The 100998-nt window shown below is 70.9% G+C and carries 89 protein-coding genes, 1 tRNA gene and 1 riboswitch; of the genes, 43 read left to right on the top strand and 47 right to left on the bottom strand.

Annotated elements, in window-relative coordinates:
* Positions 1-146 precede the first annotated feature (146 nt).
* The 4 genes from ACFVHO_RS21800 to ACFVHO_RS21815 form a co-directional block, all read right to left on the bottom strand.
* The gene (locus ACFVHO_RS21800; RefSeq protein ID WP_385716969.1) at positions 147-671 is read right to left on the bottom strand and encodes a hypothetical protein; all 525 of its coding nucleotides are present in this window, start codon (positions 669-671) and stop codon (positions 147-149) included.
* A 132-nt stretch (positions 672-803) separates the two neighbouring features.
* Entirely contained in the window at positions 804-2060 is a 1257-nt protein-coding gene (locus tag ACFVHO_RS21805) for an MFS transporter (RefSeq protein WP_385716972.1), read from the bottom strand.
* A 115-nt stretch (positions 2061-2175) separates the two neighbouring features.
* Complete coding sequence (locus tag ACFVHO_RS21810) at positions 2176-3258, bottom strand: inositol-3-phosphate synthase (protein ID WP_289948498.1); 1083 nt, start codon at positions 3256-3258, stop codon at positions 2176-2178.
* Positions 3259-3317: 59 nt separating this feature from the next.
* Complete coding sequence (locus ACFVHO_RS21815) at positions 3318-3998, bottom strand: PadR family transcriptional regulator (RefSeq protein ID WP_289948499.1); 681 nt, start codon at positions 3996-3998, stop codon at positions 3318-3320.
* Between the two features lie 375 nt (positions 3999-4373).
* Here ACFVHO_RS21815 and ACFVHO_RS21820 point away from each other — a divergent pair, with 375 nt between their 5' ends.
* Both ACFVHO_RS21820 and ACFVHO_RS21825 read left to right on the top strand, forming a co-directional pair.
* Entirely contained in the window at positions 4374-7112 is a 2739-nt protein-coding gene (locus ACFVHO_RS21820; RefSeq protein ID WP_385716975.1) for a transglycosylase domain-containing protein, read from the top strand.
* A 245-nt stretch (positions 7113-7357) separates the two neighbouring features.
* The gene (locus ACFVHO_RS21825; protein ID WP_385716978.1) at positions 7358-8911 is read left to right on the top strand and encodes a glycosyltransferase family 87 protein; all 1554 of its coding nucleotides are present in this window, start codon (positions 7358-7360) and stop codon (positions 8909-8911) included.
* A gap of 113 nt (positions 8912-9024) precedes the next feature.
* Here the strand turns inward: ACFVHO_RS21825 and ACFVHO_RS21830 are convergent, their stop codons facing one another.
* From ACFVHO_RS21830 to ACFVHO_RS21840, 3 genes are all read right to left on the bottom strand, one after another.
* Positions 9025-10056 (bottom strand): alanine racemase, encoded by a 1032-nt coding sequence (locus ACFVHO_RS21830; RefSeq protein WP_289948502.1) that lies wholly within the window; start codon positions 10054-10056, stop codon positions 9025-9027.
* A 77-nt stretch (positions 10057-10133) separates the two neighbouring features.
* Entirely contained in the window at positions 10134-11255 is a 1122-nt protein-coding gene (locus ACFVHO_RS21835) for a peptidoglycan bridge formation glycyltransferase FemA/FemB family protein (protein ID WP_030357784.1), read from the bottom strand.
* A gap of 187 nt (positions 11256-11442) precedes the next feature.
* Positions 11443-11754: a hypothetical protein gene (locus ACFVHO_RS21840; RefSeq protein WP_030357785.1), complete on the bottom strand. Its 312-nt coding sequence runs from the start codon at positions 11752-11754 to the stop codon at positions 11443-11445.
* 265 nt (positions 11755-12019) lie between these two features.
* Between ACFVHO_RS21840 and rpsF the strand changes: the two genes are divergently transcribed.
* The 4 genes from rpsF to rplI all read left to right on the top strand — a co-directional run bounded on the left by rpsF (position 12020) and on the right by rplI (position 13788).
* On the top strand, positions 12020-12310 hold the full coding sequence (rpsF, locus tag ACFVHO_RS21845; protein ID WP_016644628.1) for a 30S ribosomal protein S6: 291 nt from the start codon (positions 12020-12022) through the stop codon (positions 12308-12310).
* 104 nt (positions 12311-12414) lie between these two features.
* The gene (locus tag ACFVHO_RS21850) at positions 12415-13014 is read left to right on the top strand and encodes a single-stranded DNA-binding protein (RefSeq protein WP_385716982.1); all 600 of its coding nucleotides are present in this window, start codon (positions 12415-12417) and stop codon (positions 13012-13014) included.
* Positions 13015-13086: 72 nt separating this feature from the next.
* Complete coding sequence (rpsR, locus tag ACFVHO_RS21855; RefSeq protein ID WP_006381652.1) at positions 13087-13323, top strand: 30S ribosomal protein S18; 237 nt, start codon at positions 13087-13089, stop codon at positions 13321-13323.
* An 18-nt stretch (positions 13324-13341) separates the two neighbouring features.
* Positions 13342-13788: a 50S ribosomal protein L9 gene (gene rplI / locus ACFVHO_RS21860; protein ID WP_385716985.1), complete on the top strand. Its 447-nt coding sequence runs from the start codon at positions 13342-13344 to the stop codon at positions 13786-13788.
* A 116-nt stretch (positions 13789-13904) separates the two neighbouring features.
* On the opposite strand, the gene ACFVHO_RS21865 is transcribed toward rplI, so the two are convergent.
* Positions 13905-15242: an MATE family efflux transporter gene (locus tag ACFVHO_RS21865; protein ID WP_385716988.1), complete on the bottom strand. Its 1338-nt coding sequence runs from the start codon at positions 15240-15242 to the stop codon at positions 13905-13907.
* Positions 15243-15702: 460 nt separating this feature from the next.
* Between ACFVHO_RS21865 and dnaB the strand changes: the two genes are divergently transcribed.
* Positions 15703-17175: a replicative DNA helicase gene (gene dnaB, locus ACFVHO_RS21870; RefSeq protein ID WP_289948515.1), complete on the top strand. Its 1473-nt coding sequence runs from the start codon at positions 15703-15705 to the stop codon at positions 17173-17175.
* 54 nt (positions 17176-17229) lie between these two features.
* On the opposite strand, the gene ACFVHO_RS21875 is transcribed toward dnaB, so the two are convergent.
* The gene (locus ACFVHO_RS21875) at positions 17230-18552 is read right to left on the bottom strand and encodes a DUF5933 domain-containing protein (RefSeq protein WP_385716991.1); all 1323 of its coding nucleotides are present in this window, start codon (positions 18550-18552) and stop codon (positions 17230-17232) included.
* Positions 18553-19003: 451 nt separating this feature from the next.
* Here ACFVHO_RS21875 and ACFVHO_RS21880 point away from each other — a divergent pair, with 451 nt between their 5' ends.
* Both ACFVHO_RS21880 and ACFVHO_RS21885 read left to right on the top strand, forming a co-directional pair.
* Complete coding sequence (locus ACFVHO_RS21880) at positions 19004-19774, top strand: alpha/beta fold hydrolase (RefSeq protein ID WP_385716993.1); 771 nt, start codon at positions 19004-19006, stop codon at positions 19772-19774.
* A gap of 153 nt (positions 19775-19927) precedes the next feature.
* Positions 19928-21301, top strand: coding sequence for a serine hydrolase domain-containing protein (locus tag ACFVHO_RS21885; protein WP_385716996.1), 1374 nt, complete (start codon positions 19928-19930; stop codon positions 21299-21301).
* Positions 21302-21536: 235 nt separating this feature from the next.
* Here the strand turns inward: ACFVHO_RS21885 and ACFVHO_RS21890 are convergent, their stop codons facing one another.
* Positions 21537-21989: a GNAT family N-acetyltransferase gene (locus ACFVHO_RS21890; RefSeq protein WP_385716999.1), complete on the bottom strand. Its 453-nt coding sequence runs from the start codon at positions 21987-21989 to the stop codon at positions 21537-21539.
* A 164-nt stretch (positions 21990-22153) separates the two neighbouring features.
* On the bottom strand, positions 22154-22612 hold the full coding sequence (locus ACFVHO_RS21895) for a MarR family winged helix-turn-helix transcriptional regulator (protein WP_385717001.1): 459 nt from the start codon (positions 22610-22612) through the stop codon (positions 22154-22156).
* Between the two features lie 225 nt (positions 22613-22837).
* Here ACFVHO_RS21895 and ACFVHO_RS21900 point away from each other — a divergent pair, with 225 nt between their 5' ends.
* Positions 22838-24049, top strand: a complete 1212-nt coding sequence (locus tag ACFVHO_RS21900) for an MFS transporter (protein ID WP_385717004.1) — start codon at positions 22838-22840, stop codon at positions 24047-24049.
* A 118-nt stretch (positions 24050-24167) separates the two neighbouring features.
* On the top strand, positions 24168-24596 hold the full coding sequence (locus ACFVHO_RS21905) for a heme-binding protein (RefSeq protein WP_385717007.1): 429 nt from the start codon (positions 24168-24170) through the stop codon (positions 24594-24596).
* Positions 24597-24686: 90 nt separating this feature from the next.
* On the opposite strand, the gene ACFVHO_RS21910 is transcribed toward ACFVHO_RS21905, so the two are convergent.
* Together ACFVHO_RS21910 and ACFVHO_RS21915 are read right to left on the bottom strand one after the other, a co-directional pair.
* Positions 24687-25565 carry a GNAT family N-acetyltransferase gene (locus ACFVHO_RS21910; RefSeq protein ID WP_385717010.1) on the bottom strand — a complete coding sequence of 293 codons (879 nt, stop codon included), beginning with the start codon at positions 25563-25565 and terminating at the stop codon, positions 24687-24689.
* A gap of 5 nt (positions 25566-25570) precedes the next feature.
* Complete coding sequence (locus ACFVHO_RS21915) at positions 25571-26152, bottom strand: DUF2269 domain-containing protein (RefSeq protein WP_385717013.1); 582 nt, start codon at positions 26150-26152, stop codon at positions 25571-25573.
* Positions 26153-26228: 76 nt separating this feature from the next.
* Between ACFVHO_RS21915 and ACFVHO_RS21920 the strand changes: the two genes are divergently transcribed.
* Both ACFVHO_RS21920 and ACFVHO_RS21925 read left to right on the top strand, forming a co-directional pair.
* Positions 26229-26900 carry an HAD family hydrolase gene (locus tag ACFVHO_RS21920; RefSeq protein WP_385717016.1) on the top strand — a complete coding sequence of 224 codons (672 nt, stop codon included), beginning with the start codon at positions 26229-26231 and terminating at the stop codon, positions 26898-26900.
* Positions 26901-27276: 376 nt separating this feature from the next.
* Positions 27277-28854, top strand: coding sequence for a globin domain-containing protein (locus ACFVHO_RS21925; RefSeq protein ID WP_385717018.1), 1578 nt, complete (start codon positions 27277-27279; stop codon positions 28852-28854).
* 95 nt (positions 28855-28949) lie between these two features.
* Here ACFVHO_RS21925 and ACFVHO_RS21930 read toward each other — a convergent pair whose 3' ends face one another.
* From ACFVHO_RS21930 to ACFVHO_RS21950, 5 genes are all read right to left on the bottom strand, one after another.
* Positions 28950-29432, bottom strand: a complete 483-nt coding sequence (locus tag ACFVHO_RS21930) for an NUDIX domain-containing protein (RefSeq protein ID WP_385717021.1) — start codon at positions 29430-29432, stop codon at positions 28950-28952.
* A gap of 58 nt (positions 29433-29490) precedes the next feature.
* The gene (locus ACFVHO_RS21935; protein WP_385717024.1) at positions 29491-30396 is read right to left on the bottom strand and encodes a LysR family transcriptional regulator; all 906 of its coding nucleotides are present in this window, start codon (positions 30394-30396) and stop codon (positions 29491-29493) included.
* 302 nt (positions 30397-30698) lie between these two features.
* Positions 30699-31946: a cystathionine gamma-lyase gene (locus ACFVHO_RS21940; RefSeq protein ID WP_385717027.1), complete on the bottom strand. Its 1248-nt coding sequence runs from the start codon at positions 31944-31946 to the stop codon at positions 30699-30701.
* Positions 31943-32479: a low molecular weight protein-tyrosine-phosphatase gene (locus tag ACFVHO_RS21945; protein WP_385717029.1), complete on the bottom strand. Its 537-nt coding sequence runs from the start codon at positions 32477-32479 to the stop codon at positions 31943-31945. Before ACFVHO_RS21945 ends, ACFVHO_RS21940 begins: the two co-directional genes overlap by 4 nt.
* Positions 32480-32488: 9 nt before the next feature.
* On the bottom strand, positions 32489-32869 hold the full coding sequence (locus ACFVHO_RS21950; protein ID WP_385717032.1) for a phage holin family protein: 381 nt from the start codon (positions 32867-32869) through the stop codon (positions 32489-32491).
* A gap of 71 nt (positions 32870-32940) precedes the next feature.
* Here ACFVHO_RS21950 and ACFVHO_RS21955 point away from each other — a divergent pair, with 71 nt between their 5' ends.
* The 4 genes from ACFVHO_RS21955 to ACFVHO_RS21970 all read left to right on the top strand — a co-directional run bounded on the left by ACFVHO_RS21955 (position 32941) and on the right by ACFVHO_RS21970 (position 35367).
* Entirely contained in the window at positions 32941-33258 is a 318-nt protein-coding gene (locus tag ACFVHO_RS21955) for a cupin domain-containing protein (protein ID WP_030357805.1), read from the top strand.
* 255 nt (positions 33259-33513) lie between these two features.
* On the top strand, positions 33514-33729 hold the full coding sequence (locus tag ACFVHO_RS21960; protein ID WP_289948543.1) for a DUF5326 family protein: 216 nt from the start codon (positions 33514-33516) through the stop codon (positions 33727-33729).
* A 384-nt stretch (positions 33730-34113) separates the two neighbouring features.
* A complete protein-coding gene (locus ACFVHO_RS21965; RefSeq protein WP_385717264.1) occupies positions 34114-34827 on the top strand; it encodes an IclR family transcriptional regulator in 714 nt (237 codons plus the stop codon).
* Positions 34828-34929: 102 nt separating this feature from the next.
* Entirely contained in the window at positions 34930-35367 is a 438-nt protein-coding gene (locus ACFVHO_RS21970; protein WP_385717034.1) for an SsgA family sporulation/cell division regulator, read from the top strand.
* 73 nt (positions 35368-35440) lie between these two features.
* Here ACFVHO_RS21970 and ACFVHO_RS21975 read toward each other — a convergent pair whose 3' ends face one another.
* Positions 35441-36847 (bottom strand): YibE/F family protein, encoded by a 1407-nt coding sequence (locus ACFVHO_RS21975; RefSeq protein ID WP_385717037.1) that lies wholly within the window; start codon positions 36845-36847, stop codon positions 35441-35443.
* Positions 36848-36918: 71 nt separating this feature from the next.
* A riboswitch (TPP riboswitch) is annotated at positions 36919-37073 on the top strand.
* Here ACFVHO_RS21975 and thiC point away from each other — a divergent pair.
* Positions 37066-38847: a phosphomethylpyrimidine synthase ThiC gene (gene thiC, locus ACFVHO_RS21980; RefSeq protein WP_385717040.1), complete on the top strand. Its 1782-nt coding sequence runs from the start codon at positions 37066-37068 to the stop codon at positions 38845-38847. It overlaps the preceding riboswitch by 8 nt.
* Before the next feature lie 91 nt (positions 38848-38938).
* A complete protein-coding gene (locus ACFVHO_RS21985) occupies positions 38939-40387 on the top strand; it encodes a VWA domain-containing protein (protein ID WP_385717043.1) in 1449 nt (482 codons plus the stop codon).
* A gap of 233 nt (positions 40388-40620) precedes the next feature.
* Here ACFVHO_RS21985 and ACFVHO_RS21990 read toward each other — a convergent pair whose 3' ends face one another.
* The 3 genes from ACFVHO_RS21990 to ACFVHO_RS22000 form a co-directional block, all read right to left on the bottom strand.
* Positions 40621-41508 (bottom strand): hypothetical protein, encoded by an 888-nt coding sequence (locus tag ACFVHO_RS21990; RefSeq protein WP_385717046.1) that lies wholly within the window; start codon positions 41506-41508, stop codon positions 40621-40623.
* A gap of 181 nt (positions 41509-41689) precedes the next feature.
* Positions 41690-42697: a metallophosphoesterase gene (locus tag ACFVHO_RS21995; protein ID WP_385717267.1), complete on the bottom strand. Its 1008-nt coding sequence runs from the start codon at positions 42695-42697 to the stop codon at positions 41690-41692.
* Positions 42698-43469: 772 nt separating this feature from the next.
* Entirely contained in the window at positions 43470-44591 is a 1122-nt protein-coding gene (locus tag ACFVHO_RS22000) for a LacI family DNA-binding transcriptional regulator (protein ID WP_030357814.1), read from the bottom strand.
* Between the two features lie 485 nt (positions 44592-45076).
* Between ACFVHO_RS22000 and ACFVHO_RS22005 the strand changes: the two genes are divergently transcribed.
* The 6 genes from ACFVHO_RS22005 (at position 45077) to ACFVHO_RS22030 (ending at position 56168) form a co-directional block, all read left to right on the top strand.
* Entirely contained in the window at positions 45077-46165 is a 1089-nt protein-coding gene (locus ACFVHO_RS22005) for a pyridoxal phosphate-dependent aminotransferase (protein WP_385717048.1), read from the top strand.
* Between the two features lie 324 nt (positions 46166-46489).
* Positions 46490-48034 (top strand): cytochrome ubiquinol oxidase subunit I, encoded by a 1545-nt coding sequence (locus ACFVHO_RS22010; protein ID WP_385717051.1) that lies wholly within the window; start codon positions 46490-46492, stop codon positions 48032-48034.
* Between the two features lie 14 nt (positions 48035-48048).
* Complete coding sequence (cydB, locus tag ACFVHO_RS22015) at positions 48049-49068, top strand: cytochrome d ubiquinol oxidase subunit II (RefSeq protein WP_385717053.1); 1020 nt, start codon at positions 48049-48051, stop codon at positions 49066-49068.
* A gap of 90 nt (positions 49069-49158) precedes the next feature.
* Positions 49159-53004, top strand: coding sequence for a thiol reductant ABC exporter subunit CydD (gene cydD, locus ACFVHO_RS22020; protein ID WP_385717055.1), 3846 nt, complete (start codon positions 49159-49161; stop codon positions 53002-53004).
* A 121-nt stretch (positions 53005-53125) separates the two neighbouring features.
* The gene (locus tag ACFVHO_RS22025; protein ID WP_385717058.1) at positions 53126-54862 is read left to right on the top strand and encodes a GAF domain-containing sensor histidine kinase; all 1737 of its coding nucleotides are present in this window, start codon (positions 53126-53128) and stop codon (positions 54860-54862) included.
* A 160-nt stretch (positions 54863-55022) separates the two neighbouring features.
* Positions 55023-56168 carry a M23 family metallopeptidase gene (locus ACFVHO_RS22030; protein ID WP_385717061.1) on the top strand — a complete coding sequence of 382 codons (1146 nt, stop codon included), beginning with the start codon at positions 55023-55025 and terminating at the stop codon, positions 56166-56168.
* A gap of 52 nt (positions 56169-56220) precedes the next feature.
* Here ACFVHO_RS22030 and ACFVHO_RS22035 read toward each other — a convergent pair whose 3' ends face one another.
* The 7 genes from ACFVHO_RS22035 to ACFVHO_RS22065 all read right to left on the bottom strand — a co-directional run bounded on the left by ACFVHO_RS22035 (position 56221) and on the right by ACFVHO_RS22065 (position 63756).
* Positions 56221-57087, bottom strand: coding sequence for a Cof-type HAD-IIB family hydrolase (locus tag ACFVHO_RS22035; protein WP_385717064.1), 867 nt, complete (start codon positions 57085-57087; stop codon positions 56221-56223).
* Between the two features lie 140 nt (positions 57088-57227).
* Positions 57228-58130 carry an LLM class flavin-dependent oxidoreductase gene (locus ACFVHO_RS22040; RefSeq protein ID WP_385717067.1) on the bottom strand — a complete coding sequence of 301 codons (903 nt, stop codon included), beginning with the start codon at positions 58128-58130 and terminating at the stop codon, positions 57228-57230.
* 127 nt (positions 58131-58257) lie between these two features.
* Positions 58258-58704: a hypothetical protein gene (locus tag ACFVHO_RS22045; RefSeq protein ID WP_385717070.1), complete on the bottom strand. Its 447-nt coding sequence runs from the start codon at positions 58702-58704 to the stop codon at positions 58258-58260.
* 255 nt (positions 58705-58959) lie between these two features.
* Positions 58960-59922 carry a MerR family transcriptional regulator gene (locus tag ACFVHO_RS22050; RefSeq protein ID WP_385717270.1) on the bottom strand — a complete coding sequence of 321 codons (963 nt, stop codon included), beginning with the start codon at positions 59920-59922 and terminating at the stop codon, positions 58960-58962.
* 185 nt (positions 59923-60107) lie between these two features.
* A complete protein-coding gene (locus ACFVHO_RS22055) occupies positions 60108-61100 on the bottom strand; it encodes a metal-dependent hydrolase (protein WP_385717273.1) in 993 nt (330 codons plus the stop codon).
* Between the two features lie 26 nt (positions 61101-61126).
* Positions 61127-62908: an SDR family oxidoreductase gene (locus ACFVHO_RS22060; protein WP_385717073.1), complete on the bottom strand. Its 1782-nt coding sequence runs from the start codon at positions 62906-62908 to the stop codon at positions 61127-61129.
* Entirely contained in the window at positions 62905-63756 is an 852-nt protein-coding gene (locus ACFVHO_RS22065; protein ID WP_385717076.1) for a M24 family metallopeptidase, read from the bottom strand. Before ACFVHO_RS22065 ends, ACFVHO_RS22060 begins: the two co-directional genes overlap by 4 nt.
* 335 nt (positions 63757-64091) lie before the next feature.
* On the opposite strand from ACFVHO_RS22065, the gene ACFVHO_RS22070 reads away from it, so the two are divergent.
* The 5 genes from ACFVHO_RS22070 (at position 64092) to ACFVHO_RS22090 (ending at position 68060) form a co-directional block, all read left to right on the top strand.
* The gene (locus ACFVHO_RS22070) at positions 64092-65159 is read left to right on the top strand and encodes an ABC transporter ATP-binding protein (protein WP_385717276.1); all 1068 of its coding nucleotides are present in this window, start codon (positions 64092-64094) and stop codon (positions 65157-65159) included.
* Entirely contained in the window at positions 65149-66030 is an 882-nt protein-coding gene (locus ACFVHO_RS22075) for an ABC transporter permease (protein ID WP_385717079.1), read from the top strand. Before ACFVHO_RS22070 ends, ACFVHO_RS22075 begins: the two co-directional genes overlap by 11 nt.
* Positions 66031-66032: 2 nt before the next feature.
* On the top strand, positions 66033-66944 hold the full coding sequence (locus ACFVHO_RS22080; protein WP_385717081.1) for an ABC transporter ATP-binding protein: 912 nt from the start codon (positions 66033-66035) through the stop codon (positions 66942-66944).
* An 11-nt stretch (positions 66945-66955) separates the two neighbouring features.
* Positions 66956-67678, top strand: coding sequence for an ABC transporter permease subunit (locus ACFVHO_RS22085; RefSeq protein WP_385717084.1), 723 nt, complete (start codon positions 66956-66958; stop codon positions 67676-67678).
* Between the two features lie 115 nt (positions 67679-67793).
* A complete protein-coding gene (locus ACFVHO_RS22090; RefSeq protein ID WP_385717087.1) occupies positions 67794-68060 on the top strand; it encodes a hypothetical protein in 267 nt (88 codons plus the stop codon).
* Positions 68061-68536: 476 nt separating this feature from the next.
* On the opposite strand, the gene ACFVHO_RS22095 is transcribed toward ACFVHO_RS22090, so the two are convergent.
* The 9 genes from ACFVHO_RS22095 to ACFVHO_RS22135 all read right to left on the bottom strand — a co-directional run bounded on the left by ACFVHO_RS22095 (position 68537) and on the right by ACFVHO_RS22135 (position 78934).
* Positions 68537-69367, bottom strand: a complete 831-nt coding sequence (locus ACFVHO_RS22095) for an HAD family hydrolase (protein ID WP_385717090.1) — start codon at positions 69365-69367, stop codon at positions 68537-68539.
* The gene (serS, locus tag ACFVHO_RS22100) at positions 69364-70653 is read right to left on the bottom strand and encodes a serine--tRNA ligase (protein ID WP_385717093.1); all 1290 of its coding nucleotides are present in this window, start codon (positions 70651-70653) and stop codon (positions 69364-69366) included. Before serS ends, ACFVHO_RS22095 begins: the two co-directional genes overlap by 4 nt.
* A 680-nt stretch (positions 70654-71333) precedes the next feature.
* The gene (gene pheA / locus ACFVHO_RS22105) at positions 71334-72269 is read right to left on the bottom strand and encodes a prephenate dehydratase (protein WP_385717096.1); all 936 of its coding nucleotides are present in this window, start codon (positions 72267-72269) and stop codon (positions 71334-71336) included.
* Positions 72270-72368: 99 nt separating this feature from the next.
* Positions 72369-73637 carry an iron uptake transporter deferrochelatase/peroxidase subunit gene (efeB, locus tag ACFVHO_RS22110; protein ID WP_385717099.1) on the bottom strand — a complete coding sequence of 423 codons (1269 nt, stop codon included), beginning with the start codon at positions 73635-73637 and terminating at the stop codon, positions 72369-72371.
* Between the two features lie 6 nt (positions 73638-73643).
* Positions 73644-75761, bottom strand: coding sequence for a copper resistance CopC/CopD family protein (locus tag ACFVHO_RS22115; protein WP_385717102.1), 2118 nt, complete (start codon positions 75759-75761; stop codon positions 73644-73646).
* A 16-nt stretch (positions 75762-75777) separates the two neighbouring features.
* On the bottom strand, positions 75778-76350 hold the full coding sequence (locus tag ACFVHO_RS22120) for a copper chaperone PCu(A)C (RefSeq protein WP_385717105.1): 573 nt from the start codon (positions 76348-76350) through the stop codon (positions 75778-75780).
* A complete protein-coding gene (locus ACFVHO_RS22125) occupies positions 76347-77042 on the bottom strand; it encodes an SCO family protein (protein ID WP_385717107.1) in 696 nt (231 codons plus the stop codon). Before ACFVHO_RS22125 ends, ACFVHO_RS22120 begins: the two co-directional genes overlap by 4 nt.
* Before the next feature lie 72 nt (positions 77043-77114).
* Positions 77115-77861 carry a YcnI family protein gene (locus ACFVHO_RS22130; protein ID WP_385717111.1) on the bottom strand — a complete coding sequence of 249 codons (747 nt, stop codon included), beginning with the start codon at positions 77859-77861 and terminating at the stop codon, positions 77115-77117.
* Positions 77862-78046: 185 nt separating this feature from the next.
* On the bottom strand, positions 78047-78934 hold the full coding sequence (locus ACFVHO_RS22135) for a hypothetical protein (protein WP_385717114.1): 888 nt from the start codon (positions 78932-78934) through the stop codon (positions 78047-78049).
* A 204-nt stretch (positions 78935-79138) separates the two neighbouring features.
* On the opposite strand from ACFVHO_RS22135, the gene ACFVHO_RS22140 reads away from it, so the two are divergent.
* Positions 79139-79645, top strand: coding sequence for an ATP-binding protein (locus tag ACFVHO_RS22140; protein ID WP_385717116.1), 507 nt, complete (start codon positions 79139-79141; stop codon positions 79643-79645).
* 43 nt (positions 79646-79688) lie between these two features.
* Here the strand turns inward: ACFVHO_RS22140 and ACFVHO_RS22145 are convergent, their stop codons facing one another.
* The gene (locus tag ACFVHO_RS22145) at positions 79689-80573 is read right to left on the bottom strand and encodes a helix-turn-helix transcriptional regulator (RefSeq protein WP_385717119.1); all 885 of its coding nucleotides are present in this window, start codon (positions 80571-80573) and stop codon (positions 79689-79691) included.
* Between the two features lie 207 nt (positions 80574-80780).
* Between ACFVHO_RS22145 and ACFVHO_RS22150 the strand changes: the two genes are divergently transcribed.
* The 6 genes from ACFVHO_RS22150 (at position 80781) to ACFVHO_RS22175 (ending at position 85897) form a co-directional block, all read left to right on the top strand.
* A complete protein-coding gene (locus ACFVHO_RS22150) occupies positions 80781-81248 on the top strand; it encodes a methylglyoxal synthase (protein ID WP_385717122.1) in 468 nt (155 codons plus the stop codon).
* 26 nt (positions 81249-81274) lie between these two features.
* A complete protein-coding gene (galE, locus tag ACFVHO_RS22155; RefSeq protein ID WP_385717125.1) occupies positions 81275-82261 on the top strand; it encodes a UDP-glucose 4-epimerase GalE in 987 nt (328 codons plus the stop codon).
* A 72-nt stretch (positions 82262-82333) separates the two neighbouring features.
* Positions 82334-83431, top strand: coding sequence for an NADH:flavin oxidoreductase/NADH oxidase (locus tag ACFVHO_RS22160; protein WP_385717127.1), 1098 nt, complete (start codon positions 82334-82336; stop codon positions 83429-83431).
* Between the two features lie 150 nt (positions 83432-83581).
* Entirely contained in the window at positions 83582-84289 is a 708-nt protein-coding gene (gene fabG, locus ACFVHO_RS22165; RefSeq protein WP_385717129.1) for a 3-oxoacyl-ACP reductase FabG, read from the top strand.
* A gap of 1 nt (position 84290) precedes the next feature.
* Complete coding sequence (locus tag ACFVHO_RS22170) at positions 84291-84731, top strand: hypothetical protein (RefSeq protein WP_385717132.1); 441 nt, start codon at positions 84291-84293, stop codon at positions 84729-84731.
* 5 nt (positions 84732-84736) lie between these two features.
* A complete protein-coding gene (locus ACFVHO_RS22175) occupies positions 84737-85897 on the top strand; it encodes a competence/damage-inducible protein A (RefSeq protein ID WP_385717135.1) in 1161 nt (386 codons plus the stop codon).
* 46 nt (positions 85898-85943) lie between these two features.
* Here the strand turns inward: ACFVHO_RS22175 and ACFVHO_RS22180 are convergent, their stop codons facing one another.
* Positions 85944-86750: an NAD(P)H-binding protein gene (locus tag ACFVHO_RS22180; RefSeq protein ID WP_385717138.1), complete on the bottom strand. Its 807-nt coding sequence runs from the start codon at positions 86748-86750 to the stop codon at positions 85944-85946.
* Positions 86751-86855: 105 nt separating this feature from the next.
* On the opposite strand from ACFVHO_RS22180, the gene ACFVHO_RS22185 reads away from it, so the two are divergent.
* On the top strand, positions 86856-87290 hold the full coding sequence (locus ACFVHO_RS22185) for a winged helix-turn-helix transcriptional regulator (RefSeq protein ID WP_385717140.1): 435 nt from the start codon (positions 86856-86858) through the stop codon (positions 87288-87290).
* Between the two features lie 57 nt (positions 87291-87347).
* Here ACFVHO_RS22185 and ACFVHO_RS22190 read toward each other — a convergent pair whose 3' ends face one another.
* The gene (locus ACFVHO_RS22190; protein WP_385717143.1) at positions 87348-88826 is read right to left on the bottom strand and encodes a PLP-dependent aminotransferase family protein; all 1479 of its coding nucleotides are present in this window, start codon (positions 88824-88826) and stop codon (positions 87348-87350) included.
* Positions 88827-88867: 41 nt separating this feature from the next.
* Between ACFVHO_RS22190 and ACFVHO_RS22195 the strand changes: the two genes are divergently transcribed.
* A complete protein-coding gene (locus tag ACFVHO_RS22195) occupies positions 88868-89368 on the top strand; it encodes a carboxymuconolactone decarboxylase family protein (protein ID WP_385717146.1) in 501 nt (166 codons plus the stop codon).
* A gap of 4 nt (positions 89369-89372) precedes the next feature.
* Here ACFVHO_RS22195 and ACFVHO_RS22200 read toward each other — a convergent pair whose 3' ends face one another.
* The 3 genes from ACFVHO_RS22200 to ACFVHO_RS22210 all read right to left on the bottom strand — a co-directional run bounded on the left by ACFVHO_RS22200 (position 89373) and on the right by ACFVHO_RS22210 (position 93829).
* The gene (locus ACFVHO_RS22200; RefSeq protein WP_385717149.1) at positions 89373-90602 is read right to left on the bottom strand and encodes an MFS transporter; all 1230 of its coding nucleotides are present in this window, start codon (positions 90600-90602) and stop codon (positions 89373-89375) included.
* A 173-nt stretch (positions 90603-90775) separates the two neighbouring features.
* The gene (locus ACFVHO_RS22205) at positions 90776-92296 is read right to left on the bottom strand and encodes an aminopeptidase P family protein (RefSeq protein WP_385717152.1); all 1521 of its coding nucleotides are present in this window, start codon (positions 92294-92296) and stop codon (positions 90776-90778) included.
* A 75-nt stretch (positions 92297-92371) separates the two neighbouring features.
* Entirely contained in the window at positions 92372-93829 is a 1458-nt protein-coding gene (locus ACFVHO_RS22210; protein WP_385717157.1) for a PP2C family protein-serine/threonine phosphatase, read from the bottom strand.
* A 613-nt stretch (positions 93830-94442) separates the two neighbouring features.
* On the opposite strand from ACFVHO_RS22210, the gene ACFVHO_RS22215 reads away from it, so the two are divergent.
* Both ACFVHO_RS22215 and ACFVHO_RS22220 read left to right on the top strand, forming a co-directional pair.
* Entirely contained in the window at positions 94443-95261 is an 819-nt protein-coding gene (locus tag ACFVHO_RS22215; protein WP_385717160.1) for a bifunctional DNA primase/polymerase, read from the top strand.
* A gap of 54 nt (positions 95262-95315) precedes the next feature.
* Positions 95316-95924 carry a hypothetical protein gene (locus ACFVHO_RS22220; RefSeq protein WP_385717163.1) on the top strand — a complete coding sequence of 203 codons (609 nt, stop codon included), beginning with the start codon at positions 95316-95318 and terminating at the stop codon, positions 95922-95924.
* Between the two features lie 283 nt (positions 95925-96207).
* Here the strand turns inward: ACFVHO_RS22220 and ACFVHO_RS22225 are convergent, their stop codons facing one another.
* The 3 genes from ACFVHO_RS22225 to ACFVHO_RS22235 all read right to left on the bottom strand — a co-directional run bounded on the left by ACFVHO_RS22225 (position 96208) and on the right by ACFVHO_RS22235 (position 98859).
* On the bottom strand, positions 96208-97194 hold the full coding sequence (locus ACFVHO_RS22225; RefSeq protein ID WP_385717166.1) for a DUF5926 family protein: 987 nt from the start codon (positions 97192-97194) through the stop codon (positions 96208-96210).
* Between the two features lie 142 nt (positions 97195-97336).
* A complete protein-coding gene (locus tag ACFVHO_RS22230) occupies positions 97337-97963 on the bottom strand; it encodes an ATP-binding protein (RefSeq protein ID WP_385717169.1) in 627 nt (208 codons plus the stop codon).
* A gap of 53 nt (positions 97964-98016) precedes the next feature.
* A complete protein-coding gene (locus ACFVHO_RS22235) occupies positions 98017-98859 on the bottom strand; it encodes a glycerophosphodiester phosphodiesterase (RefSeq protein ID WP_385717172.1) in 843 nt (280 codons plus the stop codon).
* 198 nt (positions 98860-99057) lie between these two features.
* Between ACFVHO_RS22235 and ACFVHO_RS22240 the strand changes: the two genes are divergently transcribed.
* A complete protein-coding gene (locus ACFVHO_RS22240; RefSeq protein WP_385717175.1) occupies positions 99058-100731 on the top strand; it encodes a S1C family serine protease in 1674 nt (557 codons plus the stop codon).
* 51 nt (positions 100732-100782) lie between these two features.
* Positions 100783-100869, top strand: a tRNA-Ser gene (locus ACFVHO_RS22245).
* Positions 100870-100998 lie beyond the last annotated feature (129 nt).

Raw genomic sequence — 100998 nt, forward strand, 5'->3', positions numbered from 1 at the left:
CTTCGGGTGGGGGGGGCCCCGCCGGTCCTTCGGGCGGGGCCAGGCGTGGGGGGGGTTTTTTACCCTAAAAAAACCCCCCCATCTCGATGTACGCGGAGGGGCGATGTTTCACGTGAAACATCGCCCCTCCGCGCGTGCAGGCTTCCTTACTTCTTCAGCTTCGACAGGCAGAGGGTGAAGTCGTCGCCGCGGCCGCTCTCCCGGTAGGTGGCGTACTTCGTGATGTCGCAGGTGCCGCTGTCCTTCTTCTCCGCGACCTTGTACGCGGCGTCACTGTCGCCGCAGTCCACGATCTTCAGGTCAGGGTCGGTGGAGCTGGTCGGGTTGCCGACGCTCATGCAGTCACCGACCTCGGCTGCGGCCGCCTCGTCCTTGCCCGCCAGGACCGCGCCACCCGCGATCAGGGCGACGATGGCGACACCCACGATGGAGAATATGAGCTTCTTCTTGCTCTTGCGCGGGGCCTGCGGGTCCGGACCGCCCTGGTAGAACGGCACGCCGGGCTGCTGCGGAGCGCCCGGCTGGGGCGGGTACGGCTGGCCGGGGGCCTGGCTGTACGGGTCGCCCCCACCCTGGGGCTGGCCGTACGGCGCACCGCCCTGAGGCTGCTGGCCGTAGGGCTGCTGGCCCTGGGCGAACGGATTCTGGCCCTGGGGCGGCGGAGTGGACACGGGGATCCCCCTAGAAAAGTGCACAAGGCGTGTGGCTGGGATGCGCGATGGCGCGAAAACGACTCCCGTAAGTTACCGAGATCCCGGGCGCGGATTGAAGCCCAGCGAGCCTCTGTGGCACTGATGTGACACTTACTGGTCGTCAAACCTGGCCATAGCCACAGCAATCGCCGCGTAAATAGCGGCCACCGTGACAACCAAGAGGGCCGATTTTCCGTCCGGGGGCAGCATCAGGGCGGCCACGCCTGCCGCGCCGACGAAGGAGATGTTGAAGAGGACGTCATAGAGGGAGAAGATCCGACCTCGGAAGCCGTCGTCGACGGAGGCCTGGACGACCGTGTCCGTGGCGATCTTCGCGCCTTGAGTGGTCAGCCCCAGGACGAAGGCGGCGACGAACATCGGCACCGGGGCGAAGGCCAGGCCGAGCGCGGGCTCCAGGACGGCCGCCGCGGCGGCGCAGAGCACGAGCCAGCCGCGCGGCCCGAACCGGCCCGCGGCCCAAGGCGTCACCACGGCCGCCGCGAAGAACCCGGCACCGGAGATCCCCACGGCGACCCCGAGCAGCGCGAGTCCGTCCTCCTCCGTCGACCCCCACGCGTACCGGCACAGCATCAGCACCATGACCGTCAGCGCGCCGAAGCAGAACCGCATCAGTGTCATCGACACCAGGGCGTGCGCGGCCGGGCGGCGCTTGGCGAGATGGCGCACGCCCGCAAGGAGACCGCGTGCGGTCCCGGCGAGCGCCGTGCGCAGGTGCGGCTGCACCAATTCCGGATCGGGGCCGAGGAGTTCACGGGAGATGCGCAGGGAGGCGAGCGCGGCGCACAGGTAGAGCGCTGCGCCCAGGAGGACCACGGCCGCGTCCGAGTCCGATGCCACGATGCGTACCGCGAAGGCGAGACCGCCGCCCGCGGTGGCGGCGAGCGTGCCGGCGGTCGGGGAGAGCGAGTTGGCCAGGACCAGACGGTCGGCGTCGACGACGCGCGGCAGCGCAGCCGAGAGCCCGGCGAGGACGAAGCGGTTGACGGCCGTGACGCACAGCGCGGAGGCGTAGAAGAGCCAGTCCGGGGTGTCGCTGAGGATCAGCACGGCGGTCACGCAGGCGAGGGCGGCCCGCAGCAGATTGCCGTACAGCAGCACCTGGCGCCGTCGCCAGCGGTCGAGCAGGACGCCCGCGAACGGGCCGACGAGGGAGTACGGCAGGAGGAGCACCGCCATCGCGGAGGCGATCGCCGCGGCGGACGTCTCCTTCTCCGGCGAGAAGACCACGTATGCGGCGAGCGCGACCTGGAAGACGCCGTCCGCGCCCTGGGAGACGAGCCGCACGGCCAGCAGGCGCCGGAAATCCCGCAGCCGCAGGAGAACGCGCAGGTCACCGACGACAGCCATGGGGCACAGCCTCACATACGAGTGGGGTCCCCGGGCACATACGACCCGGGGACCCCAACTGCCTACCGAAGCAGCCGACTCAGCAGCCGGCCGAGCGGTTGACCTGGCGCTCGACTCAGCGCTCGACCTCGCCCTTGATGAACTTCTCGACGTTCTCGAAGGCCTCGTCGTCGAAGTACTGCACCGGCGGGGACTTCATGAAGTACGAGGACGCCGACAGGATCGGGCCACCGATGCCGCGGTCCTTGGCGATCTTCGCGGCGCGCAGGGCGTCGATGATGACACCGGCCGAGTTCGGGGAGTCCCAGACCTCGAGCTTGTACTCCAGGTTCAGCGGGACGTCGCCGAAGGCGCGGCCCTCGAGGCGGACGTACGCCCACTTGCGGTCGTCGAGCCACGCGACGTAGTCGGACGGGCCGATGTGGACGTTCTTCTCGCCCAGCTCGCGGTCCGGGATCTGCGAGGTGACGGCCTGCGTCTTCGAGATCTTCTTGGACTCGAGGCGGTCGCGCTCCAGCATGTTCTTGAAGTCCATGTTGCCGCCGACGTTGAGCTGCATGGTGCGCTCAAGACGGACACCGCGGTCCTCGAACAGCTTCGCCATCACGCGGTGCGTGATGGTGGCGCCGACCTGCGACTTGATGTCGTCGCCGACGATCGGGACGCCCGCCTCGGTGAACTTGTCCGCCCACTCCTTGGTGCCGGCGATGAAGACCGGGAGGGCGTTGACGAAGGCGACCTTGGCGTCGATGGCGCACTGGGCGTAGAACTTCGCCGCGTCCTCGGAGCCGACCGGCAGGTAGCAGACCAGGACGTCGACCTTGCGGTCCTTGAGGATCTGGACCACGTCGACCGGGGCCTCGGCGGACTCCTCGATGGTCTGGCGGTAGTACTTGCCCAGGCCGTCGTAGGTGTGGCCGCGCTGGACCTGCACGCCGGAGTTCGGCACGTCGCAGATCTTGATGGTGTTGTTCTCGCTGGCACCGATCGCGTCCGCGAGGTCGAGGCCGACCTTCTTCGCGTCGACGTCGAAGGCGGCGACGAACTCGACGTCACCGACGTGGTAGTCGCCGAACTGGACGTGCATCAGGCCCGGGACCTTGGTGTCCGGGTCTGCGTCCTTGTAGTACTCGACGCCCTGGACCAGCGAGGCGGCGCAGTTGCCCACGCCGACGATGGCTACGCGAACCGAACCCATTCCGGTTGCTCCCTGTGTGATCTCGGTATTCCGGATGAGACTCCGCGGAATGCGGAGGCTCACTTGGTGGTGTCGTCGGACGCATCCGGCGGCGGGGTGCTGCCCCGCCGCCGGGGCAGGACGCCCGACTCCCCAGATGTGCTGTTCTGCTGAGCGGAGCCGTCGGAGGCGGACCGTTGCTGGTCGCGTCCCGCGCGCTCGCTCTCGATGAGCTCGTTCAGCCAGCGCACTTCGCGCTCCACGGACTCCATCCCGTGCCGCTGCAGCTCAAGCGTGTAGTCGTCGAGGCGCTCCCGGGTGCGGGCCAAGGAGGCGCGCATCTTCTCCAGGCGCTCCTCCAGGCGGCTGCGGCGGCCCTCGAGCACCCGCATCCGCACGTCCCGCGAGGTCTGGCCGAAGAAGGCGAAGCGGGCAGCGAAGTGCTCGTCCTCGTACGCATCGGGGCCGGTCTGCGAGAGCAGTTCCTCGAAGTGTTCCTTACCTTCGGCCGTCAACCGATAGACGATCTTGGCGCGGCGCCCCGCGAGGGGGGCCAGGGCCTCTCCGGCAGCACCCGATTCCTCGATCAACCAGCCGTTCGTGACCAGAGTCTTGAGGCATGGGTAGAGCGACCCGTAGCTGAAGGCGCGGAACACACCCAGTGAGGTGTTGAGCCGCTTGCGCAGCTCATAGCCGTGCATCGGGGACTCGCGGAGCAGGCCGAGCACGGCGAACTCGAGGATGCCAGAGCGTCTGCTCATCGTCGCCTCCCGTCTGTCCCGGTCTGCCTCACACGGCCCTTTATGCCGAGCTGATGTATCGGCTCGATACATCACGACGATAGAACGAGGTGCCGTCTGCGACAAGAGGGGGCACGGTGAACGGGATCACATCACCGATTCGTAGGAAGTAACTTGCCTGTTTTGGGGTGAACTTCGGTCCTAAGAGGGTTTTGACGGTGCGTAGTCTGTGCGCCATGCATACCGCCGGGAACCAAGTGACGCGAGGTGGCGTCGCTGTCCCCGGTGCAGTGCGGATGAGCGCCGGAACGGGCGCATCCGTACATCGGGGGGACCGGAAACCAGCCGCCGTTTCCAGGCGCGGAGACCCGCGCCTGCCCGAGGAGTAGTCGTTCGATGAGCGAGCACCGTCGCAAACCGCCGCAGCCGCAGGGCGGCGGACGCGCCGCGGCCAGGCGTGGCGCATCCGGCGCATCCGGCGCGTCCGGAGCGCCGTCGGGCCGTCGTGCAGCACCGCGTGGCGCCACTGGATCGCCGTCATCGCCGTCATCCCCGTCGGCGTACGGGCCGGGGGCCCCCGAGGGCGAGGAGCGGCCTTACGGCGGTCGCGCCGAGGCCCGGCGCGCGGCCCGCAATGGCTCCGTCGGGGGTGGTGGCGGCCGTCGGAGGGCCGCCGAGAACGTCGGCCGGGGGCGGGGCAGAGGGCGTGGCCAGGAGCCCGCCAAGAAGCGCTTCATCGACTATCCGCGCGCGGGCAAGTCCGGGGCGGGGCGCTGGCTGCCGTCGTGGCGGCTCGTCACCGGCCTGTTCATCGGGTTCCTCGGCAGCATGCTCGCGGTCATCGGCATCGCGTACGCCCTCGTCGAGGTCCCGGAGGTCGCCAAGGCGGCCAAGGCCCAGAACAACGTCTACTACTGGGCCGACGGCTCGCAGATGGTCGCGACCGGTGGTGAGACCAACCGCCAGATCATCAAGTACGCGGACATCCCGAGGGCGATGCGCAACGCCGTCATCTCGGCGGAGAACAAGACCTTCAACAAGGACAAGGGCGTCGACCCGATGGGCATCGCCCGGGCCGTCGTCAACATGGCCAAGGGCGGTCAGACCCAGGGCGGCTCGACCATCACGCAGCAGTACGTGAAGAACGCCCGCCTCGACGACCAGTCGCAGACGTTCACGCGCAAGTTCAAGGAACTGTTCATCTCCATAAAGGTCGGCCGGGAGGTGAGCAAGGAAGACATCATGGCGGGCTATCTGAACACCGCCTACTACGGCCGCAACGCCTACGGCATCCAGGCCGCCGCCCGCGCCTACTTTGGCGAGGACGCGGAGGATCTGAACCCGAGCCAGTGCGCCCTCCTCGCGACCGTGCTCAAGGGCGCCACGTACTACGACCCGGCCGGTTACCCCGAGATCGACCCCGCGGCCAATCCCAAGGCCAACCGGGAGCGGGCCGAGAAGCGCTGGAAGTGGATCCTCGACGAGGAGGTCAAGGACGGCAGCCTCAGCGCCGAGGTCCGCAACAAGTACACGAAGTTCCCGAAGCTGGAGAGCCCGCGCTCGAACGTCAAGCTGAGCGGCCAGATCGGCTACCTGGTCTCGCTCGCCAAGGCGTACGTCATCAACAACAGCGACGGCAAGATCACCGCTGGTCAGCTCGAACAGGGCGGCTACGAGATCCACACGACCTTCGACAAGAAGAAGGTCAATCAGCTCGAGGACGCGGTGCAGAAGGTCCGCAAGGCCAAGATCAAGCCGAAGCTGCGCCCGGACAAGGACACGCACGTCCAGTTCGGCGGCGCGTCGGTCAACCCCAAGACCGGGGCGATCGAGGCCATCTACGGCGGTGAGGACGCGACGAAGCACTTCACCAACAACGCGGACACGACCGGTGCTCAGGTCGGCTCGACGTACAAGCCCTTCGTGCTGGCGGCGGCCTTCAAGAACGGCGTCCGCTCCAAGAGCGGTGGAGAGATCCAGGGCGACGGCACGCGCACCATCGTCGACCCGAAGAGCAAGTACAGCGGCAAGAACAAGCTCAAGATCAAGAACTACGACGGCACGGTCTGGCAGGACAAGGACGGCAAGGAGTGGCTGCAGACCAATGACGGTCAGCAGTCGTACAACCCGCCGAGCTACAGGATCGACCTCCGCGAGGCCATGCGGGAGTCGGTCAACTCCGCCTATGTCCAGCTCGGCATGGATGTCGGGCTCGACAAGGTGAAGGCCGCGGCCATGGATGCCGGCCTCAAGGACGACAAGTCCATGGCGGGCGCCACCTACCCGTCCTTCTCCCTCGGTACCTCGTCACCGAGCGCGATCCGCATGGCCGGGGCGTACGCCACGTTCGCCGACCAGGGCAAGCAGCGGGATCCGTTCTCGGTGAGGGAGGTCAAGAAGGAAGGCGAGACGGTCTACCAGCACGACACCCAGGTCAAGAGCCCCTTCAGTCCTGAGGTCGCGAACAACGTCACCGACGTGCTGCGGACCGTTGTCGAGAAGGGCACCGGCACCTCGGCCAAGCTGCCCGGCCGTCAGGTGGCGGGCAAGACCGGTACGACCGACGGCAACAAGTCCGCCTGGTTCGTCGGCTACACCCCGCAGCTGTCGACGGCGATCAGCATGTACCGCCTCGACGACGACGAGAACAACAGCAAGCGCGAGTTCCTGGAGATGTTCGGCACGGGCGGCGAGAAGAAGATCCACGGCGCCTCCTTCCCCGCGCAGATCTGGCAGGACTACATGGAGGAGGCCCTCAAGGGGAAGCGCTCTATCCCGTTCCCGGCGCCGGGCCCGATCGGTGAGATCGTCGGAGACATCCCGCCGCCCTCCCCGACGCCGACCGAGGAGCCCGAGCCGAGCGACTCCCCGTCGCCGACCCCGACCGAGACCAAGTCGTCCGAGCCCCCCGAGCCGACCGAGTCCCCCGACCCGACCGAGTCCTGCAAGCCCTGGGACCCCAGGTGCGAGGACGACGGTGGAGTGACGGACGGCGGTTCCGATAACGGCGGCGCCGATGGCGGTTCCGGCGGTGAGTCACCACCGCCGACCGGCCAGCCGAACGGCGGCAATGGCAACGGCGGGAGCAACGGCAATGAGAACGAAGGAGGGCTCTTCGCCGGTCCGACCGGCTGAGCCGAGCCTCGCGTACGTTTCACGTGAAACGGCGTGATCCACGGAAACGGCATGTTTCACGTGAAACAAGGCCGCCGCATCCGACGAGGGTGCGGCGGCCTTGTCGTGTGCCTGTGTGCCCGCGCGGGTTGTGGCGTCGTGAGGTCGTGGTGTCCTGCTGCGAGTCCGCGGGCCTTCAGCCGTCTGTCGGCGGTACGGCGGGTTCTCGGGCACGTACGCCGGAGTTCTCAGAGCCGTACGGCAGGATGTGCGCCATGCCCAGCGCAGAGAAGACGCCCCCCACACGCGCGCATCAGTCCGTACCCGAGCAGGCTCCGCAGCCTGTGCTCCCCACGAAGCAGGACGAGGTCGCCGCGGCCGGCAGTGAGCTGATCGGCGGACCGATCGGCCGCAGAGCCCTGCTGGCGACGGCCCGGCTGACCCCGGTACGCGTCATCGCACTGGTCGCGATCGGCATGTTCGCACTCGGCATGGTGCAGAAGATGCCCTGCTACAACGGCGGCTGGTTCGTCGGTGCGAGCTCGCAGTACACGCATGCCTGCTACTCGGACATCCCCCACCTCTACCAGGGCCGTGGCTTCGCCGACGGGCTGGTGCCGTACTTCGACAAGCTGCCTGCCGACGTCGGCATGGACTACCTCGAGTACCCGGTGCTGACCGGTCTGTTCATGCAGGTGGCCGCCTGGCTGACGCCGGGCAGCGGATCCATCCAGCACCAGGAGAAGGTCTACTGGATGGTCAACGCCGGGATGCTGATGGTCTGCACGGCCATCATCGCCGTCTGCGTGACCCGCATCCACCGGCGCCGCCCCTGGGACGCCCTGCTCGTCGCCCTGGCCCCCGCCTTCGCCCTGACGGCCACCATCAACTGGGACCTGTTCGCGGTCGCTCTGACGGCCCTGGCGATGCTGATGTGGTCGCGTGGCAGGGCCGTGTCCGCGGGGCTCCTCATCGGCCTCGCGGCGGCCGCCAAGCTCTATCCGGCGCTGCTGCTCGGGCCGCTGCTCGTGCTGTGCTGGCGGGCCTGGCGCTGGCGGTCCTTCTGGCTGACCGCGGGGAGCGCGGTGGGCGCCTGGCTCGCGGTGAACCTGCCGGTGATGATCAGCCATGATTCGGACGGCTTCCACATCCGCGAGGGCTGGGCGAAGTTCTACACCTTCAGCCAGGAGCGCGGGGTCGACTTCGGATCGTTCTGGCTGATCCTCTCCCAGCGCATGGACGACCCGCTGACCACGGACACGGTGAACAAGCTCGCGGCCGCCCTGATGATCCTCTGCTGTCTGGGAGTGGCCGCCCTCGCCCTGACCGCGCCGCGCCGCCCACGCCTGGCACAGCTGGTCTTCCTGGTGGTCGCCGCCTTCATCCTCACCAACAAGGTCTACTCACCGCAGTACGTCCTGTGGCTGATTCCGCTCGCCGCGCTGGCCCGCCCCCGCTGGCGTGACTTCCTCATCTGGCAGGCGTGCGAGGTCGCGTACTTCCTGGGGATCTGGGGATATCTCGCGTTCACGACGAGCGGGGACGCGCACAAGGGGCTGCCCACCGAGGGCTACCAACTGGCCATCGCGATCCACCTGTTGGGGACGCTGTACCTGTGCGGGGTGGTCGTGCGCGACATCCTCATGCCGGAGCGGGACGTGGTGCGGAGGACCGGGGAGGACGACCCCTCCGGAGGGGTTCTCGACGGCGCTCCGGACGTCTTCGTGCTCGGTCCGGCGGCACATCCGCCGCGGCAGGCCGCGCCGGACGGAGCGGCCTCGTGCGTGCGGTGGGGGACGGAGAGCGACCGTTCGCTCTGAGCGAACAGGGTCAGGGGGTGGGGTGCGGGCCGGGCACGGGCCTGACTCGCTGAGCAAGCCGAAGGGCCGGTACGCATCCCGCGTACCGGCCCTTCGGCTGTGCCTCGGACGGCTCAGCGGTCGACGATCCGGTCGAACTGCGTGGTCGTGTGCCGCAGATGGGCCACCAGTTCCTCGCCCACCTTCGGCTCCGGCGCGTCCGACGGCACGAAGAGCAGCGACACCTGCATGTGCGGCGGCTCGGCGAACCAGCGCTGCTTGTCGCCCCAGACGAACGGCGACAGGTTGCGGTTGACGGTCGCGAGGCCCGCGCGGGCCACGCCCTTCGCCCTCGGCATCATGCCGTGCAGTGCCTTGGGGGCCTCCAGGCCGACGCCGTGCGACGTACCGCCCGCGACGACGACCAGCCAGCCGTCGGAGGCGACCTTCTGCTGGCGGTAGCCGAAACGGTCCCCCTTCACGACGCGCGTGACGTCGAGGATGGCGCCCCGGTACTCGGTCGCGTGGTGGTCGCCCAGCCACAGCTGCGTACCGATGCGCGCGCGGAAGCGGGTCTGCGGGAACTGCTGCTGGAGGCGGGCCAGTTCACCGGCCTTCAGGTGGCTGACGAACATCGTGTGCAGGGGCAGGCGGGCGGCGCGCAGCCGGTCCATCCAGGCGATGACCTCCTCGACGGCGTCCGAGCCGTCGGTGCGGTCGAGCGGCAGATGGATCGCGAAGCCCTCGAGGCGCACGTCCTCGATGGCCGCGTGCAGCAGCGGCAGGTCCTGCTCGCTGACGCCGTGCCGCTTCATCGAGGACATGACCTCGATGACGACGCGGGCGCCCACGAGGCCGTGCACGCCGTCGATCGACGACACGGAGCGGATGACGCGGTCGGGCAGCGGCACAGGCTCTTCGCCCCGGCGGAACGGCGTCAGGACCAGCAGGTCACCGCCGAACCAGTCCTTGATCCGGGCGGCCTCGTAGGTCGTGCCGACGGCGAGCACGTCCGAGCCGAATCGCGTGGCCTCCTCCGCGAGCCGCTCGTGACCGAAGCCGTAGCCGTTGCCCTTGCAGACCGGGACGATGCCCGGGAACTGCTCCAGCATGTGCTTCTGGTGTGCCCGCCAGCGCGCGGTGTCGACATAGAGCGTGAGCGCCATGGCTGGTCCCGGAACCTTTCTGATGTCTGCGGTGTAACAGAGGTATGGAAGGAAATGCGGAAGGAAGCGGTGCGGGATCAGCGACGCGACATGTAGATGTCGAGAGCCTTGTGCAGCAGCTTGTTCAGCGGGAAGTCCCACTCACCGACGTACTCCACGGCCTCGCCGCCGGTGCCGACCTTGAACTGGATCAGGCCGAAGAGGTGGTCCGTCTCGTCCAGCGAGTCGGAGATGCCGCGCAGGTCGTAGACGGAGGCGCCGAGCGCGTAGGCGTCGCGCAGCATCCGCCACTGCATCGCGTTCGAGGGCCTGACCTCACGCCCGATGTTGTCGGACGCGCCGTAGGAGTACCAGACGTGGCCGCCCACGACGAGCATCGTCGCCGCCGAAAGGTTCACGCCGTTGTGCCGCGCGAAGTACAGCCGCATGCGGTTGGGATCCTCGGTGTTGAGGGTCTGCCACATCTGCTGGAAGTAACCCAGCGGCCTCGGACGGAACTTGTCGCGGATCGCGGTGATCTCGTAAAGACGCTGCCATTCGGCGAGGTCCTGGTAGCCACCCTGGACGACCTCGACACCGGCCTTCTCGGCCTTCTTGATGTTGCGGCGCCACAGCTGGTTGAAGTTCTTGAGGACGTCCTCGAGCGCGCGGTTGGCCAGCGGCACCTGGAACACATAGCGGGGCTGCACGTCACCGAAGCCGGCGCCGCCGTCCTCGCCCTGCTGCCAGCCCATGCGGCGGAGCTTGTCCGAGACCTCGAAGGCGCGCGGCTCGATGGTCGTCGGCTCGACGTCGCGCAGCCGCTTCACGTCCGGGTTCTGGATGCCGGACTTGATGGCGGGGGCGTCCCAGCGGCGGATGACGACCGGCGGGCCCATCTTCACGGAGAAGGCGCCCTGCTTCTTCAGGTGCGCCAGCATCGGCTGGAGCCACTCGTCCAGATTCGGGGCGTACCAGTTGATGACCGGCCCCTCGGGCAGATACGCGAGATAGCGCTTGACCTTGGGCAACTGGCGGTAGAGCACAAGACCCACACCGACCAGCTGGCCGGTCCTGTCGTCGAACCAGCCCAGGTTCTCCGAGCGCCATTCGCTCTTCACGTCTGCCCATGCGGGGACCTGGCAATGACTTGCCGACGGCAGGCTCTGGATGTACGCCAGATGCTGCTCTCGGCTGATGGTCCTCAGGGTCAGGCTCATTCGCGGCGCTCCTCGGGCTGGTGTGTCCCCATGGGTACAGGGGCTCCGGCTCTCGCGCCGAAGCCTACTGCGCCCTGCGAGCGCCCCGTCTGGGCGTATGGAACCTTCGTCCCCGGCCGTGCTCCGACCAGGGGCGGTAAGGGTCCCTCAGCGGCAGGTCCGCTGTCTGTTCAACGGAGTTCGCCGGCTACCAGAGTCCGCCGAAGAGTCCGCCGTGCGCCATGCCCAGGAAGAAGCCGACCGCCGAGGCGCCGAGCCCGACGATCAGGAAGAACCGCTCGCGGGTCGTCACCGAGATGAACTGCCCGTAGGCCCCCGTGAAGATCCCGACCAGACCGGTCCAGGAGCTGAGCAGGTGCAGGTTGTGGAACATCGCGGTCACGAAGGCGATGGCCCCGAGCACCAGCGTCACGCCGAGCAGCGTGTCCTGGAGCGGATGGGGCTTGCCGTCGGTGGCGAAGAGGGAGCCTGCGGTGTCACGTCGCATTGCCTGTGCCATGGAGGCACCTCCTGCGGAAGGCGGCGCACTGTAGCGCCATACACACCCGATGTGTACAGATTCTGCCCGTCCACCGCCGGATTTCAACCGGAAGGCAAGGTGCAGGTAGTCTGTACCGTCTGCACCGGTGTCTGCCCAGGCCACAGCACGAGCCCCCGTCCGCGGGGGCCGATTGTCAGTGGCGGCCGATACCGTTGCGTACGCATCACGACCCTCCTGCCACGGAACGACCGTGGCCGCTGAGTCCAAAGGAGGTGGGTTCCACATGCGTCACTACGAGGTGATGGTCATCCTCGACCCCGATCTCGAGGAGCGCGCTGTCTCCCCGCTGATCGAGAACTTCCTCTCCGTCGTCCGTGAGGGCAACGGAAAGGTCGAGAAGGTCGACACCTGGGGCCGTCGTCGTCTCTCGTACGAGATCAAGAAGAAGCCCGAGGGCATCTACTCGGTCATCGACCTGCAGGCCGAGCCTGCGGTCGTCAAGGAGCTCGACCGCCAGATGAACCTGAACGAGTCGGTCCTCCGGACCAAGGTCCTCCGTCCCGAGATGCACTGAGCCCTCTGGCTCAGGCCCGTTGAGCCCCTGGGCTCGGCGGCACTCGGGATCCGAGTAGCAGCAGTAAAAGCAGCCAGCAGCAAACCCGCCGAGAGGTTCCCCCAATGGCAGGCGAGACCGTCATCACGGTTGTCGGCAATCTTGTCGACGACCCCGAGCTGCGCTTCACCCCGTCCGGTGCGGCGGTCGCGAAGTTCCGTGTCGCGTCCACCCCCCGCACCTTCGACCGGCAGACCAATGAGTGGAAGGACGGCGAGAGCCTGTTCCTGACCTGCTCGGTCTGGCGTCAGGCGGCGGAGAACGTCGCCGAGTCGCTCCAGCGAGGCATGCGCGTCATCGTGCAGGGCCGGCTGAAGCAGCGGTCCTACGAGGACCGTGAGGGCATCAAGCGCACGGTCTACGAGCTGGACGTCGAGGAAGTCGGCGCCAGCCTGAAGAACGCCACGGCCAAGGTCACCAAGACCACCGGTCGCGGCGGCCAGGGTGGATACGGCGGCGGCGGTGGCGGCGGCCAGCAGGGCGGCGGCTGGGGCGGTGGCTCCGGCGGCGGTCAGCAGCAGGGTGGCGGCGGTGCTCCCGCCGACGACCCCTGGGCGACCGGTGCGCCGGCCGGTGGCGGCCAGCAGCAGGGCGGCGGCGGTGGCGGCTGGGGTGGAAACTCCGGCGGCTCCGGTGGCGGCTACTCGGACGAGCCCCCCTTCTAAGCCTCGGGCCGTAGGCCTCAGGGCGAGAAGGCGGGTCGTACCCACACTTCTTGATCACACAGGAGAAACACCATGGCGAAGCCGCCTGTGCGCAAGCCTAAGAAGAAGGTCTGCGCTTTCTGCAAGGACAAGGTCCAGTACGTGGACTACAAGGACACGAACATGCTGCGGAAGTTCATTTCCGACCGCGGCAAGATCCGTGCCCGCCGCGTGACCGGCAACTGCACGCAGCACCAGCGTGACGTCGCCACGGCCGTGAAGAACAGCCGTGAGATGGCGCTGCTGCCCTACACGTCCACCGCGCGATAAGGGAAGGGTGACCGAAACATGAAGATCATCCTCACCCACGAGGTCTCCGGCCTCGGTGCCGCCGGCGAGGTCGTAGACGTCAAGGACGGCTACGCCCGCAACTACCTGATCCCGCGGAACTTCGCGATCCGCTGGACCAAGGGTGGCGAGAAGGACGTCGAGCAGATCCGTCGTGCTCGCAAGATCCACGAGATCGCGACCATCGAGCAGGCCAACGAGATCAAGGCCCAGCTCGAGGCCGTCAAGGTCCGCCTGGCCGTCCGCTCCGGCGACGCCGGTCGTCTCTTCGGCTCCGTCACCCCGGCCGACGTCGCTTCGGCGATCGAGGCTGCCGGTGGCCCGAAGATCGACAAGCGTCGTGTCGAGCTCGGCGCGCCGATCAAGACCCTGGGCGCCCACGCGACGTCCGTGCGTCTGCACCCCGAGGTGGCCGCGAAGGTCAGCGTCGAGGTCGTCTCTGCCTGAGTCGCAGCAATGCGCTCGCAGGACTGAGTGAAGGGGCCGCACCTACGGGTGCGGCCCCTTTGCTGTGTTTCACGTGAAACGCGCGAAGTTTCACGTGAAACACGGCATCCGGAACATCAGCGTGTGGCGCCCGTGACGACCCAGCGCCCGGAGCGCGACCGCAGCCAGAGGGTCAGCGCTCGCACGGCCATCATGAGCGTCATCGCGGCCCACAGGGCGGTCAGGCCGCCGCCGAGGGTGGGCACGAGGAGCGCCACGGGGGCGAAGACCGCGAGGGTGGCGAGCATGGCCCAGGCGAGGTACGGCCCGTCCCCGGCGCCCATCAGGACGCCGTCGAGGACGTAGACGATGCCGCAGATGGGCTGGGCGAGGGCTATCACCATCAGTGCGGGCAGGGCCGTGTCCTGGACGGCTGCGTCGCCGGAGAACAGCGGGACGAACACGGGGCGGGCCGCGACGACCAGCAGGCCCAGGACGGCGCCTGAGGCGACGCCCCACTGGACCATGCGGCGGCAGACGTCGCGGGCGCCCTGGGGATCGTTGGCGCCCAGGTACCGGGCGATGATGGCCTGCCCGGCTATCGCGATGGCGTCGAGGGCGAAGGAGAGCAGGCTCCACAGGGACAGGACGATCTGGTGGGCCGCCACCTCGGCGTCGCCGAGACGTGCGGCCACGGCTGTCGCGATGAGCGCGATGGCGCGCAGCGCGAGCGTACGGGCCAGGAGCGGGACTCCGGCCTGGGCACAGGCCCTTATGCCGGCCGCGTCGGGGCGCAGGGAGGCACCGTGCCGCTTGGCCCCGCGGACGACGACGTAGAGGTAGATGGCCGCCATGCCGCACTGGGCCAGGACGGTGCCCCAGGCGGAACCGGCGATGCCGAAGCCGAAGCCGTAGACGAGGAGGACGTTCAGGGCGCCGTTGGCGACGAAGCCGCCGATGGCGACGTACAGCGGCGTCTTGGTGTCCTGGAGGCCGCGGAGCACGCCGGTGGCGGCGAGGACGACGAGCATCGCCGGTATGCCGAGGATGGAGATGCGCAGGTACGTGACCGCGTACGGGGTCGCTGACTCGGAGGCGCCGAAGAGGTCGACGAGCGCGGGCGCGGTCGGCAGGGCGACGGCGATGACAGCGGCGCCGAGGAGCAGGGCGAGCCAGATGCCGTCCATGCCCTGGCGGATCGCGGCCTGGAGGTCTCCGGCGCCGACGCGGCGGGCGACGGCGGCCGTGGTGGCGTAGGCGAGGAAGACGAAGACGCTGACGGCCGTTCCCAGGAGGGCCGAGGCGATGCCGAGGCCGGCGAGCTGCGCGGTGCCGAGATGGCCGACGATGGCGCTGTCGGCCATGAGGAAGAGGGGCTCGGCCACGAGTGCGCCGAAGGCGGGGACGGCGAGGGCGACGATCTCTCGGTCGTGCCGTCGCCGGGCGGCCTTGGGCGCCGCGGGAGCCTGTGTCATGAGCATCAATCTAATCTTCCACAGGTAAGAGATGCAACTGCCTTAGGACCCTTACTTGGTTCGGGTGTGCGCATTGGGCGGGGCCTGGTTCGTCAAGATCTTGGGCCGACTGGGGAAGTTTTTCTTCTGCACAGCCGGTGGACGGTAAATGTGCAGGTCAGAGCAGGTGTGGAAAAGGTCCTGAGGGCTTGTTCACAGGGCTGTCCACCGGACCGTGCACAGGTTTTGCGGGGTTCTCCACAGCATCACGCCCGTCATCCACACCGCCTGTGGATAACCAGATTGGCTGACGGTGCCCGCGGGCCTACCGTGGTCCGGCGCCCGCCTCGTCCTGCCATCGCGGAAACCCCGCAAATCCGACGCGTCAGAACCGGAGTTGGGCCCCCTTATTTGTCAGTGTCGTGCCGTAGGAAAGAGAGGCACGGCGAGGTCCGCGTGGCGGACGGGAGGAGGTGGCCCGGTGAGTATTTCCGAGCCCTTGGACGACCCGTGGGCCGACAGCGGTCCGGGGGACCGTCTGCCCGTCTCCCGCCCGCGCCGCGACGGCGGACGCGGCCAGGAGCAGCACGAGCGGGGCAGGGAGGGCGGCTGGGACGGCGGCGGCACGTCCTTCGAGCGCGTCCCGCCGCAGGACCTCGACGCGGAGCAGTCCGTGCTCGGCGGCATGCTGCTGTCGAAGGACGCCATCGCGGACGTCGTAGAGGTGCTCAAGGGCCACGACTTCTACCGCCCGGCGCACGAGACGATCTTCATCGCGATCCTCGACCTGTACGCCAAGGGCGAGCCCGCCGACCCCATCACCGTCGCCGCCGAGCTCACCAAGCGCGGTGAGATCACCAAGGTCGGCGGCGCCTCGTACCTCCACTCGCTCGTCCAGACGGTCCCGACGGCCGCGAACGCCGAGTACTACGCGGAGATCGTCCACGAGCGTGCGGTCCTGCGCCGCCTGGTCGAGGCCGGTACGCGCATCACACAGATGGGGTACGCGGCCGACGGCGACGTGGACGAGATCGTCAACAGCGCCCAGGCCGAGATCTACGCCGTCACCGAGCAGCGCACCAGCGAGGATTATCTGCCGCTCGGCGACATCATGGAGGGCGCGCTCGACGAGATCGAGGCGATCGGCTCGCGCAGCGGCGAGATGACGGGTGTGCCGACGGGCTTCACCGACTTCGACTCGCTCACCAACGGTCTGCACCCCGGCCAGATGGTCGTCATCGCCGCCCGTCCCGCCATGGGTAAGTCGACACTGGCCCTCGACTTCGCCCGGGCCGCGTCCATCAAGCACAACCTGCCCAGCGTCATCTTCTCCCTGGAAATGGGGCGCAACGAGATCGCGATGCGTCTGCTGTCCGCGGAGGCACGGGTGGCACTGCACCACATGCGTTCCGGCACGATGACGGACGAGGACTGGACGCGGCTCGCCCGCCGGATGCCCGAGGTGTCGGCCGCCCCGCTCTACATCGACGACTCCCCGAACCTGTCGATGATGGAGATCCGCGCCAAGTGCCGCCGCCTCAAGCAGCGCGCCGACATCAAGCTCGTGATCATCGACTATCTGCAGCTGATGCAGTCCGGCGGCTCTAAGCGCGCCGAGAGCCGACAGCAGGAAGTCTCGGACATGTCGCGAAACCTGAAGCTCCTCGCCAAGGAGCTCGAGGTGCCGGTGATCGCCCTGTCGCAGCTGAACCGTGGCCCCGAGCAGCGCACCGACAAGAAGCCCCAGGTCTCCGACCTGCGTGAATCCGGCTCCATCGAGCAGGACGCGGACATGGTGATCCTCCTCCACCGCGAGGACGCGTACGAGAAGGAGTCCCCCCGCGCGGGCGAGGCCGACATCATCGTGGGCAAGCACCGTAATGGCCCGACCGCGACGATCACGGTCGCGTTCCAGGGTCACTACTCGCGCTTCGTGGACATGGCACAGACGTAGGGCTCGGCCCCCTACGAGTGAGGGAGCCGAGCCCTACGTCTGATGCCGCTTGGCTCAAACCAGTTCGGGTTGCGATTCCGGTTCGCGCTGCCGGACCACTGTGGCCTTCGGCTCCCACAGTTTCGTGGTTCGTACGTAGCCATAGATGACCGAGGCCATTGCCAGCAGGATAAGCGGTCCGAACAACCACGGGTGTCGGGCCATTTCCATCGGCAGAAAGCGATACGAGAGCAAGAGCCCGGCGAATACCGTCGCGCCATAAGCGGTGAACCGAATTCCTGAACGGTCCCAGCTGCGGTCGAGCGTACGCAGTCCCGCCTCGATCGTGAGTGTGAACACGACACCGGCCACGATGTCCACGCCGTAGTGGTATCCGAATCCCAGCGTCGCGCCGAGGGTGGCGACAAGCCAGAAAGTTCCTGCGTACCGCAGAATTCTCGGACCCTTTCGGGAATGAATGAAGATCGCCGTTGCCCATGCCGTGTGCAGGCTGGGCATGCAGTTGCGCGGGGTGATCTCGTCGAATGGGAACGCCTGCGGGGTGCTGATCGACGGCGGCGTGTCCGGCCACAGATCGGCGACCGCCCACTGCGCGGTGGGGGGCGTGCTGGGCCACAGGTCGGGATTGGTCCAGTGCTCGCTTCCGGCGCCGTAGGCGAAGATCGGTCCGACCACCGGGAAGATCATGTAGATGCCGGGGCCGAGCAGGCCGATGACCAGAAACGTGCGCACCAGGTGGTGGCGCGGGAAGCGGCGTTCCGCGGACACGCGGCGCAGTTGGTACAGCGCGACCACGACCGCGGCCACCGCGAGCTGGACGTAGACGAAGTCGAGCAGACGGATGCCCGTCGGGCCGGTGGCCGCGACCAGTCGGCCCACCACCCACGACGGGTTGCCCAGCGCGTGGTCGGCCGTCGCCACGTACTGGTCGAGCACCGTCGGGCGGGTCTTCGCCGTGATCAGCAGCCAGGCGTCGCCGGTCTTGCGGCCGGCCACGAGCAGCAGGCCGAGGCCGACGCCCTTCAGGAGAAGGGTGCGTTCCCGGCCGGTGCGGCGCGTGATGGCGATGACCGCGCAGCCCAGCATCACCCACAACGCGCCGTTGCCGAAGGTCAGCTTGGAGTCGACAGCCCAGCGCCCCAGGAAGAAGGGGATGTCGATGCAGACCGCGACGCCGAGCGCGATGAAGCGCTGCCGCCAGGTGAGGACCACCATCATCAACGCCATGCCGGCGTACAACAGCGGACCCGAACTGGGCGCGAAAATCACCTCTTGCGCCTGGTTCGTGATAGGCCCGGGCAGGCCATAGTGACGCGCGGCGATCTCCAGCGCGATGAGGAACCCGAGGGCCACCAGAGTTGCTGCGGCCCAGAGCATCGGCCGTGGTTTACGCCACGCGGTGAAATTAATTCTGCTTTTTATTCGCGAGAGCGCCCGCGACGAGTGAGATATCAATTGTTTGGCCGATTTGGTAGATGCTAGCTATTGGGTAACTCTTCGTGCTGGCTGACGTGCATTTCGGTGAACGCGGGCGATCGGGGCGATCGTCGTGAGTCGGATCATGTTAGCGGAGCGACGCGGGTGGGTTTCGCTCGTCGCGGGCAGTGCGAAGGTCATGCGAAGGCCGGTCGATCCTCTGCTCGACGATCTGGTGTCTCAGGGCGATCATGAAACTCGCGTTGCCCGGTGGGTAGGGAGAGCGTCGAGTTACGCGGTGGCTGCAAAGCGTGTGCACGAGGGGCGTGATCTGGCCCCTTGAGTGAGGGGTGTTGTTCGGCCACAGAGGGGACCAGGGAAGGCCGGAGGGGAGAGAGCAGGGGAGGTCGGCATGGAGGAGCCCACGCGACACGACGTGGATGTCGGTGGTCGTCGACTGTCGTGCCTCGACTTCGGGGGACGGGGACAGCCGCTCCTCGCGCTGCACGGCCACTTCGGGGAAGGGCGGACGTTCGCCGCGCTGGCGCGTGAGCTCGGACCCCGTTGGCGGGTGATCGCGCCGGACCAGCGGGGCCATGGCTGGTCGGAGCGGGGGGCGGGCTTTTCGCGTGATGGCTATGTCGAGGATGCCGTGGCCGTTCTCGATCACTTCGGTATGACGGACGTCGTGGTGCTCGGCCACTCCCTGGGTGGCGTCAACGCCTATCAGCTCGCGGCGCGGCATCCGCGTCTTGTCAGGGCTCTCGTCATCGAGGACATCGGCGCGGAGGTCGACGGCGATCTGTCCTTCTGCTTGCCGTGGCCGCGTCGAGTCCCCACGCGAGCGGCGCTGGTCGAAGCGCTCGGTGGCTCGGCCCGCTACCTCGCGGACGCCGTCCGGGAGTACCCGGACGGCTGGGGGCTGGCCTTCGAGCCGAGGGACATGGTGCTGTCACAGGAGCAGCTCAACGGCGACCACTGGGGCGACTGGCTGGCCAGCTCATGCCCCGCGCTCCTGGTCCGCGGTAGTCGCAGCGATGTTCTCGGTGCTCGGCATGCCAAAGACATGGTCGTGCGCCGCCCCCTTGCGCGGCTCGTCGAGCTGGCGACCGGCCACACGGTGCACGAGAGCGACCCGATGGGCTTCGCCGCCGTGGTCCGGGACTTTCTCGACGGTTTGTGAGGGGTGGGGACGGGCGGGGGACGGGGCCCGGCGGTGGAGTGGGCGGGGCTATGTGTGTCGAGGGGGCGTTTCACGTGAAACATGTCGCGCCAGGTCAGGGCGTGGCACCGGAAATGACTCGACGTGCGGCAGCCACGCATATGGACTGGCCCCATGACTCATGAAGAGCTGCTTCCGAGTACCCGCCGGTCCCTGACGCATCGCATCGCCACCGCCCAGACGGAGGGGCGGGTCCCTTCGCTGGTCGCCGCGATCGCCCGCGATGGTGAGTTGGTGTGGACCGGGGCCCGGACCTCGGTGGCGGGCCACGCGCCGGATGAGAATGTTCAGTACCGCATCGGATCGATCACCAAGACGTTCACCGCGGTCCTTGTGATGCGTCTGCGCGACGAGGGGGTGCTCGACCTCTCGGACCCGTTGGAGAAGCACCTGCCGGGTACCGGAGCGGGCGAGGTGACGATCGCGGAACTCCTCGCGCACACGGGTGGGTTGGGCGCGGAGACACCCGGTGTCTGGTGGGAGCGCAGTTCGGCCTCCCTGCGCCCCGAGCTGAGCGACGTGCTCGGCGACGAGCCCTTCAAGCACCCCGTCGGGCGCCGGCACCACTACTCCAACCCCGGCTACACGCTGCTCGGTTCGCTGGTGGAGGCGCTGCGCGGTGAGCCGTGGGAGGACGTGCTGCGGCGGGAGGTCCTGGAGCCGCTCGGCCTGACCCGCACCAGCGGCCATCCGCAGGCCCCGCACGCCGGTGGCTGGGCGGTCCACCCCTGGGCGGACGTCATGCTGCCCGAACCCACCGAGGACCTGGGGCTGATGGCACCGGCCGGACAGCTGTGGTCCACCACCGCCGACCTGGCGCGGTTCGGCGTCTTCCTGATGCAGGGCGACGACCGGGTGCTCGGCGTGGATTCGGTCCGCGAGATGAGGACCCCGTCGGCGCCTGCGGAGGCCGGGAACTGGGAGCGGACGTACGGCCTCGGGGTGGATCTGGTCGGCGGGAAGGGATACACGCTGGCCGGACACTCGGGCTCGCTTCCCGGGTTCGTCGCGTCGCTGTGGACGAGCGAGAAGGACGGGCTGGCGGCGGTGGTCCTCGCCAACTGCACGTCGGGGCCGCCGGTGGCCCTCGTGGCAGCGGAACTCCTGCAGATCGTGGCGGAGGCCGAGCCGCGCATTCCCGAGCCGTGGAAGCCGCTGCCGGAGGTCGACCCGGCGGTGCTGGAGCTGGCGGGGCCCTGGTACTGGGGGACCAACGTGTCCGTGCTGCGCCTCGCGGCCGACGGCGCGGTCGAGGTGGGGCCGCTGGCGGGTGGGGGGCGCGGTTCGCGGTTCCGGCCCAACGGGGACGGGACGTGGACCGGGCTCGACGGGTACTTCGCGGGCGAGCGCCTTGAGGCCGTCCGGCGGGCGGACGGCTCCGTGAGCCATCTGGACCTCGCGTCGTTCGTCTTCACCCGTGAGCCGTACGAGGCGGGGGCGCCGGTGCCGGGCGGGGTGGACCCGGAGGGGTGGCGCGGGCTCGCGTAGGCCGCCCGGGGTGTCCTGTTTCACGTGAAACAGGACACCTGAAACAGGACACCCCGGCGCACATCGTCGTCACGGCCGGAGCCCGCACGCCGCCGACGCGGTCCGAGTCGAAGCTGGGCCCAAGCAGTCCGAGGTAGGGCTCGAAGTCCACGTGGTCAGAGCTGAAGCACTGGAAGCTCACGCGGTCCGAGCCGAAGCTTGAGCCCACGTGCTCCGAGCCGAAGCGCCCCAGCGGTCAGAGCTGAAGCTTGAAGCCCACGTGCGAGGCCGTGAAGCCCAGGCGCTCGTAGAAGCGGTGCGCGTCGGTGCGCTTGACGTCCGAGGTCAGCTGCACCAGCTGGCAGCCCTGCCGCCGGGACTCGTCGACGGCCCACTCGATGAAGCGGGTGCCGAGGCCGCTGCCCCGCTCGTCCGCGTGCACGCGGACGGCCTCGATGATCGACCGCACCGCGCCCTTGCGGGAAAGGCCCGGCACGATGGTGAGCTGCAGCGTGCCCACCACACGGCCCTCGCGCACGGCGACGACCAGGTTCTGGTTCGGGTCCTCGGCGAGCCGCTGGAACGCCGCCAGGTAAGGCGTGAGGTCGTCCGGGGATTCGCGCTGGGCGCCCAAGGGGTCGTCGGCGAGCATCGCCACGATCGCGGGAATGTCATCGGGCACGGCGGGTCGTATCTCAAGATCTCCCATGGCCGCAGCCTATGCGGCCGCCGATCGGGCGGGCGGACCCAAGCGAGCGGGCCGATAGGGCGCGGACCTGAGCGAGCGAGCGGACCTGAGCGGGCAGGCCGTCCCGGGCAGGCCACCCCGGGCAAGCCGCCCCGGCCAGGCCGCCCCGACGGGTAAGCGCGGACCTAGGCGGGCGTGCGGACCGCCTCGACCGCCTGGACCAGCGGCGCGAGCTCGGGGCTCTTGGCCGCCTCGTCCAGGGCCTCGCGCAGCGCCGCGTCATTGGTGGGGCGGGCTTCGCCGAGGAGCGCGGCTCCGCTCTCGCTGACTTCCGTGTAGATGCCGCGCCGGTCGGTGGGGCACAGGTAGCGCGAGAGGAGTCCGCGCTCCTCGAGGCGGGTGACCAGGCGGGTGGTGGCGCTCTGACTGAGGACGACGGCGTCGGCGACCTGCTTCATCTGCAGATGGCCGCCCTCGCCGTCGTGCTGGCGGTTCAGGACGTCGAGCAGGCTGTACTCCCGCACGCTCAGGCCGTGCTTGGCCTGCAGGGCCCGCTCCACACGGGCCTCGATCTTCCCGTGGAGCAGGGAGAGAGCGCACCAGCCCTGGGCGAGGGCGGTGAGTGCGGGGTCTGTCGCTGTCATGACTGTTCCTCCGTCTTCCTGCGTCCCGGACGCCTTCCTGCGGCTCGGACGGGTCCCGTGTCCCGGGCGACTTCCCCTGTCCGTGACCGGCCGCTGCCCGCGTCCTTGAGCGGCTGCGTCCAGGATAGTCCACCGCTGCAATATCCGGCGCTTGCAATTAACCAGCGCATGCAACTATTGTGGACGCACGTTAAGCGCCCTTGCAACCGTCTGGAAGGTAGTTCCATGCCTCTCGCGCTTCTGGCCCTCGCGATCGGGGCCTTCGGAATCGGCACCACGGAATTCGTGATCATGGGATTGCTGCCGGAGGTCGCGGGTGACTTCGACGTATCCATCCCGACCGCCGGTCTGCTCGTCACCGGCTACGCCCTCGGTGTCGTCGCCGGAGCCCCGCTCATGACCGTCCTCGGCCAGCGGATCACCCGCAAGCGGATGCTGATGCTTCTGATGGGTCTGTTCATCGCGGGCAACCTGCTCTCCGCCATCGCCCCCAGCTTCGGCGTGATGCTCGCAGGCCGCGTCGTCGCCTCGCTCGCCCACGGCGCCTTCTTCGGGATCGGTTCGGTCGTCGCGGCCGAGCTCGTCGCCCCGGAGAAGAAGGCAGGCGCGATCGCCATGATGTTCACGGGTCTGACCGTGGCCAACGTGGTCGGTGTGCCGCTCGGCACGTTCGTCGGCCAGGTCGTCGGCTGGCGCGTCACCTTCGTCATCGTCGCCGCCCTCGGCGTGCTCGGCCTCGCCGGTATCGCCAAGCTCGTGCCGGACCTGCCCAAGCCCGAAGGCGTACGGCTCCGCGACGAGGTGGGCGCCTTCCGGAACGTACAGGTGCTCCTCGCCATGGCGATGACCGTCCTCGGCTTCGGCGGCGTCTTCGCGGCCATCACGTACATCACGCCGATGATGACGGACGTCGCGGGCTACGCGGACTCCTCCGTGACCTGGCTCCTGGTCCTCTTCGGCCTCGGCATGGTCGGCGGCAACCTGATCGGCGGCAAGTTCGCCGACCGCGCCCTGATGCCGATGCTGTACGTCTCGCTCGGCGCCCTCGCGGTCGTGCTCGCCCTGTTCACGGTCACCGCGCACAACAAGGTCGCGGCAGCCGTCTCCGTGGCGCTGATCGGTGCCCTCGGCTTCGCCACCGTGCCGCCGCTGCAGAAGCGGGTCCTCGACCAGGCCGCCGCGGCGCCGACGCTCGCCTCCGCCGCCAACATCGGGGCCTTCAACCTCGGCAACGCCCTCGCGGCCTGGCTCGGCGGCTTCGTGATCTCCGCCGGCTTCGGCTACACGGCCCCGAACTGGGTGGGCGCCGCCCTCGCCGCCTCCGCCCTCGGCCTGGCCGTCCTCTCGGCCGCCCTGGAGCGCCGGTCCACCTCCCCCGGGAAGGTCGTCGCCGGAGCCGTCCCCATGACCGAGGCCCCGACCCCCGTCCACCACTGACCACACCCCGCACGCCCCGATCCGGGCCCACCCCGGGACCCCGCACCACACCCCCGGATCCCCCACCACCTCCGGGCTCCCTCAACGCCCCGGCAGAACCCCCAAGGAGAAACCCCTCATGAGCACCACCCCCACCGCCGCGGTCGCCCCGCTGACCACCAGTGACGCCGAGGTCCTCGTGACCGCCGCCCGCCGCGCCGCCGAGGCCGCGGACGTCACGGTCAGCGTCACCGTCCTCGACGCCGGTGGCCACCTCCTGGCCTTCCGTCGCGACGACCGGGCGGTGCTGATCTCCGGCGAGACCAGCACCCGCAAGGCCTTCACCGCCCTCCAGCTGAACGCCCCGACCGCCGACCTCGTCGACGCGGTGCAGCCCGGCGCGCCGTTCCACACCCTGCCGACCGCCCTCGACCGGCCGTTGCTGTTCATCGCGGGCGGCGTGCCCGTCCACCGCGACGGCCGCCTGATCGGCGCGATCGGTGTCGGTGGCGGCGCCCCCGAGCAGGACCACGAGTTCGCGACGACGGCCGTGCGGAACCTCGCGTAGCGGATGTGACGAAGCCCGCCCTCAAGTGCCGGAAGCGCCATGGCACTTGAGGGCGGGCTTCGACGTGCTCGCGCGTGGCGGGCCGTGGCGTCAGCCCGCGGCGACCGTCAGCGGGGCGAATCGGCGCGTCCAGTCACCGGGCAGCTCCGGGATGCCGTACGTCATCACGGCGTTGAACGCGACGGGCTCCAGGCCGCGTGCCTTGACCCAGGTGAGGAGTTCCTCGTGGCGCACGTCGATGTCGGTGCGCAAGGGACGGTCGGTGTGGGCGCCGAGCGATGCGATGAGCGCCTTCGCCGTCTCCGTGTCCCGGGCGATCAGCGGGCCGACGACGTGCGTCTGCATGTTCGGCCAAGCGCCCGCGTAGCCGATGATCTCGCCGTCGGCCTCCGCGACCCTCAGCTGGTCGGTGAACGCCGGGAGGCGGGTCAGTACATGGGTACGGTCGAGGCCGAAGACCTCTGTGTCGAGCCTGACGAGGGTGGACAGGTCCTCCGCGGTCGCCGCCCGGGTGGTGACACCCGGGGCCTGATCGTCCGAGGTGGCGGGCGTGAAGCGGCCGACGACCATCTCGACGCGGCCGGTCGTCTTGAAGCCGAGCTGTTCGTAGAGGGGACGGCCGCTCGGGGTCGCGTGCAGGGTGAGCGGGGTGGTGCCCGCGGCCTCGATGACGTTGCGCATCAGATGGCGGCCGATGCCCTTGCGGGCATGACGCTCGGCGACCAGCACCATGCCGATCGCCGAGAGTCCGGGGTTCTCATGGGGTCCGTACTGGGTGACGACGCATGCGGCGATCAGGCCGGGGCGGTCGGGGTCGTCGATGCCGTAGCCCGTTCCGGCCGAGAGCAGCAGGCCCCATTTGTGTTCCTCGCGGGGCCAGCCGCGGTCCTCGGACAGATCGGCGCAGGCCGTGAGATCACGGGGAGTCAGCCTGCGGATGGGCAGTGCGGAGAGGGTAGGTGTCGACACGCGGGTCAGGCTGTCTGACGCATGACCTCGGCGTCCACCTTTTTGTGGGTAGAAGCACGCTGCTTTTGGCCAAGTTGTTTCTGGTCAGTGCGGTGGGCGGCGCGCAGGCGCCGACCGCGTCGGGTCAGGCCCCAGGGCTTGAGGACCGAGATGACCGTCATGAACAGATATGCGCTCATCGAGACGATGGGCCCGGCGATGAGGTCGGTCGAGCTGGCCAGCTGCTCTCCGGCGGACACGGTTGTGGCCGCGTCGTTGACACCTGGCCGCAGCGCGAAGGTCGACGCGGTCACGGTGACCAAGGTCAGCCAGAACTTCGTATAGACCCAGCGGTGCTGTGCGAGACCCCAGGGCGTGCCCAGGGAGAGCAGAACCCCGCTCAGCAGCGTGAGGAAGGCCAGTGGCAGCACGAGCCAGTCGGTGAAGACCTTCATCGAGCGGACGGAGGCCTCGATGGTCGGGGCGGAATCGGTGGTGATCGCGGCCGCGGCGAGTGCGACGAGGCCGAGCGTGAGCCCGAGCCAGCCGGCGGAGGCGGCGACGTGGACGACGAGGGTGGCCCGGCGTGCGGGGCGGCGTAGTTTCACGTGAAACACGGTGCCGGGAGCAGCGCGCCGGGGCGTCTGACAGCGGGAGTAACCGCGGGTACTAGCCTCGGCGTACATGGCACGCCTACACCTCTTCGACCTGGACGGCACGCTGCTGTACGGCACCGCCGCGCCCGTGGAGATCTCCCGTCAGCTCGGCCTGGATCGGGAGATCGCGGAGCTGGAGCGGGACTTCGTCGCCGGGCGTATCGACTCCCCTCAGTACGCGGTGCGGGTGCACGAGCTGTGGGCGGATCTGACCGACGCCCATGTGACGGCGGCCTTCGAGGGGGCTCCGTGGCTGGGCGGCATCCAGGACACCTGGGCCGAGATCCGTGCGAACGGCGACTACTGCGCCGTTGTCTCGCTCTCTCCGTCGTTCTTCGTGGAACGCCTGCTGGGGTGGGGCGCCCATGCCGCGTACGGCTCGCTCTTCCCGGCCGTGCCGTTCACCGAGGCGGTGAATCCGGCGGGCATCCTCGACCCGTCGGCCAAGGTGAAGATCGCGAACCGGCTCTGTGAAGAGTTCGGGGTGAGTCCGGCCGATTGCGTTGCGTACGGAGACTCACTGTCCGACCTGGACCTGTTCACCGCGATGCCCGTTTCGGTGGCGGTCAACGCGGATCCGCGGCTGATCGACCTGGCCACACACACGTATGTCGGTCGCGATTTGCGGAAGGCGTACGAATTGGTGCGCACACCGGTAATCGAGGCAATTGATGGGGGTGGAGCCTTGAATTCCGAGTGAAGGAAGGGCACTTGTGTGCTGAGCGGCGGCCGGTATGGTCGACTCCGGTTCAAGCCAGGGGGCGGAGAACGGTTCGAGCCAGGGGCAGGGGAGGCGCAACCGAGGGGGCGCGGACGCAGATCAACAAAGCTTAACGGGGTAGAGAGATCGAGAACCCGTACTTCCGGCTTTGCGCTCCGCACAATGGACGCGGCTGCGAAGCTGCGGATGAGGTGACTGCGGCCAATGTCACATTCTCTCCCTACTTGTCCGTAAGTCTTGGGGCACCGGGGTTCAATGTGATCGGCATGGGCCGACGGGACAGAACGAGGGAAGCACGCACCTTCCGCTGAGTAAGTGCACGACCGACCGAGAGATGTTCGAGGCGAGGCACAGCATGGACGCTCCGACCACCACGTCGGCGGGCAACGGCTCATCCGGGGACAGCGGCGGTTCTGGCGGCTGGTTCACGCCACGCAGGTCACCGGCGCCCCAGGAAGGCGCCCAGGCGCCGCAGACGGCGGAGCAGGCCGGGTCGGCGTCCGAACCCGACGAGGAGCCCAGGGCGGCGCTCTCCGGGCGGCGAGTGTCGGCGATACGCCCCCTCGGCAGACCAGCGGCCACCGACGCGGCGGAGCCGGGTGCGGGCCGAATATCCGCCACGGTGCCCCAGTCGCAGGTGATGTACGCGGATGAGGACGTCGCGCACGAACTGGCCGACGCGCACGATGAGGCCGACGAGCACGACGAGCACGACGAGCACGACGAGCACGACGTGGCCGACGTGGCCGACAGGGACGCGAACGAGGGAGCGCTCGCGCTCGCGGACGTCACCCACGCCGACCCCACCCCCACCCAGTCGACCGCCTCCCCCGACGCCGTCCTCGTCCAGCGCACGATGGCCGAGATCGCACCCGTCTCCGACAAGGTCACCTCGTACTTCTACGCGCTCCTGTTCACCCGCCACCCGGACCTGCGCGTCCTGTTCCCGGCGGCGATGGACACGCAGCGCGACCGGCTGCTCAAGGCGCTGCTCACCGCCGCGGAGAACATCGACCACACCGACGTACTCGTCTCGTACCTGCGCAACCTCGGCCGCGGACACCGCAAGTACGGCACCCAGCCTGAGCACTACCCGGCCGTCGGGGAGTGTCTGATCGGTGCGTTGAGCCGGTACGCGAGCGCCAGTTGGGACGAGGAGACCGAGGCCGCCTGGGTCCGGGCGTACACGACGATCTCCCAGGTCATGATCGACGCGGCGGCCGAGGACGAGCTGCGGGCGCCGGCCTGGTGGTACGCGGAAGTCGTCTCGCACGACCTCAGGACGCCTGACATCGCTGTCATCACCGTCCGCCCCGATCAGCCCTATCCGTTCCTCGCGGGCCAGTACACGAGCCTGGAAACCCCTTGGTGGCCGCGCATATGGCGGCACTACTCCTTCGCCTCGGCGCCCCGCTCCGACGGGCTGCTCTCCTTCCACGTGAAGGCGGTCCCTGCGGGCTGGGTCTCCAACGCCCTGGTGCACCGGGCCCGCCCCGGCGACGTGGTCCGGCTCGGCCCGCCGGCCGGTTCGATGACCGTCGACCACTCGACCGACAGCGGGCTGCTGTGTCTGGGCGGGGGGACCGGCATAGCGCCCATCAAGGCGCTCGTGGAGGACGTCGCCGAGCACGGCAGGCGGCGCCCGGTCGAGGTCTTCTACGGGGCGCGCACCGACCACGACCTGTACGACATCGACACGATGCTGCGCCTCCAGCAGACCCACCCCTGGCTGGCCGTACGCCCGGTCGTCGACAACCGGGCCCAACTGCCCGACGCGGTGCGTGAGTACGGGCCGTGGAACGAGTACGACGCCTATCTCTCGGGCCCGCCCGGGATGATCCGCAGCGGTGTGGACGCGCTGCGGGACGTGGGCATCCCGGTCGGCCGCATCCGGCACGACTCGGTGGAGGAACTGGTCACGGCGGGCGACTGACCCACGAGCCGGGGGGAGCTCACCCCACGGCTGGGCGGTCGGCCCAGGCCCGGGCGGTCAGCCCGGATCAGGACGCTCATCCCGGATCAGGACGCTCAGCCCAGATCAGGGGCGTGCATCGCCCGTACACCCTCGATGTTCCCGTCCAGATAGTGCCGCAGCGACAGCGGCACCAGATGCACCGAGGCGATCCCGACCCGGGTGAACGGCACCCGGACGATCTCGTACTCACCGGCGGGTTCGTCGACCTCGGGGCCGTGCCGCTGGGCGGTGTCCATGGACTCCAGGCGGCAGACGAAGAAGTGCTGCACCTTCACGCCGGTCGCGCCGCCGTCCTCGCCGATGTGCTCGACGGTGTCCACGAAGCACGGCACCACGTCGACGATCTTGGCGCCGAGTTCCTCGTGCACTTCCCGGTGGAGCGCGTCGATGACGGTCGCGTCGTCCTCCTCCACGCCGCCACCCGGAGTGAGCCAGTACGGATCCACGCCGGGCTTGGTGCGCTTGATGAGGATCAGGTCGTCCCCGTCGAGGAGGACGGCACGTGCGGTGCGCTTGACCACGGGTCGGACGGTCATGGGAGAAATGTGGCCCGCACTGTTCCACGTGAAACATCGCGACCCGGCCGGACCGTCCTCATGTCCACTCGGCGGCAGCACGCAGCAGCCATTCGTGCGCCCGCGCGATGTGCGGCATGGCGAGTGTGCCGGTGCGGACGACGAGGAAATAGGTCCGCAGGGGCGGCACCGCCGGTTCGAGCAGCGCGACGACCTCGCCGCTCTTCAGGGCGGTGGCGCACAGATAACGCGGCAGGACGGCGAGCCCGGCGCCCGTGGTCACACAGGAGAGCACGGCCCGCAGATCCGGCACGATCACGGTGCCCGACGCGGCGGGGCGGGAGTCGAAGACAGCGGCCCAGTAGCGCGAGACGAGCGGCAGCGACTCGTGCACCTCGACCAACGGCAGGTTCTCCACCGCGCTCGCGCCCCTGCGGCGCAGCTTGCCGGGGCCGATCCGGGCGGCCCAGTACGGCGCGGCGACCAGGACGTGTTCCTCGTCGCACAGGGGGGTCGCCGTGAGCAGGGCACCGCGCGGTCGGGCCGTGGTGATCGCCAGGTCGTGGTGCCCGGCGGCGAGCCCCTCCAGGACCTCCTCCGCGTTGCCGAACGAGGCGCGCAGCGCGAGGCCCTGGCCGTCGTCGCCGGTCAGCGCGGTGAGGGCGGGCAGGGCACGTTCGGCGGTGAACTCCGGTGGCCCGGCGAGGTGGAGCGTGCGGACCGACGAGTCCTTGTCGATCCCGGTCTCGGCGATCTCGACGAGCGCGTCGAGGTGCGGGGCGGCCTTGTGGGCGAGTTCGTCACCCGTGGTCGTGGGGGTGACGCCGCGGGCCTGGCGCAGGAAGAGCGGGCGGCCCACCTGCCGCTCCAGCGTGCGGATCTGGGAGGTCACCGCTGGCTGGGACAGGCCGAGGAGAGCCGCGGCCCGGGTGAAGGACCCCGCCCGGTGCACGGTCACAAAGGTCCGCAGCAGGGCCAGATCCATGTCGCCACCTACTCCTTCAGCTCCCCCTGTCGGCCCCCGGCGCCCGCCCAACTATAAATTTGTCGATAGGTTGCTGTCGCTACCGTGATTGGACACTGACACAGAGTCAACTAGCCTTGTTCGCGCGGTTCTTCGCGCGCGGAACCGGGACAGTCCGAGCCACGAGGGGGGAGGCTCGGACTGTCCGTTGTGCGTAGCCGGAACGGTTCGCCAGAGCGCGGCGGAAGCTGCGGGGCAGGCCGTGGCGGGAGACGCGGGCCAGGCCGCGGCGAAGGTCCCGTCGTCGGCGGCAGCGGGCTCCGTCAGGCCCTCGCCTCGTCCAGCGCCCGCAGTACGTCCGCCACCAGGTCGTCCGCGTCCTCCGCGCCCGCGGAGAAGCGGATGAAGCCCTCCGGAACCGCGTCCCCGCCCCAGCGGCCGCGTCGCTCGGCCGTGGACCGTACGCCGCCGAAGCTCGTCGCGTCGTCCACGAGCCGCAGCGCGTCGAGGAAACGCTCGGCACGCGCGCGTGAGGGCAGTTCGAACGACACCACGCACCCGAAGCGCCGCATCTGCCGCGCCGCGAGCTTGTACGAGGGGTCGTCGGGCAGGCCGGGATAGCGCAGGCCGGTCACGTCGGCGCGGTCGCGCAGGGCCTCGGCCAGGGCCAGGGCGTTCGCGTTCTGCCGGTCGACCCGCAACTGGAGCGTCGCGAGCGAGCGGTGGGCGAGCCAGGCCTCCATGGGGCCCGGGACGGCCCCGACGATCTTGCGCCAGCGCCGGACGGCGGCCGTCAGCTCGGCGTCGCGGCAGGCCACGTACCCGAGCAGGAGATCGCCGTGCCCGGAGAGCTGCTTGGTGCCGCTGGCCACGGAGAAGTCGGCGCCGAGGTCCAGGGGGCGCTGGCCGAGCGGGGTGGCGAGGGTGTTGTCGACGGCGACCAGGGCGCCGCGCGCGTGGGCGGCGTCGGCGAGGCGGCGTACGTCGCACACGTCGAGGCCGGGGTTGGAGGGCGTCTCGAGCCACAGGAGGCGGGCGCCGTCGAGCACGTCGAGCTGTGCGTCGCCGCCGGTGGGCGCGGTGCGGACCTCGATGCCGTACGCCGTGAGCTGCTCGCGGACCAGAGGCAGCGCCTGATAGCCGTCGTCCGGCAGTACCACGGCGTCGCCCGTGCGGAGCTGGGAGAAGAGCACCGCCGAGATCGCGGCCATGCCGGACGCGAAGACCAGGGTCTCCACGGCGTCGTCCGCGGGGGATTCGAGTTCCCCGATGGCGCGCTCCAGGTGGGTCCACGTCGGGTTCTCGTCGCGGCCGTAGGTGTAGGGGCCGGTCGGCTCTCCGGGGAGGTGGAAGTGCGCGGCGAACACGGGGCCCGGCAGGGTCGGCTCGTACTTCGCCGGTTCGGGGAGGCCGGCCCGCACCGCCCGGGTGCCGTCGCCGGTCGGGGGTGTGGTGCTGCCCGCGTGTGTCGGAGGCGTGGTGCTGTCCGCGCCGGTCAGGGGCGCGCCGGTGCTTTCGTCAGCGTGCGTGGGGGCGGAAGCGCGCCCCGGTATCCGCTCCTCGTCCGTCATGCCGCTCGTCCCTCCACCACGTCCCGTACCGCGTCGAGCAGGCCCTCGCTCGCCGCCTCCACCATTGTCAGGCACTCCGCGAAGCCGTCGGCGTCGCCGTAGTAAGGGTCGGGAACGTCCAGGTCGCCGTCGGCCTCCGGGTCGTAGGAGCGCAGCAGGCGCACCTTGTCGGCGTCCGCGGGGGTGGGAGCGAGGCGGCGCAGGGTGCGCTGGTGGCCGCGGTCGAGGGCGATGACCAGGTCGCGTCCGGCGAACCAGTCCGCCTGGAACTGGCGGGCCGCGTGGCCGGTCTCGTAGCCCGCGGACTTCAGTACGGCGTCGGTGCGGGGGTCGGCGGGGTCGCCCTCGTGCCAGCCGTCGGTGCCCGCGCTGTCCACCACGACGAGTCCGTCCAGGCCCGCGTCACGGACGAGGGTGCGGAAGACCGACGCGGCCATGGGCGAGCGGCAGATGTTGCCGGTGCAGACGAAGCACACGGCGTACGGCGCGGGGACGGAGCCGGTGGACGGCGCGGGCGTGGAGGCGTGGGGCATGGGGTGGGGTCAGTCCTTGTGGTCGGGGAGGGCCATGTTCATCGCCCAGGAGACGATCGAAATGATCAGGCCACCCAGTACGGCGGTCCAGAACCCCTCGACGTGGAAGCTGACGTCGAGCTTGTCGGCCAGCCACGAGGTGAGTAGCAGCATCAGGGCGTTGACCACCAGTGTGATCAGGCCGAGGGTCAGGACGAACAGGGGGAAGGTCAGGACCTGCACCACGGGCTTGACGACGAAGTTCACCAGGCCGAACAGCAGGGCGACGACGAGCAGCGTGAGGGTCTTCTCGCCCGTGCTGTCGCCGGTGAGCGTGATCTTGTCGAGCAGCCACACGGCCACGGCCAGGGCTGCCGCGTTGGCGATCGTCTTGACTACGAAATTCTTCATGTGTCTGATCGTGGCAGACGTGACGAAACAGTGGTCGGTCCACGACCTGGGGCAAGGGGCGCAGAAGAGCGATGAAGGCATTCCGACTGGACGAGCTGGAAGCGGAGCGGGCCGCCAACGACGGCGCGTATCTGCAGTTTCTGCGGGAGCGGAACATGTCGGTCGGGCTCTACGCGCTGGACGCGGGCGACAGCGACCCGCAGCAGCCGCACCGGCAGGACGAGGTGTACATGGTGGTGAGCGGCCGTGCGTCGATCACGGTCGGGATGGAGACCACGGAGGTCGCGCGCGGCAGTGTCGTGTACGTGCCGGCCGGAGTGCCCCACAAGTTCCACCACATCAGCGAGGACCTGCGGGTTCTCGTGGTGTTCTCGCCGCCGGAGCGGTGAGGCGGCTTGTGGGTGCCCGGCTCTCAGGGCCGCGGCCTCAGGGTTCCCTAGGGGGCGAGTCAGGGGAGGACAAGGGATCGCACGGCCCCGAACTGGCTTTTTCCGACCTAGCATCGAATGCGTGAAGTGGGAAATCTGCACAGGAGCGGAGTTTCCCGGCGGTCGCGGAGATCCCGTGGCACCGCGACAGCTGTCGTAGCGCCGTCGAAGCGCGGGCGGTAACAGAATCTGCGGAGAAAGGTGAGGACGAGGGCAATGCGAGAGATCTTCGCGGGTATGCCGTGGTGGGTGAAGTGGATCGCGGTGCCGGTCATCGCGCTGGTGGTCTTCGGCGGGCTGATAGCGAGCGTCGTCGGCTTCGTCTTCGGCCTGCTCTTCAAGCTGCTGCTGTTCGTGGCCCTGGTGGGCGGACTTGTCTACGTCGTACGGAAGTTCATATCCAGCTCGTCCTCGTCCCGAAGCGACTGGTGAAGTTCTGTAGCGACTGGTGAAAGGGAAAGCAAGGGTTCCCTCCCCAGGGGGAAGTTTTCTGTCACAGCGCCCCTCACCGGTGGCCAAGGGTTAGAGTCCGAAAACCGACGCGGGGGGCGATCCCCGTAGGCGGGCCCACTACCCCCACTCGTCTGCCTCCGGGCGCGGGTGGTCCCCCCTGTGCTTCGGGAGTGACCCATGGCCTCGGTTGACGACGCGCCCCCGGACGTCCGGTCCACCGATCCCGAAGGCGAAGCCGTTTCGGGCGAAGGACCGTCAACTCCCGCGAGCAGAGGGCTCCTTACGGGCAGCAGCCCCGGAGCACTCTCCGACGCCGCCCCCTCTGGCGTCGGACCCACACTCATCGGCTCCGTGCAGCGGGCGATGCGCCTCCTGGAGGCGGCCGCCACGCACCCCGCCGGAGCCCCCGCGAAGCAGCTGGCCCGCGAGGCGGGCCTGGCCCTGCCGACCGCGTACCACCTGCTGCGGACCCTGAGCCACGAGGGCTATCTGCGCCGGGAGAAGGGCGTGTTCCTGCTCGGCGACGCGGCGGAGCGGCTGAGCGCGGGAGCGGTGGAGCAGAACCGCCGAGCCATGATCGGCGAAACCCTGGAGCACTGGCGCGACGCCATCGGCGTGCCCGTGTACTTCGCCATCTACCGCGAGGGCGAGATCGAGATCGTGTCCGTCGCCGACACCTCGGGCAATCCGGCCGTCGAGGAGTGGGCCGACTTCCGCGAGACCGGTCACGCCCACGCGATCGGGCAGTGCCTCCTCGCCCAACTCGACGACGCGGCACGGCGGGACCACCTCGACCGCCACCCGGTCCGCTCGCTCACCCCGAACACGGTGCGTGACGACCGGGCGTTCCTGAGGCGGCTGGAAGCGGTGGGGCGGATGACGCCCGTGGCGGAGTATCAGGAGTACGCGCTCGGGACGGTCTGCGCCGCGCTCCCGGTCACGGTGGGCACCACCGCGGCCACGGTGGCGATCTCCGTTCCGTCGTCGCAGGCGGGCCGTCTGGTGCCGGCGACACGGCTGTTGCAGGAGGAACTCGGAAAGCTACTAAGGACACTCGCCTTCTCTATCAGCATCTGAAAACTCACTCCTTGTGATCTGGTGTGCACGTTAAGCAAGATGCCATGAGTGTCAGGGAGTTGGTTCCTGCCACCACCAGGCCAAATGACGGGGTAGGCGGCGATGCGCGAGTCGGTGCAGGCAGAGGTCATGATGAGCTTCCTCGTTTCGGAGGAGCTGTCGTTCCGCATCCCGGTGGAGCTGCGGTACGAGACGCGCGATCCCTACGCCGTGCGGCTGACCTTCCACCTCCCCGGCGACGTCCCGGTGACCTGGGCCTTCGGGCGGGAACTCCTGGTCGACGGGGTGAGCGGGGCGTGCGGTGACGGGGACGTGCGGATCGCGCCGATCGACTCCGAGCACTCCGACGAAGTGCTGATCCGGCTTCAAGTGGGCCAGGACCAGGCACTGTTCAGGGTGGGCATCCCGCCGCTGCTCGCCTTCCTCGACCGGACGGACAAGCTGGTGCCGCTGGGGCAGGAGCGGACGCTGGTGGACTTCGAGACACACCTCGACGAGGCCCTGGACCGGATCCTCGCGGAGGAGCAGAGCGCGGGCTGAAGGGCGGCCGGTTCCTCAAAGGCACTGGCTGTTGGCAGATCGGGGCATTTCATGGCATCGCCGCTGCGGGGTGTCACGTCTTGCGGCGGCGGCCCTTTCCGGCGAGGGAGGGGCGGCGGGGCGCCGGTCGGGCGGAGGGGGCCGTGGGCGCGGTGCCGGACGGCGGGGCCGTGGGGGCCTCCGCCGGGGCGGGGCCGGGGCCTGAGCGGTCGGCGGAGACGACCAGGGCCGCGAGAGCGGTGGTGACGGGGACGGAGGCGACGAGGCCGATGGAGCCGATGAGGGTGCGGACGATCTCCTCGGCGACCAGCTCGCTGTTGGCGACGGTGCCCACGCTGCTCTGGGCGATGGAGAAGAGCAGCAGAAGGGGCAGGGCGGCGCCCGCGTAGGCGAGGACGAGGGTGTTGACGACCGAGGCGATGTGGTCGCGGCCGATGCGGATGCCCGCGCGGTACAGGCCGCGCCAGCCCATCGACGGGTTGGCCTGGTGCAGCTCCCAGACCGCGGAGGTCTGGGTGACGGTGACGTCGTCGAGGACGCCGAGCGAGCCGATGATGACGCCCGCGAGCAGCAGGCCGCTCATGTCGATGTCGGGATAGAGGCCGTGGATCAGACCGGTGTTGTCGTCCGTGTTGCCGGTCAGGGAGGCCCAGCCGATGAACAGGGAGCCGAGCAGTCCGATGAGCAGGAGGGAGATCAGGGTGCCGAGCACCGCGACCGAGGTGCGTGCCGTCAGGCCGTGGCACATGTAGAGCGCGCACAGCATGATGGCGCTCGCGCCGATCACGGCGACGACCAGGGGGTTCGAGCCCTGCAGGATCGCGGGGAGGATGAAGAAGGTCAGGACCAGGAAGCTCACCGCGAGGGCGACCAGGGCCATGACGCCGCGCAGCCGTCCCACCACGACGACGGCCAGGGCGAAGATGCCGGCGAGCAGGGCCATCGGGAGCTTGCGGTTCACGTCGGTGACCGAGTACTGCAGGTCCTTGGGGGCCTTGGGCTCATAGGCGACCACCACGTCCTGGCCGGCGCGCAGTTGCCGGGGCGAGTCGGGCTGGACGATCTCCGTGAAGGTGCGGCCCTTGTCCGGGCCGCTGGTGACCTTGACCGTGGCCCGGCCGCAGGTGCCCTCCGCGCGGGACTGCGCGGACTGGCCCTCGGCGGTGGAGGTGTCGCCGTTGGGCGGGGTCTGCGAGGCGTTGAGGTCCTTGCAGGGGAGCTTCTCCAGCTTCGTCACGGTCGCCGACTGGGTCTGCCGGTCGAAGCCGACGCCGGTGCGTTCGTGGGCCGGGGCCCCGCCGGGCCACAGCACCACGAGGCCGACGAGGACCGCGGTGGCGAAAGGGATCAGGACGGCGGCGATGACCTTGCGCAGATGCTGGGACACGGGGGCGGCGGGGCCGTGGTTGTGGGAGTGGCCGTGGGGGTGGCCGTGCGGCTCCGGGGCGGGGGGTCCGGTGGGCGGCTGTGTGGTGGTCACGGCCCGATCATCGCAAGAACGGCGGGGGCCCTCTGTTCACCGCGCCCGACAGGACGCTAGCGTGGAGGCACCTTTGCAATCGCGGGAGCTCGGAGCACCGGGCTGAGAGGGCGCTGACCTCCGTACGAACGGCCACGAACCGGTTCGTACCGTACGGAAGCCGCTGCGTCGACCGCCGAACCTGTTACCGGGTAATGCCGGCGTAGGGAGTAGGTCTCATGACCACATCGGACGCACGCACGCCTGCCTCCAGCACGCCCGAGGGCGCGGAGGCCGGGAAGTCCATCGGCTGGCACAAGGCGTACGTCGAGGGCTCGCGCCCCGACCTGCGGGTGCCGGTCCGCCAGGTGCACCTCACCAACGGCAAGGCCGTCACGCTGTACGACACCTCGGGTCCGTACACCGACCCGTCGGCCGAGACCGACGTCCGCCGCGGCCTGCCGCCGCTGCGGGAGAACTGGATCATCGCCCGCGGCGACACCGAGGAGTACGCGGGCCGCCCGCCCCGTCCCGAGGACGACGGCATCAAGCACACCTCGCCGCGCGGCGGGCTCAAGAACCTCGACGCGGTCTTCCCCGGCCGCCCGCGCCAGCCGCGCCGGGGCCGCCAGGGACAGACGGTCACGCAGCTCGCGTACGCCCGTCGCGGCGAGATCACACCCGAGATGGAGTTCATCGGGATCCGCGAGAACATGGACCCCGAGATCGTGCGCGCCGAGGTCGCCGCGGGCCGTGCCGTGATCCCGGCGAACGTGAACCACCCGGAGATCGAGCCGATGATCATCGGCAAGAAGTTCCTGGTGAAGGTCAACGCCAACATCGGCAACTCCGCGGTCACCTCCTCCATCGAGGAGGAGGTGGACAAGATGACCTGGGCGACCCAGTGGGGCGCCGACACGGTCATGGACCTGTCCACAGGGCGCAACATCCACACGACCCGCGAGTGGGTCCTGCGCAACTCCCCCGTGCCCATCGGCACCGTGCCGCTCTACCAGGCCCTGGAGAAGGTCGACGGCAGGGCCGAGGAGCTGAGCTGGGAGATCTACAAGGACACGGTCATCGAGCAGGCCGAGCAGGGCGTGGACTACATGACGGTGCACGCGGGCGTGCGCCTTCCGTACGTCCCCCTGACCGCCAACCGCAAGACCGGCATCGTCTCGCGCGGCGGCTCGATCATGGCGGCGTGGTGCCTCGCGCACCACAAGGAGAGCTTCCTGTACGAGCACTTCGAGGAGCTGTGCGAGATCCTCGCGGCGTACGACGTGACGTACTCGCTCGGCGACGGGCTGCGCCCCGGTTCGATCGCGGATGCCAACGACGAGGCGCAGTTCGCGGAGCTGCGCACGCTCGGGGAACTCAACCAGATCGCCAAGCGTCACAACGTACAGACGATGATCGAGGGCCCCGGTCACGTCCCGATGCACAAGATCAAGGAGAACATCGACCTCCAGCAGGAGATCTGCGAGGAGGCCCCGTTCTACACGCTCGGCCCGCTCACCACGGACATCGCGCCCGCCTACGACCACATCACCTCCGGCATCGGCGCCGCGATGATCGGCTGGTGGGGCACGGCGATGCTCTGCTACGTCACGCCCAAGGAGCACCTCGGCCTGCCCAACCGCGACGACGTGAAGACCGGCGTCATCACGTACAAGATCGCGGCACACGCGGCGGACCTCGCCAAGGGCCACCCGGGCGCACAGGACTGGGACGACGCCCTCTCCGACGCCCGCTTCGAGTTCCGCTGGGAGGACCAGTTCAACCTGGCCCTCGACCCGGTCACGGCACGGGAGTTCCACGACGAGACGCTGCCCGCCGAGCCCGCGAAGACGGCCCACTTCTGCTCGATGTGCGGGCCGAAGTTCTGCTCGATGAAGATCTCCCAGGACATCCGGCGCGAGCACGGCACGACGAAGACGGAGATCGAGGAGGGCATGGAACAGAAGTCGAAGGAGTTCGCGGCCGCTGGGAACCGGGTGTATCTGCCGCTGGCCGACTGAGTGTGGCTGACGGCTACGGCTGACGGATACCTGGACCGGTGATTGGGGGAAGGCGGTACCCCCGTCCCGGGGAGATCGGCAGACTGGTCGTATGACTGCCAGTTCCTTGAGCAAGGGTGCCAATCTTCCCGTCGGTTCAGCGGTGGTGCGTGTGGCGCTCGACTGGGGTGAGGGGGCCGGTGGGCCCACCGCCGATGCCTCGGCGCTGCTGCTCACCGCGGCCGGGCGCGTGCGTGACGACGCTGACTTCGTCTTCTACAACCAGCCTCGGCACGCGTCCGGCGCCGTGCGGCACCTGGGGAAGCAGAGTGCCGCCGGCGTCACCACGGACACGGTCGAGGTGGACCTGGGTTCCCTGGAGTCCGCCGTCGAGCGGGTGTTGCTGTGCGCCTCGGCCGACGGTGGGACGTTCGGGCAGCTGACCGGGCTGACGTTGCGGTTGCTCGACGCTTCGACAGGTGGGGAGTTGGCGCGCTTCGAGATGACCGCCACGTCGGAGACGGCGTTCATAGGTGGTGAGTTGTATCTGCGGGGCGGGCAGTGGAAGTTCCGTGCGGTGGGGCAGGGGTACGACTCCGGGCTCGCCGGGCTCGCCACCGACTTCGGTATCACTGTCGATGAGGAGCCGGCTGCGGCGGCGCCGCCCGTTGCCCCGGCGCAGCCTGTTGTTCCGGCGCAGCCGGTGGCGTCCGTTGCGCCTGTGGCCCCTGTCGCGCCCGTCCCCCCGGCCCCGCCCGTCGCCCCAACCGCGCCCCCGGCCCAACCCTCCACCCCCCGCCTCACCAAGGGCGAGGAGCACCTCCCCGTCGACATGCGCAAGCGCCTCTCGCTGCGCAAGGAGCAGGTGGCGGTCAGCCTGCGCAAGCGCGGGGCGGAAGGGGTCACGGCGCGCGTCATTCTCGTACTCGATGCCTCCGGGTCCATGTCGTTCCTGTACTCCAAGGGCATCGTGGCCGACGTGGTGGAGCGGATGGCCGCCGTGGCCGCGCAGTTGGACGACGACGGGGAGATGCAGGCCTGGACGTTCGCCTCGCATCCGGCGCGGCTGCCCGATCTGCGCATCGGGGAGCTGCCGGACTGGCTGAAGTTCCACGTCCGCGTCGGGGAGGTGGGCATCTTCCGCCGGGGCAAGCGGAAGAAGGGCCTGCGGGACGACCAGGTCGACATGCGGGACGTGGGTATCCAGAACGAGGAGCAGCGGGTGATCGCCCAAGTGCGGGCGTACGTACGGGAGAACCCGGCCGCCGCGCCCACGCTGGTGCTGTTCTTCTCCGACGGGGGCGTCTACCGCAACAACGAGATCGAGCAGGAGCTGCGGGACGCCGTGGAGGAGCCGATCTTCTGGCAGTTCGTGGGGCTCGGCAAGTCCAACTACGGGGTCCTTGAACGGTTCGACACGCTGCCGGGCCGTCGCGTGGACAACGTCGGGTTCTTCGCGGTGGACGACATCAGCACGGTGCCGGACCCGGAGCTGTACGACCGGCTGCTGTCCGAGTTCCCGGACTGGATCAAGGCGGCGAAGCGGGAGGGAATTCTCTGAGGGCGCACGGAGCCCAGGGCACGGTGCGGGCAGGCCTTCGCGCCGCCGTCCGCCGACAGCGGCGCACCGAAGCCCCACCACGGGGGCTTCCGGCCCGTGTGCGACCGGCCGACCGCCGTCGGCCGTCCTCTCCGGTGCCGGTTTCCTGACTGACCGGCGTCCGGTTCATGTCTCCCGGCGACCGGCCTGATCCAGTCGCCGGGCGGCCTCGCGGAGGGTCCGCGGGGCCCGGGCTACTCCGGTGGGTGCTCGGGGCCGCCGTAGTCCGGACTGGAGAAGTCCGGGCTGCTGTAGCTCGGGCGGGTCCCGGTTGTCGAGCCGCCGTCCGGGCTGCTGAATCCCGGCCTGTGATAGCCGAGTTGGGGCATGCGCCCCGCCGGTCCGGCCGAGGACGCGCGGGCCGCGGACGCCGCCTTGGTGTCCGGGTCCGTGAGCGCCTCGCGCAGGAAGGGCAGGATGCCACGCTCCAGGAGCGCCTGGCACCAGGCTTCCCTGGCCCGGTCCACCTCTTCGTTCCGCTCGTTGTGCGAGCCTGCCTGGAGGGAGGTGGAGCCGTTGCGCAGGGCGGTAAGCAGCAGGCCTACCGCGGCGACCAGGATGGCGCCCGCCGTGAGCGCGCCGAACAGCCACCCCGCGGTGAGCAGGGTGTCCGCGAAGGCGGGCTCGGGGTCGAGCATCTTCAGGATGTAGCCGACGAGCAGGAAGATCGCGGCGGCCGTCCCGGCGAGGACGGGCGCGAGCACCGCGATCACGGCGACCAGTCCGGCGCCCGCGGTTTCGGTGACCTCGCCCATGGTGGTGGCGAGGCTGATACCGCCGGAGCCCGACTCGGTCGTGCTGGACCTGGATCCGTTCCCTTCACGGATCGATGTGGAGGATGAGGGTCCGGGGTCGCGCAGTTCCTCACGGACCTTCACGTAGTGGTGATACTCGGTCGCGGCGGCGGCCGTGATCAGTGCGGTGGCGTTGAGAGCCATCGTGCGCAGTTGCTCGGGGTTGAGTCGCTGGCCCACCGCGGCCAGCTCCGGGCGGTTCGGTGCGGTGCGCAGCGCCTCATCGAGGACCCGCTCGTACTGGGGGCGGTCCTCATTGAGCAGGTGTGGAGCGCTGTTCATGTGCATCCCCCGATGCTCCGTAGGGCTTGGGGCTCGCATGACTACGAGCCGTCGGGCAGAAACGGAGGGGAGCCTGCTACGGATAAGGCGATGGTAGAGCGGTGACGGCACGCGGTGACAGGGGTTAACCAGAATTGGCCCGCTGGCCAGCGAGATCCTGCTAACGGGGCACGTGCCGCGTGAACGTTCAGTTCTCCAGCGGGAGTCGGCAGACCAGCAGCTTTCCGGCCATGGTCACGCCGCCGTCCATGGCGATGGCCAGTCCGTCGGCGTAGACGTGCGGGCCCTCGATGACCGGGCGGCCGTCGTCGTCGCCGTCGTACTCGGAGCCGACCTCGCCGAGGAGGTACGGGATGGGGCTGTGGCCGTGGACGATGCGGGTGCCGCCGTACATGTCGAGGAGTTCGCGTACGGCCGCGGGGCCGGAGTCGTCGCGGAAGGCGAAGCGCTTGGTGAACTTGCGGAACAGGTCCCAGTATTCGTCCGCGTCGTTGCGCGTGAGCGCCTCGTGGATGGTGTCGTTGACCTCTTCGATGGAGTCGCCGTAGTCGAGGTAGGCGGTGGTGTCGGAGTGCACGAGCAGATGCCCGTCCGCCTCCTCGATGGCGTCGAGGCGGGCCATCCACTGCAGGTGGTGGTCCTCCAGGCGCTCCATGTCGGTCTTCTGGCCGCCGTTGAGGAGCCAGGCGGCCTGGAACGTGGCGGTGCCCGCGCCGGAGTTGACCGGGGTGTCGCCGAACTTCTTGGCGCCGATGAGCAGCAGTTCGTGGTTGCCCATGAGCGCCTTGCAGTAGCCGCCCGCGGCGGCGGCCTCCGCGGACAGGCGCATGACCAGGTCGATGACGCCGATGCCGTCGGGGCCGCGGTCGGTGAAGTCGCCGAGGAACCACAGCCGGGTGTTGCCCGCGGACCAGTTCAGGTCCGCGTCGATCAGGCCCTTGGCGGTGAGGGCGGCGATGAGTTCGTCCAGGTAGCCGTGCACGTCGCCGACGACGTACAGCGGGCCCATGCCCTCCGCGTCGGGCGCGGGCGGCGGCTCGGGCATCTCGCGGATCTCGACCTGCACGGTGTCGCCGCGGTTGATGATGGGCAGATCGCGCTCGGTGGGCGTATAGCCGTCCGGGGTCTCACCGGCGGAGCCGGGGTGCGCGGGCGCGTTCTGCGCCGTGGGGCGCGTGGGAGCGGCGTGCGCCACAGCGTGCGCCGGACCGGGCTGTGCGACCGGACCGGGCTGTGTCACGGAACCGGGCTGTGCCACGGGTCGGGCGGCCGACTGCTGCGTCTGTACGGGGGCGGGGGCGGCGGCGCCGAGAGGCTCCACCGGACCGGCCTGGGCGGGTACGTGGGCGGCGAGGCGGGTGGGCGCCTGGGGGGCGGTGTGCCCGGGGGCCTGACCTACGGCGGAGCCCTGTCCGGCGTGGGACGCCTGCCCCTGCCCGGCGACGGGGCCCTGGTGGCCGACGGGAGCCTGCCCGGCCGCCGGAGGCACCTGCCCGGCACCCTGCCCAAGTCCGGCCTCCTGCGCAGCCCCCCGCTGCTCAGAAACCTGCTGCCCAGCGACCTGCTGCCCAGAAACCCGCTGCCCAGCGACCTGCTCGGCCACGGACTCCTCGGCCTCGACGGCCTCCGCGACACCCCGGCCGGACTCACGGACGCCTTCATAGACGTACGCGGGCACGCGGAAGTCGCGCAGCGTCGCCGTCCGCACCTCGGGTCCCTGACCGGCCCCCTGAGTCATCGACCCCTCCACCACCATCGCGCCGCATCTGCACCGGGATCGGACTGCCTGGTCGCAGTGGCCCGCGGTGTCGTCCGCCCATCATAGGAATGCGGCTGTCCCTGTGTGGTGCACCAGGGGTGGTGAATCGGTGCCGAGCCCCAGTTCACCGCGGTTTTCTCCCGAATTGGCCCGAGGTTTCCCCCTCTTTTCCCGCAGGTCGCGGGCCTCGGGCCGGTCGTCGGTGAGGTCAGCCCTGGCCGGGCGACCGCGGCGGGCTGACCGTCGTACGTGGCGGACGTCGCTCGGACGAGGTGCGCACGATGAGTTCGGTCGGTATCACCTGCTCGATGGGCCGGCCCGCGTCGAGGCCCTCGATGGCGTCGATGAGGAGTTGGACGACGGCGGTGCCGATCCGCCGGGGTTTCAGGGAGAGCGTGGTGATGGGCGGCTCGGTGGTGGCGTACACGGTCGACTCGCTGCAGCACACGAGCAGCAGGTCGTCCGGTACGCGAAGCCCGTAGCGGCGGGCCGCGGCGAGCAGGTCGGTGCCGTTGGGGTCGAACAGGCCGTACACGGCGTCGGGCCGGTCGGGTCGGGCGAGCAGTCGGTCGGCGGCGACGGCGCCCGCGCACGGGTCGTGCGCGGGGTAGGACTCATACACCGGATCCTGACCCACGCGCTCGCACCAGCGCAGATAGGCGGTGGTGGAGAGATGGGTGTAGGTGTCCGTGGTGGTGCCGGTGAGGAGGCCGATGCGGCGCGCCCCGGCGGCCGCGAGGTGTTCGAGGATCTCCAGGACCGCGGCCTCGTGGTCGTTGTCGACCCAGGCCGTGACCGGCAGCGACCCGGCGGGCCGCCCGTCGGAGACCACCGGAAGCCCCTGTCGCACCAGCTCGCTGACCACCGGGTCGTGGTCGGAGGGGTCGACGACGACGGTGCCGTCGAGGGCGACGTTCGACCACACGTCGACCGGGCTGCGGCGCGAGGTGGCGGGGAGGATGACCAGGGCGTAGCCCCGGGCGAGGGCGGCCGAGGTCGCGGCTCTCGCCATCTCCGCGAAGTACGCGAATTCCGTGAAGGTGAAAGGTTCATCCCCGTACGTCGTCACGGTGAGGCCGATGAGGCCCGACTTCCCGGTACGGAGTGTTCGGGCCGCGGCCGACGGGCGGTAGCCCAGGCGGTCGGCGACCTCGCGGACATGGCGTCGCGTGGCGTCGGGCAGCCGCCCCTTGCCGTTGAGCGCGTCGGAGACAGTCGTGATCGAGACACCGGCTGCGGCGGCGACGTCTCTGATGCCTGCTCGGCTCTGCCGGTTGCCCCGGCGGGCGGTCTCCGCTCGGCTCACCTGGTGCTTCCCTGCTGCTGTCATGGCGAGCCGATAGTAGGGCTCATGAGGGTGGGTAGTGCGGACGCATATGCACCCGTTGACAGGCACGTTTCTGCATGGCGGAAAACACCCAATGACCTTCGAAACAAAGGGAGTTGGGCGTTCAGGGAGGTATCGCTCCCTTGTCGTCGCGCAGGGGCCTGCCAAATGGCCGAGGTCTCGAAGAGGTCTCAACTCACCTTTACGGGTGATGCGCGCCACGGGGTGAGCCACCGGCGCACGCGGCCGAGCGGAGCGCTCCCCCCTGTTTCGGGCGCTGCCGCCCCCGGGGGAACGGCTTCCGGTGTACGTCCCCGGCGGCCGCTGCGTACGGTGGCAGGGGGCCCCGCGCGGCCGCGGCTCAAACCTGGCGCCGCCCGGCCCGCAGGCGCCCTGCCCAGCCGGGAGCCGTCACCCCATTCGCAGGGGCGTCGAATCCTCATAGGGTGAGAATCATTGAAGACCGGATGATCACGAGGAGGACCGCGGTGAGCGAGACGAGCCCGAGGCTGCGCGCCGAGCTGGAGGGTATCCCCGCCTACAAGCCGGGCAGGAACGCCGAGACCGGCGAGGGTGGCGGCCCCGTCGTGTACAAGCTGTCCTCCAACGAGAACCCCTACCCGCCGCTGCCCGGAGTCATGGAACGCGCGATTACGGCGGCCGGCTCCTTCAACCGATACCCGGACTACGGCTGCGACCGCCTCCTGAACGAGATCGCGGACCGCTTCGGGGTGCCCGTCTCGCACGTCGCCACCGGCGTCGGCTCGGTCGGCCTCTCGCAGCAGCTGGTCACGGCGACGGTCACGCCGGGCGACGAAGTGGTGTACGCCTGGCGGTCCTTCGAGGGGTACCCGGTCGTCACCACGGTCGGCGGCGGCAAGTCCGTGATGGTGCCGCTGGCGCCGGGAGAGGTCCACGACCTCGACGCGATGGCCGACGCGATCACCGACCGCACCCGCCTGATCTTCGTCTGCAACCCGAACAACCCCACCGGCACGGTCGTCAAGAAGGCCGACCTGGTGCGGTTCCTGGACCGGGTGCCGAAGAACATCCTGGTCGTGATCGACGAGGCGTACGTGGAGTTCGTCCGCGACCCCGAGACGCCCAACGGCCTCGAGCTGTACCGGGACCGGCCGAACGTCTGCGTCCTGCGCACCTTCTCCAAGGCGTACGGCCTCGCCGGTCTCCGGGTCGGCTTCGCGATCGCCCACGAGCCGGTGGCCGCGGCGCTGCGCAAGACCGCGGTGCCGTTCGGCGTGAACCAGCTCGCGCAGGACGCGGCCGTGGAGTCGCTGCGGTCCGAGGACGAGCTGCTCGGCCGCGTGGGCGCGCTGCTCGGGGAGCGGACGCGGGTGCAGGACGCGCTGCGGGGGCAGGGCTGGACGGTGCCCGAGACCCAGGCGAACTTCGTCTGGCTGCGTCTTGGCGACCGGACGGTGGACTTCGCGGCCGCCTGTGAGACGGCCGGAGTGATCGTGCGGCCGTACCCGGGCGAGGGCGTCCGGGTCACGATCGGCGAGACCGAGGGCAACGACATCTTCCTGAAGACGGCGGAGGCGTTCCGCAAGGAGCTCTAGCCCTCCCGGTCGGGGAGAGGACGTGTGAACGCGCGAGGTGGCGGCGGGCTACCTCGCGCGTTCTGTTGTGCGGGCCCTCGCGGCCGCGCGCGGTGGCTGCGGGCCGTGCGACGGCTGCGAGGCGGCCGCGGGGTGGCCGGTCATCGCCCCTCCTGGCCCGTTCCCGCCGGTAAGGGGGACCCCCCTGACGAACGTCGACCGTACGTGCGACATAATGCTTGTGAATGTGAACGCGTTCACAAGCGTGTCCCAGTTGCTCCAGGGATGTCTATGACATAAGGGGCAAACTGCCGCGTAGACCACGGCACGTAAGGAGAAGTCGACGTGGACCTGGCTCTGGCGCCGGAAACACTGGCGCGATGGCAGTTCGGCATCACCACCGTCTACCACTTCCTCTTCGTCCCCCTGACGATCTCCCTGGCCGCCCTCACGGCGATCCTCGAGACGGCGTGGGTGCGGACGGGCAAGGAGCACTACCTCAGGGCGACCAAGTTCTGGGGCAAGCTGTTCCTGATCAACATCGCGATGGGCGTCGTCACCGGCATCGTGCAGGAGTTCCAGTTCGGCATGAACTGGTCCGACTACTCACGCTTCGTCGGGGACGTCTTCGGCGCCCCGCTGGCCTTCGAGGCCCTGATCGCCTTCTTCTTCGAGTCGACGTTCATCGGCCTGTGGATCTTCGGCTGGGACAAGCTCCCGAAGAAGCTGCACTGCGCGACGATCTGGATGGTGTCGATCGGCACGGTCCTTTCGGCGTACTTCATCATCGCCGCGAACGCCTTTATGCAGCACCCGGTCGGCTACAAGATCACCGAGCGGGACGGCAAGAAGCGCGCCGAGCTGACCGACTTCGCGAAGGTGCTGTTCCAGGAGACGACGCTCGTCAACTTCTTCCACGTCATCGCGGCGACCATCCTGGTCGGCGGCGCCTTCATGACCGGCATCGCGATCTTCCACCTGCGCAAGAAGCAGCACATCCGCACCATGCGGATGTCGCTGCGGCTCGGCCTGGTCACCGCGTTCGTCGGCACCCTGCTCACCGTGATCAGCGCCGACACCCTCGGCAAGGTGATGTACGAGCAGCAGCCGATGAAGATGTCGGCCGCCGAAGCCCTGTGGGAGTCGGAGAAGCCGGCGCCGTTCTCGCTCTTCGCGTACGGCGACGTCGCCAAGGGCCACAACGAGGTCGCCATAGAGATCCCCGGGGTGCTCTCCTTCCTCGCGAAGAACAACTTCAGCGCGGAGATCCCCGGCATCAACGACCTCAACAAGGAAGCCCAGGAGAAGTTCGGGCCCGGCGACTACCGGCCCAACATCCCCACCGCGTACTGGTCCTACCGCTGGATGATCGGCTTCGGCGGCGTCTCGATGGCCCTGTGCACCGCCGGACTCTGGCTCACCAGGCGGAAGTTCTGGCTCGCCCCCGAGCACCACACCGGCGCGGACGACGTGCCGAAGCTGATGCTCACCAAGGACAAGGAGCTGGCGCCGAGGCTCGGGATCTGGTGGTGGCGGCTCTCGCAGTGGACGCTGATCTTCCCCCTCATCGGCACCGCCTGGGGCTGGATCTTCACCGAGACGGGCCGTCAGCCCTGGGTCGTCTACGGCGTCCTCAAGACCGAGGACGCGGTCTCCCCCGGTGTCTCGCAGGGTGAGGTCCTCACCTCGCTGATCGTCTTCACGCTGATCTACGCGATCCTCGCCGTCATCGAGGTCAGGCTGCTGCTCAAGTACCTCAGGAAGGGCCCGCCCGAGCTGACCGAGGCCGACCTCAACCCGCCCACCAAGATCGGCGGCCCGCCCGGCGGGGCGAGCGCGGACAGCGACGCCGACGCCGATGCCGACCGGCCCATGGCCTTCTCGTACTAAGGAGTTGGGCGCACATGGAACTGCACGACGTCTGGTTCGTCCTGATCGCCGTCCTGTGGATCGGCTACTTCTTCCTCGAAGGCTTCGACTTCGGGGTGGGTGTCCTCACCAAGCTGCTCGCCCGGAACAGGACCGAGAAGCGCGTTCTGATCAACACCATCGGTCCGGTCTGGGACGGCAACGAGGTCTGGCTGCTCTCGGCGGGCGGCGCGACCTTCGCGGCCTTCCCTGAGTGGTACGCGACGCTGTTCTCCGGCTTCTACCTGCCGCTGCTGCTCATCCTGATCTGCCTGATCGTGCGCGGTGTCGCCTTCGAGTACCGGGCGAAGCGGCCCGAGGAGCGCTGGCAGACCAACTGGGAACACGCGATCTTCTGGACCTCGCTGCTCCCGGCGCTCCTTTGGGGCGTGGCCTTCGGCAACATCGTGCGCGGCGTGAAGATCGACGCGCAGAAGGAGTACGTGGGCAACTTCTGGGACCTGCTCAACCCGTACTCGATCCTGGGCGGTCTGGTCACCCTCACGCTGTTCACCTTCCACGGCGCGGTGTTCACGGCGCTGAAGACGGTGGGTGACATCCGGATGCGGGCCCGGAAGATGGCGCTCGTCCTGGGGCTGCTCACGGCCGTGCTCGCGCTCGGCTTCCTCGGCTGGACCCAGGCCGACAACGGCGACGGCAAGAGCCTGGCCGCGATGATCGTGGCGGTGGTGGCGCTCGTCGCGGCCGTCGCGGCGATCAAACTCGGGCGCGAGGGCTGGTCATTCGCCTTCTCGGGGCTCACGATCGTCGCCGCCGTGGCGATGCTCTTCCTGACGCTCTTCCCGAACGTCATGCCGTCGTCGCTGAACGAGGACTGGAGCCTCACGGTCACCAACGCCTCGTCGACGCCCTACACCTTGAAGATCATGACGTGGTGCGCGGGCATCGCGACCCCGGTCGTGCTGCTCTACCAGTCGTGGACCTACTGGGTGTTCCGCAAGCGGATCGGTACGCAGCACATCGCGCCGGACCTTCCGGCCGAAGCCCCGCACTGAGCCTCTCCGTGCACGGAGCCTCCTTCGGATCCCGCCGTGCACGGAGCCAACTCTCCGTACGCCCACGCTCCTTGGGAGGGTGTGTTTCACGTGAAACCGATCGACCCGCGTCTGCTCCGGTACGCCCGCTCCACCCGTGTCTTCCTGGCCGCGGTGGTGGTCCTCGGCCTGGCCGGGGCGGGGTTGGTCGTCGCCCAGGCCATGCTGATCGCCGAGATCGTGGTGGGCGGCTTCCAACACGGGTACGGCGTCGGTGACCTGAGGACACCGCTGGTCCTGCTCGTGGCCGTGGCCGTGGGCCGGGCCGCGGTGTCGTGGCTGACCGAACTCGCCGCGCACCGGGCGAGCGCGGCGGTGAAGTCGGAGCTGCGGGGACGGCTGCTCGAGCGGGCGGGGGAGCTGGGGCCGGGGTGGCTGACCGGTCAGCGGACGGGATCCCTGATCACCCTGGCCACGCGGGGCGTGGACGCGCTCGACGACTACTTCTCGCGCTATCTGCCGCAGTTGGGACTCGCGGTGGTGGTGCCGGCGGCCGTGCTGCTCCGCGTGGTCACCGAGGACTGGGTGTCGGCGGCGATCATCGTGGGCACGCTGCCGCTCATCCCGGTGTTCATGATGCTGATCGGCTGGGCCACCCAGGCCCGGATGGACCGGCAGTGGCAGTTGCTCTCCCGGCTGTCCGGGCACTTCCTGGACGTGGTCGCGGGGCTGCCCACGCTGAAGGTGTTCGGGCGGGCCAAGGCACAGGCCGAGTCGATCCGGAAGATCACCGGGGAGTACCGGCGGGCGACGATGCGGACGCTGCGCATCGCGTTCCTGTCGTCGTTCGCCCTGGAGCTGCTCGCCACGATCTCGGTGGCCCTGGTCGCCGTCACCATCGGCATGCGGCTCGTCCACGGCGACATGGAGCTGTACGACGGCCTGGTGATCCTGATCCTCGCGCCCGAGGCGTATCTGCCGCTGCGGCAGGTGGGGGCGCGGTATCACGCGGCGGTCGAGGGAGTGGCCGCGGCAGAGGAGATCTTCGCGGTCCTGGAGGCGCCGGTTCCGGCCGAGGGCACGGGAGTTGTGCCTGCGGGCGGTGCGGTCGGCGTGGCTGTGGACGGGGTGACCGTCCGGTACCCGGGGCGGGCGGTCGACGCTGTCCGTGGGGTGTCGTTCGCCGTCGAGCCCGGGGAGACGGTGGCCCTGGTGGGGCCCAGCGGGTCGGGCAAGTCGACGCTTCTGAACGTGCTGTTGGGCTTTGTGCCGCCCACCGCGGGGCGCGTCCTGGTCGAAGGTGCCGACCTGGCCGACCTGTCCCTCGAAGGGTGGCGGGAGCGGATCGCCTGGGTGCCGCAGCGGCCGCACCTGTTCGCCGGGACCATCGCCGAGAACGTGCGCCTTGCCCGTCCCGAGGCGGCGGACGAGGACGTCGAGGAGGCGCTGCGCGCCGCGGGGGCCCGGGAGTTCGTGGCCGGGCTGCCCCGGGGCGCCGGGACCGCCCTGGGGGAGGACGGGGCCGGGCTCTCCGCCGGGCAGCGGCAGCGGGTCGCTCTGGCCCGGGCGTTCCTGGCCGACCGGCCCGTGGTGTTCCTCGACGAGCCGACCGCCGCGCTGGACGGGGAGACCGAGGCGGGCATCGTCGAGGCGGTGCGGAGGCTGGCCGTGGGCCGGACCGTGGTGATGGTCGTCCATCGGCCCGCGTTGCTGGGGGTTGCTGACCGGGTGGTCCGGGTGGACGGCGCGGGGGGTGGTGCCGGTGGTGCGGTGAGTGCTGCCGACCGCGCGGTGAGCGGTGCCGGTGGGCGGGGGTTGGGCCTGCCCGTCCCTGAGCTGGCGGCTTCGGTCGAACAGGGAGTGCGTCGGTCGCCCGGCGGCGTGGTCGTCCGCAGCGGTGATGGCACGGGCTGTGGTGGTGACGACGCTCAGGGTGCCAAGGGTGGTGGCCGGAGCGGCAGTCGCGAGGTCATCGGGGGCAGTGAGGGCAGCGGCGATGGCAGGGGCAGCGGCGACGGCACGGGCAGCGGCGGCAGCAGGGGCAGCGGTGCGGGCTCCGGTGGCCTGGAGAGCGGCTTGCTCGGTCAGGCTGTGTCTCTTGGTGAACGGGCGGGTGAGGTTGCGGGTTCCCGTCGGCAGGGCGGGGATCTGGCCCGGGTCCGGGCGGCGGCACGACAGCGCAAGGGCAGGCTGGCGTTGGCCCTGCTGCTCGGGAGCCTCGCCGTCGGGAGTGCCGTCGGGCTCATGGCCACCTCCGGGTGGCTGATCTCGCGGGCCTCCGAGCAGCCCCCGGTGATGTACCTGATGATCGCCGTCACGGCGACCCGCGCCTTCGGCATCGGACGGGCCTGCTTCCGGTACGCCGAGCGCCTCGTGTCGCACGACGCGGTACTGCGGATGCTGGCCGACACCAGGGTCGCGGTGTTCCGGCGCCTGGAACGCCTCGCCCCGGCGGGCCTGCGCACGACCCGGCGCGGCGACCTGCTGTCCCGCCTCGTCGCCGACGTGGACGCCCTCCAGGACTACTGGCTGCGCTGGCTGCTGCCCACGGGCGCCGCGGCCGCCGTCGGCCTGGGAGCTGTCGGCTTCACCGCGTGGCTGCTCCCGGAGGCCGGCGCCGTCCTCGCCGTGGGCCTGCTGGCCGCCGGAGTCGGCGTGCCCCTGGTGAGCGGCGCCGTCGCCCGCCGCGCGGAACGCAAGCTGGCCCCCGCGCGCGGGGTGCTCGCCACGAGGGTCGCCGACCTGCTCACGGGGACGGCGGAGCTGACGGTCGCGGGCGCCCTGCGCCGACGTACCGACCGGGCGAAGGAGGCCGACGCCGAACTGACCCGGATCGCGTCCCGGACGGCGACCGCCACCGCGCTCGGCGACGGGCTCACCGCACTGGCCACCGGCCTCACCGTGGCCGCGGCGGCCCTCGTCGGCGTCCAGGGCCTGCACGACGGACGGCTCAGCGGCGTCGCGCTCGCCGTGGTCGTCCTCACCCCGCTCGCCGCGTTCGAGGCCGTGCTCGGGCTGCCGCTCGCCGTGCAGTACCGCCAGCGCGTCCGCAAGAGCGCCGAGCGGGTCCACGATGTCCTCGACGCCCCCGAACCCGTCCAGGACCCCACCGAGCCCGCACAGGCCCCGCAGACGCCCTTCCCGCTGCGCCTCGACGCGCTGCGGGCCCGCCACGACGGCCAGGAGCGGGACGCGCTCGCGGGCGTCTCCCTGACCCTGGAGCGCGGCCGCCGCGTCGCCGTCGTCGGCCCGTCCGGGTCCGGCAAGACCACGCTCGCCCAGGTCCTGCTGCGCTTCCTGGGCACGTCCGAGGGGACGTACACGCTGGGCGGCACGGACGCGGCGGCGCTCGACGGCGACACCGTGCGCCGTTTCGTCGGCCTGTGCGCCCAGGACGCCCACGTCTTCGACAGCTCCGTGCGCGAGAACCTGCTGCTCGCCCGCAGGGACGCGAGCGACGACGAGCTGTACGCGGCGCTCGGGCGGGCCCGGCTCGACGGCTGGGTGGCCTCCCTGCCCGACGGGCTCGACACGCTCGTCGGGGAACACGGAGCACGCCTCTCCGGAGGCCAGCGGCAGCGCCTCGCGCTCGCCCGCGCGCTGCTCGCCGACTTCCCCGTCCTCGTACTCGACGAGCCCGCCGAACACCTCGACCTGCCGACCGCCGACGCCCTCACCGCCGACCTGCTCGCGGCCACGGAGGGCCGGACGACGCTGCTCATCACGCACCGGCTCGCCGGGCTCGACGCGGTGGACGAGGTGCTCGTCCTGGACGAGGGACGGGTGGCGCAGCGCGGGGCGTACGCGGAGCTCGTGGCCGTGGACGGGCCGCTGCGGCGGATGCGGGAGCGGGAGGCGGCGGGGGACGCGCTGGCCGGGGTCGGTGCCGCTGCCGCTGCCGAGGCTGAGGTCGAGGTCGGGGCCGGGGTCGGAGCTGGAGCCGGGGTCGGGGGCTGACGGTGGCCGTGGCGGTGACGGTCTCGGTGGGCGGGTGACGCCGATGGCCGCCGTCCGTGCGGGCCAGGGCCCGGTGAAGGCTCGACTTTCCACGGCAAATCGGACTAACTACCCTCAAGGCATGTCCGTCCCCCCGGCCCCCGCCCCCACCCCGCCTCCCGAAGGCAGCCCGGACCCGGCGGAGGTCGCGGCCCAGGCGACCCGCAGCCTCCAGGGGCTGTCCACCGAGCTGACCGCGCGCGTACCGCAGCTCCTGGAGGCGATGCGTTCCGTCGGCACCGGCCTGGAACTGCACACCACCCTGGACCGCATCTGCGAGACCGCGGCCGCGCTCACGGACGCGCGCTACGCGGCCATCGGCGTCGTCTCCGAAGACGGCGACGGGCTCGCCGACTTCGTCTACCACGGCATCGACGAGGCGACCGCCGCCCGCATCGGCCGCCTCCCCGATGGACACCGCGGGCTCCTCGGCGCGCTCATCCACCAGCCGGGGACGCTGCGCCTCGCCGACCTGGCCGCCGACCCGCGCTCCTGCGGCTTCCCCGCCCATCACCCGCCGATGCGCGGCTTCCTGGGGGTGCCGATCCGCGTCCAGGGCGAGATCTTCGGCAACCTCTACCTCACGGAGAAGCGCGACGGCGGCGAGTTCAACGACTACGACGTGCACATGGTCCGGGTCCTCGCCACGGAGGCGGGCATCGCGATCGGCAACGCACGCCTCTACGAGGCCGCCAAGCAGCGCGAGCGGTGGATCGACGGCTCCGTGGCGGTCACCACGGCGCTGCTCTCCGGCTCCGACGCGGAGGACGCCCTCGCGGTGGTCGCGGAGCAGGCGCGCCATCTGGCCGACTCGGCGGCGGGCATCGTGCTGCTGCCCGACGAGGAGGGCGGCATGGAGATCGTCGCCGTGTCCTCGGACCGGCCCAGCGGGGCGCTCGGTGTGGTGGTGCCTCCGGAGAGCCGCATCGTCGCCGACCTGCTCGACGGCCGGGCCGTGTTCATCGACGACGCGGCCACCGACCCGCGCATCATGACCGACCTCGCACGCGGCTACGGACCCGCCATGATGCTGCCCCTGCAGAGCGACGGCCGGGTCCTGGGGACGCTCGTCACGCCCCGCGCGCGCGGGGCACGCCCCTTCACCGAGGCCGAGCGGACCCTCGCCACCCAGTTCGCCTCGCAGGCCGCGCTCGCGCTGATGATGGCCGAGGCGCAGCGCGACCGGGAGCGCCTCGCCGTCTACGAGGACCGCGACCGGATCGCCCGCGATCTCCACGACCTCGTCATCCAGCGGCTCTTCGCCACCGGGATGATGCTGGAGAGCGCCCAGCGGCGGTCCGTCGTGCCGGAGGTGCAGCAGGGCGTCGGCAAGGCCGTCGACGAGCTGGACGTGACGATCCAGGAGATCCGTACGGCGATCTTCGCGCTCCAGCAGGGGCCCGCCGAGGCGCCCGCCGGGCTGCGCACCCGCGTCCTGCGCGAGATCAACATGGCGGCCGTGCCGCTCGGCTTCAAGCCCTCCCACCACTTCGTGGGCCCCGTCGACACGGTCGTCGGCGAACTCACCGGCAAGAACCTCATCGCGGCCCTCCGCGAGGCCCTGTCGAACGCCTTCCGGCACGCGCGGGCCGCCCGCATCGACGTCGTCGTCGACGCCACGCTGGTCCTGCCGGACGGGGCGCGGGGCGTACGCCTGACCGTGGCGGACGACGGCGTCGGCATCACGGAGGGCGGCCGCCGCAGCGGCCTGAAGAACCTCAAGCGGCGCGCGGAGTCCCTGGGGGGCGCCAGTTGGTACGGGCCGGGCATCGGGGAGGACGGGGGCGGGACGACGGTGGTGTGGCAGGCGCCGTACTGACGGGCGAGGGCGTCCGCCGGCGATGCGCTGGGCCGCCCGCCGCGTGGACGTGCCGTGCGCCCCTGTTCGGCGGAACCGCGTGCCCCGTACGGGTCACCGGGTCCCCCGCGCGTACGAGCTGCGCAGGCGCCGCCCGCCCGTGCGGGCAACGATCCGGGACATGCGTTCCCTGCCCTGCCGCCCGCTCGTCGCACCGCTCCTGCCGGTCCTGTTGTGCGCGCTCGTCGCTCTCGGCGTGCCCGGGACGGCGGCGGCCGCGGACGCGCGGGACGGAGGCGATGGGCGCAAGGGCAGCGACGGAAGCCCCGGGAGTCCTGGAAGCCCCGGAAGCCCCGGGAGTCCTGGAAGCGACGGGCACGGCGGGCCGAGCACCAGCGTGGAGGTGGCACGCCTCTACGTAGAGGCCCAGTCCGCCACCCTGCGCTACGAGACGGGGCGGCGCGCGGCCGGAGTGCAGCGCGCCCGCGTCAAGCACCTGGAGCGGCTGCTCGCCAAGGAGCGGTACGAGGTCGCCGTGCTGCACGAGGACCTGGGCCGGATGGCCAGCGCCCAGTACCGCACCGGCGGCGGCCTGCCGCTCACCGCGCGCCTGCTGCTCGCGGACAACCCCGACGAACTGCTGCGCGGCAGGCGGGTCGTGGGGCAGGCGGACCTCGCCGTGACCAACACCGTCGCCAGGACCCAGCGGGCCGCTGCCAGGCTCGCCGCGGCCCAGCGGTCCGCCACCCGCGCCCGGGACGTGCTCGACCGGCGGGAGGCGCGCCTGGCCCGCCTCAAGCGGGACATCGAGGCGAAGCTGGAGTCGGCGCGGTGGACCCTGCAGGAGGAGGCCGACGCGTCGGCCGCCGCGGGCCGGTGCCGGGGCGCGGTCCGGCTCGCGCAGCCGGAATCGTCATCTACGCGCGCGTGGGTGACGCCCGTGGAGACGTACGAGCTGTCCGCGGGCTTCGACAGCGCGGGTGCGCGCTGGGCGGCCCGGCACACCGGGCAGGACTTCGCCGTCGGCATCGGCGCCCCGGTGCGGTCGGTGGGGGCCGGACGGGTGGTGCGGGTGGCGTGCGGCGGCGGCTTCGGCATGGAGGTCGTGGTGCGGCACGAGGACGGTTCGTACACGCAGTACGCGCACTTGGCGTCCGTCGCCGTCGACCAGGGGGAGCGGGTGCGCACCGGCCAGTGGGTCGGTCAGGCGGGCACCACCGGCAACTCGACCGGCCCGCACCTGCACTTCGAGGCACGGCTGACGCCGGACCTGGGCTCAGGGGTGGATCCGGTGGGGTGGCTGGCGGAGCGGGGAGTGGGGCTCTAGGGCCCGTCCGGCCCGAGGCGCACTTGCCGGACCGACGGCTCGGTCGGCGGGTCTACCGCTCGGCCAGTATTCGTTCGATGACGACTGCCACGCCGTCCTCGTTGTTGGCGACCGTGCGGCCGGACGCCGCCGCGATCACGTCCGCGTGGGCGTTGTCCATGGCGTACGAGACACCGGCCCAGGTGAGCATCTCGATGTCGTTCGGCATGTCTCCGAAGGCGACGACTTCCTCGTGGCTGATGCCGCGCTCGGCGCAGCACAGGGCGAGGGTGCTGGCCTTGGAGACACCGGGGCCGCTGATCTCCAGGAGCGCGGTCGGGCTGGACCGGGTGATCTCCACGCGGTCGCCCACGGCTACCCGGGCGAGGGCCAGGAACGCGTCCGGGGACAGCTCGGGGTGGTGGGCGAGGACCTTGAGGACGGGCTGGTCGGCGCTGTCGGACTCGGTTCTGAGGAGCTTCTCGGCGGGCGCGACGCTGACGGCGGGGTCCAGGTGCAGCGGCGGGTAGGCCGGTTCGTGGTGCACTCCGCCGGTCCGCTCGATCGCGAAGGACGTACCGGGCGCCGCCGCGCGCAGGATGCCGATCACGTCCAGGGCGATGGCGGGTTCGAGCTCGCGCACCATCACGAAGCGGTGGTTGCCGGGGCCGCCGTGCAGGTCGACCACCGCGGCGCCGTTCCCGCAGATGGCCAGGCCGTGGCCGTGCACATGGTCGCTGACGACGTCCATCCAGCGGGCCGGGCGCCCGGTCACGAAGAAGACCTCGATCCCGGCGGCCTCGGCGGCGGCGAGCGCGGCGACGGTGCGTTCCGAGACGGACTTGTCGTCACGCAGCAGCGTGCCGTCCAGATCCGTGGCGATCAGCCGGGGCGGAACGGAGGGGGCCGGGACGGGGGGCCGCGGGGTGGTTGAGGTCACGTACGCGATTGTCCCGCATATGCGCGCACGGGTGTGTGGCGGGGCGCACATCTGAGTACGTCTCACCCCCGTACGCCCCTGTCGCACCTCCGGCTCGCGGGGCGGCCGGAGGTGTCGACAGAGTCCACTGAGCGGCTCCGTCAGAGCTGGGCGAGCGCCTCCGTCGCGATGCGTTCGAAGACCTTCTCGTCCGCGCCGAAGTCCGTGCCGGGCAGCGGCCAGTGCAGGACGATCTCGTCGAAGCCGAGCGCGGCGTGCTTCCCCGCGAAGTCGACGAAGGCGTCGAAGGAGTCCAGCGGGCGGTCCGGGGTGAAGCCGGTGAGCAGCACCTTGTCCAGCTCGTCGACGTCCCGGCCGACGTCCGCGCAGGCCTTGCCGAGCTTGTCGAGCTGGCCGCGGATGGCGTCGAGGGACTGCTCGGGGGTGCCCGTCGCGGAGATCTTCGGGTCGCCCGTCGTCACCCACGCCTGCCCGTGCCGCGCGGCGAGCCGCAGCCCGCGGGGCCCGGTGGCGGCCACGGCGAACGGCAGCCGGGGGCGCTGCACACAGCCGGGGATGTTCCGCGCCTCGTACGCCGCGTACCGCTCGCCCTCGTACGTCACCGAGTCCTCGGTGAGCAGGCGGTCGAGCAGCGGCAGGAACTCCCCGAAGTGGTCAGCGCGCTCCCGGGGCGTCCAGGGCTCCTCGTCGGCGCGGCGGAGGGTGGCGGCGTCGAAGCCGTTGCCGCCCGCGCCGATGCCGAGCGTGACGCGGCCGTTCGACACGTCGTCGAGGGTGATCAGCTCCTTGGCGAGCGTCACCGGGTGCCGGAAGTTCGGCGAGGTGACGAGCGTGCCCAGGCGGATCCGCCCGGTCGCGGCCGCGGCGGCCGTCAGCGTCGGCAGCGCGCCGAACCAGGGCCCGTCGCGGAAGGTCCGCCAGGAGAGGTGGTCATAGGTGTACGCGGTGTGGAAACCGAGGTCCTCCGCGCGCTGCCAGCGCTCCTTGCCCCCCTCGTGCCAGCGGCGGACGGGCAGGATGACGGTGCTCAGACGCAGACTCATGCCATCGAGCGTACGACCGTCCGGAGGATCGCCTTCCTCTTGCGGCGCGGTGCCCGCACGGTCCGGGCGGGCCCGTCGGCAGCCGTGCCACCGCTCCTGCCGGGCGTTTCGCCCTGCGGGCCCGCGCTCAGCGGACCCGGGCGTTCAGCCATGGCGTGAGCGAGATCATGGGGATCAGTTCCTTGTACGTCTCGTCGCCGGGCAGCGGTACGACCAGCCAGTAGCCGGGCGGGAAGCGGCGGCCCTTGACGTACGCGAGGCCGCCGAGGACCGACCGGACGAACGCGGGCACCGAGTCGCGCGGGATGTCGTGGCACTCCACGCCGTCGACGTCGATCAGCGCGTCGTCGTCGGGGTAGAGGCGCACGGAGAGCCGGGGGGAGCCGCCGAACTCCACGAACGCCTCGTGCGGCAGCGAGCCGTCCGGGTCCGTCGTCATCTCGAAGCCCGCGGCGCTGCGGCGGGAGGTCCGGTCGGCGCCGATGTCGTGCGCGACCTCGATCTCCCGCTCGTGCTCACGCGCTATCGCGCGCAGCGCGGCGACGGCGGCCTCGGTGCTGTGCAGGTGCTCCATGTCTCCCGATCATGCCTGGTCGGCGGCGCGGTCGCCGGTTCTCGCCGCGCTCGCTCTCCCCGCGCTCGGTTCTCCGCACTCGGTTCTCCACACTCGCTCGGTTCTCCGCGCGTCGGCTCGTTCTCCCCGCCCTCGATTTCTCGCCATCGACTTTTTCTCGCTATCAACTTTTCATCGACGAATTTCGAGCCACAGGTTTGATCCACAACCAAGTCCGGTTATCCACAGGCTCGTTGGCGATTCTGTGGACAACTCTCAGGCGGATGGCGGCTTTTGGGCAACTGATGTCTGTTTGGGGTCAATTGAGGCAAGTCTGTCCAATGTCCGGCTGTGGACTTCCCGTTCGGCGGCCGCCGCGATGAACGCCGCCGCGTTCTCCCGCCCAACCAGGTCCTGAACAGCGCGCATTGTGTCGGCGGGCAGGCCCACGTACTCGGGCTCGTCGCCCCCTCGGAGGGGCTCCTCGGCGACGAGGTGACGGCGCAGGTTGCGCGTGGCCAACAAGCGCATCGCGCGCGCCAGTTCGGCGTCGACCGACTTCTGCGCCAGCGGGCGGAGGCGCCGGATGAGCGAGGCGGCCTCGGCCGCGTCGGCCTCGGTCGGCTGGTGATCGCCGAGGTAGCGCGCGAAGACGTACTCGTTGGTGAACTCCAGGAAACGGGCCGCGATGTGCTCGACCTGCCCCCTCAACTCCCGCAGATGGCTGGAGATCGCCGACAGCGGAACCCCCGCCGCGTGCAACTCGGCGGCCACCGCGAGCTCTTGCGGGCTCGGCACCAGGAACTCGTCGTCGTTCCCCGGCAGCGGCTCAAGCACGCCGAGCGCGACCGCGTCCGCCACCGCCGCCGGGTCCGGGACGCCGCCGAACGCCTCGATCAGCTCCGCCCGCGTGATCCGGTCGGCCTCCTCGTCCGTCCAGGGCCCGTCGACCTCCGCGACCAGACCGAGCACACCGCCGAGGCCGCGGCCCGCGTCCCAGGCCTCCAGGAGCTCCTTGATGGAGGCCAGGGTGTACCCCCGGTCGAGCAGGTCGGCGATCTGGCGCAGCCGGGCCAGATGCGCGTCCCCGTACACGTTGGACCGGCCGCGCCGCTCGGGCCGGGGCAGCAGACCGCGGTCCTGATAGGCACGGATGGTGCGCACCGTGGCCCCGCTGTGGTGGGCGAGGTCCTCTATCCGGTACTCCACGCGGGGCTCACCCGGGGCGGGCGCCGACACCTGGGGCGCTCCCGTCCCACCGCTGTCCGCGGTGGCCGCGCTGTTCGCGGTGGCCTTCGTGCCCGCGGTGTCTGCCGTGTCCGCCGAGTCCGTCGAGCCCTCCTCGGACCACCGCTCCGTACGCGACCCCGTGGCCGACCCGTCCTCCACCACGCTTCAGCCCCTCCCGGCTCCCGGCGCTCGTGCTAGGCGATGGCCGCGCGGCCCGCCACCGCCGCCGCGGTCCGTGCCGCCGGCGACTGCGCCAGATAGTCGACGGCCTTGCGCAGCGAGCCCTCCTGCGACGGATGGTACGACCGCCGCAGATAGCGGGGCACGGCCGCGCCGAGCTTCCGCATGGAGGGCAGCAGGCCCTTGTCCACGGCCCTGTTGTACGCCCGGGGCGTCAGCCGGGGCCTCCGCGCCGCCCCCGCTGCCCCGGCTGGCCCTGCTGTCCCCGTCGCCCTCGCGAGGCGCGGGTCGTGGCGGATCAGATACGCGCTGCCCCAGATCCACAGATAGAGCATCACGGGGGCCGTGACCGCCATGGCCGCGACCCGGCGCGCGTACCGGGGCGCGCCCGTGCCGCCGCAGTGCTGGTACATGTCGAACGCGACCGCGCGGTGCTCCACCTCCTCCGCGCCGTGCCAGCGCAGCAGGTCCAGCATGACCTCGTCCGCCCCGGCCCGGTCGAGCCCGTCGGCGGCGAGCACCCAGTCGCCGAGCACCGCCGTGAACTGCTCGATGGCGGCCACCACCGCGAGCCGGAACCGCAGCCACTCCTGCGTCGACACCAGCGGCCCGAGCGGCGTCCGGTCCCCTAGGAGCCGCTCGAAGAGGAAGTCGACGTACTTCGTGAAGTCGGCCGTGTCCAGGCGCTGCGCCGCCAGGTGGTCGAGCACGTGCGCGTGCTGCACGCTGTGCGTCGCCTCCTGCCCCATGAAACCCTTGACGTCCTTGAGGAGCACGGGGTCGGTGACCAGCGGCAGGCCCTCCTTGAAGACCTTCACGAACCACCGCTCCCCCGCCGGGAGCAGCAGGTGCAGGACGTTGATGACGTGCGTGGCGACGGGCTCGTCCGGGATCCAGTCCAGCGGGGTCTCGTCCCAGTCGAACGAGACCCGGCGCGGCACGATCGCGTAGTGCTCTTCCTGGTGTTCTCCCTGGCGCTCTTCCTTGCGTTCTTCCCCGCGCTCTATCCCGCGTTCTTCCGGTTTCTCCGTACTCACAGCGGTGGCTCCAATCGGGCTATCGCGCGCAGGGCCTTGGGCGTGAAGCGGGACATGAGGTGGGCGCCGCGCGCCTCCGGGGTGACGGGGACGACGGCCTGATTGCGCACGACGGCGCGCAGGACGGCGTCGGCGACCTTCTCCGGGGGGTAGTTCCGCAGGCCGTAGAGGCGGGCGGACTTCTTCTGGCGGCGCTTCTCCTCGTCGGCGGAGACCCCGGCGAAGCGGGCGGTCGCCGTGATGTTCGTGTTCACGAAGCCCGGGCAGATCGCCGAGACCCCGATGCCCTGCCCGGCCAGCTCCGCGCGCAGGCACTCGCTGAGCATCAGGACGGCGGCCTTCGACGTGCTGTACGCCGGGAGGGCCTTGGAGGGCTGATAGGCCGCCGCCGACGCGGTGTTGACGATGTGCCCGCCCTGGCCGCGCTCGGCCATCTGCTTGCCGAAGAGACGGCACCCGTGGATCACGCCCCACAGGTTGACGTCGAGGACCTTCTTCCAGTCCTCGGAGCTGGTGTCGAGGAAGGAGCCGGACAGCCCGATGCCCGCGTTGTTCACCAGGACGTCCACCACGCCGTACTCCGTGGCGACCTTCTCGGCCAGCTTCTCCATGGCCTGCTCGTCGCTGACGTCGACCGTCTCCGCCCAGGCCGCCGGGGCGCCCACGAGCCGGGACAGCTCCGCCGTGCGGGCCGCGCCCTCCGCGTCCCGGTCGACGGCGATCACCCGTGCGCCCGCCTCCGCGAAGGCGAACGCCGTGGCCCGCCCGATGCCGCTGCCCGCGCCCGTGACCAGGACGAGCTGGCCCGCGAACCGCTCCGCGTGCTTGCCGGGCGCCGGGGCCGCCGCGCTCGCCAGGGCCGTCGGACCGCCGTCCTCGTGGGCCGTGACGAACTCCGTGATCCACGCCGTGAGCTGGTCCGGGCGGGTGCGCGGCACCCAGTGCTTGGCGGGGAGGGTGCGCCGGGTCAACTGCGGGGCCCACGACTCCAGGTCGTCGTACAGCTTCTCGGAGAGGAAGATGTCGCCGGAGGGGACGATGAGCTGCACCGGGGCGTGTGCGTAGGCGTCCGCGCGGGGCCTGCGCAGACGGGCCCGGACGTTGTCGCGGTAGAGCCAGGCGCCGTGCGCGGCGTCCGAGGGCAGCGACAGCGTGGGATAGCCGTCGGCGGGGACCTTCTCCAGGCGCTGGAGGATCTTCGGCCAGCGCTTGCCGAGCGGGCCGCGCCAGGCCAGCTCGGGCAGGACGGGGGTGTGCAGCATGTACACGTACCAGGACTTGGCGCCCTGGGAGGCGAGTTGGGCGGCGCGGCGCGGGGTCGGCCGCGTCATGCGCTTCTTGATCCAGTGCCCGAAGTGGTCGAGGGACGGCCCCGACATCGAGGTGAAGGACGCGATCCGCCCCTGGGTGCGCTCGACCGTCACGAACTCCCAGGCCTGCACCGAGCCCCAGTCGTGGCCCACCAGGTGCACCGGCTCGTCCGGGCTGACCGCGTCCGCGACGGCGAGGAAGTCGTCGGTGAGCTTCTCCAGCGTGAAACCGCCGCGCAGCGGCTTCGGCGCCGTCGACCTGCCGTGCCCGCGCACGTCGTACAGGACCACGTGGAAGCGGTCCGCGAGGCGCGTGGCCACCTCGGACCACACCTCCTTGGAGTCCGGATAGCCGTGCACGAGCAGCACCGTGGGCCGCGCCGCGTCCCCCAGCTCGGCGACGCACAGCTCCACGCCGCCCGTGCGCACCCAGCGCTCACGCGCACCCAAGAGATCCACGGTGGTCATGCGGCAGCCCTTTCCTCGGCCCAGCGCCGCACGTGCGGCAGATCGTCGTCCAGCCAGAAGGCGCTCTGCTCGGGGTCCTTGGAGTCGGTGACGACCAGGATCTCCTCGAACTTCGCGCCCGTGCCGCGGAAGCCCAGATGCGGCTCGACCGCCCACAGACCCGGCTGCGGCGGGTGGTCGGAGAACTTGTACGGCGACCACAGGGGCGACCAGCCGTCCCGGTGGCCGTGCAGCGCGTCGCTCGCGAGGCCCTTCAAGGACTGCGTGCCGAACCCGAAGACGTGCGGGGACAGCCGGCGCTCCTTGACCCGGTCGACCTTGTGCGCGATGACGCCGAAGGGATACGCGCGATGGCGGTTGGCGTACCCCTGGCGGACCATGAGCCGGTCCACGTCCTCGTAGATCTCGCGCAGCGAGCGGCGCTCGCGGACCTCGCGCAGGATCAGCTCGCGGTGCGCCTCCAGGTCCGCGAGCAGCTTGTCGTGCACGGGGTTGAGGCCCAGACAGCCGGAGTAGCCGATGTCGGCCGTGCAGCCCTGGAACACCGGGGCCATGTCGAGGATGAAGGGCATCCCCGGCTCCAGCCTGCGGTTGGTCGGGAAGAACTGCAGGGGTATCCGGAAGTTCGTGAACGCCGTGCGGTCGCCGAACCAGGCGAACGGCAGATGGAACCAGTCCCGCACTCCCCGCTCGCGCAGCCAGTCCCGCTGCATCCGCGCCGCCTCGCGCTCCGTCACCCCCGGCTTCAGCTGGGCGGCGACGGCCTCCGCGCACGCGTACGCGAGGGCCTGCACCTGCCGGAACCCTCGCAGCTCCGCGGAGAGTTCACCCTTCGATGCCGAGGTCACTGCCGAGATCCCTGCCGAGGTCATGGCTGAGGTCATGCCACCGTCCGTCCGTCGTGTCCGCACGCGCCGTGCCGCTCGCGCCCGCGCTCCGTCGTCTCCGTACGCGCTCGTAACTTGACACTGATGAATGTGACAATGGCTGACGGCTGCGTCAATAGTTCTGCCCAACCCCGCGGGACAGGTCCGGAAGTTCCCCGATGTCGCACCCGGGGGAACCTGTAGGGGGCGACTTACGGACGACCCCTACGGGCCCGTAATACTCGAGAGTGACGGTCGATCGAGCCTCAGGGCTGACGCCTTCGTGTGGCCCACGCCACTACGTTCGAACCGTGACTGTGATCGCGACCGAAAGCCTGAGCATGCGGTTCCCCCGGGTGACCGCACTTGACCGGCTCTCCATGGACATCGGACCCGGTGTGACCGGACTCGTCGGAGCCAACGGAGCCGGCAAGTCCACATTGATCAAGATCCTGCTGGGTCTGTCCCCCGCCACGGAGGGCCGCGCCGCCGTGCTCGGCCTCGACGTCGCCACCGAAGGCGGCCGGATTCGTGAGCGCGTCGGCTACATGCCCGAGCACGACTGCCTGCCGCCCGACGTCTCGGCCACCGAGTTCGTCGTCCACATGGCGCGCATGTCGGGCCTGCCGCCGGCCGCCGCGCGCGAGCGCACCGCGGACACCCTGCGCCATGTCGGGCTCTACGAAGAGCGCTACCGCCCCATCGGCGGCTACTCGACCGGCATGAAGCAGCGCGTGAAGCTCGCCCAGGCGCTGGTGCACGACCCGCAGCTGGTCTTCCTCGACGAGCCGACCAACGGCCTCGACCCGGTCGGCCGCGACGAGATGCTCGCCCTGATCCGCCGGGTGCACACCGACTTCGGCATCTCGGTCCTGGTCACCTCGCACCTCCTGGGCGAACTGGAGCGCACCTGCGACCACGTCGTCGTCATCGACGGCGGCAAGCTCCTGCGCTCCAGCTCCACCACGGACTTCACCCAGACCACCGCGACCCTCGCCGTCGAGGTCACCGACAGCGACGAGCACCCGGACGGCACCGCCGCCCTGCGCGAGGCCCTCAAGAGCCGCGGCGTCGCCACCCAGGACGACGGCGGCGGCCTCCCCGGCGCCGGGCACACCGTGCTCCTGGAGGCGGCGGACGAGGACACCTACGACCTCGTCCGGGACGTGGTGGTCGACCTGGGCCTCGGCCTGGTCCGCATGGAACAGCGCAGGCACCACATCGCGGAGGTCTTCCGCACCGGCGAGTCCGGCGAGTCCGGCGAGTCCGGCCGGTCCGGCAAGCCCGACGAGAGCGACCAGGTGTCCGAGCGCGCCGCCGCCTGGGCGGCCACCGCTGCCGCCGCCGAGCAGACGCAGACGGGAGGCGGCCGCGATGCCCGCTGACTCCACCCAGATCCACAACATCGGCTACCGGCACTACGACGGCCAGCGCCTGGGCCGCGCGTACGCCACCCGCTCGCTGTTCTCGCAGAGCCTGCGCGGCGCCTACGGCCTCGGCCGCTCCGCCAAGTCCAAGGTCCTGCCGATGATCCTCTTCGGGGTCATGTGCGCCCCCGCGCTGATCATGGTCGCGGTCGCCGTGGCCACCAAGGCCAACGACCTCCCCGTCGACTACACGCGCTACGCGGTCCTGCTCCAGGCCGTCATCGGCCTCTACCTGGCCGCGCAGGCGCCGCAGACGGTCTCCAGGGACCTGCGGTTCAAGACCGTGCCCCTGTACTTCTCGCGCCCCATCGAACGCGTCGACTACGTACGCGCCAAGTTCGCGGCACTCGCGAGCGCGCTGTTCATCCTGACGGCCTTCCCGCTGATCGTGCTCTACGTAGGCGCGCTGCTCGCCAAGCTCGACTTCGCCGACCAGACGAAGGGCTTCGCCCAGGGGCTCGTCTCCGTGGCGCTGCTGTCCGTGCTGTTCTCCGGGATCGCGCTGGTCATCTCGGCGGTCACGCCGCGCCGAGGCTTCGGCATCGCCGCCGTCATCGCCGTCCTGACCATCTCCTACGGAGCGGTCTCCACCGTCCAGGCCATTGCCCACGAACAGGGCAGCTCCGAAGCCATCAGCTGGCTCGGCCTGTTCTCGCCGATCACCCTCATCGACGGCGTGCAGACCGCCTTCCTGGGCGCCACGTCCGCCTTCCCCGGGGAGCAGGGCCCCTCGACCGGCACGGGCCTCGTGTACGTCCTCGTCGTCCTCGCCCTCATCGCCGGAAGCTACGCCGGCCTGCTGCGCCGCTACCGAAAGGCCGGGCTCTAGCCATGTCGTCCCTCAGCATCGATCACGTCTCCCGCTGGTTCGGCAACGTGGTGGCGGTCAACGACATCACCATGACGATCAGCCCCGGAGTCACCGGCCTGCTCGGCCCCAACGGCGCCGGGAAGTCCACCCTCATCAGCATGATGGGCGGTTTCCTCGCCCCCTCCACGGGCAGCGTCACCCTCGACGGCCACCCCACCTGGCGCAACGAACAGATCTACAAGCACCTGGGCATCGTCCCCGAGCGCGAGGGGATGTACGACTTCCTCACCGGCCGCGAATTCGTCGTCGCCAACGCCGAGTTGCACGGCCTCGGCAAGAAGGCCGCCCAGCGCGCCCTCGCCACGGTCGAGATGGAGTACGCGCAGGACCGCAAGATCTCCACGTACTCCAAGGGCATGCGGCAGCGCGTGAAGATGGCCTCCGCGCTCGTCCACGAGCCGTCCGTGCTGCTGCTCGACGAGCCCTTCAACGGCATGGACCCCCGTCAGCGCATGCAACTCATGGAGCTGCTGCGCAAGATGGGCGACGACGGACGCACCGTCCTGTTCTCCTCGCACATCCTCGAAGAGGTCGAACAGCTCGCCTCGCACATCGAGGTGATCGTCGCCGGACGCCACGCGGCCAGCGGCGACTTCCGCAAGATCCGCCGCCTGATGACCGACCGGCCGCACCGCTACCTGGTGCGCTCCAGCGACGACCGCACGCTCGCCGCCGCACTGATCGCCGACCCGTCCACCGCGGGCATCGAAGTCGACCTCGACGAGGGCGCGTTGCGCATCCAGGCCGTCGACTTCGGGCGCTTCACCACCCTGTTGCCACGCATCGCCCGCGAACACGACATCCGGCTCCTGACCGTCTCGCCCTCGGACGAGTCGCTCGAGTCGGTCTTCTCCTACCTCGTCGCGGCCTGAAGGGAGTCACCGTGTACGACCCCACTGTCGCCCGGCTCACCTACCGGGCCCTCCTCGGCCGCCGCCGGGCCCTTATCCTGTTCGCCCTGCCGCTGCTGCTCATCGTCATCTCCGTGGCGGTACGCGCCCTCAGCGGCGCCGACGACCAGGTCGCCTCCGACCTGCTCGGCGGGTTCGCGCTCGCCACGATGGTGCCGATCATCGGCGTCATCGCGGGCACCGGCGCGATCGGCCCCGAGATCGACGACGGCTCCGTGCTCTACCTGCTGTCCAAGCCGGTCAAACGGCCCACGATCATCGTCACCAAGCTCACCGTCGCCATCGCCGTCACCATGGCGTTCTCGGCGCTCCCGACGTTCGTCGCGGGCATGATCCTCAACGGCAACGGCCAGCAGATCGCCGTCGCCTACACGATCGCCGCCCTCGTCTCCTCCATCGCGTACGCGGCGATCTTCCTGCTGCTCGGTACGGTCACCCGGCACGCGGTGGTCTTCGGCCTCGTGTACGCCCTGGTGTGGGAGGCGCTGTTCGGATCCCTGGTCTCCGGGGCGCGCACGCTCAGCGTCCAGCAGTGGTCCCTCGCCGTCGCCCACAAGGCCGCGGACGGCGGTGACCTGGTCACCTCCGACGTGGGCCTGCCCGCCGCGGTGATCCTGCTGATCGTGGTCACGGCCGGGGCCACGTGGTTCGCCGGGCAGAAGCTGCGGACGCTGACGCTGGCCGGCGAGGAGTAGGAGCCGGAGGTCAGGCGTCCGAAGCCAGGTGCTTGAAGTCTTGACGGTGTCTTCACCCTCCCACCCGGACACTGGTGGGAGGGGGATGCTTCAGCTGTATCCGGGAGGTGCCGCGATGGCATCGGACAAGGGACGGGACGAAGGGGCCGGGGACACCGGCGGGGCCGGTGAGCCCGGGAGCGCCGGGGACGAGCGGTGGGACGACGTGGTCCTCGACGACGACTTCGTACGGTCCGCGGAGGCCGCCGAGCCGTCGGCGCGGGCCCGGATGCTCTCCGCCCGGTGGCGGGACCGGGCGCCCGAGCCGCAGCCCTGGCGGTCCGACGAGCCGCCCGCCGGGTGGTTCTTCAGCCGGCGGCGCAAGAAGCGGCGCCGGAAGTAGCGACGCCGGAAGCAGCGACGCCGTGAGCAGAGCTCTGGGTGGCCGCTTCTGCGGCGGGAAAAATCGGTGGCGGGGTGTGGCCGCGGTCGGCAGAGTAGTGGGTGTCACCGCGTCGGGGCCTCGCCCCGGTGCTCACCTTCTGGGAGAGGAGCCGACGATGTTCAACCACCCGTCGTCGTGCTCCCGGCAGGGCGGTCCGCGGCAGGCTCCGGAGTAGTCACTGCACTCCGTCCGAGCCCGCGCCACGGGGGATCGCCCGGGGCGGCCGCTTCGAGCGCGCACATTTCGCTGCGCGGGCCGCCCACCCAACGTTGCACTGGGCCGGGCCTGGGGTTACGGGAACGCTGTTCCTGTGCCCTGGGCCCGGCCCTTTGTGCGCGTTCACGTCATGGCACCGTCGGCCTGTGGCTGTGCCCACCCGTCCCGCCCTGCGGGACGATTGCCCACAGCGACAGCGGCTGCCGTAAGGGGCTGCCTCACGGCAGCAACCGCTCCAGTACCACCGCGATGCCGTCCTCCTCGTTGGAGGACGTGACCTCGTTGGCCACCGCCTTGAGGTTCTCGTGGGCGTTGGCCATGGCTACGCCGTGGGCGGACCAGGCGAACATCGGGATGTCGTTGGGCATGTCGCCGAAGGCGATCGTGTCCTTGGCCTTCACGCCGAGGCGTCGGGCCGCGAGGGACAGGCCCGTCGCCTTCGTCAGGCCGAGCGGCAGGAGCTCCACTATGCCCTCGCCCGCCATCGTGACGCCGACCAGATCGCCCGCGGCCTGCCGCGCCACGGCCGCGAGATCGTCGTCGCTCAGCCCGGGATGCTGGACGTACACCTTGTTGAGCGGCGCCGACCACAGCTCCGCGACGTCGGTGAACGGGATGACGGGGAGCGGGCCCTCCTGGACCACGTACCCGGGGCCGACCAGGACCTCGCCGTCCAGGCCGTCGCGGCTCGCGGCGAGCGCCAGCGGGCCGACCTCCGCCTCGATCTTGGCGAGGGCCAGGCCCGCGAGCTGGCGGTCCAGGGTCACGGAGGTCAGCAGCCGGTGCTCACCCGCGTGGTAGACCTGCGCGCCCTGGCCGCACACGGCGATGCCCTCGTAGCCGAGGTCGTCCAGGACGTGCCGGGTCCAGGCGACGGAGCGGCCGGTGACGATGATGTGGGCCGCGCCCGCCGCGGTGGCCGCGGTGAGCGCGTCCCGGGTGCGCGCCGAGACCGTGTCGTCGGGGGACAGGAGCGTCCCGTCGAGGTCGGTCGCGACGAGCGGGTACGGAAAGGACGGGCCGGAGCCGCCCGTGGGCGCGGTGCTCACTTGGCGAGGGGCTCCAGGATCTCCCGGCCCCCCAGATACGGCCGCAGGACCTCGGGGACGCGCACGGAACCGTCGGGCAGCTGGTGGTTCTCCAGGAGCGCCACGATCGTGCGGGGCACCGCGCACAGCGTGCCGTTCAGTGTCGAGAGCGGCTGGACCGCCTTCTTGCCGTCGTGCTCCTCGCGCATGCGCACGGACAGGCGGCGGGCCTGGAAGCTGTCGCAGTTCGACGCGGACGTCAGCTCGCGGTACTTCCCCTGGGTGGGGATCCAGGCCTCGCAGTCGAACTTGCGCGAGGCCGATGCGCCCAGGTCGGCGGAGGCGACGTCGATGACCTGGAAGGGCAGGTCGAGGCCTGTCAGCCACTGCTTCTCCCAGTCCAGGAGCCGCTGGTGCTCGGCCTCGGCGTCCTCCGGCGCGACGTACGAGAACATCTCGACCTTGTCGAACTGGTGCACCCGGAAGATGCCGCGGGTGTCCTTGCCGTACGTCCCGGCCTCGCGGCGGAAGCAGGGCGAGAACCCGGCGTACCGCAGCGGGAGCTTGTCGGCGTCGATGATCTCGTCCATGTGGTACGCCGCGAGCGGGACCTCGGAGGTGCCGACCAGGTAGTAGTCGTCCTTCTCCAGGTGGTACACGTTCTCGGCGGCCTGGCCGAGGAAGCCGGTGCCCTCCATGGCGCGCGGGCGGACCAGGGCGGGGGTCAGCATCGGCGTGAAACCGGCCGCGGTGGCCTGCGCGATGGCCGCGTTGACCAGCGCGAGCTCGAGGAGCGCGCCGACGCCCGTCAGGTAGTAGAAGCGGGATCCGGAGACCTTCGCGCCGCGCTCGACGTCGATGGCGCCGAGCGCCTCGCCGAGCTCCAGGTGGTCCTTGGGCTCGAAGCCCTCGGCGGCGAAGTCGCGGATCGTGCCGTGCGTCTCCAGGACGACGAAGTCCTCCTCGCCGCCCACCGGCACGTCCGTGTGCACGAGGTTGCCGAGCTGGAGGAGGAGGCGCTTGGTCTCCTCGTCGGCCTCGTCCTGTGCGGCGTTCGCGGCCTTCACCGCGGCGGCCAGCTCGCCGGCCTTCTTCAGGAGCTCGGCCTTCTCGTCGCCGGAGGCCTTCGGGATGAGCTTGCCGAGGGCCTTCTGCTCGGAGCGGAGCTCGTCGAAGCTGAGCCCGGACGACCGGCGCCGCTCGTCGGCGGAGAGCAGGGCGTCGACGAGGCCGACGTCCTCTCCACGGGCGCGCTGAGAAGCGCGAACACGGTCGGGGTCCTCACGGAGCAGGCGAAGGTCAATCACCCCTCAAGGCTACCGTCGCGCGGTTCCCGCCCACGACTTGATATTCACTTCAGGGGCGATATGACCGTTTTGCCGGAATGGGAATTCCCGTGAGCGACGTGCGGGTGTCGTACCGGTGGCCGGAGATCGCCGCGCGTTCCGAGGGTCAATAAACCGGACACGAATCCCCGAAACGGGGCAGATGTCTGCCGCCGCCTTGACTCGATCCCCTTGTGGGAAACGGGACTTGGGGAGGTGGTTGTCCACAGGAATGGGGACGTCCGGAAAGTTATCCACAGGCTGTGCGAAAGATCTGTGGACACCGGAACGGGCCGCTCCGAATGCCGCCTCCGTGTCGGTGGATTCCTTCCCCAAACCCCCTCTGGACCAACTTTCGAGTGGAAATGGTTAACTCCAAAGAGTTGGTCAATGGAAAAGAATGGACGAGGGGTGATGTGCGGGGCTGTGGACGCAACTGGGGGCTGAGGATCGCTATGTCGACGATGTCGTACTTCGTTGTCGACTTGTCCCCAGATCGAGAAGGGCACCTGTGGATAACTTCTGTGGACAACGTAAATCTGCAGGTAGTACTGCGTTTTCAGCCATGACCGTGGCCGGCGGAAGGCCATGACGAAGCACCGGGAAACGTCAGGCGAAGGCGCGGCGAACGCTCGGACGCCGCCGTCCCGGCATCGCGTGGCTCAGAAGCGGCCGTCCTGGCATTGCGTCAGCCAGTCCGACGCCGCCAGGAATTCCTCGTCGGACGTGCCGGCCCGCAGCGGCCGCACATCCTCCACGGCCACACCCGCGCGCGGATACGACCCGAGGAAGCGCACCTTCGGGCAGATCCGCTTCAGGCCCATCAGCGCCTCGCCCACCCGGCGGTCGGTGATGTGGCCCTCGGCGTCCACGCTGAAGCAGTAGTTGCCGATGCCCTGGCCGGTGGGGCGCGATTCGATCCGCATCAGGTTGACCCCGCGGACCGCGAACTCCTGGAGCAGTTCGAGCAGCGCGCCCGGGTGGTCGTCGCCGAGCCAGATGACCAGGGAGGTCTTGTCCGCGCCGGTGGGCGCGGCGGGCCGTCCCGGGCGGCCGACCAGGACGAACCGGGTCTCCGCGTTGGCCGCGTCGTGGATCTCGGTGACCAGCGCCTCGAGGCCGTACGTCGCCGCGGCGAACTCGCCCGCGAACGCCGCGTCGAACCGGCCCTCCTGCACCAGGCGGGCGCCGTCCGCGTTCGACGCCGCCGACTCCCACAGCGCGTCCGGCAGGTGCTCGCCGAGCCAGTTGCGCACCTGCGGCTGGGCGACCGGGTGGCCGGTGACCGTCTTGATGTCCTTGAGCTTCGTGCCGGGGCGGACCAAGAGCGCGAAGGCGATCGGCAGGACCACCTCGCGGTAGATCATCAGGGGGGTGCCCTTGGCGAGCTCGTCGACGGTCGTCGTGACGCCGCCCTCCACCGAGTTCTCGATCGGCACCAGCGCCGCCGCCGCCTCGCCGCCGCGCACCGCGTCCAGGGTGGCCGGGACGGACACCATCGGGACGAGCTCCCGGGTGGCCGCCTCCGGCAGGGTGCGCAGGGCCGCTTCGGTGAAGGTGCCTTCAGGGCCGAGGTAGGTGTAGCGCGTCGCCGACATGGGCTCACCCTAATGCGCGGAGGGAGGCGAAGGTTGGCTGTCGTCCAACATTCGATCGATTACAGACTCGGGGCGGCGGATGACGAGATCTGTCACCCGCTATCCCTCCAGCAACCTCTGCCCCACGTACTCACCACTTCCTGAAGCCCCCGCACCGCCCGGCACGGCGAAGAGACCGCTCGCCTCGTGCCGGATGAACTCCGAAAGGGCGTCCCCCCGGTCGAGCTTGCGCTGCACCGGCACGAAGCCCTTCAGCGGGTCCGCCTGCCAGCAGATGAAGAGCAGTCCGGCGTCCGGTTCGCCCTTGGCGTCGAAGCCGTCGTGGTACGAGAAGGGGCGCCGCAGCATCGCGGCGCCGCCGTTCTGGTCGGGCCGGGTGATGCGGGCGTGGGCGTTGAGGGGGACCACGAGCTTGCCGTCGGCGCCGGTCTTCTCCAGCTTCATCTCGGTGGTCTCCGTGCCGCCCGTCAGCGGCGCCCCGTCGGCCTTGCGGCGCCCGATGACCTCCTCCTGGGCCTTGGTGGCCAGCTTCTCCCAGTCGTCGAGGAGCATGCGGATGCGGCGTACGACGGCGTAGGAGCCCCCGGCCATCCAGGCGGGGTCCGTGCCGTCCGGCTTCTCGGGCACGAAGATCCGCTTGTTGAAGTCGTCGTCGGACGGCTTCGGGTTGTTCGTGCCGTCGATCTGGCCCATCAGGTTGCGGGCCGTCATCGGGCGGGCGGTGGCGCCGGGCGAGCGGTTGAAGCCGTTCATCTGCCAGCGCACCTTCGCCGCCGCACCGGCCTGCCGCTGCAGGGCGCGCAGCGCGTGGAAGGCGACGAGCGGGTCGTTCGCGCCGATCTGCACCCACAGGTCGCCGCCGCTGCGGGACTTGTCGAGGCGGTCGGAGGAGAAGTCGGGCAGCGGGTCGAGGGCGGACGGGCGCTGCTTCTCCAGTCCGGTGCGGCGGAAGAAGCCGTGGCCGAAGCCGAAGGTGATGGTGAGCGCGGCCGGGCCCGCGTCCCGGGCGACGTCGGTGTCGGGGCCCGCGCCGTCCACCGGCTCGCCCGCCATCAGCCGCTTCGCGGTGGCCGACCAGCGGCGCAGCAGGGCCGCGGCCTCCTTGCGCCCGGCGCCCGGCGCCAGGTCGAAGGCGATCAGGTGGCCGCGGGACTGCACGGGCGTGGTGATCCCGGGCTGGTGTTTCCCGTGAAACATCACCTCGTCCGTGCCGAGCGACGTCAGGGCCGTCGGCGACTCGCCGCCGGAGTCGGACGAGCCCGAGGACGCCGCGGCGTACCCGGCGGCGCCGCCCGCCGCGCCGAGCGCGAGGCCGGTGGCGCCCGCTGTGCCGAGCAGGCGCCGTCGCGAAATGGTGTGGTCCGCCATGGTGGGTCAGCCGATCTGCACGTTCTTGTCGAGGGTCACTTGGTCGATGTCGGAGGTGCGCACGGTCAGTTTGACCTGCCACTTGCCGGCCATCGGGACCTGCACTCCGCTCGCGCTCCAGTGTCCGGTCGCGATGCGGTCGGGGGCGACGGGCAGCGGGCCGACGTCCTTCGCCTTGAGGGTGAAGGACACCTTGACCTCGGGGAGGTCGAAGGCGCTGCCGTTGGGGCGGGTCGCGTAGACGTGCAGGTCGTTGCTGCCGGTACGGCCCGGCGTCAGCTCCATGCGGACGGCACCCTTGCCGTCCTTGCCGCCGGTGTCGAAGGGGAAGGTGACCTTGACCGGGCCCGCGGGCTGCTGCGCCGACGTGGCCGAGGCGTTCTTGGCCTCCTCCTCGGTGCGGCCCGGTTCGGTGCTGGTCAGGAGCGTGGTGACGGCGAGCACGACGACGGCGACCCCGGCCTCGGCGAACACCGAGCGGCGCAGGCCCGAGCGGTGCGGGTCGGCGTCGCGGACGCGCTTCTGGCGGGCGGTGTCCATGGCGGCCTGCTGCCGGGCGAGCTGGGCGGCACGCTTGTCCTGGCCGGGGGCCTTGGAATCGGACGACTTGGCGCCGGACGCCTTGCCGCCGTTGCCCTTGCCCGCGTCGGCCTTGTCGCTGCCGCCCTTGCTGCCGCCGCCCTTTCCGCCGGGCGTCTTGCCGTCGGCGGTGTCGACGGTCGCCGAGACGCCCGTCTTGGAGCTGTGGGCCACGGCGACGGGCTTCTTCTTCTTGGTCGAGGTCTTGGCCGGAGCCGTGACCGTGCCCGTGCCCGCCCGCTGTTCGACCACCGTCGCGGCCGCGGCCTCGGGCGCCATCCCCCCGGCCTCCCCCGCGATCCGCCCGGTCCACCGCCGCGACACCGAGGCGACGCCGACGAGGACGGCGACGAGGCCGATCTTGACAAGGAGCAATTGCCCGTACCCGGTCTCGACGAGCGCGGTCCACGAGCCGACCTGGCGCCACGACTGGTAGAGGCCGGTCGCCGCGAGCGCCACGACGCTGACGAAGGCGACGCGCGAGAAGCGGCGCACCGCCGCCGCTTCGATGTCGGGGGCGCGGTACAGGCAAAGCAGCAGCGCCGCGAGCCCGCCGAGCCAGGCGGCCACGGCGAGCAGGTGCAGGACGTCGACGGGCATCGCGATCCCGGCCTGGATGCCGGTCGACGCGTGCTCGGCGAGCGCCCAGGTGGCCGCGATGCCGATGGCGACGACGCTGCCGCCGATGGCCAGGCCGAAGGCGAGGTCCCGCTTCTCCTTGGCGTCCTCGCGCCGCTCGTACGCCCCGAAGAGGACGGCGACGAACAGCGCGGCGGCCGCGAGGAGGAGCAGCCGGGAGACGAGGGCGGCGCCGGTCTTGGTCTGCAGTACGTCGCCGAGCTTCGCCAGGTCGAAGGCGTCGCCGAGCTTGCCGGAGCCGGTATAGGGCGCCCGGAGCAGCAGGGTCACCAGGGTGGCGCCGGTGAGGGCGAGCCAGCCGCCGACGACGAGGCGCTGCAGCGGCCGGACGCCCGCGCCGCGCTGCCAGCAGCCGAGGACGAAGGCGGCGCCGCCGACGACGACGGTGAACCCGGCGTAGGCGACGTAGCGCGCGATGTCGTAGAGGGTGCCGACGAGTCCGCCGCCGACGTCCTGGTCGGGCAGCGAGACCTTGGTGGCGGAGGGCGCGCCGATGGAGAAGGTGAAGGCCCCGGCGATGGGGTGGCTGTCGGCGGAGACGACCTGGTAGGCGACGGTGAAGGTGCCGTCGGGCAGGCCGGGCTTCAGCTTCACGCCGTAGGAGTGCGAGCCGAGGTCGCTGGTCTTGCCGGTGTCGGCGCGCTTGCCCGCGGGGTCGAGGACCCGTACCGAGCCGTCGGACATGGCGACCTTCTCGGAGAAGGTCAGTGACACCTGCTCGGGTGCCTTGTCGACCACCGCTCCCTGCTTGGGGTCGCTGCCGGTGAGCGCGGCGTGCGCGCCGGCGGGCGCCGCGGCGGCGAGTACGGAGCCGAGGACGGCGCCGATCAGGGCGACGGCGACGAGCAGCAGTCGTCCGTAGCCGGTCAGGGCGGCCGGCCCCGGGCGGGGAGCGGTGGTCCGCATCAACTCTTCAGTCCCCTCAGTGCGACGAGTGCTTGTCGGTCGACGAGTGCTTGTCGGTGGTGGAGTGGGTCTTCGCGTCGTTGCTCGGGTTGTACGTGGCGGGCTTCACCGGCATCGAGACGGTGATCGGCTTCGACTTCTCGAAGCGGAGGGTGACTTCCACCTTGTCGCCCTGCTTCGGCTTGTGCTTGAGCTTCTCGAGCATGATGTGGTTGCCGCCGCGGGAGAAGTCGAGCGTGCCGTTCGCGGGCACGGTGAAGGACTTCCGCTCCTTCATCGTGGAGCCGACGGTGGCGTGCAGGGTGACGCTGCCCGCGAGCGGGCTGGACGCGGAGACGAGCTTGTCGGCCGCGCCCTTGTTGGTGACGGTGAAGAAGCCGCCGGCCATGTCGTCCATCGCCGGTACGGGGATGTAGGCGCCGTCGACCGACAGTTCGGGCTTCGCGGCGGCCGGGGCGTCCTTGCCGGACTTGCTGGACTTGTTGTCCTTGTCGGAGTCGCCGCAGCCCGCGAGGACGAGGCCCGCGGTCAGGGCGACCGCTGTACTGGCGACGAGACGACGGCTGCGACGGGTGGTGCGGTGGTTCACGGGTTCTGTCCCTTGAGGATCTTGGGGAGGTCCTGCTCGTAGTCCTTGGCCGTGGCGTCCTTGCCGTTGTAGACCACGTAGCCGGCTTCGGACTTCGGCGAGAAGGCGATGACCTGGGTGCCGTGCATCGACTCGATCTTGTTGTTCTTGAGCTTCTTGGACGGCTCGATGGTGATGCCGACGGTGCGGGCGCTGCCCTGGATGGTCGGGAAGTCACCGGTCAGGCCGATGAACTCGGGGTCCTGGGCCTTGAGCCACTTGCCGAGTTCCTTCGAGGTGTCCCGCTCGGGGTCGGTGGTGACGAAGACGACCTGGAGCTTGTCGAGCTCGGCCTTGGTGACGGTCTTCTTCTGCAGCAGGCTCTTCTTGGCGACGGCGATGTTGCTCATCGTCAGCGGGCAGACGTCGGGGCAGTTGGTGTAGCCGTAGTAGAGGAGCACCGGCTTGCCCTTGGTCTGCGCGCGCAGGTCGTACTTCTTGCCGTGGGTGTCCTTGAGGACCAGGTCCGGCTTCTTGAACGGCCGGTCGAGGACCGTCGCGGCCTTGTCCTTGCCGGACTCCATCGACACGTCCGCGACCGGCTTCTTGCTGTCGCCGTCGCCCCCGCCGCACGCGCTCAGGGTGAGGGCGGCCGCGGTCAGGACAGCGGCGGCGGACAGCGTCTTCGTGGTCTGCTTGCTCAACTTGCGCATACGAAAATGTCCCAGATGTGAGGGGGCCGGGACGCGCCGGGGCCGGGGCCGGCGGCGCGTCCCGCGGGTGGCTCAGCTGCTGCGGCGGCGTCCGGCGAGCACACCGAAGGCCACGCCCGCGGCGCCGACGACGATGCCGACGATGCCGAGGGTGCGGGCGGTGGTGTCGCTGCTGTCGCTGTCGGAGGCGCTCTCCTCCTTGGCCTCGGACTTCGCCTCGGCCTTGTCGTCGGCGTCGTCCTTGTCGTCGGACGCGGCGCCGCCGTGGTGGTCCTCGGAGGCGGCGCTCAGGGCGAGGGCGGGCGCGGGGAAGTCGGGCTCCTCCTGGCCCTTCTGCTGCGGCTCGATCCAGCGGACGACTTCCTTGTTGCTGTACGTCTGCAGCGCCTTGAACACCATCTGGTCGGCGTCCTCGGGGAGCTGGCCGAGGGACAGCGGGAACTTCTGGAAGGTGCCGGGCTCGATGCCCTTGCCGTCGGCGGTCCAGGTGACCTTGGAGACGGCCTCGTCGATCTTCTCGCCGTGGATCTCGATCGGCTTCTTCAGCTTGGTCTTGGTGACCTTGGCCTTCCAGCCGGGCACGGGCTGCGTCATCACGGACGCGAGCGGCTGGTCGGCGGGGAAGGTGACTTCGAGCTTGGTGGTGGAGGCGTCGTCGCGCTCGTTGGGGACCTTGAAGTTGACGGTCGCATAGCCGCCCTTGGCGGCGACGCCCTCGGGGCTGACGCTGACGTGCGCGAAGGCGGGGACGGCGGAGAGCAGCAGGACGGCGGAGGCGGCGGTGCCGGCGACGACGGAGACGCGGGTCAGGGACTTCATGGCGGAATGCTCCAGTTTCGGCAGGTGGTCACGGCGGTCGTGCCCGTGGTGAACGGTGAATACGGCCGTACGCACTGTGGTGTTCGGAAGGGGACGCGGTGCGCGGGGCCGTGCGGCCATGCGCTGATGCGTGCGGGCGCGCCACGCGGCACCGCTTCCGATCGAGCCGGGAGGAGCGGTCCGCGTCAGGCGGCGAGCGTGAGGGCGGCGGTCGCGGGCGGGCCGCGCCGGATCACCGTGTCCTCGAGCGCGACGGCCCGAAGCCGCGGCGGTGGCGGGGAGTGCGGGGCGCACGCCGGGCCCGTCAGGGGTGCGCCGAGGAGCCCGGCGCGCAGGACTCGTACCAGCGCGAGGGCGGCACGCAGGGAACGTACGAGCGCTGCCTCGGCGACTCCGTACGCCCCCTGGGCGGAGAGCCGTACGAGGCGGGCGAGCGCGAGGTCGCCGCGGCGCAGGAGCCAGCCCGCGGCGAGGGCCGCGAGGACGTGGGCGAGCAGCATCGGCAGGGAGGGGAGCAGCGCGGCCATCGACGACGAGCCCATCGAGCCCATCGAGGGCATCGACGCCGTCGAGGGCATCGTGCCCGTCGCCTGCGCGGCCGCCTCGGCCCCGGCGTGGGCGTGCGCGCCGTGGGCGCCGCCCGACGGTTCGAGGCCCGCGCTCCGCAGGATCTGCCGGGCCTGGACGGGCGTGATGGTCGCCCCGCTCGCGCCGCACGCGATGCGGGCCGCGCGTTCGACGAGCGACGCGGCGTCCGAGCCGCCGCCCGCCCCGGCCGTGGTCATCGCCATGCTGTGCTGTTGGCCGAGGCCGAACAGCGCGTGCAGCGCGAGCTGGCCGACGGCGAGTGCCCCCGCGATGCCCGGCAGCGACCGCTCGCGCCCGGCGAGGGGCACGGCGACGGCGAGGACCACGACGAAGGCGGCGATCAGCGTCCACAGGGGGACGGCGGCACAGGACGCGAGCACATGGCCCCCGGCGGACAGCACGACGCAGACCGCGGCGAAGGTCGCGGCCCGCAGGAGCCGGACATCGGATCCGGCGCGTGTCTGACGCGGGTGGGGGGCAGTCATGGCCGGGCCATCATCGCACCAGGCTTACCCGTCTCCTACGGCAGGTCCGCGGGCGGCGGCGGATTCTCGGGGGCGGTCGGCTACACCGGGCGGGGTGCCCGGCGCGTCCGCCGTATGGGCGGCATCACGTCAAGTGGGCGCTTATCCGCGGTTACTCGCGGCAATACGTATCGGTATGTCGAGCCGCAGCCAGGAGGCTGGAGCATGAGCATCTGGTGGTCACTCCATTTGCGGCGCGAAGCTGCGAGCGTTCCGCTCGCCCGGCGCCTGCTGATGGGCACGATGGAGAGCGCGGGGGTGCACCCCGACGTCTCGTACGAACTGTCGCTGGCTCTCACGGAGGCCTGCGCGAACGCGGTGGAGCACGGCGGGGCCGGGACGCCAGGGGCGAGCGGCGGCGCGTACCGGGTCACGGCGTATCTGGACGGCGAGACCTGCCGCATCGAGGTCGCCGACTCGGGGCCGGGTTTCCCACCGGGCCGCATCCGGATGTCCGCCCGCCGCAGGGGCCGTCGCCGCACCCGCCGCCCGTCCCGTGCCCCCAAGTCCGTCACGCCCGCGGAGACCTCCGAGAGCGGCCGGGGCCTGTATCTGATCCGCGAGCTCGCCGACCATGTGGACTTCGGCAACAAGCCCGGGCGCGGTGGCGCGGTGATCAGCTTCGACAAGGTGCTCAAGTGGCGGGAGGACGCGCCGCTCGTCAGCGCGTAGTCGTTCGTCAGGGCGTAGTCGTTCGTCAGGACGCAGTCGTTCGTCAGCGCGTGGCCGAATCGTCCCGGGTGATGATGACGAAACGGGAATCCGGGCACTCCATGGGCCGGAACACATGGCTCATCACGCCGATTTCCGTATCGCCGTGAAAGGGCAGTCGAAGCGCGAAGCGATGTCCTGACCTGTGTTCCACGACACTGTGGTCCTCGGTCCATATGCGGCGGCAGTCGGCGTCCGCACCGAGAATGTCACGAGTCAGTGACCGAACTGGTGAATTTCCCGGGTCGCGATTGTTGGCGAGCCGCAGCATCGCCAGATAGATCCGGGCGAATTTCATTTCCCAGTCGACGAGTTGGGTGCGGGCCTCGGGCGCGAGCAGGGCCCAGCGCATGATATTCGCGCGGGGGGCGACCGACCAGGGAAACCATTGGGCCATCGCGGAGTTCGCCGCGACCACGTTCCATGCGCTGTCGGAGATGTAGGCGGGGTTCGGGGCCTGGTGCTCAAGCAGGTCGAGGACCTCGGGGTCGAGGTCCGCGAGGTGTCTCGCGGGGTCCGCCGGTGGTCTGCGGCCGACCGCGCCGAGGAACAGGGTCAGCTCTTCCGCCTCGCTGAGCTGCAGCGTTTCGATGACGCGGAGGAGGAAGGAGTCGGAGAAGTCCCGTCGGGTGCCGCGTTCGAGGGAGCGGTACCAGCCCTCGCTCACTCCGACGAGCCGTGCCACCTCGGCCTGTGAGAGTCCCGTCGTGGCATTGCGGACCGCGAGGAGTCCGGCGTCGCGGCGAATGACCCGGGCCCGCCAGGCGCGCAGGAGGCGCCCGATGGATTCGCCTTCGTCGACCCCTTCGCCGACGTCTTCTGCGGCGTCTTCTGCGTGCGCGCAGAGGTAATTCTTGCTTTCACTGAGAATGACGTGCTCCCCGTTCATTGGTCGAGGAGCCGACAAGCCCCCCCGAGCCATCCGCAGATCATAACAGGTGCTTGTTGTGGGGGAGTTCGATTGCTTGCGGTACTAGCGGTACCGGCACTGAAAGTGGCGGTCGGGTTCATGCATGCTTGGGCCGCGGCACCGCCGTGCTTTGTTGAATCCGTAACTTATTCAAACAGTGGCTTATGGAATACGGGGGCAGAGGTTATGAGTGGGAAGGCGGCCGCGCGCGGTCACTTCGAGAGCGTTTCGACGCGCGTCGGCGCACCCGACACGGTGGCGCTCGTGGCGCACGACGCGAAGAAGACGGAGCTGCTCGACTGGGCGGCCCGGCACCAGGAGGCGCTGCGCGGCTGCCGCCTCGTCGCCACCCGGACCACCGGCGAGCTGCTCGGACGCCGACTCGGCCTGCGGGCCGACCTGGTGGCCAGCGGGCCGCTGGGCGGTGACCAGCAGATCGGCGCGATGATCGTCGAGGAGCGCATCGCCCTCCTCGTGTTCTTCACCGACCCGCTGGGGACGCAGCCCCACGAGAGCGACGTCCGGGCCCTGCACCGGCTCGCGGTCGTCCATGACGTCCCCCTCGCCTCGAACCCCGCGTCCGCCGACGTCCTGCTGACCGACGCCTGCCTGCGGATGGCGGCTCCGGCACCCGTCGAGGCCGGCGCCGCGTGACACGACAACCTGGAGGGGACGACACCATGTCGTACTGGCTCATAGCCGGTGGCGCCGGATTCATCGGCGGCCACGTGGTCAAGGCGATGCGGGACGCGGGTGAGCGGATCGTCGTCGTGGACGATCTGTCGACGGGGTCGCGGGCCGCCGTGCCCGATGACGTGCCGCTCCTCGTCGGCAGCGTCCTCGACGCCGAGTTCCTCGCCCGCGTCTTCCGCGACCACCCCGTGGAGGGCGTGGTCAACCTCGTGGCGCGCACCCAGGTCGGGGAGTCGGTGGAGCTGCCGCTGCTGCACTACCGGCAGAACGTCGAGGGCTTTCGCGGCCTGCTGTCCGCCATGGAGCACGCCGGGGTGCGGAAGCTGGTGTACTCCTCCAGCGCCTCCGTGTACGGCATGCCGGACGTCGACCTGGTCACGGAGGACACCCCGTGCGCCCCGCTCAGCCCGTACGGCGAGACCAAGCTGATCGGCGAGTGGCTGGCGCGGGCCGCGCACCGGGCCGGGCAGGTGGACTTCATCAACCTGCGGTACTTCAACGTCGCGGGCGCCGCGTCGCCGGAGCTGGCCGACGAGCGCATCCTCAACCTGGTGCCCATGGTCTTCGACCGGCTGACCGCGGGCACGGCGCCCCGGATCTTCGGCGACGACTACGCGACCCCGGACGGCACCTGCGTACGCGACTACATCCACGTCGCCGACATCGCCTCCGCGCACCTCGCGGCGACCCGCTTCCTGCGCGCGCACGACGACGTCGCCCGCACGTTCAACGTCGGCCGCGGCGAGGGGCTCTCGGTGCGCGAGCTGATCTCCGTCATCCAGGACGTGACCGGCCACGCCGTCGACCCGGTCGTCGTGGGGCGCAGGCCCGGCGACCCGGCGAAGGTCGTCGCCGACGCGGCGCCGATCGGGCGCGAGCTCGGCTGGACCGCCCGGCACGGCGTCGTCGACATGATCACGTCCGCGTGGGAGGGCTGGTGCCTTCGCCACCCCGAGGCACGACGGCCCGGGTGAGCGCCCGGCCGCCGCTCCGTACGCCGCAACAACCCCCCGAGAACTCTCGTCGAACGCACGACAGGAACCTTCATGAGCACGCTGTTCTCCCCGCTGAAGCTCCGTGAGCTGACCATCCCCAACCGCGCCTGGATGGCGCCGATGTGCCAGTACCAGGCCGAACCGACCGGCCCGCAGGCCGGTGTGGTCAACGACTGGCACCTGGGCCACCTGTTCGCCCGCGCGGCCGGCGGCCTCGGCCTGATCCTCCTCGAAGCCACCGCCGTCGCCCCCGAGGGCCGCATCACGCCGGGCTGCCTCGGCCTGTGGAACGAGACGCAGGCACGCGCCCTCACCCGGGTGACCCGTTTCCTCGAAGAGCACGACGTGGTGCCCGCCATCCAGCTCGCCCACTCCGGCCGCAAGGGCTCGGCCTCCGCGCCGTGGCTCGGCGGCGGGCCCGTCGCCCCGGAGCAGGGCGGCTGGGACACGGTGGCGCCCAGCGCCGTCGCGTACGGGAACTTCCCGACCCCGCACGAGCTGTCCGTCGACGACATCCAGCGCCTGATCGGGAACTTCGCGGACGCGGCCCGGCGGGCCCTGGACGCGGGCTTCAAGGTGGTCGAGGTGCACGGCGCGCACGGCTTCCTGATCAACTCCTTCCTCTCGCCGCACAGCAACCACCGCACGGACGCCTACGGCGGCAGCTTCGAGCGCCGGGCGCGCTTCGCCCTCGAGGTCGTCGACGCGGTCCGCGCCGTGTGGCCGGACGAACTGCCCGTCTTCTTCCGCACCTCGGCCACCGACTGGCTGGCCGCGGAGAACCCGGCGGACAACCGTCAGGGCTGGACCGGCGACGACACCGTGCGCCTCGCCAAGGAACTCCTCGCCCACGGCGTCGACCTGCTCGACGTCTCGTCCGGCGGCATCGCCCACGACGCCCGGATCACCACGGGACCCGGCTACCAGGTCCCCTACGCGGCCGCCGTCCGCGCCCAGACGGACATGCCCGTCGGCGCCGTCGGCCTGATCACCGAGGCCGAGCAGGCCGAGGAGATCCTCGCCTCCGGCAAGGCCGACGCGGTGCTGCTCGGGCGGGAGCTGCTGCGCGATCCGCACTGGGCGCACCGGGCCGCGGGGCGGCTCGGGGACGCGGCCCGGTGGCCGGAGTCGTACGGCTATGCCGTGTGACGCGTACGTCGGTGGTGAGGGGCGGGTCCGTCGCCCGCCCCTCACCCGGCCTGAGACCCCGGCCTCTGACCTCTGCCTCAGACCTCTGCCTCAGATCTCTGACCCTGACCTTCTGAACCTGACCTTCTGATACCTGACAAGGACCAAGCAGTGAGTCGTTCCGTCCTGATCACCGGCGGCAACCGGGGCATCGGCCTGGCCATCGCCCGCGCCTTCGCAGCGGAGGGCGACCGCGTGGCCGTCACCTACCGCAGCGGCCCGCCGTCCGACACCGGGCTGCTCGCCGTGGAGTGCGACGTGACGAGCACCGAGCAGGTCGACGCCGCGTTCAGCGAGGTGGAGGCGGCACACGGGCCGGTGGAGATCCTGGTCGCCAACGCGGGGATCACCCAGGACACGCTGCTGCCGCTGATGAGCGACGAGGCGTTCACCTCGGTCGTCGACACCAACCTCGGCGGGGCCTTCCGGGTCGCCCGGCGCGCCTCCCGGCGGATGCTGCGGGCCCGCCGGGGCCGCATCGTCTTCATCTCCTCGGTCGTCGGCGCGACCGGCGGCGCGGGCCAGGCGAACTACGCCGCGTCCAAGGCGGGTCTGGTGGGGCTCGCCCGGTCCATCGCCCGGGAGCTGGGACCGCGCGGCATCACCGCGAACGTCGTCGCGCCCGGACTCGTCACGTCCGACATGACGGCGGTCCTGTCCGAGGAGCGGCAGCGGGCGATCCTCGCCCGCACCGCGAGCGGCCGGGCCACGGAGCCGGACGAGATCGCGCGGTCGGTCGTGTACCTCGCGAGCGAGGCGGCCGCGACCGTCAACGGCTCGGTGCTGACGATCGACGGCGGGTTGAGCGCGGGGGTGTGACGTGCCCGGTACTCCCGCAGCACGCAGATCGGTGCGGGGCGGCCACGCGCCGAGGGAGGAGGGCGTCAACCTCGCCGCCCCGGTCGTCGCCCGCACTTCGCCGGTGGCCACGGGACGATGTGGGACTTCCCCGCTGGTGGCGGGGAAGCGGCTCACCTGCTTCAGCGACGCCGAGGAGGCCTCCGTCGGCCTCGACGAGGTCGTGCCGTTCGCGTTGGAGAGCACCCTCGCCGAGCGCGGCGCCCTCATCTCCACCGGGCCGGACTTCCACGAACACGCCGTGCTCGACCAGCGCCTGGTGACCGGTCAGAACCCGGCGTCGGCCGCCGAGGTCGCCCGGCTCGTCACGGCCGCGCTGCGCCCCGAGCCCGCCCTTGATCAGTCCCAGCCCCTGACCTGCCCGAGCCCCTTCCAGCCCGAGCCCCTGCCAGCCCGAAGGTGAACCCCATGCTCGAACCTCTGACGCTCGCCCCCCGTACGGCCTGTGTGATCACCGTGGGCGACGAACTGCTCCGCGGTGAGATCGCCGACACCAACGGCACCGAGGCCAGCCGCAGACTCACCGCGCACGGCATCGCCACCCGCTCCCGGCACACCGTCGCCGACGACCGGCAGGCCATCAGCGACGCCGTCGTCCACGGCCTCGGCCAGGCGTGGCTCGTCCTCGTGATCGGCGGCCTCGGCCCCACCTCGGACGACGTCACGCGGTTCGCCGTCGGCCACGCGCTCGGCCGCGACATGGAGGACCGCCAGGAAGCGTGGGACGCGGTGTGCCGCCGCCTGGAGGAACTGCGGATCGAGGTCCACCCCGACAACCGCCGCCAGGCCCAATTCCCTTCGGGCAGCGTCCTGTTGCCCAACGCCCACGGCACCGCATGGGGCGCCAGGGTGACCGTCGGCGGCCGCCATGTGGTGCTGCTCCCGGGGCCGCCGAAGGAGTGCCTGCCCATGCTCGACGCGGCGCTGGACGGCGTCGGCGCGCGTCCGACCGCGACGGCCGACCAGCGGTGGCGGACCATGGGCCTGCCCGAGCCGGAGGTCGCCGCCCGGATCGACGCCGTCCTGAAGGCCGCGCCGGGTGCACGCGCGACGGCGGGCTACTGCTGGCGCTATCCATACGTCGACGTCACCCTGCACGGCGGCGCCGAGCGGTCCGACACGGCGGCCACGCTCACCGAACTGATCGGGGAGATCGGGGAGGCCCTGGCGGGTCATGTGGTCAGCCGGGACGGCAGGAGCGCCAGGGAGCGGCTTGCGGCACCGGACGGGGGCGCCTCTGTGCGGCTGACCCTCGACGACAGCCTGTCGCACGGCCGCTTCCAGCGGTGGTACGAGGACCTCGCCCCGGAAGCCGGGAGAGCCGGGGAAGCCGACGGCGACCCCGCCGGGATCACGGTCACGGCCACCGGCACCTGGCACACCGGCTCGCCGACCGACCACCGCGGCTCCGTCGCCATGCGCTGCCGGGTCACCCTCGGCCCGGCCACGCACACGTATCAGCTCGACGAGCCCAACCTCGGCCCCGAAGTGCTCGACGGGGCAGCCGAGTTCATCGCCTGGTCCGTCCTGCGCGCACTCGACGCGGAATCCGGAAGCGGCGGGGCCTGAGGACGTGGAACCCGGAAACGGGGAGGCCTGAGGCGGACGGTCCGGTTCACCGCACCGTCGCCGCGTACACCTCAAGGGCCGACCGCGGCGCCCGGCCGAGCAGCGCGCGCAGCTGGTTGTCCGTGACCGACGTGCCGTCCAGGAAGCCGCCCGCGATCGCCGAGTAGGTGCTCAGGAGCATCGGCACCTGGAAGGGCAGGGCGTCGCCGGACGCGGCGACGGCGTCGCGGGTCGCGGCGAGGGTGCCGGGTTCGTAGCGTCCTTCGACCGCCGCGGCCAGGTCGGCGCCGCCCAGGGCCTGTTCGCCGACGAGTTCGTAGGTGCGGCCCGCGTGCGGGGCCGGGTCGGTGGCGACGCGGACGGCGACGTCGGCGAGGTCCTCGCGGGCCACGGCGGCGAGGCGGCCGTCGCCGAGGGGCGCGGCGACGGTGCCGTCGGGGCCCGGGGCGGCGATCGCGGCGAGGAACTCCGCGTACAGGCCGTTGCGGAGGACCGTCCAGTTCAGCGTGGAGCGGCGCAGCCTGCGCTCGGTCCAGCGGTGGGCGAGGGCGTACGTGAGGTGGTCGCCGTCGCCGCTGAGGCTGGTGTAGACGAGGTGGCCGACGCCCGCCTTCTCGGCGGCGGAGATCACGGCCTCGTGGCGGGCGGCGACGATGTCGTCCTCGGCGGCACCGGCCGAGATGACGAGCAGGGTGTCGACGCCGGTGAAGTCCAGGGACGACGGGTCGTCGAAGTCGACGCGGCGCTGCCCGGGGGCCGGGGCGCGGGTGCCGATGACGACGTCGTCGCGGTGGGCGAGGCGGGCGGTGACGAGCCTGCCGAGTGCGCCGGTGGCGCCGGTGATCATGAGCATGGGTGTGTTCCCCCGTGGTTCTGGTTTCCTGGAGCGGGCGGTGGTGGTCACCGGGCCCGGGACCATCGTGATCGGCGGCGGACGCTCACGTAAGGAGGCACTTTGATGTCAGCAGGGCACACGGCGGTAACCACCCCGCAGGCCGCGGTGGTGGCGGGCGAGCCGGTGATCCAGTGCGAGACGCCGCAGGACGAGTGCGGCGTCCGGGACGTCCTGGACCGGCTCGGCGACAAGTGGTCGGTCTACGTAGTGGTCGAACTCGCCTCCGGAGTCCTGCGGTTCAAGGAGCTCCAGCGCCGTATCCACGGCGGCATCTCGCAGCGCATGCTCACCCTGACGGTGCGCCGCCTGGAGCGCGACGGCCTCGTGAAGCGCACCGTGCACCCCACGATCCCGCCGCAGGTCGAGTACGAGCTGACGGAGATGGGCCACAGCCTCACCCACCTCGTGAAGTCCCTCGCGGACTGGTCGATCGCCCACCGCCCGGCGATCGCGGAGGCGCGGGAGGAGTACGACGCGCGGTCCGCGGCCGACGCCTAGCGGCCCCCGGCGGGGCCCCGCCCTGCCTCGGGCCCGGCCCCTCATGCCCTGCCCGCCTCAGCCCCCGCCACCCTCCTCTTCTTCCTCTTCCTCCGCCGCTGGCGGCAGCACCCGGCACAGCGCCTCGATCGCCGCCGCGTACCCGTGCTCGGGCGGTGTCGCGTACCCGACCACCAGGCCGTCCGGCGCGTGCGCGGTCGCCGCCGGGTGCCGGTAGCCGGCCAGGCCCTCCAGGCCGACGCCCTGCCACGCGGCGGCCTTCACGGCGGACGCCTCCGCGCCGGGCGGCAGCCGCAGCACGGCGTGCAGCCCGGCTGCGATGCCGGTGACGGTGATGTGCGGGGCGCGTTCGGCGAGGGTGGTGACGAGGTGGTCGCGGCGGCGCCGGTAGCGCTGGCGCATGCGGCGGATGTGCCGGTCGTAGTGGCCCGAGTCGATGAGGTCGGCGAGGGTGAGCTGGTCGAGGACGCTCACCCAGGCCTCCCGCTCGCCCTTGGCGGCGACGACCGCGCCGACCAGATGCTCCGGAAGGACCATCCAGCCGATGCGCACGGCGGGCGACAGGCTCTTGCTCACCGACCCGACGTACACGACGCGTTCGGGGTCGAGGCCCTGGACGGCGCCGACGGGCTCCCGGTCGTAGCGGAACTCGCCGTCGTAGTCGTCCTCCAGGATCAGACCGCCGTGCGTGCGGGCCCAGTCGACGACGGCGCTGCGGCGCGCGGGGTGCAGCGGGCCGCCGGTGGGGAACTGGTGCGCGGGCGTGAGCAGCACCGCCCGCACGGGCCCCGGTACGTCCGCCAACTCCTCGATGCGGGCGCCGTGTTCGTCGAGGGTCAGGGGCCACGTACGGACGCGCGCCGCGTCCAGGATCGAGCGGTGGAAACCGAGTCCGTACGCCTCCACGGCGGCGGGTCCGCGCAGCACCGCGCCGCCCATGCCGCCCCCGGGCCCGCCGAACAGCAGCCGCAGCGCATGAGCGAAACCGGAGCACACCACGATCCGGTCAGGATCTGTCCGGGTCCCCCGCACCCGCGCCAGGTAGGAGGCCAGCGCCCGGCGCAGCTCGATCCGGCCCTGTGGATCGCCGGGCCCGAAGGCCTCGTTGGGCGCGGCGGTCAGCGCGCGGCGGGCGGCGGCGAGCCAGGCGGCGCGGGGGAAGGAACCGGCGTCCGGCTGGCCCTGGACGAGGTTGTGCGCGGGCTTCGCGGGGACGCTCGGCGAGCGCTTGGGCACCCGGACGCGGGGCGGGGGCGCGGTGCGCTCGGCCACACGGGTGCCCGAGCCCTGCCGGGCGGTCAGCCAGCCCTCGGCGACGAGTTCGGCGTAGGCGTCGGCGACGGTGTTGCGGGCGATGCCGAGGTCGGCGGCCAGGGAGCGGTACGGGGGCAGGCGGGTGCCGGGGGCGAGGCGTCCGTCCTGCACGGCGGCGCGCAGCGCGCGGATGAGCGCGGCTCTGCGGCTGCCGCCGCCGGACAGCTCCAGGTGCAGGTCACTGCCGATGCGCTCCGCCGAATTGACCCAGGATTCCGCCATGGAAATGCACCCTACCCGTGGTCTTTGACCGCCGTAGATTCATGGTCATGACGAACAACACGACGCACACTGTGTCCCACGAGCCCGTTGCCCGCATCGACTTCGCCAAGACCGCGCCGAAGGTCTTCAAGGCTGTCATCGGCCTGGACGCCGCCGCCCGCGCCGGACTCGACCCGGCCCTCGTCGAGCTGATCCAGATCCGCGCCTCGCACCTCAACGGCTGCGCGTACTGCCTGCACATGCACACCAACGACGCGCGCAAGGCGGGCGAGAGCGAGGACCGGCTGCACCTGGTCGCCGTCTGGCGCGAGGCCAGGAACTTCTACTCCGCCAAGGAGCAGGCCGCTCTCGCCCTGACGGACGCGGTCACTCTGGTCGCCGACGCCGGTGTCCCGGACGCCGCGTACGCCGAGGCGGCCGCGCACTTCGACGAGGCCGAGCTGGCCCAGGTGATCGCTCTGATCCTCGCGATCAACACGTGGAACCGGATCGCCCTCAGCACGGCGAAGGTGGCCGGGACGGACGAGCGCGAGGGCTCCTGAACGGTCAGGCCGTCCGAGCCGCGGGGGCGGAACCGTCCCCCGCGCGGTCCGCCCACCGCACCGCAGGCCCCATCGCGTACGACGCCACCAGAATCACCCCGCCGAGCAGTAGCCACCCCGGCGCCCCCCACTCCACCAGGAGCGTGGTGAGGATCAGGGGGCCGAGGGTGCGGGCGACGGTGACTCCGGTGCCGAAGAAGCCCTGGTACTCGCCGACGCGTCCGGTGGGTGCCAGGTCGAAGCCGAGCTGCCAGGAACCGGCGGACTGCAGCATCTCGGCGGCGAGCAGCACCACGGATGCGGCGACGAGCACCGAGGCGGCCGTCCACGGTCCGCCCGCGGCGGCCGAGAGGGCGAACACCGCGCACGCGGCCAGCATCAGCACGCCGGACCTGCGCACGGCCCGCACCGCCGTCGGGATCCCGGAGACCGACCGGGCCGCAGGCACCTGGAAGGCCATGACGCCAAGGGTGTTGAGGACGAACAGCGCCGAGACCAGCCACGCGGGGGCGTCCGTGCGCTCGGTGAGCCACAGCGGGATGCCGAGGCTGAGCAGCGGCATCCGCATCAGGAGCACGGTGTTGAGCAGCGTGACGAGCGCGTACGGCCGGTCCCTGAGCACCGCGAGCCGCTCGCCCGCCACCGCCGCCGTCGGCGCGACGGCGGGCAGCCGCCACAGCACCGCGGCGCACACCACGAACCCGGCGGCGTCCAGCGCGAACACCGAGAGGTACGCGGCCCGGCTGCCGAGGTGCAGCGCGATGCCGCCGAGCCCGGCGCCCACCGCGAGCCCCGCGTTCAGCGTGGACTGGAGGTGGGCGAGCAGCCCGGTGCGCTCCTCCTTGCTGACGAGCCCGGCGAGCAGCGCCTGGCGTGCCGCGGAGAGGCCCGACTGGGCGGTGGCGTACACGAGGGCGGCGGCCACGAACGGCACGAAGTCGCGGACGACGAGGAAGGACGCGACGGCGGCACCGGTCGCGAGGGCGAGGAGGACCGCCGTGCCGCGCGGCCCGCGCCGGTCGGCGAGCCGCCCGAGCGGCACCCCCACCACGGACCCGACGGCCCACGCGAGGGTGAGCCCGAGCCCGATCCGCGCAGGGGCGAGCCCGACGACGTGCGTGAAGTAGAGGGCGGACGTGACGTAGTACGCGCCGTCGCCCACGGAGTTGCTCAGCTGGGCGAGGGCAAGGAGCCGCAGGGGCCCGCGGGCGGGAAGGAGCCGGGGTGACGTCATGCCCCGAACATTAGGAAGCCACTGGACCCCTCAAGTGGTCCACTTTCCGCATCAGTTCATGGGCCAATTCGGCGCTTCCCCTGAGCAGCGAAAAGCGCCGGACGGGCTGGTTCCAGCCTGTCCGGCGCTTGAGGACGAGCGCGGAGCGCGATCTGCCGCGCCCACGCCCTGGGTCAGCTCTTCAGCTTGGCCATCCACAGCTCGACCTCGTCCGACCGTCGAGGCAGCGCAGCGGAAAGGTTCCGGTTGCCGTCCTCGGTGACGAGGATGTCGTCCTCGATGCGCACGCCGATGCCCCGGTACTCCTCGGGCACCGTCAGGTCGTCCGCCTGGAAGTACAGACCGGGCTCGACGGTCAGGCACATGCCGGGCTCGAGCGTGCCGTCCACGTAGGTCTCGGTGCGGGCGGCGGCGCAGTCGTGCACGTCCATGCCGAGCATGTGACCGGTGCCGTGCAGCGTCCAGCGGCGCTGCAGACCGAGCTCGAGGACGCGCTCGACGGGGCCCTCGACGAGGCCCCACTCGACCAGCTTCTCGGCGAGCACGCGCTGGGCGGCGTCGTGGAAGTCGCGGTACTTGCCACCCGGCTTGACCGCCGCGATGCCGGCCTCCTGGGCCTCGTACACGGCGTCGTAGATCTTCTTCTGCAGCGCGTCGAAGCGGCCGTTGATCGGCAGCGTGCGGGTGACGTCCGCGGTGTAGTACGTGTGCGTCTCCACGCCCGCGTCGAGCAGGAGCAGCTCGCCGGAGCGGACGGCGCCGTCGTTGCGCACCCAGTGCAGGGTGGTGGCGTGCGGGCCCGCGGCGCAGATGGAGCCGTAGCCGATGTCGTTGCCCTCGACGCGGGCGCGCAGGAAGAACGTGCCTTCGATGTAGCGCTCGGAGGTCGCCTCGGCCTTGTCGAGGACCTTCACGACGTCCTCGAAGCCGCGCACCGTGGAGTCCACGGCCTTCTGCAGCTCACGGACCTCGAACTCGTCCTTGACGAGGCGGGCCTCGGAGAGGAAGACGCGCAGCTCCTCGTCGCGCTCGGCGGTGACCTTGTCGGTCAGGGCCGCCTCGACCCCGGCGTCGAAGCCGCGGACGACGCGGACGGGCCCGGTGGCCTCGCGCAGCTTGCCGGTCAGCTCGCGGACGTCGGCGGCGGGGATGCCGTACAGCTTCCCGGCCTCGGTCAGGGAGTGGCGGCGGCCGACCCACAGCTCGCCCTGGCCGTCGAGCCAGAACTCGCCGTTCTCACGGTTGGAGCGCGGAAGCAGGTAGATCGTCGCGTCGTGGCCGCCGGTCCGCCTCGGCTCCATGACGAGGACGCCGTCCTCCGTCTGGTCGCCGGTGAGGTAGGCGTACTCGACGGAGGCGCGGAAGGCGTACTCCGTGTCGTTCGAGCGGGTCTTCAGGTTGCCCGCGGGGACGACCAGACGCTCGCCGGGGAAGCGCGCGGAGAGCGCGGCGCGGCGGGCGGCGGTGTGCCCGGCCTGCTCGATCGGCTCCAGGTCGCGCAGCTCGGTGTCGGCCCAGCCCGACTTCATGCTCTCGGCGAGCTCGTCGGAGACACCGGGGTAGAGGCCGTTCTTGCGCTGCTTGATCGGCTCTTCTTCGGTCTCCACCAGCTCTTCCGGGGTCTCCGGGTTGAGGGCGTCCGACACGGTCTGCCTCCTGATTGACGGCTCTGTACGACTCTGGACCCCCTCCATCGTACGGTCGTACGTAAGGAGGCCCAGGGGCGGAAGACCTGTCACCGCGAAGGCTCACGGGCCGTGCGCGCCGCGTCACTCGAAGCGTGCCGCGAGCAGCACCACGTCCTCCTCGCTCGCCGCCGCGGCCGGGCCGTCCAGGCCCTCCGGCAGGACCGTGCGCAGCACGTGGTCGGCGATCTCCCCGGGGTCGTCGCGGGCCGCCTTCGGCACGCTCGCGGCGGCCGCGTGCAGCCGCGCGAAAGCCCGGTCCATGGCGTCGCCGGTGCGCTGCAGAAGGCCGTCCGTATAGAGAAGCAGCGTTTCTCCTGGCTCCGGGCGGATGTCCACGCTGGGCGCCTCCCAGCAGGCGAGCATGCCGAGCGGAGCCGAGAGGGACGTCTCCACGAACTCCGTGCGCCGCTCCCCGACGATCAGCGGCGGGCTGTGCCCGGCCCCGGCGAGGACGATCTTGCGCAGGGCGGGCTCGCAGAACGCGAAGAGCGCCGTCGCCGACCGCGCGGGCTCGGTGAGGCGGAGCAGCAGCTCCAGGTCCGAAAGGACGGCGACGGGGTCCTCGCCCTCCATCACCGCGTACGCCCGCAAGGAGGCCCGCAGCCGTCCCATCGCGGCGACCGCGCTCGGCCCGGACCCGGTGACGGAGCCGACGGCGAGGCCGAGCGCCGCGTCCGGCAGGGGCAGCGCGTCGAACCAGTCGCCGCCGCCGCGCGGGCCGGTGCCGTGCCGGGCCGCGAGCTGCACTCCGGGGACGCGCGGGAGGCGCGGAGGCAGCAGTTCCGTGCGCAGGGTCGCGGTGGTGGAGCGGGCGCGGTCCAGTTCCACCAGGCGCGCCAGGTGCTCGGTGGCGTACTGGAGGTAGCGGCCGATGAGGTGCCGCTGCCGCTCGGCCGGTTCGGCGGGCTCGTCGTACAGCCAGACCACCGCGCCGACGCGGCCCGCCGTGTCGGTGAGCAGCGGCAGGGCGTAGCTCGCGGCGTACCCGAGGCGGACGGCGACCTCGCGGTGGCGGGGGTCGAGGGCCTCGTCGGCGAGGAGGTCGGGCTGCACGATCTCGGTGACGGGGGCCGCGGCGGGGGGCGCGGTCTTGGCGGTGGGCGCGGAATCCGGCACGCCGGGGATGGCACCGGCGGTGGCGTCGAGGAGGCGTCCGAACGAGGTGGCGGCGCGCGGCACCGTCTCCAGATGGCCGAGGTCGGCGCGGGCCAGGCCGAGGCCGACGGTGGTGGTGGGGCCGAGGCCGTCGGCGGGCTCCAGGACGACGAGGCCGCGGCGGGCGCCGACGAGGGCGGCTCCGGCGCGCAGGAGTTCGCCGAGTGCGCCGTCGAGTGCGGCCGTGCGGGACAGGCGTTCCGTGAGTTCGTGCAGCGTGGTGAGGTCGGAGACCCAGCCGGCCAGGCGGTCCTGGATCAGTGCTCCTGGGGCGCTCTGGGCGCCGGAGGCGGCAGGGGCTCCCTGGGCGCACGGGGCAGTGTGGGCCGGTGGCGGAACAGTGGAATCGATTCCGGCCACTTTCGGGAGGTGCGGGGCGTTCATGGCTGACGGCTTTCCGGCCAGCGTGTATTGCTCAATAGCATCGCAAACCCCCTGTCATTCTGCGCCGCTAGCAATGCCTCCACATCTACACGCAGTGGAGAGGGGATGTCCAGCATTGTCCTGCAGGGATTCCTGGTGTCCAGTGGGACGAGAGTGAATTCCGGGAACTAGCAGCGATCTTGAGAACTTGTCTGAAAACTGTTGCAGGGAACGGCATATTGCGGTCGACTGACATTGTTCGAAGGAGCGTCACAGCGGTTGCGATGGGTACGTACTCGGTGATGGCCAGGGGCAGTTGCGGGACGCCCGGAACCTGGTGGCCGACCCGGGCGTCTTAACCCACGGCGGCCGTGCCCCATCCTCCCGCGGCACGGGCGGCAAGAATTACGCGGGACGGCAAACGCCAGGCGCCGCCACCCCACGCCACGTCAACGCTCGGCCCATAGGGGAGCCCCATGCCGCAGGCTGGGGTGTGATGCGCCAGCTTGTACGCACCTGTACGCACTTGCATGCACCAGTACGCGCACCTCGTACGCACGTCGATAGTGATCCACACATGGTGTGATGTGGCCCGAAGTGTCCCTCTGCGTGTAACGGAAAGGAACGAGCGCTCATGCGCGAGATCCTCGGAAGGCGACGCAGGCTCCTGTCCTGGCGAATCGGTAGGAAGTCTGACCAGAGTCCCGCTCTGCTCGGCGCGGCCATCACCTTCGCGACCGAGTGGCGCTGGCCCGTACTGCCGGGCGTCGGCATCGACAGCCAGGTCAGGCGGGGTCTCGGCACCCTCGACACCGACGGCGACCGGCGGGGCGAGGCCGGCGACCGGCAGGGCGACACCCGCAAGAGGACCGGCAAGGGCACCAGAAAGAACGCACGCGGCACCGGCACGCCCACCCCGCGCGACACCGCCGCGCGCTGCGCCTGTCCCGACCCCGAGTGCGGCTTCCCCGGCGCCCATCCGCTGGACCCGGGCCTGCTCGCCGCGACGACCGACGAGCGCATGGTGCGCTGGTGGTGGACCAACCGCCCCGGCGCACCGGTGCTCCTCGCCACCGGCGGACGCGCCCCGTGCGCCGTGAGCCTGCCCGCGGTGGCCGGCGCGCGCGCCCTGGCCGCACTCGACGAAGCGGGCGTCAGGACCGGCCCGGTCGTGGCCACCCCGGCTCGCGTCTTCATCCTCGTCGCGCCGTACTCGATGGAGCAGTTGGGCGCTCTCCTGTACGCCAAGGACTGGGTCCCGGGCTCGCTGCGGTTCCACGGCGACGGCGGGTACGTGGCGCTGCCGCCGTCCGAGACGGGCCAGGGCCAGGTCCGCTGGGAGCAGGCGCCGCTGCCCGGCTCGTCCGCGCCCTGGGTGCCCGACGTCGAGGCCGTGGTCGACGCGGTGGTGGACGCGCTCACTCGTACGGGTGTGAGCGCCCCCGAGTTGTAGGGCGTCGGGCGCGCGGTGAACGCTCCGCGTGCCCATCGTCGTTATCTTCGGGCCATGCACCCGCGCCCGGCCGTGAACCCCCGCCTGCTCGCGCTCCTGGGAGTCGTGGCCGTCGCGGTGCTCGTGCCGCTCGCCGGCGCCTCCGCGGGACCCGTGCTCCACGACGACGCGAAGCGCCCCGCCGGGGCGCTGCCCGCCGGGCAGTCGCCCCGGGAGCCTGCCGACCCCGCGTCCCGGCCGTCGTCCCCGCGCTCCTCCCCGCCGTCGTCCCGGCCGCAGGACAAGCCCGGTGACCGGGCCGCTCCCGCGCGCCCCGCGCCCGACGCGGCGCCCCCGCGCGAGACCACCGCCCGGTGCGGTCCCGAACTCTCGTCGCCCCACGGCGTGGAGGCCCAGACCTGCGTCCTGTCCCAGGCCGACGACACCTGGGCGCGTACCTACTACCGCAACGCCACGGGTGAGGCACTGAAGGCCGTTCTGAGCGTCATGGGGCCGAAGGGACGCACCGTGCAGATGCACTGCGCGGTGGGCGCCGACGACGAGCCTGCGGCGTGCGAGACGCCCCGTGAGCGCACGGCGGGAACGGCGGCGCGGTACACGGCGGTGGCGGAGTTCGCCCGTGCGGACGGAGCTGCGCTGCTGCTGCGCTCCGGCAGCAACTGAGCGATGTCCCGGTGCAGTTGGGACGGTCGTTCACCGCTGAACGGACACCGGGTGTGCACCGGGCACAGAAACGCCCGGTTGCTGGCGACGGGGGATGCACCAGCAACCGGGCTACCTGAACGGTAACAAGAGATCGGCGCTTGGCAAATTCGATCTCAGTTATCCGGACAGGGATTTACCTGTGTCCAAGGGGAGTTGTGACGGGAGTCACGCATTCCGTTCCGACTGACTGGTGGGTCAGTGCGGACCGGTCGCGCACCACGGCGTCCGAGGCCCCGGTAGGTCAGCTGAGAGTGACCTGCCGGTTGGTGAGGCCGCCGCGCGCCCTCCGCTCTTCCGGGGTCAGCGGCTCCGTCGCCGCGAGCGCCGTCGCGAGGCGCGACGCGAACTCGGCGGCGGGCTGCTCGATGTCGCCGGCCCCCATTCCGCTCGGCAGGTCCCACACCGGCACCGTCAGACCGTGCGCGCGGAAGGAGCCGACAAGGCGGGTGCCCTCGCCGAGGCTCGACGCACCGGCCGCGTGCAGCCGGGCGAGCGCGTCGAGGAGCTGCTCCTCGGGGTGCGGCATGACCCAGCGCAGGTGGTTCTTCTCCGGCGTCTCGCACCAGTAGGCGGCGTCCACGCCGGAGAGCTTGACCGTCGGGATGGCGGCGGCGTTCGCCCGCTCCAGGGACGCCGACACCTCCGGAGTGGCGTTCTCCGCGTCCGGCACCCAGAACTCGAAGCCCGGGTGCACGACCGGCTCGAAGGCGCTCTTCTCGTCGATGAGCTCCTGCAGGCGGGGACCGTCGCCGGATACCGCGCGGCGGCCGGGGACCGGCTGGCCGGGCTCGGTGGTGAGGGCGCGCTGGAGGGTGTCGGCGAGGTCGCGGCTGATGTCGCCGGAGGAGGTGTCGTTCTGCAGGCCGAGCAGCACCGAGCCGTCGTCGCGGCGCAGCGCGGGCCAGGCCATCGGCAGGACGGTCGCGAGGGTCACGGAGGGCACGCCCTCGGGCAGGCCGTCCTTCAGGGTGAGCTCGACGGTCGCGGCGGGCACCAGCTCGCGCAGGGCCACCCAGTCGCACTCGCCGGGCAGGCCGTCGAAGGGGCGCTGCACCAGCTCGGTCACGGCGTGCGCGGCGGCCCGGCCGTGGCAGGCCTTGTACCGGCGGCCCGAACCGCAGGGGCAGGGTTCCCGGGCGCCGACGACCGGAACCTCGTGGTCCTTGAGCTGCGGCTGCTTGCCCTTGCTGCCCTGGTTGCCCTTGGTCTGCGGGCGCTTCTTGGCCATCGTGGGTGTCTCCCGGTTACGGCTCGCTTGCGTACGGGCGCGAGCCTAGCCGTTCGCCGTCGGGTGCCCGGGGGACCGGGTGCGCGCCGGGAGCGGCTCGGGAGGGCGGGCGCGGCCCGCTGGTCCCCGTCGGTCCACGGCGTCAGTCCACGTCGTCGAAGGGGTCCGCGAAGCCGAGGTCGGATATCGCGGCCGCCGACGGCGCGGCGACGCGCGTAGCGAAGTCCTCGTGGTCGTGCCCGGACTGCACCAGGGCCCAGACGGTGACCTCACCGCGGGTGTCGTCGCGGACTCCCCAGGCCTCGGCGAGGGCGGTGATGATGTTGAGACCGCGGCCGCCGTGGGCCGTGACCGAAGGAGTGGCCGGAATCGGGCGGGTCGGGCCGCCGCCGTCCGTCACCTCGACCGTGAGCCGGCCGGTCTTCTCGACGCGCCACGCCGCGCGCACGTCTCCGTCGTCGCCGTCCCCGTTGAGCCCCTCGCCCAGCGGCCTGCCGTGCCGGCAGGCGTTGCTGAGGAGTTCGGAAAGGATCAGTACGGCATCGTCGATGACCGACTCCGACACCCCGCTGCCGCGCAGTTGATCGCGCATCCGGTGTCTGGCTTCTCCCACGCCCGCAGGACCATGGGGTACGGCCATGCTCGACGACGTGGGCACCTCCTGTGCCACCACAAACGCCACCCCCGAGACCTCCTTTGCCCCACGCCACGGTGTGAATGCCCCAATGGACTGGACCGGAAACCGGCCAACACCGCGATGGTGACGCACTCGACACGGTCGAATACGCACCGAACGCGCCGGTGCACTCCCCGTAATGGGCGTCAGGCGCGGCCGAGTTGGGACAGCACCTGCTTCGGGCGGTTGGTGATGATCGCGTCCACGCCGAGCCGGGCGCACAGCTCGACGTCCGCGGGCTCGTTCACGGTCCACACGTGCACCTGGTGCCCGGCCCGCTTGAGCTTGGCGACGTACCCGGGGTGGTTGCGTACGATCCGGATCCCCGGGCCCGCGATCCGTACGCCCTGAGGGAGCCGGCCGTCGCGGTGGCGGGGCGAGACGAACTGCATCAGATAGACGGTCGGCAGCGTCGGGGACGCGGCACGCACGCGGTGCAGCGAACGCGCCGAGAAACTCATGACGCGGACGGGCGAGGGGCCGTCGGCGGGCGGCGCGTCGAGGCCGAAGCGCTTCAGGAGGTGCAGCAGCCGCTCCTCGACCTGGCCCGCCCAGCGGGTGGGGTGCTTGGTCTCGATGGCGAGCTGGACGCGGCGCCCCGAGGCATTGTTTTCGGCCACCAGCTCAAGGAGCCGTTCCAGGGTGAGCACGGAGGTGTTCCTGGAGTCGGAGGGGTCCTTCCCCTCGTCCCAGTCGGGTCCCTCGCCGTCCCCGGGGTCGCCGCCGTTCTTCCAGGAGCCGAAGTCGAGGGCGGCGAGGTCGGCGAGCTCCAGGGCGGAGACGGCGCCGCGGCCGTTCGAGGTGCGGTTGACGCGGCGGTCGTGCACACAGACGAGATGGCCGTCCGCGGTGAGCCGTACGTCGCATTCAAGGGCGTCGGCGCCGTCCTCGACCGCCTTCTCGTACGCGGCCAGGGTGTGCTCCGGGGCGTCCTCGGAGGCTCCGCGGTGGGCGACGACCTGGATGTGGGGCTGTCGTGCGTGGGTCACCGCGTCATCGTGCCATCGCCGACCGGTTGCGCCTTCCGTATGGGTTGGTTTCGCCCGCCGTGAACGCACAGCATCGGCTTATGGTGCCCTGACAGCCCATGGGAAAAGCTGACTGCAGACAAAAGTGAACCGAAACGATCGTCTGCTGCTCTCAGGCCGTGACCGAGTAACGACAGCGTGGACCGAGGAGAAGAAGCTGTGAGCACCGAGAACGAGGGCACTGAGGTACCCCCGGCCCCGTCCGCACCTCCCGTGCCGGTGGACACTCCCGCTGCTTCCGCCCCCGAAACCCCGGCGCCGGCGCCGACGCCACCCGCGGACCAGACCGCCGCGTCCGGGCCCGCCACGTCCGGGCCCGCCACGTCCGGGCCCACCCCGTCCGGACCCGCCCCGTCCGGGCCCGCCCCTGCGGAGGCTCCCGCGAGCACCCCGCCCCCGTCGGCTCCGGCGCCCGAGCCCACCCCGGCGCCGAGCGTCCCCGATCCGTACGCGCACACGGCCGGGCATGTGGGTGCGGGCCAGACGGGCGCCGGTCAACCGGCGGCCGGGTACACCCAGGCGGGTCAGCCCGCCGCGGGGTACGGCCAGCAGCCCGCCCCCGTCGCGTCCGCCGCGTCGCCCTCCGGCGCGTGGCCGCCGCCCCCGCCCCCGGCCGTGCCGTCGTACGCACAGGACGGCGCCGGATCCGGTGGCTCGGGCTGGGGCGCGTCCTGGACGGCGGAGCAGCCGGCCGCGCCGAAGCCGGGTGCCCGGCGTGGCGGCCTGGTCGCGGCGGTGCTCGCGGCGGCGCTGATCGCGGGCGGAGTCGGCGGCGGCCTCGGCTTCTGGGCGGCGGACCGCAACGACGACGACAGCACGGACTCGACGACGGTCTCCGCGTCGGACAGCCCCGCCGACCTCAAGCGGGAGCCCGGCTCGGTGGCGGGCATCGCGAACAAGGCGCTGCCGAGCGTCGTCACCATCGAGGCCCAGAGCGGCAGCGGCGAGGGCGGCACGGGCACGGGCTTCGTGTACGACAAGCAGGGCCACATCCTCACCAACAACCACGTGGTGGCGTCCGCGGCCGAGGGCGGCAAGCTGTCGGCGACGTTCTCGAACGGCAAGAAGTTCGACGCCGAGGTCGTCGGCCGCGCCCAGGGCTACGACGTCGCGGTCATCAAGCTGAAGAACAAGCCCTCGGACCTCACCCCGCTGCCGCTCGCCGACTCCGAGAAGGTGGCCGTCGGCGACTCCACGATCGCCATCGGCGCCCCCTTCGGCCTGTCGAACACGGTCACGACCGGCATCGTCAGCGCGAAGAACCGCCCGGTGACCTCCAGCGACGGCGGCAGCAGCAAGAGTTCGTACATGAGCGCGCTGCAGACCGACGCGTCCATCAACCCGGGCAACTCCGGCGGCCCGCTCCTGGACGCCCGCGGCGCGGTCATCGGCATCAACTCCGCGATCAAGCCCGCCGACAGCGGCGGCATGGGCGGCGGCGGCCAGTCCGGCTCGATCGGCCTGGGCTTCGCGATCCCGGTCAACCAGGCGAAGAACGTGGCGCAGCAGCTGATCAAGACGGGCGAGGCGACGTACCCCGTGATCGGCGCGTCGGTCTCCCTGGCGAACACCTCGGACGGCGCGGTCATCTCCGACCGGGCCGCCGGCAACTCCGGCGCCGCGGTGGAGCCGGGCGGCCCGGCGGCCAAGGCGGGCCTCAAGTCCGGCGACGTCATCAAGAAGCTGGACGACACGGTCATCGACAGCGGCCCGACCCTCATCGGTCAGATCTGGACCCACCGCCCCGGCGACACCGTCAAGATCACCTACGAGCGCGACGGCAAGGAGCGCACCGCCGACGTGGTCCTGGGCGCACGCAAGGGCGACAGCTGACCCGCTACTCTTGACCCCGCGCCACCGGCCGAACACCGGCCACCGGCGCGGGGTGGGTTGCCCGAGCGGCCTAAGGGAACGGTCTTGAAAACCGTCGTGGCAGCGATGTCACCGTGGGTTCAAATCCCACACCCACCGCAGAATCCGGCCGCGAGGCCTGGCGAGGCGGGGGGGGGGGGGGGGTAGGGGGTCACCCCCCCCAAATGGGCCCCCCAGTCCCCAATTTCAAAAATTCGTGCCAAGCCCCGGGGTGAGACAAAAAAAAAT

This window comes from Streptomyces sp. NPDC127108, assembly GCF_042677545.1.
In the GTDB taxonomy this organism is placed as follows: domain Bacteria; phylum Actinomycetota; class Actinomycetes; order Streptomycetales; family Streptomycetaceae; genus Streptomyces.

Coding starts and splice junctions, on each gene's coding strand:
- ACFVHO_RS21805 (WP_385716972.1), bottom strand. CDS start 2,060: ATGGCTGTCGTCGGTGACCTGCGCGTTCTCCTGCGGCTGCGGGATTTC.
- ACFVHO_RS21810 (WP_289948498.1), bottom strand. CDS start 3,258: ATGGGTTCGGTTCGCGTAGCCATCGTCGGCGTGGGCAACTGCGCCGCC.
- ACFVHO_RS21815 (WP_289948499.1), bottom strand. CDS start 3,998: ATGAGCAGACGCTCTGGCATCCTCGAGTTCGCCGTGCTCGGCCTGCTC.
- ACFVHO_RS21820 (WP_385716975.1), top strand. CDS start 4,374: ATGAGCGAGCACCGTCGCAAACCGCCGCAGCCGCAGGGCGGCGGACGC.
- ACFVHO_RS21825 (WP_385716978.1), top strand. CDS start 7,358: ATGTGCGCCATGCCCAGCGCAGAGAAGACGCCCCCCACACGCGCGCAT.
- ACFVHO_RS21830 (WP_289948502.1), bottom strand. CDS start 10,056: ATGGCGCTCACGCTCTATGTCGACACCGCGCGCTGGCGGGCACACCAG.
- ACFVHO_RS21835 (WP_030357784.1), bottom strand. CDS start 11,255: ATGAGCCTGACCCTGAGGACCATCAGCCGAGAGCAGCATCTGGCGTAC.
- ACFVHO_RS21840 (WP_030357785.1), bottom strand. CDS start 11,754: ATGGCACAGGCAATGCGACGTGACACCGCAGGCTCCCTCTTCGCCACC.
- rpsF (WP_016644628.1), top strand. CDS start 12,020: ATGCGTCACTACGAGGTGATGGTCATCCTCGACCCCGATCTCGAGGAG.
- ACFVHO_RS21850 (WP_385716982.1), top strand. CDS start 12,415: ATGGCAGGCGAGACCGTCATCACGGTTGTCGGCAATCTTGTCGACGAC.
- rpsR (WP_006381652.1), top strand. CDS start 13,087: ATGGCGAAGCCGCCTGTGCGCAAGCCTAAGAAGAAGGTCTGCGCTTTC.
- rplI (WP_385716985.1), top strand. CDS start 13,342: ATGAAGATCATCCTCACCCACGAGGTCTCCGGCCTCGGTGCCGCCGGC.
- ACFVHO_RS21865 (WP_385716988.1), bottom strand. CDS start 15,242: ATGACACAGGCTCCCGCGGCGCCCAAGGCCGCCCGGCGACGGCACGAC.
- ACFVHO_RS21875 (WP_385716991.1), bottom strand. CDS start 18,552: ATGCTCTGGGCCGCAGCAACTCTGGTGGCCCTCGGGTTCCTCATCGCG.
- ACFVHO_RS21880 (WP_385716993.1), top strand. CDS start 19,004: ATGGAGGAGCCCACGCGACACGACGTGGATGTCGGTGGTCGTCGACTG.
- ACFVHO_RS21885 (WP_385716996.1), top strand. CDS start 19,928: ATGACTCATGAAGAGCTGCTTCCGAGTACCCGCCGGTCCCTGACGCAT.
- ACFVHO_RS21890 (WP_385716999.1), bottom strand. CDS start 21,989: ATGGGAGATCTTGAGATACGACCCGCCGTGCCCGATGACATTCCCGCG.
- ACFVHO_RS21895 (WP_385717001.1), bottom strand. CDS start 22,612: ATGACAGCGACAGACCCCGCACTCACCGCCCTCGCCCAGGGCTGGTGC.
- ACFVHO_RS21900 (WP_385717004.1), top strand. CDS start 22,838: ATGCCTCTCGCGCTTCTGGCCCTCGCGATCGGGGCCTTCGGAATCGGC.
- ACFVHO_RS21905 (WP_385717007.1), top strand. CDS start 24,168: ATGAGCACCACCCCCACCGCCGCGGTCGCCCCGCTGACCACCAGTGAC.
- ACFVHO_RS21920 (WP_385717016.1), top strand. CDS start 26,229: ATGGCACGCCTACACCTCTTCGACCTGGACGGCACGCTGCTGTACGGC.
- ACFVHO_RS21925 (WP_385717018.1), top strand. CDS start 27,277: ATGGACGCTCCGACCACCACGTCGGCGGGCAACGGCTCATCCGGGGAC.
- ACFVHO_RS21930 (WP_385717021.1), bottom strand. CDS start 29,432: ATGACCGTCCGACCCGTGGTCAAGCGCACCGCACGTGCCGTCCTCCTC.
- ACFVHO_RS21935 (WP_385717024.1), bottom strand. CDS start 30,396: ATGGATCTGGCCCTGCTGCGGACCTTTGTGACCGTGCACCGGGCGGGG.
- ACFVHO_RS21940 (WP_385717027.1), bottom strand. CDS start 31,946: ATGACGGACGAGGAGCGGATACCGGGGCGCGCTTCCGCCCCCACGCAC.
- ACFVHO_RS21945 (WP_385717029.1), bottom strand. CDS start 32,479: ATGCCCCACGCCTCCACGCCCGCGCCGTCCACCGGCTCCGTCCCCGCG.
- ACFVHO_RS21950 (WP_385717032.1), bottom strand. CDS start 32,869: ATGAAGAATTTCGTAGTCAAGACGATCGCCAACGCGGCAGCCCTGGCC.
- ACFVHO_RS21955 (WP_030357805.1), top strand. CDS start 32,941: ATGAAGGCATTCCGACTGGACGAGCTGGAAGCGGAGCGGGCCGCCAAC.
- ACFVHO_RS21960 (WP_289948543.1), top strand. CDS start 33,514: ATGCGAGAGATCTTCGCGGGTATGCCGTGGTGGGTGAAGTGGATCGCG.
- ACFVHO_RS21965 (WP_385717264.1), top strand. CDS start 34,114: ATGCGCCTCCTGGAGGCGGCCGCCACGCACCCCGCCGGAGCCCCCGCG.
- ACFVHO_RS21970 (WP_385717034.1), top strand. CDS start 34,930: ATGCGCGAGTCGGTGCAGGCAGAGGTCATGATGAGCTTCCTCGTTTCG.
- thiC (WP_385717040.1), top strand. CDS start 37,066: ATGACCACATCGGACGCACGCACGCCTGCCTCCAGCACGCCCGAGGGC.
- ACFVHO_RS21985 (WP_385717043.1), top strand. CDS start 38,939: ATGACTGCCAGTTCCTTGAGCAAGGGTGCCAATCTTCCCGTCGGTTCA.
- ACFVHO_RS21990 (WP_385717046.1), bottom strand. CDS start 41,508: ATGCACATGAACAGCGCTCCACACCTGCTCAATGAGGACCGCCCCCAG.
- ACFVHO_RS22000 (WP_030357814.1), bottom strand. CDS start 44,591: ATGACAGCAGCAGGGAAGCACCAGGTGAGCCGAGCGGAGACCGCCCGC.
- cydB (WP_385717053.1), top strand. CDS start 48,049: ATGGAACTGCACGACGTCTGGTTCGTCCTGATCGCCGTCCTGTGGATC.
- ACFVHO_RS22025 (WP_385717058.1), top strand. CDS start 53,126: ATGTCCGTCCCCCCGGCCCCCGCCCCCACCCCGCCTCCCGAAGGCAGC.
- ACFVHO_RS22030 (WP_385717061.1), top strand. CDS start 55,023: ATGCGTTCCCTGCCCTGCCGCCCGCTCGTCGCACCGCTCCTGCCGGTC.
- ACFVHO_RS22040 (WP_385717067.1), bottom strand. CDS start 58,130: ATGAGTCTGCGTCTGAGCACCGTCATCCTGCCCGTCCGCCGCTGGCAC.
- ACFVHO_RS22045 (WP_385717070.1), bottom strand. CDS start 58,704: ATGGAGCACCTGCACAGCACCGAGGCCGCCGTCGCCGCGCTGCGCGCG.
- ACFVHO_RS22060 (WP_385717073.1), bottom strand. CDS start 62,908: ATGACCACCGTGGATCTCTTGGGTGCGCGTGAGCGCTGGGTGCGCACG.
- ACFVHO_RS22075 (WP_385717079.1), top strand. CDS start 65,149: ATGCCCGCTGACTCCACCCAGATCCACAACATCGGCTACCGGCACTAC.
- ACFVHO_RS22080 (WP_385717081.1), top strand. CDS start 66,033: ATGTCGTCCCTCAGCATCGATCACGTCTCCCGCTGGTTCGGCAACGTG.
- ACFVHO_RS22090 (WP_385717087.1), top strand. CDS start 67,794: ATGGCATCGGACAAGGGACGGGACGAAGGGGCCGGGGACACCGGCGGG.
- pheA (WP_385717096.1), bottom strand. CDS start 72,269: ATGTCGGCGACGCGCTACACCTACCTCGGCCCTGAAGGCACCTTCACC.
- efeB (WP_385717099.1), bottom strand. CDS start 73,637: ATGGCGGACCACACCATTTCGCGACGGCGCCTGCTCGGCACAGCGGGC.
- ACFVHO_RS22115 (WP_385717102.1), bottom strand. CDS start 75,761: ATGCGGACCACCGCTCCCCGCCCGGGGCCGGCCGCCCTGACCGGCTAC.
- ACFVHO_RS22125 (WP_385717107.1), bottom strand. CDS start 77,042: ATGCGCAAGTTGAGCAAGCAGACCACGAAGACGCTGTCCGCCGCCGCT.
- ACFVHO_RS22130 (WP_385717111.1), bottom strand. CDS start 77,861: ATGAAGTCCCTGACCCGCGTCTCCGTCGTCGCCGGCACCGCCGCCTCC.
- ACFVHO_RS22135 (WP_385717114.1), bottom strand. CDS start 78,934: ATGACTGCCCCCCACCCGCGTCAGACACGCGCCGGATCCGATGTCCGG.
- ACFVHO_RS22140 (WP_385717116.1), top strand. CDS start 79,139: ATGAGCATCTGGTGGTCACTCCATTTGCGGCGCGAAGCTGCGAGCGTT.
- ACFVHO_RS22145 (WP_385717119.1), bottom strand. CDS start 80,573: ATGAACGGGGAGCACGTCATTCTCAGTGAAAGCAAGAATTACCTCTGC.
- ACFVHO_RS22150 (WP_385717122.1), top strand. CDS start 80,781: ATGAGTGGGAAGGCGGCCGCGCGCGGTCACTTCGAGAGCGTTTCGACG.
- galE (WP_385717125.1), top strand. CDS start 81,275: ATGTCGTACTGGCTCATAGCCGGTGGCGCCGGATTCATCGGCGGCCAC.
- ACFVHO_RS22160 (WP_385717127.1), top strand. CDS start 82,334: ATGAGCACGCTGTTCTCCCCGCTGAAGCTCCGTGAGCTGACCATCCCC.
- ACFVHO_RS22175 (WP_385717135.1), top strand. CDS start 84,737: ATGCTCGAACCTCTGACGCTCGCCCCCCGTACGGCCTGTGTGATCACC.
- ACFVHO_RS22180 (WP_385717138.1), bottom strand. CDS start 86,750: ATGCTCATGATCACCGGCGCCACCGGCGCACTCGGCAGGCTCGTCACC.
- ACFVHO_RS22185 (WP_385717140.1), top strand. CDS start 86,856: ATGTCAGCAGGGCACACGGCGGTAACCACCCCGCAGGCCGCGGTGGTG.
- ACFVHO_RS22190 (WP_385717143.1), bottom strand. CDS start 88,826: ATGGCGGAATCCTGGGTCAATTCGGCGGAGCGCATCGGCAGTGACCTG.
- ACFVHO_RS22195 (WP_385717146.1), top strand. CDS start 88,868: ATGGTCATGACGAACAACACGACGCACACTGTGTCCCACGAGCCCGTT.
- ACFVHO_RS22200 (WP_385717149.1), bottom strand. CDS start 90,602: ATGACGTCACCCCGGCTCCTTCCCGCCCGCGGGCCCCTGCGGCTCCTT.
- ACFVHO_RS22205 (WP_385717152.1), bottom strand. CDS start 92,296: ATGGAGGGGGTCCAGAGTCGTACAGAGCCGTCAATCAGGAGGCAGACC.
- ACFVHO_RS22210 (WP_385717157.1), bottom strand. CDS start 93,829: ATGAACGCCCCGCACCTCCCGAAAGTGGCCGGAATCGATTCCACTGTT.
- ACFVHO_RS22215 (WP_385717160.1), top strand. CDS start 94,443: ATGCGCGAGATCCTCGGAAGGCGACGCAGGCTCCTGTCCTGGCGAATC.
- ACFVHO_RS22220 (WP_385717163.1), top strand. CDS start 95,316: ATGCACCCGCGCCCGGCCGTGAACCCCCGCCTGCTCGCGCTCCTGGGA.
- ACFVHO_RS22225 (WP_385717166.1), bottom strand. CDS start 97,194: ATGGCCAAGAAGCGCCCGCAGACCAAGGGCAACCAGGGCAGCAAGGGC.